This is a genomic window from Streptomyces sp. NPDC001315 (assembly GCF_042896175.1).
Classification (GTDB): domain Bacteria; phylum Actinomycetota; class Actinomycetes; order Streptomycetales; family Streptomycetaceae; genus Streptomyces.
Map to the genome: position 1 here is coordinate 1 of NZ_JBIAWZ010000019.1, position 113,272 is coordinate 113,272.

The following is a 113,272-nucleotide window of genomic DNA, read 5'->3' on the forward strand; positions in this document are numbered from 1 at the left end:
CTGGCGTTGATTTTTGGCACGCTGTTGAGTTCTCAAGGAACGGACGCTTCCTTTGTACTCACCCTCTCGGGCTTTCCTCCGGGCGCTTCCCTTCGATGTCCCCGACTCTATCAGCGTTTTTCCCTCTCCCTGACCACGATCCGCAGGCATGCAGAAGGTGACCCCGAGATAGGATCTGACAAGTTGGGTTCTGCTGGACAAGGGCGCCGAGTAGCGCCACTCACCCTCAGGCAGGAGTACGACAGTACACGGGGCCGCGGAGGGGGCGCAAATCGATTCCCGGTATGGTCTAGACCACCAATCGGGAGCTCTCATGCGGAACCGATACTTCATCTGACATACCCTGCTGCTCAGTGCGCCGTCCCGCAGGTAGTGACGGCCCATATGCATCTCCACTCCTGGGAGGCTTCCCATGACCACCGTGACGTCCCCGATCGCAGGACGCGCCATCGGACTGGCAGCTGTGCCGGATCCGGTCTTCTCCGGGGCGATGGTCGGCCCTGGGACCGCCATCGACCCCGCACGTGAGCCTTCCGAGGCGGTCTCGCCCGTGGACGGAGTCATCGTTTCCCTCCATCCGCACGCCTTCGTCGTGGTCGACGAGAGCGGTCACGGTGTCCTCACCCACCTCGGGATCGACACTGTGCAGCTCAATGGCGAGGGTTTCGAACTCCTCGTCAATAAGGGAGACACCGTGACGCGCGGACAGGCCGTGGTGCGCTGGAACCCAGCCGCGGTCGAGGCGGCCGGCAAGTCCCCGGTGTGCCCGATCGTGGCGCTCGAGGCCACGGCCGAATCCCTGTCCGACCTTCGCCACGACGGCGATGTGAAGGCCGGCGACAGTCTCTTCGTCTGGAACTGACGGCATTGCCGTCCCTTCGACGGCGAACAGGACAACCACCGCGGCGGCCGGAGCCGCCGCACTATCGGAGACGGTGAGATGGAGACAACGCTGCGAGGCGTCGGCGTGAGCCATGGGGTGGCGATCGGCGAGGTTCGGCACATGGGAACGGCGGTGCTCGAACCGCCTGCCAAGCAGATTCCGGCGGAGGAGGCAGGGCGCGAGCAAGGCCGTGCCCGCAAGGCCGTGGAGGCTGTGGCAGCCGATCTGATTGCGCGCGGCAACCTGGCCGGGGGCGAAGCTCAGGCGGTGCTCGAGGCGCAGGCCATGATGGCCCAGGACCCCGAGCTGATGGCGGATGTGGATCGGCGTATCGCTGTGGGCAGCACCGCCGAGCGGGCGGTGTACGACGCCTTCGCGGCATATCGCGAGCTGCTGGCGAATGCGGGCGAGTACCTCGCCGGTCGTGTGGCCGACCTCGACGACGTGCGGAATCGTATCGTCGCCCGGCTGCTCGGGGTGCCCATGCCGGGTGTTCCGGACAGCGACGAGCCGTACGTGCTTGTCGCCCGTGACCTCGCCCCGGCCGACACGGCTCTGCTGGACCCCACCCTGGTGCTCGGCTTCGTCACGGAGGAGGGCGGGCCGACCAGTCACAGCGCGATCCTGGCGCGGGCGCTGGGTGTTCCGGCCGTGGTGGCGCTGCCCGGCGCCGGTGAGCTTGCCGAGGGAAAGCTGATCGCTGTCGACGGCAGCACCGGCGAGATCTTCGTGAATCCGAGCGACGAGAAGAAGGCGCAGTTGCGGGCCGCGGCCGCCGAGCGCAAGGCCGCGCTGGCGGCTTCGACCGGGCCGGGCGCCACCGCCGACGGCCACAAGGTGCCGCTGCTGGCGAACGTCGGCGGTCCGTCGGACGTCCCGGCCGCTGTCGAGGCCGGGGCCGAGGGGGTCGGCCTGTTCCGGACCGAGTTCCTGTTCCTGGACGACAGCAAGAACGCTCCGTCCGAGGAGAAGCAGGTCGAGGCCTACCGCCAGGTTCTCGAAGCGTTTCCCGAGGGTCGGGTCGTCGTCCGTGTGCTGGACGCTGGTGCGGACAAGCCGCTGGACTTCCTGACCCCGGCCGACGAGCCGAACCCGGCGCTCGGGGTGCGCGGTCTGCGGGCGCTGCTCGACCACCCCGACGTGCTGCGTACCCAGCTGACCGCACTGGCGAAGGCGGCCGAGGGCCTGCCGGTCTACCTCGAGGTGATGGCCCCGATGGTGGCGGACCGTGCCGACGCCAAGGCGTTCGCGGACGCGTGCCGCCAGGCCGGACTGCAGGCGAAGTTCGGTGCGATGGTGGAGATTCCCTCCGCTGCGCTGCGGGCCCGTTCGATTCTGCAGGAGGTCGAGTTCCTGTCGCTGGGGACGAACGACCTCGCCCAGTACACCTTCGCCGCCGACCGTCAGGTGGGCGCGGTGTCCCGTCTCCAGGACCCATGGCAGCCCGCGCTGCTCGACCTGGTCGCGCTCTCCGCGGAGGCGGCGAAGGCCGAGGGCAAGAGCTGTGGTGTCTGCGGTGAGGCCGCGGCCGACCCGCTGCTCGCATGTGTACTGACCGGTCTGGGTGTCACCTCCCTTTCCATGGGTGCGGCGTCGATTCCTTATGTCCGCGCGACTCTGGCCAAGTACACGTTGGCCCAGTGCGAGCGGGCCGCGGCGGCGGCGCGGGCTGCGGACGGTGCCGATGAAGCACGCGAGGCGGCTCGGGCGGTGCTCTCCGGCGAGTAGTCTCCGCGTCGGCCGTCGGGTGGTCGGCTGTTCTTGAGGGGCGCTCCACCTCTGGGTGGGGCGCCCCTGCGCTGTTCAGTGGTGGTGGCCCGATGCCGGCGCCTGCCCTCCGAGGTCGGGCGGTTCGCAGTAGTCGACGTCGGACTCCGGGGAGATGAGGTCTCCGTTCTCGACGTCGGTGCAGTAGGCGTCGAAGACCTCACCGGCGGTGAGGGGTGCGAGGCCGTCGCCGTGCAGTCGCCACCCGTAGATCAGATCGGAGCTGCCTGGCGCGCTGGTCCTCATGACGAGTCCGCCGGGGCTCTGGGTGGCGATGCCCAGGGCCAGGACCGTGGTGAACTCGAGCGCTTCTGCCTCGTCCAGTTGTGCGGCGCCGTCGATGTCGTCGTCGGCATGAAGTACGGAGACGAGCGTTTCCGGTGTGGCCGAGACGCTGCATACGGCGTGTCGATTGCCGGGCGGGGCGGTCTCGAGGATGCGGGCCAGGAGGTGCGAGGCCTTGGCGAAGGCCGCGCGGCCGATGTCCTCGCCGCATGATGCGCAGGCGCCGAGACGGGCGAGGAGTGTCGTCGCGTACTCCCAGGTGGCCTGCCGGACGGCTTCGTCGACGAGGGCGGGCACGAGGTCGCTGAGGGGCTGGCCCTCGTACGGGACGGTGGGGCCCGTGGTCGCGAGTTCGGCGGTGAAGCGAGTGCGGCTCGACGGGATGTCGGGGTCGAGGCCACTGTCCGTGCAGTACTCGGCGTACTCCTGCGGGTCGAAGAGGGCGACCGTGGTGTGGTTGCCCTGGGCCGCGCGGGCCTTGAGGAGCGCTTCGACCTGCTTGAGGTAGGTCGTGTGGTCGTCGAAGGTGAAGCTGCGGTAGCGCCGCATGGCGCGGAAGTCGTGCTCGTCGGTCAGCAGGCCGATGGTGCCGGCGATTTCGCGACGCAGGACGCGTCGCATGGTCCGGTCTTCGGTGTGCGCCATGTTTCCCCCTGTGCACGGTCGATCAATGCTCACTCACAGTAATCGACGGCACTGACAATGCGGGTCCGGTGAGGCGATCACGGACCACTCGGTGCTGAATCATGCAGGTCAGACCGATGGCGGTGCCGAAGGAGGCCCAGCCGATAGGGCCGGCGGCGATGGCGGCGGTGACCGCGAGTGGTCCGACGCTGCGCTGGGCGGACTGGGCCAGCCCGTGGACTCCGAGGTAGGCGCCCTGCGCGGTGTCCGGAGCGAGGGCCACGGACAGCTCCCAGGAAACGGTGGCGTGGAGCATCTCGGCCAGGGTGAAGGCGCAGGCCGATGCGGTGAGGAGGAGCGCGGCCGAGACTGCCCCGCCGGTGGCGGAGAGGCCCATGGTGGCGCCGCCCAGGACGAAGGCCGCCGAGAGCGGGATCAGCAGTCTCCGTGCGGCAGTCGTGGTGGCGCCGAAGCGTGCCAGGGGGACCTGAAGGGCCACCACCATGACGTTGTTGAGGACGAGTAGCAGGGGTGCGAGGCCTTGCGGTGCGTCGCTCGCGTGCGCGATCCATAGGGGCAGGCCGACCTTGAAGACGGCGTCGTCGAGGAAGAGGACGGTCTCGGTGGCGACGTAGGCGAGGTATGTGCGGTCGCCCCAGGGGTTCGTCGGCTTGGTCGCGGGGGACGGGTCCTTCGAGGTGGCGACCATTCTTCGGGTGGACTGGGGTTCTCCGCAGCGCATGGTGAGGAGTGCGGCGGCGACGAAGGAGAGGGCGTCGCCGGCGAGGAGCCACTGGTACGCGGCCGTGGTGCCGAGAGCGAGGGCGGCAGTGGCGGCGAGGCCGCCGATCGCCCATCCGGCATTGGCGAGGGTGCGGTGCACCGCCTGGTAGCGGACGCGGTCCGGCCCTGCGACACGGGTGGCGTAGAGCTTGGTGAGGACGCTCGCCGCGCGGTCCCCCAGACCGCCGAGCGAGGTGGAGACCAGCAGCAGGGCGTAGTGGTCCGTGACGAGCAGTGCGGAGGAGGCCAGCGCTCGCAGGAGTTGGACGGCTATGAGGACCCGGGTGAGCGGGAACCGGTCGGCGAGGCGGCCGCCGATGGGAGCGCCCGCGATGCCGATGGCTCCGGCGACGGCGGCGAGCGTGCCGATCCGGGCGACGGACAGTCCGGAGACGTAGGTGAAGTACAGGACGGAGACGGAGGCCCACAGGCCGCTGCCGATGCGGTCGACGAGGGCGGTGGCGAGCATTCTGCGTCCGTCGCGTCCTCCGGGAACGCGTCCCCACCATGTGACCGCGCGGCTCATCGGCTGCACTGCTCCCCCTTGCTTCCACTTATGTATTGGTACATAGTTGGCAACGTGGCAAAACAATATGGGATCAGCGGTACGACGGCCAAGGGAATTGCCGCGTCCGTCGAACGGGGCGTGGCCGAGGGCGCGTTGGGCCCAGGGGCCGCGCTGCCTCCCGTGCGGCGGCTCGCGGATGAGCTCGGGGTGAGTCCGGGGACGATTGCCACGGCCTACAAGGAGCTGCGGCAGCGGGGAATCGTGGTCACGCGCGGGCGCGGTGGAACGGTGGTGGCACCGGCTCCAGCGGTCGCCTCAAGACGGCCGCCCAAAGTCCCCTTGGGGTTGCGCGACTTGTCCGGCGGCCATCCGGATCCCCGGCTGCTCCCCGCTCTGGTGCCTCCTTCCCAGCTGTCCCCCGATGCGCGGTCACATCGTTCGACGCCCAGGCTGGAGCGACTGGAAGAGGCCGTGCGCAACTGGCTCCGGCCGGAGGGCGTGCCCGTGGATCATGTGACGTTCGCGCATGGGGCACTGGATCTGATCGGCCGGCTGCTGTCCGTCGAGTTGCGGCCCGGCGACGCCGTCGCCATGGAGGACCCCGGATACCACCATCTGCTGGATCTGGTCACGGCTCTGGGGCTGCGCAGCGTGCCGGTGGCCGTGGACGCCGAGGGTATGCGCCCCGAGGCCCTGGGCCAGGCCCTGCGGGCGGGTGTCCGAGCCGTGGTGTGCAGTCCGCGGGCGCAGAACCCGTATGGCGGCTGCTTCTCCGAGTCGCGCCGGGACGCGCTCGTCGACGTGCTTCGGGACGAGCCCGATGTGCTGGTCGTGGAGAACGACCATGCGTCCGAGGTGTCCGGTGCACCGCTCTGGACGCTCACCACCACTGGCCTGACCAGGTGGGTACATGTGCGGACGGTGAGCAAGTTCCTGGGCACCGATCTTCGGTGGGCAGCGGCGGCCTGCGATGCGACCACGCTGGCCCGGCACGAGGGACGGATGTTGCTGACGTCGGGCTGGGTCAGCCACCTGCTCCAGGAGACGGTGTACGGGCTGCTGGGCGACGCCGATACGCGCGCGTTGGTGACGCGCGCGCAGCAGGCGTACGCGCTGCGCCGGAACACTCTCCTCCACGAGCTCGGCGCACGGGGAATCCCGGCACACGGGGCGAGCGGCATGAACGTCTGGGTGCCCGTATTGGATGAGTCGGCCGTGGTGAACGGGCTGCGGTCGTACGGCTGGTGGGTCGCGGCCGGGGCGCGCTTCCGGTTGACCTCGAAGCCGGGGGTACGGATCACCGTCGCTGAACTCGAGTCGGCCGACGCGCGACGCCTGGCCTCGGACTTCGCCCTCGTGCTCGGCGAGTCCGAGGCCACCTATGGAGGATGACCGGCTCCTCCTGGAGGACTGTCAGGCGCGCTTGCGGGCGAGGTCCTCGTAGAAGTGCAACAGCTCCAGGTTGTCGATGGAGCCGGCGTTGACCGCCTTCTCCAGAGGAGTGCCCTGGAGGAGGCGCTTGACGGGGACCTCGATGCGCTTTCCGGTCAGGGTGTGCGGGATTCCGGGGACCTCGATGACCTCGTCGGGGACATGACGTGGCGAGAGCTGTTCCCGGATGGTCTGCTTGATGCGGTCCAGAAGAGCGTCGTCAAGGACTGTTCCGGAGGCCAGGTGCACGAAAAGGGGCATCCAGTAGCCGCCGTCGGGCTGTTCGATGCCGATGACGAGTGATTCCTTGATCTCGGGGAGGCGTTCGACGGCTTCGTAGATGTCGGCGGAGCCCATCCGGACGCCCTGGCGGTTGAGGGTGGAGTCGGAGCGGCCGTGGATGACGACGGAGCCACGGGAGGTGACCGTGATCCAGTCGCCGTGGCGCCACACACCGGGATACGTGTCGAAGTAGCTGTCGTGGTAGCGGCTGCCGTCGGGGTCGTTCCAGAAGTAGATCGGCATCGACGGCATGGGGTTGGTGACCACGAGCTCGCCGACCTCGTCGACGACCGGCTCGCCACTCGGGTCCCAGGCCTGCAGGTCGGTGCCCAGTCCGGGCGCCTGGAGTTCCCCGATGTACACGGGGAGGGTGGGTACGGCTCCGGCGAAGCATGAGCACACGTCCGTGCCGCCGCTGACGGAGGCGATCCAGAGGTCGTCGCGGACCTCGTCGTGCAGCCAGCGGAACCCGTCGGGCGGCAGTGGCGAGCCGGTGGTGGCGACGCACCGCACCCGGGAGAGGTCGAAGTCACGGGACGGATGGACACCCGCCTTGCGGCATGCCATGACGTACGCGGCCGAGGTGCCGTAGAGGGTGGCTCGGGTGCGTTCGGCCACCCGCCACTGGGCGCCTGTGTCCGGGTAGCCGGGGCTTCCGTCGTAGAGGACGACCGTTGTGCCGGTCAGCAGGCCGGAGACGAGGAAGTTCCACATCATCCAGCCGGTCGAGGTGTACCAGAAGAAACGGTCCTGGGGGCCGAGGTCGCAGTGCAGGCCGAGCTGCTTGAGGTGCTCGAGCAGGATGCCGCCCTGGGACTGGACGATGGCCTTGGGCAGGCCTGTCGTACCGGAGGAGTACAGGACCCACAGGGGGTGGTCGAAGGGGACCTGCTCGAAGACGGGTTCCACGTCCTCCGCTGTCAGGGCCGACCACTCCAGCGCGCCTTCGGGCGCCTCGGTGCCGAGGAGGGGGATGTGGACGACAGCACGCAGGGTCGGCAGTTCGCGGCGCAGTTCGGCGACGGTCTCGCGGCGGTCGTGCTGCTTGCCGCCGTAGCGGTAGCCGTCGACGGTGAACAGAACGACGGGTTCGACCTGCTGAAAGCGGTCGAGGACGCTGCGGGCGCCGAAGTCGGGAGCGCAGGACGTCCAGACGCCGCCTACGGCGGCCGTGGCCAGGAGCGCGACGACGGCCTGCGGGATGTTCGGGAGGTAGCCGCTGACGCGGTCTCCAGGGCGTACGCCGAGCTTGCGCAGCTCGGCGGCCAGGGAGCCGACCTCGCGGCGGAGCTCGGTCCAGGTCACCGGACGCGGCTCGTGCGTCTCGTCGACGTACAGGAGGGCCGGTTCGTCCGCGCGGGTGGCGGTCGCGCGCAGGGCGTGCTCGGCGTAGTTCAGCGTCGCCCCGGGGAACCACTGTGCGCCGGGCATGGAGCGGTCGCCCAGCACGCGCGCGTAGGGGGTCGAGAACCGTACGTCGAACCACTCCGCGACGGCCTTCCAGAAGGTGTCCAGCTCGTCGACGGACCAACGGTGCAGCGCCGCGTAGCCACCCTCGGCGGGAGCTCCGTGCCGTTCGGCCGCCCAGGCCTGGAACCTGGTGACCTGTGCCTGGGCAATGCGCTCCGGATCGGGCTGCCAGAGTGGCTGTGGGTTCAGGGTCATGGGGCGGCTCCCGGACTGTGCGCGTCGTGTGCGTCGGTCACGCACGGGCTGGCGTGTGCGCGTGACGCGGCTGACACGGACGATGCCATGTGATCGACTTCTGCACCAGGGCGCGTCCCACATAGTCCGTGCCGTGAAGATGTGGTCCCGGCACGGGTGAACGGAAGTTGAACGACACACCCGCGTGGGGCAGTCAATGGCAGGGTGAGCAACATGGACGGTCGTGACCTGGTGCGTTCGGTGAAGTTGGTCGGCTCCGCGGGGGCGGCTCAGAGGTTGCGTACCGTCCGGGCCGCGTGGCGCAGGAGGCGTGCTGACGCCGCCGGGCTGCCGCCGCGGGGCGCCGAGCGTGCCCGGGTCCCCGGTCCTGTGCAGGACGTGGAGCCGGGGCCGGGGGGCGGCATAGTCCGGTTCAGCCGTTCCGAGCTGCGGATCCTCGTCGCTGTGAACGGAGCCGTCTTCTGGGGTTGGGACGGAGCGGGTCCCGAGCCGTCGTACGCGCTGGCGGGGCGCTGCCCGGAGCCCGATCCGCGGGCGGTGCTGGAGCCGGACAAGGACGGCGGCTGGCGGGTGGTGGCCGAGCGGGTGACGGTGGCCGTCTCCCGGCACGGCGCGGTCGAGGTGCGCACGCCGGGAGGCGTGCCCCTGCGCCGCGACCTGCCACCCCGTTGGTGGGAGCCCGTCGGTGGTGGGCCGGCGCGTTGGAAGCAGCGGTCGGAGGTGCCTGCGGACGCGCGGTTCTTCGGGCTGGGCGGGCGGGCGTCGGGGCCCCGCCTGCGGGACGCAACCTACCGCCTGTGGAACACCGACCCCGGCCGTCCGTTCGTTCCTGGCGACGACCCGCTGTACCTCACCATGCCGGTGCAGGTGGTGGTGGCCGACGCGGCCACCCATCTGGTGTTCCACGACACCTCGTGGGACGGCACGGTGACCCTGCGGGAGGGCGAGGAGGGCGCCGGTTCCGGGCACGACCGGCCCGGCACGTGCGAACTGCGGATGGACGGCGGCCCGCTGCGCTGCTGGGTGATGGTGGGCACCCCCGCGCGCGTGCTGCTCGCCTGGGCCTCGCTCACCGGTGCGCCCGCGCTGCCGCCGGCGTGGGCACTCGGACACCAACACGCGCGGTGGGGCTTCGGCAGCGAGCAGGAGGTCCGGAGGATCGTCGCGGGCTACCAGGAGCACGGTCTGCCCCTCGACGCCGTCCACCTCGACATCGACCACTTCGACGAGCACCAGGTGTTCACCGTCGACCACGACCGCTTTCCCAAGCTGCCCGTGTTCGCCGAGGAACTGCGCAGGGACGGGATCCACCTGGTGTCGGTCGTCGACCCGGCGGTCAAGGCCGCGCCGGGGAACTCCGTGTACGACGGCGGGACAGCTCTGAACGCCTTCGTACGGGACGCCTCCGGGGAGCTCGTCCAAGGAGTCGCGTGGCCCGGGGCGACGGTGTACCCGGACTTCACGCACGCACGTGTGCGTGCGTGGTGGGGCGGTCTGTACGCGGAGCGGCTGGCACAGGGCTTCTCGGGGTTCTGGCACGACATGAACGAGCCGACGTCGTTCACCGCCTTCGGGGAGTCGACACTGCCGCGTTCGGCCCGGCACTCCCTCGATGAGCGCGGCGGCGACCACCGCGAGGCGCACAACGTCTACGCGCTGTGCATGGCCAGGGCGGCGTACGAGGGCCTGCGCGAACTGGCCCCCCAGGAGCGTCCGTTCCTCTTCTCGCGCTCCGGGTGGGCGGGCATGCAGCGGTACGGGGGCACGTGGTCCGGTGACGTGGCCACCGGCTGGCCCGGGCTGCGGGCGTCGCTGTCGCTGGTCCTGGGGCTGGGGCTGTGCGGAGTGCCGTACTCGGGGCCGGACGTGGGCGGCTTCGACGGAACTCCGTCGCCCGAGCTGTACCTGCGCTGGTTCCAACTGGCCTCGTACCTGCCGCTGTTCCGCACTCACGCGAGCCTGCGCGCGGGGCGCAGGGAGCCGTGGGAGTTCGGCTCCGAAACGCTGGAGCACGCGCGCGTGGCGCTCTCCGAGCGTCGGCGTCTGCTGCCCTACTTCATGACGCTGGCGCATCTGGCCAGGCGCACGGGGGCACCCTATGTGCGGCCGCTGTGGTGGGGTGCTCCCGAGGACCGCGTGCTGCGTGACTGCGGGGACGCGTTCTTGCTGGGTGACTGCTTGCTGGTGGCGCCAGTACTCGATCCGGGTGCGGACCGGTGTGCGGTGCAGTTGCCACGAGGGCTCTGGTACGACACGGCGACAGAGCAGGCCTATGAAGGGCCCGGCCAGGTGCTCGTCGACGCCCCCTTGTCGCGGATACCGGTGCTCGCGCGCGCGGGTTCCCTCATTCCCGTGCGCGGCGAGGACGGCTGCCTGGAACTCGAGGCGTGGGCGCCGGCCCGGGGACGCACGGGGGGCGGACTGGTGGTCCAGGACGCGGGCGACGGCTGGGACGAGCCGGAGGTGGAGCGCTACACCACCCGCTGGGAGGGTCGGCGGGTGGTCGTCGAGCGGGAGGGTGAGGACGGCGTGCGCGAGCCGTCCCACCCGGTGCGTGTACGAGGACTCGACGGGCACACGCCTCAGACGTAGCGGCCCTCGAAGAACGCCCGCACGGCCAGCGTGTGCAGGGGGAAGGCGAGCTCCTTCGGCCTGCGCAGGAGGTGCCAGCCCTCCGTCTCGTTCGTGGCGGCCGACGTCGGAAGGCGGTCGGCCGGGCATTCCGGAAGGAGCCCGAACAGCAGCAGGTGGCCGTCGGGAGAGCTCATCGCGTCGGCGAGCCGCACGTCGCGGCTCGCGGCGTCGATGCCGGTCTCCTCCTTGAGCTCGCGGACGACGGCGTGCCGCCAGTCCTCGCGGTCGTCGATGTAACCGCCTGGCAACGCGGTACCCCCGCGCGCGGGGGCGACGGTGCGGGTGATGACGACCAGTGCGGTGCCCTTCGTGTCGTACACGGGCTGGAGCGCGACTGCCACGGGCAGCGGATTGCGGTAGGCCACAGTGCCGCAGGCCGAGCAGGTGCGGGGCCAGCCGGAGACACCCTCTCCGTAGGGCGCTCCGCAGCTCGAACAGTGGGAGTCGAGCGCGGAGTTGGCGGTGGAGTGTTGATTTTCGGACACGCGGCGGACTGTATCCGATCACGGCGAGGACGTCTTCCCCGGGCGGCTCAGTGGTGTTTGGTGAGCGACTTGGCGGACACGGGGGAAGTCGAAGTAGACGGCCGGGTAGGGCTCGGGCTTGAACGTGCAGTGCCACCGTTCCTCGGCGAGGTTCACGAAACCGAGGCTTTCCAGTGTGCTCTTGAGCGGCAGTCTGTTGGTGCGCTGCACACCCTGGATGCGTGGGTCGAGGGTGTTGAAGCAGTCGAATCCGGTGCCCACGTCGACGGAGTTGTCGGAGAAGCGCTCGCCCTTGGGGGCACAGCAGGGCATCAGGGGCTCTCCGGGGTGGTACGGCCGGGTCGGTTTCGCCGGGAGCCCGACGATCGTGAGGTCCATGGTCGAGCCGCGGCTGTGGCCGGATTTCTCCGCGATGTGACGCCGTGACCGCGGCCTCCGCCACCGCCTCTCCACCGCCCTGGAGTTGCAGTGGTACGAGGATCTGGGGCTGCGCGGCGAGGGCGCAAAGCTGCTGCGCGAGGGCGCGACGAGGCCGGGCGGGCGCATACCCGTGAACGCGCGGCTCCGATACGCTGCGTGATCACCTCGAAATGATGCGTGAACGTCTCATGAACTGCGCCTGGGCGCATCCCAGTAGCGCCATCATGCTTCCCGTGCACTCCTGGACGGACACTCTCCGTTTCGCATTCCAACCGGTGATCAACCTCTCGACCGGCGGGGTCGCGGGGCTGGAGATACTTGCCCGCCCGGAGACCGGCGACGTCCTGGCCGAGGCCCGCCGCGACCCCGAAGTCGACGGCAGACTGGCCCTGTCGGCCGTCCACGCGGCGGCACACAAGGAGACCCTGCTGCCACTGCACGTGAACGTGTTCGCCGGCACCCTGGCCGACCTCGGCGGGCTCACCCCGCTGCACGACGCGGTGCGTCAGGCGGGGCGGCTGCCGTGGGAGGTGACCGTCGACGTCGGACCGCCGTTCACTCATGTGCCGCAGCCCGCGCTGCTGGAGGCGGTGAGCGCGCTGCGAGGTCAGGGTTTCCGGATCAGTGCGGACGGCGTCGGGGACGGGGACGTCCCCCTGCGACTGCTCACGGACATGGCACCCGACCTGGTGAAGCTCGACGCATCGCTGCTGGCGCGGCCGACGGCGGTACGGGCGATGCGGACACTGTGCGACGGGCTGGGAGCGCTGCTGTGCGTCGAGGGCGTGGAGACAGAGCTGCAGTGCGCGGCCGCGCTGTCGGCCGGGGCGCAACTGGCACAGGGCGACCTGTTCGCGCCGCCGTCCCGGCTGCCCGGGGTGGACGTATACGTTCCGCCGCGCTCCCCCGACGCCGTGCCCAACCCGCGGTCGGGGCCGTCGATCCGGGAGTTCGTACGGCCCGCCGCGCTGCTGCCCGCGACCGCTTCCGCGGGGCAGGTGCGGGCGCTGCTGACCGGGTCACCAGAGGTGTCCGGGGTACTGCTCGTGGACCGGACCGGGGTCCCGGTCCGGTCGGTGCACCGGTCCAGGTTCCTGCTGTCGATGTCGGGACCCTACGGACATGCCCTGTACGCCGACAGGCCGGCTGCGAAGCTCGGAGATCCGCCGCGCACGGTCGGCATCGACGCCACGGCCTGGGAGGTGCTCGATGTGGTGGCGATCGGCGGGCGGGGCCGTACCTCGGACGATGTGGCGGTGGTCGACCACCATGGGCGGTGCGTGGGCGTCGTACGGCTCGCGGACCTCGTTCGGTCGCTGGCCGAGTCCCGGGTCGAGGAGGCGGCCGGACTCAATCCGCTGACGCGGCTGCCGGGCACCGACGCGATCACCGATGAGGTCGACCGGCGCATCGCGGACGGGCGGACGTTCGCCCTGAGTTGGCTGGACGTGGACCACTTCAAACAAGTCAACGACGGAGCCGGGTTCGCCGCGGGCGACGAGCTGATCCGGTCAGTGGGCCGGGCACTGCAGCGGGCGGCGTCCGGGAGCACCCGCGTGGGCCACATCGGCGGGGACGACTTCCTGGTCCTCACGGATCCGGAGGAGCTCGATCCGCTGGCTGCCTCCGTGCTGGACGCGTCCTGGTCGGCGAGTGGACGTACCGTCACGTTGTCCCTCGCCACGGTCGTCTGCACACCCGGCAGTGTGACGGATCACCGCCAGGCGGCCGGCTGGCTGGCCCCGCTGAAGAAGACCGCGAAGTCGTTGCACGGCGCGAGCTGGGTCCTGGGCCGTGCGGGAATGCCCGGGCACGAGGTCCGGCGCGGCTCGGGGGCGGCCCCGACCCGGACGGCATGGGCGGCGGCGGAACCGGGGACGGGCTGAGCGGTGGGGGAACGGTGGCGCGGCGCTCGAAACCTTGGGGCGGGGCAGAGATCCAGAGCTGTCCGCCGAATCAGGTAGGAGGTTGGTGAGCAGCGCATCAGCGCACCCACGTCCCGCGTCGCCGGCGTGATCTGCCGGACGGGCCCCGGGGCCCGGGGCGAGGTAGCCTGAGCTTTGAAGGCCGTTTCGTCATGCCGAGCTCACCGAGCGACCACGTGTGACGGCGGCGTGCCCCGTCGCGTCGCCCTCAACCGTTGCCGTCGGTGTGCTTGACGCTCCATGGGTGCCGGTGAACACTTCCCGGTGTCAGTCGACATCGCCGTACATTCTCGGCGTATTCCGGCACTGTGCCGGACGGGCCCTTGAGTCAGGTCCCGTTCCTCCAATGGGCGGTTCGGCTGCAACGGCACGCTCGTCACGGACGCCGGGCGGGGCGCGGGCACCACCTGCCCTGGCAGAAGTCGCCAAGGGAACCGCACCCTGCACGGAGCGCCGGATCGATCATCCGGGGCCCGGCCTAGGAGCAGCCATGAGCAACGGAGACATATTCGTCGGCGAGGTCATCGGTACCGCGATTCTGGCCCTGTTCGGCGCGAGCGTCTTCGCCGCTGTCACCCTGAGATATTCCGGGGCGAGAGCCTCGGGGTCGGTGGTGAACGCGTTCGGCCGCGGTTCGGCGTGCCGGTGTACACCGCCGCTGCGCTGTCCGGCGGACAGATCAACCGCGCCGTCACCGTCGGTGGCGCGGTCGTCGACGCTCGGCGGCTTCTCCACCATCCCCGCGATCCGGAATCCGGTGGCCAACCCGATCACCGAGATCGTCGCGCTCGTCCTGCCGATCCTCGTCTTCGGGCTGACAGACGGACTCGGTACGCCCGGCACGCTGGTGCTGATCGTGCCGCCGCTTGTCGTCGGCATCGGCCTCTCCCTCGGCTACGCCATCGGCCCGCGCATCATGCACAGCTTCCTGCCGATCCTGAACAAGGGCACCCCCGAACGGGGCTACGCCTGGATCCCCGTTGTCGGCCCGCTGATCGGCGGAGCACCGGCGGGCCTCACCTACAACGCAGCCTTCTGAAACGAGCCCAAGGGGTAGCCATGACGGACAACGCCGAGAAGTACGTCGCCGCGATCGACCAGGGCACCACATCCAGCCGCTGCATCGTCTTCAACCAGGACGGTGCGATCGTCGCCGTCGACCAGCGCGAGCACCGCCAGATCTTCCCCAAGCCCGGCTGGGTGGAGCACGACGCCACGGAGATCTGGGCCAAGGTGCAGGCAGTGGTCGCCGGGGCGGTCGCGAAGGCCGGTCTGCGTGCCGACCAGCTCAGCGCGCTCGGCATCACCAACCAGCGCGAGACGACGGTCCTGTGGGACCGGGCGACGGGCAAGCCCGTGCACAACGCCATCGTGTGGCAGGACACGCGCACCGCCACACTCTGTCACGAGCTGGGCGGCTCGGACGGACAGGACCGCTTCCGCGAGCAGACCGGGCTGCCGCTGGCCAGCTATTTCTCCGGCCCCAAGGCTGCCTGGTTGCTCGACAACGTGCCAGGTCTCAGGGACCGTGCCGAGCGCGGCGAGATCGCCTTCGGCACGATCGACTCCTGGCTGATCTGGAACCTGACCGGTGGCACGGACGGGGGGCACCACGTCACCGACGTGACCAACGCCGGCCGCACCATGCTGATGAACCTCGAGAGTCTTCAGTGGGATCCCTCCATCCTGTCCGCGATGAACGTGCCGGAAGCCGTCCTGCCCGAGATCAAGTCGTCCGCCGAGGTGTACGGAACCGCCGTCGGCCAGCTCGCCGGCGTCCCGGTCGCCTCGGCGCTGGGCGACCAGCAGGCGGCCGTGTTCGGGCAGGCCTGCTACGACGTGGGGACGGCGAAGAACACATACGGCACGGGCAGCTTCCTTCTGCTCAACACCGGCAACCGGCCGGTGCCGTCCAAGAGCGGGCTGCTGACGACGATGGGATACAAGATCGGCACTGAGGCGCCCGTCTACTGCCTGGAGGGCTCCATTGCGATAACGGGCGCGCTCGTGCAGTGGTTCCGCGACCAGCTCGGCATCATCCGGACCGCCGACGAGATCGAGCCGCTGGCGGCAAGCGTCGACGACAACGGCGGCGCGTACATCGTGCCCGCATTCTCCGGCCTGTTCGCGCCCTACTGGCGTTCCGACGCGCGCGGTGTCGTCACGGGGCTGACCCGGTACGTCACGAAGGCACATCTCGCGCGCGCGGTGCTGGAGGCGACGAGCTGGCAGACGCGCGAGGTCGTGGACGCCATGTTCCAGGACTCGGGGGTGCACATCACGACCCTGAAAGTGGACGGCGGCATGACGAAGAACAACCTGCTCATGCAGCACCAGGCGGACGTGCTCGGCGTGCCCGTGATCCGCCCCAAGGTCTCCGAGACGACCTGCCTGGGCGCCGCGTACGCGGCCGGCCTTGCCACCGGTGTGTGGAACGACCTCGACGAGCTCAAGGCCCACTGGCAGAAGGATGTCGAGTGGACACCGGCCATGGAGGCCTCGGTGCGCGACCGCGAGTACCACAACTGGCACAAGGCGGTGGAGAAGAGCTTCGGCTGGGTGGAGAAAGGTGACAACTAGTCACGCACGCGTGTACAGGTCGTGCAGCACGCGCGCGTGGGTGTTCGCGCAGGGCTGCGGCCCGTACCCCGGCCGGCGGGGGTACGGGCCGCGCGCGTGCGGTCAGGTGGTGACGACCTGGCGGCGGGTCGCGGCGTAGGCCATCGCGTGCTCGACGACACCGATGAGGATGTCCTTGACCGACTCGCGGGCGCGGGCGTCGCACAGCAGGAGCGGCACGTCGTCGTCGAGGTCGAGGGCTCTGCGGATGTCCTCGGCCGGGTAACGGGGTGCCCCCTCGAAGCAGTTGACGCCGACGAGGAAAGGTATGGAACGCCGCTCGAAGTAGTCGATGGCGGCGAAGCAGTCCTCCAGGCGACGCGTGTCGGCGAGGACGACGGCGCCGAGGGCGCCTTCGGAGAGTTCGTCCCACATGAACCAGAACCGCTCCTGGCCGGGCGTACCGAAGAGGTACAGCACCAGGTCCTCGCGGAGGGTGATGCGCCCGAAGTCCATGGCGACGGTGGTGGTGTGCTTGCCCTCCACGCCGCGGGTGTCGTCGACCGGGCGCCCGGCCTCGGTGAGCAGTTCCTCGGTGCGCAGCGGCCTGATCTCGCTCACCGCGCCGACGAGGGTGGTCTTGCCCACGCCGAAACCGCCGGCCACAAGGATCTTGAGCGTGACGGGCTCGACCGGGGGCTTGCCGCGCTCAGAACGCCCGAAGATCATCGATCACTTCTCCTGCTTGATGGTGGGGTCGGCCGACGGTGGACCGTAGCCTCCGCCGCCGGGGGTTTCGATGACGAGTACGTCGCCGGGGTGGACGTCCACCGTGTCGCTTCCGCGGAGTCGGACGACGGTGCCGTCCGCGCGTTCCACCCGGTTGACGCCCAGGGCGCCGGGCTCGCCGCCGGCCATGCCGTACGGCGGCACCCTGCGGTGCTGTGACAGGGTGGAAACGGTCATGGGCTCGTGGAACCGGATGCGGCGCACGGCTCCGTCCCCGCCACGCCAGCGTCCCGCGCCACCGCTGCCGCGCCGGACCGCGAACTCGTCGAGTCGGACCGGCAGGCGCCACTCCAGGACTTCTGGATCCGTCAGCCGCGAGTTGGTCATGTGGGTCTGGACGACGCTCGCGCCGGGAAAGCCGTCCCCCGCGCCCGATCCGGAGGCAACGGTCTCGTAGTACTGGTGGCGTTCGTTGCCGAAGGTGACGTTGTTCATGGTGCCGGAGCCCTCTGCCTGGACGCCGAGAGCCGCATAGAGCGCCCCGGTGATCGCCTGGGAGGTCTCCACGTTGCCCGCGACGACGGCGGCCGGGGGCTCCGGCGCGAGCATGGAGCCCGGCGGCACGACGATGTCCAGGGGGCGCAGACAGCCGTCGTTGAGAGGGATGTCGTCGTCGACGAGAGTGCGGAAAACATACAGGACGGCCGCGTTGACCACCGAGAACGGCGCGTTGAAGTTGGTGCCCAACTGCGCCGAGGTACCAGTGAAGTCGATGGTGGCCGAGCGGTTTTCGCGGTCCACGCGCACGCGCACGCGGATGACGGCGCCCGAGTCGGTCTCGTAGGCGTACTCGCCGTCGTCCAGGGCGTCGATGACCCGGCGTACGGCCTCTTCGGCATTGTCCTGGACGTGTCTCATGTAGGCCTGGACGACGTCAAGGCCCAAGTTCTCGATCATGCGGCCGACTTCGTCGACGCCCTTCTGGTTCGCGGCGATCTGGGCGCGGAGGTCGGCGAGGTTGGTCTTCGCGTTGCGGGACGGGTGGGGTGCGTCGGTGAGGAGGCGGAGGGTCTCCTCCTCGCGGAAGCGGCCTTCCTCGGCAAGTAGCCAGTCGTCGAAGAGGACGCCTTCCTCTTCGATGGTGCGGCTGTCGGCGGGCATGGAGCCCGGGGCGATGCCGCCGATCTCGGCGTGGTGGCCGCGGGAGGCGACGTAGAAGAGGATGCGGTCACCCTGCGTGTTGCCGGTTGTCTCGGTGTCGAAGACCGGGGTGATCACGGTGACGTCCGGAAGGTGGGTGCCGCCGTGGTACGGGTCGTTGACGGCGTAGGTGTCCCCGGGCCGCATCGCATCGCCTCGGCGCCCGATGACCTCCTTGACGCTCGTGCCCATCGAGCCCAGGTGGACAGGGATGTGCGGGGCGTTGGCCACCAGGTTTCCATCCGGGTCGAAGAGGGCGCAGGAGAAGTCCAGGCGTTCTTTGATGTTGACGGACTGGGCGGTGGACTCCAGGCGGGCGCCCATCTGTTCAGCGATCGACATGAAGAGGTTGTTGAAGACCTCGAGGAGAACCGGGTCGGCTTTCGTGTCGAGATCGGAACTCTGCGTAACCGCCGCGCGTTCCATGACCAGATGCCCGTCGTCGGTCGTCGCGGCCTGCCAGCCGTCGTCGACGACGGTCGTCGCGCTGGTCTCGGTAATGATCGCGGGGCCGGTCACGGTCTCGCCGGGGGGCAGGTCCTCGCGGCGGTGCAGGGGTACGTCGCGCCAGGCGCCGCCGGTGTGGAGACGGACGGTCTCGGGTGTGACGGAGCGGCCTTCGTACGGGGCGAGGGCGGACAGATCGGGGGGTTCGGTGATGCCAGTGGCTTCGACGGAGAGCGCTTCGACGACGATCGGGCGGTCCAGGACGAAGGAGTACGTGGCGCGATGACGTTCTTCGAAGGCGTGCCTCATGGCGTCGGGCTCAGTCAGCTCGACGGTGAGGGTGGTGTCGGTTCCGTCGTAGCGGAGCTGGGCGCGGCGGGTGACGCGGACGCGCTCTTCCGGGACGTCCTCGGCGAGGAGTTCGGTGCGGGCCGCGGCCTCCAGGTCGTCGGCCGTCTTGTGGACGCCGGGCATGGAGGCCGCTTCCAGCGGTGCCTCGACGGACTGTTCGCGCATGGCCGTGGTGTCGGCGAGGCCGATGCCGAGCGCGGACAGGACACCGGCCATGGGAGGCACGAGGACCGTGCGGATGCCGAGCGAGTCCGCGACCTTGCAGGCGTGCTGACCGCCCGCACCACCGAAGGTGGTGAGGGCGTAGCGGGTGACGTCGTGGCCCTTCTGCACGGAGATCCGCTTCACGGCGTTGGCGATGTTGGCCACGGCGATCTGCAGGTAGCCCTCGGCGACCTGCTCGGGGGTGCGCTCGTCGCCGGTCTGCTCGCGGATCTCGTTCGTGAGGGCGGTGAAACGGTCGCGGACGAGCGCCTCGTCGAGGGGTTGGTCCCCGTCGGGGCCGAACACCTGCGGGAAGTGGGTCGGTTGGATGCGGCCGAGCATGACGTTGGCGTCGGTGACGGCGAGCGGGCCGCCACCGCGGTAGCAGGCGGGCCCCGGGTCCGCGCCCGCCGAGTCCGGCCCCACGCGGTAGCGCGATCCGTCGAAGTGGAGGACGGAGCCGCCGCCGGCCGCGACGGTGTGGATGTCCAGCATGGGCGCGCGCAGCCGCACCCCCGCGATCTGCGTGGTGAAGACGCGCTCGTACTCACCCGCGAAGTGCGAGACATCGGTGGAGGTGCCGCCCATGTCGAAGCCGATGACGCGGTCGAAGCCGGCGAGCTGCGACATGCGGGCCATGCCGACGATGCCGCCCGCGGGGCCGGACAGGATGGCGTCCTTGCCGCGGAACTGTCCGGCTTCGGCAAGACCTCCGTTGGACTGCATGAACATCAGTCGGACGCCCTCGAGTTCACCGGCGACGTGCTGGACGTATCGGCGCAGTACGGGCGAGAGGTAAGCGTCGACGACGGCGGTGTCGCCGCGCGGTACGAGCTTCATCAGTGGGCTGACCTCGCTGGACAGCGAGATCTGCGGGAAGCCGATGCGGGCGGCGACCTCGCGGACGGCGTGCTCGTGGGCGGGATGGAGGTGGCTGTGCATGCAGACCACCGCGACGGCGCGGATCCCGTCGTCGTAGGCCTCCTGGAGGGGACCTGCGAGGGAGTCCAGGTCCGGGGTGCGCAGGACGGTGCCGTCGGCGGCGATGCGCTCGTCGATCTCGACGACGCGCTCGTAGAGCAGCTCGGGCAGTTCGATGCGGCGGGCGAAAATGTGAGGGCGGTTCTGGTAGGCGATGCGCAGGGCGTCGCGGAAGCCGCGGGTGGTGACGAGCAGAGTTCGCTCGCCCTTGCGCTCCAGGAGGGCGTTGGTGGCGACCGTGGTACCCATGCGGACGGCCTCGACGGGGTCCCGCGAGCCGTCGAGGAGCCGACGCACGCCCGCGACCGCCGCGTCGGCGTAGCGCGCGGGATTGTCCGACAGCAGCTTGTGTGTCAGCAGCTTGCCGTCCGGGCGCCGCGCGACGATGTCGGTGAAGGTACCGCCCCGGTCCACCCAGAACTGCCAGCCTGTCACGTCTTCACCCCGCTTCCACGCTGCTCAGAGCGCCCGGAGGCCGTTGATCACGTCGCGCAGAATACTCTCGTCCGGCAGTTCGGCAGGGGGTACGGGCCGATTCACATGGACGAATTCCCCGTCCACGAGATCCCCGACGAGGACTCGCACCACTCCGATGGGCAGGTCGAGCTCGGCGGCGAGTTCGGCCACCGACTGCGGGGTGCCACGGCACAGCTCGACGATGTCCACGTGTTCCGGGGACAGGCTGGGATCCCCCACCGGGTCGTCCGCGTGGGGTTCCGTGACGACCACCGCGATCAGATCGAGGCGGTGCTGAGCCGCACTGGTGGTGCGGCCGCGTGTCATGGCGTACGGACGGACAACCGGCCCGGCGTCGTCGTCGAACCACTGGCTTCTGCGCTGACCGTCAGTGCTCATGCCATCTCACTACCCGCCCGAGGGCAGATCGGTGCGCGGGGCTGCGCCCAGATGTACGCCCACCCGCTTTACCAGCAGTGTCATCTCGTAGGCGACCTGGCCGACGTCCGAGTCGGCGTCCGCGAGTACGGCGAGGCAGCTGCCGTCGCCGGCGGCCGTCACGAACAGGAAGGCGTCGTCGAGTTCGACGACCGTCTGGCGGACGTTGCCCGCTTCGAAGTGGCGGCCCACGCCCTTGGCGAGGCTGTGGAATCCCGAGGCGACGGCTGCGAGGTGCTCGCCGTCCTCCCGGCTCAGGTCGTTGGAAACCCCGGTGGCCAGGCCGTCGCCGGAGAGCACGACGGCCTTGCGGATGCTTGCGACGCGGTCCACCAGGTCGTCGAGGAGCCAGTTCAGCTCGCCCTTGCTGTCCGCGGTGTGGCCGGTCGGCTTCGGTGCGGTCATCGACCGTCCCCCTTTGTCGTTCCTTGTGGTGCTGTGCCGCTGTGGGCGCCGTCGCCCGCGGCGTTCTCCTCACGGCCGCGTTGCCAGCCGCGCTGGAGCGAGGCCATGCGGCTGCGTACCTCGTCGGCGTCGCGCTCCGCGAGCTCCGTACTTTCCTCGGCCCGCCGCACGGGCCCCTGCTTCAACTGTGGAGCAAGGCTGGCCTGCCGCACGCGGCGGGGCAGCGGACCCGTGCCGGAGCCTGCCTCGTGAGGCGGGCTGCCGAGGGGCCGAGCCGTGTCGTCCGTACCACTCGGCGGGACCGCGGGACCCCGGGTGCGCCTGGGAAGTGCCGGGGCTTCCGGCGACTCGTCCGGGCCCTGGGCCTGAGGTGGTGCGGTGGAATCGGTGGGCTCGGCGGGGTGGTCGGCCACGCCGGTGCCCCGGCGCAGCGGCGTCGTTGCACCCCTGCGGCGGGTCGGCAGGGGTGCCGGGCCATCCGTGTCGGAGCGGCGCGGACCGGGGAGCGCGGAGGGCTCCTCGTCCGTCTCCTCGCGCCGGGAGCGCTGCTCGCTGACCGGCCGGCCGTGGGAGCTGACCAGCTTGGGCGTGCTGCGGCGGGGCAGTGGGACAGGAGCGCTCAGGTGCTCGGCGGGGTCGGTACGGTCCCCTGCGCCATGTGGGCCCGGAAGCTGGTGGTGTCGCTCGTCGCCGTGTCCGCCCGCCCGGTCCTCCATGGGGGCGACCGAACGGCGCGGGCGGAACAGTCCGCCGCGTTCGCTGTCCTCGCTGTCGAGCACGCCCGGGAAGTCGTCGAGGGCGTCGAGGTCGACGGGGGCCTCCAGTTCGACCGGCCCGTCCAGGAGCGAGGCAGGCAGGCCGGGAAGCTGCACGGGCGTGTGGGAGAGCGCGGTCCGTCGGCTCTCGCCAGGCGCCCCCTCCTTCGGCGGCTGGGGCCGGTCGAGGCGGAAGCCGATGCCGTTGGTGTCCGGGACGTCGTCCGTCAGCAGGACGTCGGGGATGAACACGACGGCCGTGGTGCCGCCGTAGGGGGACGGCTGCAGGGAGACCCGGACGTTCTGCCGCTGGGCGAGCCGGCTGACGACGAACAGTCCGAGCCGGTCGGTGTCGGACAGCGCGAACTCCGGCGTCTCGGCGAGCCGGAGGTTGGCGTCCAGCAGCGCCTCGGCGGCCATGCCGAGACCACGGTCGTGGATCTCCAGCGTGAAGCCGTTGGCGACCCGTTCGCCCAGAACCTGGACGGCGGTGTGCGGCGGCGAGAAGACCGTGGCGTTCTCGAGGAGTTCGGCGACGAGGTGGGTGAGGTCGGCGACCGCTGGGCCGGTGATGGCGGTGCGGGGCAACCGGCGGACCTCGATGCGTTCGTAGTCCTCGACCTCGGCAACGGCGGCGCGCACGATGTCCATGAGCTGGATGGGCTTGCGCCACTGCCGCGAGGGGGCTGCTCCGGACAGGATCACCAGGCCCTCGGCGTGCCGCCGCATGCGGGTCGTGAGGTGGTCGAGACGGAACAGGTCGGCGAGTTCCTCGGTGTCGTCGGTCCGGCGCTCCATGGTGTCGAGCAGGGTGAGCTGCTTGTGGAGGAGCACCTGGCTGCGACGGGCGAGGTTGACGAAGACCTCGGAGACCCCGGCGCGCAGCTCGGACTGTTTGACGGCGGCCTCGACAGCGGCCCGTTGCAGGGTGTTGAGCGCCTGGCCGACCTCGCCGATCTCGTTCCTGTCGTACTCCAGGCGCGGTACCTCGGTCTCCACGTCGACCTGTTCACCTGCAGACAGCCGGCGCATCACGCTGGGCAGGCGCACACCGGACGCCTCGTGGGCCTCCAGACGCAGTTGACGCAGGTCGCGGATGAGCCTGCGGCCGACGCGTACGGACAGGAAGAGCGAGAGCAGCAGGGCGATCAGGCCGAAAACACCGACGACGGCCGCCTGGACGATGACGCCGACCGCGACCGGGCGGACCCGGTCCTGGTAGCGGTCGTTCGCCTGGTCGTCGAGGGTGCCGAGCTCGTCGAGCACGTTACCCGCCGCGGTGTCCCAGTTCTTGGCGGTGACGCCGCTGGGCATGCTGTCCGCCGTGGCGGCGATGACGGACTGCTCGGCCGTCCGCAGCGAGGCGGTGGTGGCGTTCTTCCAGAAGCGCTCGTAGCGGTCTCGCTCCGCGGTGGGCAGCTGCGCGAGGCTGATGTCGTACACGGCGTCCCGCTGTGCAGCGAGGTCGGAGACTTCGCGGATCTCGTCGCGCGTGACCCGGCCGACCACCAGGGCGGAGCCGAGCAGGGCGTCTTCCTGGGAGAGCAGTTCCCGGGCGCGCGCGACGTTGACCAGCGCCCGGTACTGCTTGTCCATGTTCACGCTGTCGACCACGTCCAGGGTGGCCAGCAGGGCATAGCAGGGGTCGATCAGACGGTTGTAGAGGTCGAGGGTCTGGGCGCGGGTGACGGTGCCTTCCTCGACGCTGCGGCGGAGGGAGTCGATGCCGTCGAAGGCGTCCAGGACGGCGGTGACGGCCTCGGTGTCGTCCTCGTCCAGGACGTCGCGGACGTCGGCGTTCCCGGCGTTGCCGCGGATCTCGGCGATGGCTCCGTCCGTCGCGGTCCGGGTTCGCTGGAGCGCGGAGAGGGCGTCGGAGGCGCGGGGGTCGGCGAGGTAGACGAGGGTCTGGCGGCGTTCCTGCTGGACGACGCGGACCAAGTCCTCGATGGGGTAGCCGATGTTCTCCACCACCGACGACACGTTGAACAGGCGGTTCGCCTCACGACCCGTGAGCACCGTGGCGAAGCCCCAGACAGCGGTCAGGGACACCAGCGGCACGAGAAGCAGCGCCACGATCTTCCGGCGGATCGACTTCCCGCGAAAGCGCATGGCCTCCCCCAGCTCGACCCCCACGTGGAAGGGGGTACAGACGTGCGTCAACAAACGGCGCGAGCCTACTACCGACCCACAGGTAACTCGAAGAGCCGTCCGGAAGCTGAACCTCCGTACTGGCGACGAGACATGGTCAGTTGTCCGGTCATTGCGGGAGATTGCCTCCACGAAACCGACGGTCGCTCAGGAATCGGATCCGACCGGCAAGGAACGCCAGTTGGCCAGAATTTTTCGTTCGTTGGGAATCTTCGGGAGGCTTCGTTCGTCTTTCTCTATGGGAATTGGGGGCGGAATCGGCCACAGGAGCCGTATCCCGCACCCGGGCGGCGTAAAACAGCGCAAGCCGGGCAGCCACTGGGGAGTCGGGGTCTTCGGACCGGGGCGAGGGGTCTTCCGGCGGTGGGGAGTGACACGGTGATGGGCACGGCGGAGCGGCACGAGACGTCTGACGACGGCGCGGTGGCGCACAGGGTGGCGCAGCGGCGCCCCGAGGCACCGGATCGCGACATTCCGGGGGACGGCCACAGGTCGGCGGGCCGACGCGGCGTTCCGGCAGGCGTGAGTGCGGGCCCGGCCGCGCACGAGGGCGCGGCACGAGCAGGCGCGCCCGACGTGCCGAACTCACCCGGCTCAGCACGAGACTCGACGCAATACTTGATACAAGACGGGGCGCAGTACCGGACGTTGTGGGTCGAGGAGCCCGCCCGGCGACGCCGGATGCCCGACCCGGTGCGCACCGCGGCCGTGCGTGCGGTGATCATCATCGCCGTGACGCTGATACAGGCGATGGTGGCGTTCCTGTGCACCATGGCCGGGTCCTGGCTGGCGTTCCCGATGGTGCTCAGCAGCGTGACCAGCACCGTGGTCGCCACGTGGGCCGTTCTCGACGTGTGGGTGACGCGTCAGGTCTGGAACCAGCGCAACGGCGTCGTGTCGGCCCCGAGCAGCACTGCCCGGTCACTGCGACGCGAGCGCCGCCGGGCTCGGCGGCAGGCACGGGCCACCGAGCGGGCGAACAAGCGAATACGCCGGGCCGGCGGCACGGGTCGGCTGTCCCACCCCTGACGAGGCAATGTCGGACACCTGATCAGGCGAGCCGGACCGACGGGACGGGGCGGGGCGCGCTGCTGAAGGAGGACGCGGAACGGCTACGCGGGCCGTTTGAACATCCGTGTCGCCGTGATCTCGCTGTGCACCGATTCACCGTCCCCGGCCGGGGCCTGCTGAGGCAGCCCCGGCCGGAGGTGTTCCTCCACGCTGATGTACTTCAGGCCCGCTCGCAGGTCGGCGTCGTTGCGTAGTCGGATGACCAGCGGGAACTCCGCCAGCGCCGTCGTGTCGAACAGGCCGGTGGTGTAGAGGAGCTGGACGCCTAGCGCGTCGGACACCGCCCGCTGGAGCTCCAGCAGATAGGTGGCGTTGGCGCGCCCGATGGGATTGTCGAGGAACAGCGTGCCCGCGTGCCGGTGCTTGTCGCGGCCCCGATCGTTGGAGCGCAGGGCGGCCATCGTGCAGTACAGGGCGATGGCCGCGGTGAGCAGCTGGCCGCCGGAGAACACGTCGCCCATCTGACCGACAGGCACGCGCTCGGCGCGCAGTACGGCGTCGGGCTTGAGGATCTCGACGGCGACGCCCTTGGGCTGGAGGGCCGCGCCGACCCCTCGCAGCAGCAGGGACATGCCGTCACGGCGCAGGTCGGAGTTCTTCTTCACGGCGGCCCGGGTCGCCTCGTCGATGACCTCGCCGAGCCGTTCGGCGAGCGTGGCCTGGTCGGGCTCCTCGAAGCGGATGCGCAGGAACTCCTGCCCGGACCACTCGCCGAGCCCCTCGGGCAGGCGGGACAGCCGCTGGGCGGACCGCAGGGTGGCGAGGGCGGACTCCACAAGTCCCCTCAACCGGTCCACGATCGAGTCCCTGTTCCGCTCCAGCTGCGCCAACTCGTCGGTGAGGACGCGCAGTCGGGGCGCGAACGCGTCCGCCCACTTGTGGGCGTGCTCGGGCAGCGCGGACGCGGGCAGCTCGCGGATCTGCTGCCGAGCGGGGGTGCGTACCTGCTCGTAGCGTGTGGAGTTGGCGTGCCGGACGAGGATGTCGCTCGCCTCGCGTACGGAGGCCTCCGCGGCGGACAGGTCGGCGGCGCAGCCGCGCAGCGAACGGCGGGACTCGGCGGCCGACTGCCGCGCCTCCTCCAGACTCCCGGGGTACGGCTCGTTCTCCTCCTGCTCCTCCTCGGCTGCGTGCTCCCGCAGCAGGTCGCGGAGCATCGCGGCGGTCTCCTCGAAACCACCGACGGCGTCCTCGGCGGCCCGGTGCCCGTCCAGGAGTTCGGCGTGCGCCTCGCGGGCCTGGGCCAAAGCGTCCGTACGGGAGGCGAGTTCCGTGGTGGCGGTACGCCGCAGGGCCTGCGCGTGCTCGGCGTCGCGCGGCTGGAGCTCCTCGGGCAACTCGGTGTGCGCCTCGCCGTCCTCTGGGGCGTGCCGCTCGGCCTCGCCGCGCAGCCGCCCGAGCTGCTCGCTCGCCTGCGACATCCGGGTCTCCAGGAGCTGCACCAGCTCCTCGGCGCGCGCGGCGGCGGCCTGCCGGGACGGCCCGTCGGAGCCGTCCGGCGACTGGAGCAGCTGCTCCGCGCGCGTGCGGACCTTGTTGCTCAGCCGGTCCAGCTCGGCCCGGGCCGCGCTCTCGTCGCTCTCCGCACGGGCCTGCTCCGCCCGCAGGTCGGCGCCGACGCCGACCTTCTCGTAGAGCTGGGAGGCGGCCCGGTAGGCCTCGCGGAGGGCGGGCAGGGACGCCTTGGAAGCGTCCGCGTCGTCCTTCGGTACGTCGTCGGGGGCGCCGGCGATCTCGGCGCGCTCGGCGCGCAGCGCCCGGCCCGTGCGGCGGGCGTCGTCGGCCGCGCGCTGGGCGGCGCGGCGGTCCTCGTCGGCGGCGCGGGCGCGCTCCAGGCAGGTTTGGGCGCGGGCCTCCGACTCGGTGGCCTCGTCGGCGAGTTCGCGCAGCTTGACCTGCCAGCCGGCGCGCTCGCGCAGCCGGAAGGCGAGCCCGGCGAGGGCGTCGGCGGCCCGCCGCGCCTTCTGCGCGGCCTCCTGCCGCTCGTCCCGCACCTGCGCCGCCTCGGCGGCGGCCTCCTCTGCCTCGGACCGCACGGTCCGCGCCTCGGCCAGCTCGGCCCCGGACTCCTCGGCGAACGCGCGGGCGTCCTGGGCGGCCTGCTCGAGTTCCGCGAGCCGTCCCGCGGGGCAGCCGGTGCGCCATGAGGCCAGCCGGGCGGCCAGCTCCCGGTCCTTGCCGAGCCGTGCGGCGAGTGTGCGGATCTCCTCGTCGCGCTCCGTCGCCCGCGCGCGCAGCGCCTGCCGCTCCTCGTCGGCGGCGTGCTCGTCGTGCATGGCCGGGTTCGGCGGTACGAGGAACACGTCGCCGTCTGCCGAGTCCGCGGCCGGGGTGGGGGCGAGCAGGGCGGCCGCGGTACCCACTGCCACGGCAGAACGCGGCAGCAGGGCGGCGTTGCCGAGCGCTTCCCGGGCCCGGGTGTGCGAGTCCGGGTCGGTGATGATCACGCCGTCGACCAGTTCGGGGCGGGCGGCCAGCACGCGAGCGTGGTCGGCGGGGTCGACGGCCTGGGCGAGGTAGCGCCAGCCGGGCAGCGCGGGGATGCCGTGCTCCCCGAGGAACTCCACGGTGGCCAGCACGTCCGGGCCGGGCGGCAGCAGTCCCCCGTCGCCGAGCGCACCGAGGATGCGGGCGTCGTCGGCGGCAGCGGTCCGCAGTTCGAAGAGCTGCCGTTCGGCCGAGGAGACGGCGTCGTCGAGGAGTTCGCGCAGTTCGTCGGCGAAACGGTCGAGTTCCGCGAGGGTGAAGGCCCCCTCGGGCGCGTCCGTGTCGGTGCCGGGCCGGGGCTGCGGGATCCCCGGACGCGCGGCGTCGGCGGTCAGACTCAACAGGTCCGCCAGCCGTTCCTCGCCCGCCAGCGCCTCGGCGATACGGCGTTCGGCGTCGTACGACCGCTCGGACGCCGTCGCCGCGTCCGCCGCGCGGGCCGCGGTCAGTTCCGCGCGGGACTCGGCGGAGGCCGCCTCGCGCGCGTGCTCGGTGGCCCGCCGCGAAGCCTCACGCGCGGTGTCCCAGGCCGCGACGGCGGTCTTCTCGGCATCGCTGGCGGCGAGCGCCGCACGCGCGGGGTCGGCGTCGGGCGCGCTGTCGTCCAGCCAGCCCGCTCGCACCGCCTCCGCGGTCTCCTGCTCGACCTCGGTGAGACGCTGACGCAGGTGTCCGACCTCGCTGCGGGCGCGCTGCGCCTCGGTTGCGGCGGACGTGGAGTCCCGGTAGGCGGAGTCGCTCACCTCCTGGAGCGCGGCGGACCGCTCCTCCTCCTCGTTGGCGAGGGTCTCGGCGCCCTCCGCGGCCGCATGCAGGGCCCGTACCAGGTCGACGGCGGCCTTGGCGCGGGCGGCGAGCGCGGGTGCGGCGTCCCGCTCGGCCTCCTGGATCGCGGCGGACACCCGGGCGACTCGGTCGGCGGCCGCGCGGTGGCGCAGTACGGCCTCGGCGGCCTGCCAGGCGGAGTGCAGGGTGCGCGCCTCGGCGAGCTCGCGCTTCTGCGCGGCGGCGGACTTCTCGGCCGCGGCGAGCGCCAACGACGCGTGCCGGTAGGCGAGTTCTGCGGCGACGAGGGCGCTGCGCTCGCGCGCGCCCTCGGAGTGGGTGACCGCGTAGGCGGCGGCCGTGACCCGCTGGGCGAGATCGGTGGCACGCGCGCGTTCCCGCACGGCTCGCGCGGCCAGCCTGCGCGCCAGCGTGCGGGTACGGCGCTCGGCCGCCGTGTGGATGTCACGCGCGCGAGCACGCGTCTCGGCGGCATCGACGATCCGGCCGAGCAGGTCGACCGACCCGGCGGTGAAGTCCCGTTCGGCGATCAGCTCGGCGCGCCGCCCCAGCTTGTTGCCGAAGCCGCTGACGAGGTCGGCGAGCCCGTCGGTGTCGCGCGTGTCCGTGACGGCGCGCAGCAGCAGGTCGGTGAAGTCGGAGTCCTTCTTGACCGCGAACAGCCCGGCGGCTTCGCCCTCGTCGGCGTTCATCTCCCGCTGGTAGCGGAAGAGTTCGGGGTCGAGACCGAGGTCGCCGAGGTGCTCGATCCAGCGGTCGTGGATCTCCTCCCAGTGCACCTCCAGATGCGGATACGCCTTGCCGGCCTCGGTGATGGCGTCCCGGAAGCCCTTCATGGTGCGTCGGCGGCCCTGCGCGCCGGACTGCCCCTCGACGGATGGTCGTACGGAGGTGGCCTCGGCGACCGGCAGGTTGTCCAGGCTCAGGCCGGGGCCGGGCCGGAAGGAGTACCAGGCCTCGGCGAACTTCCGTGGGTCATTGGAGACCTGACGCCCGCGCCACTCGCTCACCTTTCCGACGACGACGCACTCGCCGGTCAGCACGTGCTGCCACTCCAGCGCCACGTGGCCGCAGTCGTCGGCCAGCAGGAACTTGCGCAGCACACCGGAGCTGGCGCCGCCGAGCGTGTTGCGGTGGCCCGGCAGCATCACGGAGAAGATCAGCTTGAGCAGGACCGACTTGCCGCCGCCGTTCTCCAGGAAGAGCACGCCCGCGGGGGCGGGCCGGCGTGGCGGGCCGACGGGCTCCTCCTCGAAGAACTCCGCCTGGGTGGGCGCGGGGTCGGGCACGGGTTCGCCCACGCCCCGCAGGTCAAGCACAGTGTCGGCGTACCGCGCACCGGCGGGTCCGATGGAGTAGAGACGGACCCGGGACAGCTCGTACATGGCGGACTCTCGTAAGTCTTCGGCAGATCGGGGGGCGGAAGCTTCAGGCGCTTCGGTGACTTCAGACGCTTCAGGAGTGGAACGGGAGCCCGGCGTCGGCCACCAGGTCCAGGTCGTCGGTGTCCTCGGCGGGCAGCAGCGTCGGCGTACCGTCGGTGACCGGAACGACGCCCAGTTCGAGGAGCTCAGCCATGGCGGCGCCGCCGGCCATGTCACGCACCTGGAGCTGGTAGCGAGCCGTCGTGCGGTACGTGCCGCCGTTGTCGTCGCCGGTGCGCTGGAGGAAACCGGAGTCGGTGAGGAAGGCGACGGCCTTGCCGACGATGCCGGTCGTCGACCCCGCCAGCCGACGAGCGTCCTTGGTGGCGCCGGTCGCGCTGCGTCTGGCCCAGATCCGCCAGGCGGCCTCGAGCCCGGGCGCGTCGGTGGCGGGGTCGGTGTTCTCGCCCTGGTCGTCGGCGCGCTCCTCCAGCCGGCGACAGGCCTGGCGGACGAAGGCGTCGACTCCGTTCACACTGACCCGGCCGATGTACCCGTCGTCGGCGAGGTCCTCCGGCCGCGGGAACGCCATCGCGGCGACGGCGAGATGGGCCAGCCCGTGCAGGAAGCGGTCCCCGGAGTCGGCGGAGGTCCGACGCGCGTAGTCGCCCATGCGAACGGCGAACACCGAGTCCTCGGCCGCGGTCACGGCCATCCCCGCGCGGGGGGACACCTCCAGCACCACGAGCCCGAGGCCGGCGGCCACGGCGTCGGCGAGGCGCGCGAACGGCGGATCCTCCCGGTACCTCCGCAGCAGCTCCGCGTACTCCTGGTCACGCGCGGGCTGCAGCTTGGGCTGCAACCCGAAGGCGACGAGCCGCGCCGCGTCGGCGGCGTCGGCGGGGGTGACGGCGGCGGTCGCCGGAGCGGGTCCGGTGTCCGGCTCACTCCACTCGACGTGCTCGCTCACGACTGGAACTCCTTGGACTTGAAAACGAGGGTGGGGGCGACGCCGCCAGGGGCGCGGGACTGTGCCATGGGCGGCTCCGCCACGTGGGCGCGACCGGCCGCGGACGGCGCGCAGCCGAGGTACGACATCACGCGGCCTCCTTCCGGTCCGCCGCCATCCCCGCCGAATCCAGCAGAGCCGTGCCCACGATCAGATCGGCTCCGCCGAACTCCGGGTCGTCCAGCTCCGTCCCGTCGTCCACGGCGAACAGCAGCTTCTCCTCGCCCTGGCGGTAGGCCGTGCCCACCGGCGGGCTGGCCGCGTGAACGGCCAACAGCGCCACCAGATAGGGCAGTTCGGTGTCACGCCGCCGCGCTTCCGCGAGCAGACCCGACAGCCGCCGCGGCGCGTCCGCCGGCAGATCGAGCAGCTCCATCGCCGCCGCCAACTGCTCCTCGCTGAACCGGCTGTCGTCCGGCGTGGCGATGAGGTCGGGCTCGGGCATCTCCGCCCCGAGATGCTCCCGCTCCATCGGCGGCGTCAGCAGTATGTCGACGAGGTCCCCGACCCGGACCGAGACCGGTGTACGCAGCCCGGTGCCGCGAGAGAAGAACGCGTCGGTGACCCTGACCGCCTGCTCCCACGGCAAGGGCAGAACCGGCGCGACCAGGTGCCCGTACAGGTCGATGCCCGAGGTGGTCATGGGCGTGGCGAAGGCCTGCCGGTCCTGCTCCGCGCGGAACAGCGGCCCCGCCTCCAACAGTCGCGACTGCAACTGCGTGTGGCGCCGGATGCAGTCCTTCACGATGTCGACGAGCTCGGCGGCACGCCGCTTCTGCTCGGGGTCCTCGGACTCGTCGCGGGCTTTGCGGATGTTCGTGAGGATCGCGTTCTCGTGGCGGTAGCGGTCGGCCACGTGGTCGAGGGCTTCGGCGATCATGTCGGGCACAGCGTTGAGCCAGTCCACTGCCCGTACGTTGCGCCGGGTCGCGTCCAGCGCCCTGCGCAGGGTCTCCGAGTACTGCACGGTCCGGTAGCGGGCCTGCTCGGCAGCGAGCTGGGCGTCGGCGAGGCGGCCGCGGCTGATGAGCACCTCCAGCTTGACCTCGGCGGCGATCTGCGCGCTCGTGACGTCTGTGTCGAGGGCGCCGACCAGGACGTTCACGGCTTCGTCCGTCGTCCGCAGGTAGACGCTGCCGCCGGGGCCGGGCACCTCCTCGATCAGCTTGAAGTCGTAGTCGCGGCGCACATAGCTGCCGTCCGTGGTGAACGTGCCGTACATGGCCCGGAAGCCGCGGTCGACGCTGCCGACGTTGATCAGGTTCTCCAGGACCCAGCGGGCCACACGCTCGTGCTCGGCGACGGGGCGCTGCGGGGCCTGCGCGGCGATGCGCGGGAGGAGCCTGGCCACTATCTGGTCGTGGTCGGCGCCCGTGTCGAAGTCCATGTTCAGGGTGACCAGGTCGATCGCGGCGAGGGCGATCTCCGCCATGCCGTACACCGAGTACTCACCCGCGAGGTTGGCCTTGCGCGCGTCGAGGTCGTGGATCGGCGCGGTGCAGGCGAGCGCGCGCAGCCGCCGCGCCAGCCCCTCGTCGGCAGCCGGGCCCGGTGCGGGGCGCGGCGCCGCGCTGAGCTGGGGCGGAACACTGTCCGTCGATGCAGGCGAAGTCACGGTGCACAGACTAGGTCCTCGGTCTGACAACGACCCAAACGGCGCAGATGGACCCCGGCGTCACGATTGTCACACCGATACGACGGCGGCGTGCCGCCCGGACTACTCTCCCTCCCCGACCCGGCGCCGGTAGACCTCGACAACCCGCTCCAGTGAGTCCGCGAGGTAGACCTCGAGCAGCTTTTCGGCCTCGTCCTTGTCCCGGGCCTGCAGGGCCTGGAGGATCTGGCGGTTGCGGGCGAGGTAGGGCTCGTGCAGCCGCCGTGGGTCGTCCACGACGTGGAAGGCCAGCCGTAGCTCCGCGAAGACGCTGCGCATCAGCTCGTCGGTGCGCTCGCTGCCGGCCAGGGCGACGAGTTCCCGGTGGAAGTGGATGTTGGCCGTACCCGCCCCTTTCCAGTCATTCTCGACGGCCGCCGTCTGTCCTGCCGTGACCGCGGCGGCCAGTCCCTCCAGCGCGTACGGCGGCTCGCCCAGGCCTCGAACGACGGCACACTCGACGAGGGCACGGGTGCGGTAGATGTCCTCGACGTCGTCGACGGTCAGGACCCGTACGAAGACTCCGCGGTTGAGCTCGTGGACGAGAAGGCGTTCGTGGGTGAGCAGCCTGAACGCCTCGCGCAGCGTGTTGCGGGAGACCCCGAGCGCCCCGCCGATGCTGTCCTCCGACAGACGGGTCCCCGGCGGGAAATAGCCCTCGGCGATACGGCTTCTGAGGATGTCGGAGACCCGTTCGGCGGTGCTGGTGCGCCCAAGGAGCGCGCGGTCGTCGGCCAGTCCCGTCAGCTGCTCTGCCATGCCCGGAATTCAATCGCAGATACGAGGACGAAACAACACGAGTATTGAAGGATCGTTGAACGATCCTCTACGGTGCTACGCACGGCACCGCCCCCGTCCCCACAGCGGCGCCCCTGCTCCCGCACGGCACGGCTCAGTCTCAGCACCCTTCGTCATCCCTCTGCGAGGTGCCCATGAGCACGACCCCTCCACCCCAGGCCCTGACCACTGACGCACGTCCCGCCACAGGTGAACGTTCCACGGACGAAGGCGCGTTGGCCTGGCTGCACGCTCTCGGCCCGCGCGGCCGCCGCGCCTTCGCCGGCGCGTTCGGCGGCTATGCCCTGGACTCCTACGACTACTTCACCCTCCCGCTGAGCATGGTCGCGCTGGCTGCCCACTTCGGCCTGGACAGCGGTCAGACCGGCCTGTTCACCACCGTCACCCTCGTCGTCTCGGCGGTGGGCGGCGCTCTCGCGGGCGTCTTCGCGGACCGGGTCGGCAGGGTCAAGGCGCTGCTGATCACGGTGATCACGTATGCCGTGTTCACGGTCGCCTGCGGCTTCGCGCCCAACTACGAGACGCTGCTGGTCTTCCGGGCCCTGCAGGGCCTCGGTTTCGGCGGCGAGTGGGCCGTCGGCGCCATCCTGGTCGCCGAGTACGCGAGCGCGAAGCACCGCGGCCGCACGCTGGGCGCGATCCAGAGTGCGTGGGCCGTCGGCTGGGCCCTGGCCGCGGTCGTGTACACGCTGGTCTTCTCCTTCGTCGACGACGGCCTCGCCTGGCGCGTGATGTTCTGGACCGGCGCCCTGCCCGCACTGCTCGTGGTGTGGGTTCGTCGCCGGGTGCAGGACGCCCCCGAGGCGGCCGCGGCACGCGAGAAGAACCCGCAGACAGGGTCGTTCGCCGCGATCTTCAAGCGGGGGACGGCCGGGGCACCGCGCCTGCTGCGGACGACGGTCTTCGCGGGCCTGCTCTCCACCGGCGTGCAGGGCGGCTACTACACCCTCGCCACCTGGGTGCCGACGTACCTGAAGTCGGAGCGCGGCCTGTCGGTCGTCGGCACCGGCGGCTACCTGACCTTCCTGATCTCGGGCGCCTTCACCGGCTATCTCACCGGCGGCTACCTCACCGACCGGCTGGGTCGCCGGCGAAACATCTGGCTCTTCGCCCTTCTGTCGGCGGTCTGCGTCCTGGCGTACGCGAACATCCCGGACGGCGCCAACACCCTGCTCCTGGTCCTTGGATTCCCGCTCGGCTTCTGCATGTCGGCGATCTTCAGCGGCTTCGGGTCGTACCTGAGCGAGCTGTATCCGACGGCCGTGCGGGGCACCGGACAGGGCTTCACATACAACACCGGCCGCGCCGTGGGCGCCGTCTTCCCGACCACGGTCGGCTTCCTGGCCGACAGCTGGGGTGTGGGCGGCGCGCTGGTCTTCGGCGCGATCGGCTACGGCCTCGCGGCACTCGCGCTGCTGGGGCTGCCGGAGACGCGCGGGAAGGAACTGGAGTGAACCGTACGGAGGATCGCCCCCTGGCCCTCTCGAAGGATCGTCCCCTGATTCCCGCGGAGGATCGTCCCCTGATCCTCGTCGACGAGCACGCGCACGCGTGGAGCCCCAAAACCGCCCGGGCCCGCTTCCGCAAGGGCCTGTCCGGTGCGACGGCCGGGGTCGCGGCCGGCCACACCCAGGTCAACCTGATCTCGGTGCCCGCCGACTGGGCCTACGACATGCTGCTGTTCTGCCAGCGCAATGCGAAGCCCTGCCCCGTCCTGGACGTCACGGACGCCGGCTCGTGGACCACCGTCCTCGCGGACGGCGCCGACCTGCGCACCGACCTGCCGCGCTACCGGGTGTGGCGGGACGGCGAGTTGGTGGACGAACCGACGGACGTACGCGCGCACTGGCGCCACGACCTGGTGTCGTTCCTCATCGGCTGCAGTTTCACCTTCGAGTGGGCACTGGCCGGGGCGGGTGTCCCGGTCCGCCACATCGAGCAGGGTCGCAACGTCCCGATGTATGTGACGAGCCGCCAGTGCCGCCCGGCGGGGCGGCTGCACGGCCCCCTGGTGGTGTCCATGCGTCCGGTGCCGCCCGAGCACCTGGCGGCCGCGATCCGGGAGAGCAGTCTGCTCCCAGCCGTGCACGGCAGCCCCGTCCACTGCGGTGATCCCTCGGGGCTCGGCATCGACGACCTCGGCCGCCCAGACTTCGGGGACCCGGTGGAAGCGGAGCCGGACGACATCCCGGTGTTCTGGGCCTGCGGGGTGACTCCGCAGGCGGCCGTGATGGCCTCGCGGCCGCCGTTCGCCATCACCCACGCCCCGGGACAGATGTTCCTCACCGACGCCCGCGACGAGCAGTACCGCGTTGCCTGACCAGGAGACACGAAGGATCCATGACCTCCATCGATTTGAACGCCGACCTCGGCGAGGGCTTCGGCCGCTGGCGGCTGACCGATGACGAACAACTGCTGTCCGTCGTCACCAGCGCCAATGTGGCGTGCGGCTTCCACGCCGGGGACGCGGTCACCATGCGCCGGGTGTGCGAGCTGGCGGCCGAGCGCGGCGTGACGATCGGCGCCCAGGTCTCCTACCGGGACCTGGCCGGGTTCGGGCGGCGCGCGATGGACGTGCCGCCCGCCGAGCTGGCGGCCGAAGTGGCGTACCAGATCGGCGCCCTGGAGGTCTTCGCGCGTGCGGCAGGCGCACGCGTGGCGTACGTCAAGCCGCACGGCGCGCTCTACAACCGCGTCGTGCATGACGAGAAGCAGGCCGGCGCGGTCGTCGACGGCGTGCTCCTCGCCGATGCCACGCTGCCGGTTCTCGGCCTGCCCGGCTCACGTCTGCTGGACCTGGCCGGGAAGGCGGGACTGCCGGCCGTCACGGAGGCGTTCGCGGACCGCGCGTACACCGAGGAGGGCACGCTCGTGCCGCGCGGCCAGGACGACGCCGTGGTCACCGACCCGGAAGCCGTCGTGGAGCGCTCGCTCGGTCTCGCCCGCTTCGGGGCAGTCACCGCTCGCTCCGGGGCGCGTATCGAGGTACGCGCGCGTTCCCTGTGCCTGCACGGCGACACGCCCGGCGCGGTGCAGCTGGCCCGGCGGGTCCGCCGGCGCCTGCAGGAGTCGGGCGTCCGGGTGGAGGCCTTCGTATGAGGGTGCTGCCCGTCGGTGACGACGCCCTGCTCGTGGAGGTCTCCTCGGGAGAGGAGGCCCAGGCCCTGCATGCGGAGCTGCTGCGCCGCCGCGCGGAGGGCCTGCTCATCGTCCGCGAGATCGTTCCGGCGGCCCGTACGGTCCTCCTCGACGGCGTCGACTCCCCGGACCGTCTGTCATCCGAACTGACCTCCGCCAAGGTGCCGTCCGCCGCCCCGAGCGCTCAGGACGTCGTCGACATTCCGGTGCGCTACGACGGCCCCGACCTCGCCGACGTCGCCTCCCACTGGGGCGTCCGTGCACCGGAGGTGGCCCGTATCCACGCGGCCACCGAGTTCCGCGTCGCCTTCTGCGGCTTCGCCCCCGGCTTCGGGTATCTCACCGGCCTGCCCCGCCGCTACGACGTCGCGCGCCGGGCCACCCCGCGCACGGTGGTCCCGGCCGGTGCGGTGGCGCTGGCGGGCCCGTACACGGGCGTGTACCCGCGCTCGTCGCCCGGCGGCTGGCAGCTGATCGGCAGCACGGACACGGTGCTGTGGGACCACACGCGCGTGCCGGCCGCGTTGCTGTCGCCCGGCACGCGTGTCCGCTTCGTAGCGGTGGGGGGCACATGACGGACCGTGCGCTCGCCGTCGTACGGGCCGGGGCGCTGACGACCGTGCAGGACCGGGGGCGTCCCGGGCACGCCCACCTCGGCGTGCCCCACTCCGGGGCACTCGACCGGCCCGCGGCGGCGCTCGTCAACCGGCTGGTCGGCAATCCGCCGGAGGCGGCCGTCCTGGAGACCACCCTCAACGGCTGCGGACTGCGTCCTCGTTCAACGATCACCGTGGCGATCGGGGGCGCGCCCTGCCCGGTCACGGTGGACGGACGGCCGGTCGCCTGGGGGGCGCCCGTACGCATACCCGCCGGGGCGCTCCTCGACGTGGGAACGGCCATGGCCGGCGTACGCAGCTACGTTGCCGTGTCCGGCGGCATCGCCGTCGAGCCGGTCCTCGGCAGCCGTTCCACGGACCTGCTGTCGGGTCTCGGCCCACCGCCGCTCACGGACGGCTCGGTACTGCCCCTCGGACCGGTCGTCGGCCCGCACACGCGCGTGGACACCGCCCCGCAGCCGAGGCCGCCGACGGAACTGGTGCTGCGTGTGACGCTCGGCCCGCGCCACGACTGGTTCACACCGGAGGCCGTACGAGCCTTCACGTCGCGCGCCTACCGGGTCTCCCCCGCGAGCAACCGCATCGGCCTGCGCACGGAGGGCCCCGCGCTGGAGCGGGCCCGCCCCGGCGAACTCCCCAGCGAGGGCATGGTCCTGGGCGCGGTCCAGGTCCCCCCGGACGGCCGCCCGGTGGTCTTCCTGGCCGACCACCCGACCACCGGGGGCTACCCGGTGATCGGCGTCGTCCGTGCCGCCGACGTCCCGTCAGCCGCGCAAGCCCTGCCGGGAACCCCGGTTCGCTTCGTGACCGTACGCCGTCGCTGAGCCGAGCCGCCGGCGGGCCGGCCCGGTCACAGGGCGCCGAGCCGTCCCGTCCGGACCGGGCCTCGCCGAGCGGTGCCGTTCGCACGCCACCGGCACCCTGCCACCGGAGCATCGGCAGTCGGGCACTGCCGATGGCATGCCGCTGAAGCAGTGACACACCGCCCGAACCCGGCCCCCGGGCCCAGGCGAGGGGCACCGGCGAAGCCCGCCACAACCCGCTCGGCGCGGGCCACCCCAGCAGTCCTACGGAACGTCCAGTCCTACGGGACATCCACCTGCTCCGGCGCCGACAGCGCGGCAAGTGCCGTGGAGACCGCTGCGGAGGCCCGCAGGTCGAGCCGGGCGCTCGTGCCCCGGGCCCGGTGGCGCATCTCGTCGGCTGCGAGGGTGAGCAGCTGAGGCAGGAGGTCGGTGCACCGCCGGGCCACCCAGCCGGTACCCGCGGTGGCCATCCACCACAGGCTCGCCGACTTGGTCGGCGCGGGGAACTCGGGCTCCGGCGAGGGCGCCGCCCCCGTCGCGATGCCCGCCTCCGCCAGCAGCGCGTGGAAGCGCACGGCCAACTGCCGGTGCCCCCGCTCGCCGGGATGCAGCCGGTCCGCGCTCCACATGGCGCGGTCGGTGAGCCACGCGCCCTCGGACGCGTGCAGGTGCACCGCCCCGTACCGCTCCGACAGCGCGTGCACCACGGAGTTGACCGCCCGTTGCCGCCGGGCGAGCGGCCGTGCCAGGGCTCCGGGGAGTCCGAGCATCGCCCCGGGGTCGGGCAGGCACGCCGTGAGCAGGACCGCGCCCTGTTCGGTGAAGGCCGCATACACCTTGTCGAGCCGCGCGGCGACGGCGTGGATGTCGAAGGTGCAGCGCAGGGTGTCGTTGACGCCGATGACGACGGAGACCACGTCCGGGCTCAGCGCGAGCCCGTCCTGTGTCTGCCGTGCCAGCACGTCACGCGTCTGCGCCCCGCTGACCGCGAGGTTGGTGAACGCCACGGGCCCGGCGGCGAGGCCCTCGGCGAGCAGTGCGGCCCAGCCACGCCACTCCTCCCCCACGGGGTCGCCCACCCCCTGGGTGAGCGAGTCCCCGAGTGCCACGAACCGGACGGATCTCATGACGGGCCCTCCGGCACGACGGGACGCACCCGTACCGTCGGTACCGGCGCGTCGTGCGCGGCCAGGAACGCCTCGACCGCGGCACTCCATCCGAAACACTCCGCACGCGCGCGTGCCGTTCCCCGCCGCTGCGCCTCGGATCGTGCGAGGAGCATCTCCACCGCGTCCGCGAAGGCGTCGCCATGATCGGCCGCGGTGGCGCCGGCCGGCCCGATCACCTCGGGCAGCGCGGACGAGGCGCTCGCCACGACCGGCGTGCCGCACGCCATCGCCTCGAGCGCGGCGAGCCCGAACGTCTCGGCAGGTCCGGGCGCCAGACACACGTCGGCGGACGCCTGGAGCGCGCCCAGGGCAGAGCGGTCGGCGACGTGCCCGAGGAAGGTGACCGGCAGTCCTCGCTCCCGCGCCCGCTGTTCGAGGCGGGACCGAAGGGGCCCGTCGCCCGCCACCACCAGCACCGCCCGCCGGCCTCGCCGCAGCAGCGCGTCCAGGGCGTCCAGCGCCGTGCCGGGCCGTTTCTCCACGGACAGCCGGGAGCACATCACCAGCAACGTCTCGTCCACGCGTGCGTGCCGGTCCCGCAACCCCGGGTCGCGCAGCGCGGGGTGCCGCTCCACCAGATCGACGCCCAGCGGGGCCCGTACGACGTTGCGGGCCCCGATCCGTACGAACTCCCGCTCGGCGAACTCGGTGGTGCACACCACGCGCGCGTAGGTGTGCGCCGTACGGACGTTGAGGGCGTCGGCAGCGCGACGAGCCGCCCCTTCCGGCAGTCCCCAGGTCCGCAGCACGCCGTCGGCGGTCTCGTGGGAGACCATCACGGCGGGGACCCGGGCGCGCCGGGCCCACCTGCCGGTCCACCGCAGGGTCGTACGGTCGGAGACCTCCAGCCGGTCGGGCCCGAGCTCCTCGAGGAGCCGGGCCACGCGCCCCTTGTCCGTGAGCACGCGGTAGCCGCCGGTGCCGGGCAGCAGCGGCCCGGGCAGGGTGATCACACGGCCCTGCTCGGTCTCGTGGTCGGTGTGCCGCTCGCCGGGGACGATCAGAACGGGCTCGTGTCCCGCGGCCTTGAAGCCCCTGCCCAGCTCGCGCAGCGCGGTGCGCAGTCCTCCGGAGGCGGGGGCGACGAAGTTGGCGAGCCTCACGATGCGCAACGCACTCATGCCGCCACCACCGGCTTCCGCTTCCGCGCCGCGAGGACGTCCGCGTAGTGCCCGATGAGGCGGTCGCCGACGGCCGCCCAGGTGCGCCCCTCGACCATGGCACGTCCGGCTGCCCCGTAGGCGTCGCGCAGGGCGGGAGCGGCGGCCAGGGACCACACCGCGTCCCGTACGGCGATGGTGTCGCGCGGCGGCACCAGGAACCCGGTGCGGCCGTGGGCCACGAGGTCCAGCGGACCGCCGGCGGCGGGCGCGACGACCGGCACGCCGCTCGCCATGGCCTCCTGGACGGTCTGGCAGAAGGTCTCGAAGGGGCCGGTGTGCACGAAGACGTCCAGTGAGGCGAAGATCCGGGCGAGGTCGTGGCCGGTGCGCGGGCCCAGGAAGACCGCGCCGGGCAGCGCGTCGGTGAGACTCGGCCGGCTGGGCCCGTCACCGACCACCACGACCCGCACGCCTTCCAGGCCACAGGCACCGGCCAGGAGTTCGACCTGCTTCTCGGGCGCGAGCCGCCCGACGTAGCCGACGATCAGCTCGCCGTTCGGGGCGAGTTCGCGGCGCAGTGCCTCGTCGCGGTGCTCGGGGCGGAAGCGGACGGTGTCCACACCGCGCGGCCACAGCTGCACCCTGGGCACGCCGTGGGCCTCCAGGTCGTGCAGGGCCGCGCTGGACGGGGCGAGGGTGAGGTCGGCGGCGGCGTGGACGGAGCGTATGCGCCGCCAGGCCGCGGCCTCGCCCGCGCCCATGTACGTACGGGCGTATCCGGCGAGATCGGTCTGGTAGACGGCCACGGCCGGGAGGCCGAGCCGGGCGGCTGCCGCCATGCCGCGGACGCCGAGGACGAAGGGGCTGGCCAGGTGGACGATGTCGGCGCGGTGTTCGGTGATGGCCGCGGCGACGCGTCGGCTGGGGAGGGCGACGCGGACCTGGTGGTAGCCGGGGAGCGGAAGGGAGGGGACTCGGACGACGGGGCACGGCGCGAGGGCGTCGGGCCCGTTGCCGGCCGCGGTGGCCGGGGCGACGACGAGGGGAGCGTGACCGCGATCGACGAGGTGCCGGGCGGTCTGGAGCGCGCAGTGGGCCACGCCGTTCACATCGGGGGGAAAGGATTCGGTCACGATGACGACACGCATACGGGTGTTGTCGCCGTACTGGACGTGGTCGCGTCAACGTGGATCTTTCCGGACGAGGAACGTCCCATGAGCGTTGCGGTGCACACCCGAGCAGGTCAGGCCGCGTCCATGCCCGCCTGACCCGTGGGTCATCCCGTGTTCACACTGTGGGGGCGTCCGGTCCGATCCGGCTGCGTACGGCCGTCTGGACCTCGTCCTCCTCGGCCGGGTCGGCGGCGAGCCGGCGCAGTCGCTCCACCACGCGGGCGTCACCTGTCTCGGCGTGCCGGGCGGCGACCTCGCGGGTGGACTCCTCGCAGTCCCAGAGGCACTCGACAGCGAATCCGGCGGCGAAGGAGGGGTCGGTGGCGGCCAGGGCCCGGGCACAGCGTCCCCGTAGGTGGGACGAGGCCGTCTCGCGGTAGATGTGGCGCAGGACGGGGGCGGCGCAGGCGATGCCGAGCCGTCCGGTGCCGTCGACGAGGGTCCACAGCGTCGGCGCGTCGGGGCCTTCGCCGCGTACGGCTTCGCGCAGGGCTCCGAGGACCAGGTCGCTGTCCTGGGCTCCGCCCCGGCAGGCAAGCACGCGTCCGGCGGCGGCGCCGAGCGGATCGGGCCGACGGGCCCAGCCGCGTGCCCGGTCGACGGCCGCGATACTGCGCATGCGTTCGAAGGCGTCGACCGCGGCCTCCACGACGGTCGCCGAGCCGGCGGCCACGGCCCCCTCGATGAGGTCGAGGGCGTCGGGATCGTTGCTGTCGGCGAGGTAGCGCAGGGCGGTGCAGCGGGCTCCGTCGTCGCCGTCCCTGGCGGCCTGGACGATCTCGGGGCGGTCCTCGGGACCTGCCACGGCGACGAGGCAGCGGGCGGCCGGCACATGCAGCGCGGCACCTCGCTCGATGCCCTGCTGGGCCCACTCGAAGACAGCCCGCACGCTCCACCCGGGACGGGGTCCGCTCGGGCGCATCTGCCGTTGCCAGCGGTCGAAGCAGCCGGCCTCCTGGGCGGCACGCACGCGCGTGGAGACGTACTCGCGCGGATCCTCCGCCCACAGCCGCCAGGGCCGGGGCTCGAAGGCGTCGCGGACCACGACGGCCAGTTCGGCCTCGCCCTCGGCGTCGGTCGCGAACCGCGCCAGTACGGGGGCGGCCAGCGCGCGCAGACCCGCGTCGTCGTCGCGCAACGCCAGCTCGTCCAGGGCCCAGGCCCAGTTGGAGCCGGAGGCGGCGTACCTGCGCAGCAGTTCGAGGGCGTCCTGCCTGCCGTAGGAGGCGAGGTGTCCGAGTACGGCGAGGGCCAGCCCGGTACGTGACTCCTCGGTGTCGAAGACGTCCTCGACGTCGAAGAGATGCGCTTCGATCTCGTCCAGGTCGCCACCGAGATCGAGGTACAGGCGGGCGTAGTACAGGGAGCGGTTCTCCACCTGCCAGTCGTGGCGGGGATCGCGCAGCACACACTGGTTCAGGGCCGCGAGCGCTTCGGCGCGCGGGGCGGTGAGCGCGTGCAGTGTGCCATCGCCGCGGCCCCGCTGGAGCAGGCCGAGCAGCGTACCGCTGGGCGCTATGACCGGATCGAACATGGGAAACAGCCTCACATCAAGCGTCGACGCAACCGGGGACGTGCTTTACCTGGCCGCGTGACAACACGTCGGGGCGCCCGCCGCTTCCTGCTTGCTGTAGACCATTTTCCTCTGCCTCTCGTCGGTGGCCCATGCGGACCGCATCACGGCCCGCGCGGTGCGGCAACACCTGCCCAGCCATCGCGTCCGTGAAGCACGACGTCATGATGACTCGGCAGCTCAGTCTGCCGCGACCGAAATTTCCGGCGGCCCCGTTCCGCCTCCCCCGTGTTGTCTGTCGTACCTGATCAGGAAGTCTGTGCTGCCTGCTCAGAGCGCTCGGCTCAACTCGCACCGAACAGCTCGAGCAGTTCGGCCTTGCCGAACATGCGTGCCGTGTCGACGGCCGAGGGGGTTCCGGCGGCCGGATCGGCGCCGCCCTCCAGGAGGGCCTTGATGACCTCTGCCTCGCCCTTGAAGACGGCTCCGGCGAGCGGGGTCTGGCCTCGGTCGTTGACCCGGTCGGCCTCGGCCCCGCGGGCCAGCAGCGCGCGCACCGCCTCCGCGTGGCCGTGATACGCGGCGAGCATCACCAAGGAGTCACCACGGTCGTTGGTGAGGTTGGCCGGAACGCCCGCGTCGACGTACGCCACGAGCGCCTCCGTCTGCCCCTGCCGAGCCAGATCGAAGATCTTGGTCGCCAGCTCCACGACCTCGGGGTCGGGGGCATCAGTCATCGGCCGGACCGCCTCTCGCTACGAACACTTCGAACGTTGGGAACTGTGGGGACTGTGGGAAGCAAGCGTACGGCCGCGAGAAGTGCAGCCGTATGGGTGAATCGCCAGCGTACTGGCTCGGCGCGCACATGACGGGACCCGGCCGAGGCAAGGATCACCACGAGACCCGTTCGACGCAACACTCCTGCTCAGGCAGGCCACCAGACCTTCCGCCACACGAGGGAAATCAGACGGAATTCACCCAGTTGCACCTTTTATCGTATGGATACATCCTGTGATCCTGGAAGTACTCATGGTGACTGTCCCCGCGAACCAGGAGACCCAAAATGATCCTGTCCATGTCAGGCGTGGTCCTGCTCGGCATCGTCGTCTTTCTCTTCTTCCGCAAGGACGGCCTCAAGGCGTCGCACTGCCTCGTGTCGACCTTGTTCGGCTTCTACCTGGCGAGCACCGCGATCGCCCCGAGCATCACAGCGGGCGGCGAAAGCCTGGCGAGCCTCCTCGGCGGCATCAAGTTCTGACCCCGCCCCCGTCGTCCGCACGTACCTTCAGGAGACCGCAGTGGCCCGGCGCCCCCTCCCTCGCATTCTGAGCAACGGCAGCGCACAGATCGCCCGGAGCCGGGAGCTGGCCCGGACGGCGGCCGACAGCGCCACCGACGTCCTCCACCCGCTGATCACGATCACCCGCGGTCTGCGCCGGCTGGCCTCGGCCGGGCGGCGCAAGGTGGCCGAGACCCCCAAGGACAAGCGGGGGCCGCTGCTGTTCCTGGTGGCCTCGGCGGTCCTGGTCGTGGCACTCGTGCCGTACGGCCCGCTGCTCGCCGTCATCACCCTGATGGCGGCGGCAGCCTGGCAGGGCCGGGACCGCGGTCCGTCGGAGCCCGACGGCCCCGACGAGGCCCAGACGCAGCGCCTCCAGTCGTTGCACGAGGCCCTGGTCCCGTACTTCTCGACCGCCGAGGACCCCTCCCCGCTGTACGCCCACGGCGGCGACTGGGAGAAGACCTTCCCGTCGTTCGAATTCGACGACACGGGCCGCATCACCCACCTCGTGATCCGCTACCCGGCGTACTTCACGGACGGCGAGGCCGAGTCCCGCGCACGGATCGAGCACCTGCTCACCACGAAGTCGGGTCGCGGCCGCGAGTACCACTTCGCGTGGGATGAGGAGGGCAACCAGGTCACGGTCACGGTCCTCGCCCCGCTCCCCACCGACATCGCCGCCCAGCGCTTCGTCACCGCACCGGGCGAGACGGTCCTCGGCTTCACCGACCCCACCCAGGTCCAGCGCACGCTCCCGCTCGGCTACGGCGAGGAACAGCGTGACGTGCCTCCGGTCGTCTGGCGTACCGGCATCCGTTCCACCGAACCGCACCTGCTCGTGGTGGGCCAGCCCGGCAGCGGCACCTCCACCCTGCTGCGCTCCGTCGCACTGCAGGCCCTCCAGTACGGCGACGTGCTCATCGTCGAGGGCGGCAGCACCGGCGAGTACGCCTGCCTCACCGGCCGGGACGGCGTCCTGGCGGTCGAGTGCGGGCTGGCCGGGGCCCTGTCCGGCCTGGAGTGGGCCGCCCACGAGACGGAACGCCGCCTGATCTCCACCAACCGCGCCCGCCAGGAGGGCCACCCGCCGCCGGAGGACACCAAGCGGCCGCTGTGGATCATCCTCGATCGCCCGAGCGCGTTCACGCACCTCGCCGCCGCCGACGGCCGCGAGGACCCCCAGTCGCTGCTCCAGGTACCGCTGCGGCACGGCCGCGCGGCCAACGTCACGGTGGTCGTGGCCGAGCAGTTCGACAGCCTGGACACCCTCACCGACGCGGTACGCCAGCACACACGCGCGCGTGCCGTCCTCGGTCCGGCGACGGCCCAGCAACTGGAGGCCGTTCTCGGCGCTCCCCCGCACACGACCCCCGTCGCCCACGTCCCGCCCGGCCGCGGGTACGCCCGCCTGGGCGCGGGCCCGGTGCACCGCCTCCAGGTCCCGGCGACACCGGATCCCTACGACGAAGCGACCTCCGACGCCCACCGCCAAGCCGTCGTGGACCTCTTGCCGCCACGCTCCGCGTCGGCGGACGCGGAGCCCAGGACGGTGCCGGTTCCGACGGAACCGGTTCCGACGAAGACGGTGGTGGAGCAGGCGTGACCGCGGGCGGTCGGTATTGCCCGCCCACGGTCACGCCCGCCGTCACCCCACCACGCCCCACGCCACTACGCCACTACGCCACGAACGTACGCGGCGCCTCCGTCCCCGCCGTCGCGCCGCTCTCCACCAGCCGCGCCGCGGCCGCCAACCGCACGGCGGCCTCCTCCGCCACCGCTCCCCCCACGGTGAACGGCAGCCGCACGTACCCTTCGAAGGCTCCGTCCACGCCGAAGCGCGGCCCCGACGGCACCCGCACCCCGACCCGCTCGCCCGCCTCGGCGAGCCGTGAACCGGACAGTCCGCCGGCCCGCACCCACAGCGTGAGCCCGCCCTTGGGGACCTCGAACTCCCACCTCGGCAGCTCCCGCCGTACCGCCGCCACCAGCGCATCCCGATTGTCCCGGGCCTGAGCCCGCCGCAGCTCCACGGCCTGCGCCCACCCGCTGGTGCTGAACAGCCAGTTCACGGCGAGCTGCTCCAGCACGGGGGTGCCCAGGTCGGCGTACGCGCGTGCGGCGACCAGGCTGCGGATCACGTCCGGAGCCGCCCGGACCCATCCGATGCGCATCCCCGCCCAGAACGCCTTGCTGGCCGACCCGACGGTGATCACCGTGGACCCGGCGGTGTCGAAGCCGCACACGGGCCGGGGCATCTCGACGTCCTCGTCCAGCCACAGCTCGCTCATCGTCTCGTCGGCGACGAGCACGGTACCCGCCGAGCGGGCCGCCTCCACCAGTCGCCGCCGCTGGTCCTCGTCGGCGAGGGCGCCGGTCGGGTTGTGGAAGTCGGCGACGACGTACGCGATGCGCGGCGCGGCCTCCCGCAGCACCTGCCGCCAGCGGTCCATGTCCCACCCGGCAAGCCCCTCCGCCATCGCGACGGGCACCAGCCGGGCGCCCGCCTCCCGCATCAGCTGGAGGATGTTGGCGTACGACGGCGACTCGACCGCGATGCGTTCGCCGCGGCCCCCGAAGAGGTGACAGATCGCGTCGATGGCCCCCATGGCACCGGTCGTCACCATGATCTGCTCGGGCATCGTCGGGATCCCGCGCGCGGTGTAGCGCTCGGCGATCATCGCGCGCAGCGCGGGCAGACCGGCCGGATAGTCGCCGTGCGTGTGGGCGTACGGCGGCAGCTCCTCCAGGGCCCCCTGCACGGCCCGCGTGAGCCACGGCTCGGGAGCGGGAAGCGCCGCGCAGCCGAGATCGATCACCGACCCCAACGCCTCGGGCGGCAGGGGCTCGAGGCCACGTGCGGGAAGCGGGTTTCCGGCCGGTACGGCGGTCCAGCTGCCCGCGCCGCGCCGGGACTCCAGGAAGCCCTCGGTGCGCAGCGCCTCGTAGGCGGTGGCGACCGTGGTGCGGCTGACGGCCAGGGAGAGGGCCAGTTCCCGTTCGGCGGGCAGGCGGGCGGCGACCGGCACCCGGCCTTCCAGCACCAGCAGCCGGATACCGTCGGCCAATGCGCGATAGGCGGGCGGACGACGCGTGCCGGGTCCCGCCGGGCGCTCCTGCTGCGACTTGAGCAGCCGGGCGAGCTGAGCCGCACCCACCGCAGAGGTCCACTGCGCCATGATTACCAGTCCACCTTCCTCGAATTGGCCCTGGATGGCTTTTCTTCCCAAGCCACAGAGTGGCATGCGTCAGTCCACTACCACCACTGGGGGGACCTCTTGTCCACATCACGGCGTCTCGGGCGACGTCTGATGCAGCTGTACGCTGGCCTGGCCCTGTACGGCGCGAGCTCCGCGCTCCTCGTGCGGGCGGGCCTCGGTCTGGAGCCCTGGAACGTGCTCCACCAGGGTCTGGCGGAGCTCACGGGCCTGACGATCGGCGTCGTGTCGATCGTCGTGGGCGCGGCGGTGCTGCTCCTGTGGATCCCGCTGCGCCAGCGCCCCGGCCTCGGCACGGTCTCCAACGTGTTCGTGGTCGGCCTCGCCATGGACGGCACCCTCGCACTCGTCCCCGAGGCGGACGGCCTGGCCGTACGCATCGCGCTGCTGCTGACCGGCATCCTGCTCAACGGCGCGGCCACCGGGCTCTACATCGCCGCACGGTTCGGACCGGGGCCCCGCGACGGGCTGATGACGGGTCTGCACCGCCGTACGGGCCGATCGATCCGCGTGATGCGGACGGCCGTCGAAGTGGCGGTCGTCGTCAGCGGCTTCGCCCTGGGCGGGACCATCGGTGTCGGCACCGTCCTGTACGCGGTGTCGATCGGCCCTCTCGCCCAGCTCTTCCTGCGCGTGTTCGCCGTTCCGCCGGCATCCGACGGCAGCACGGTGGTTGCCGCCGGGACACCCCATGGAGCGATACTGCGTCCGTGACCACGCTCGTACGCCACCCGTACCTGGACCACCCCGGCCCGCTCGCCTTCGCACACCGCGGCGGGGCCGCGGACGGTCTGGAGAACACCGTGGCGCAGTTCCGACGCGCGGTCGCGACGGGTTACCGGTACATCGAGACCGACGTACACGCCACGCGGGACGGCAAGCTCGTCGCCTTCCACGACGCGATGCTGGACCGGGTGACCGACGGCGCGGGCCGGATAGCGGACCTGCGCTGGGAGGACGTACGGCACGCGCGCGTGGGCGGCAAGGAACCGGTGCCGCTGTTCGAGGAGCTCCTGGAGACATTCCCCGAGGTGCGCTGGAACGTCGACATCAAGGCGGAGCCGGCGCTGCACCCTCTGCTGAACCTGATCGCCCGGACCGACTCCTGGGACCGGGTCTGCGTGGGCTCGTTCTCCGAGGCGCGCGTCACGCGCGCCCAGCGGCTGGCCGGGCCCCGGCTCGCGACGTCGTACGGCACCCGGGGGGTGCTCAACCTGCGGCTGCGCTCGTGGGGCGTACCGGCCGCGCTCCGCCGCTCCGCCGTCGCCGCCCAGGTACCGGAGTCACAGTCGGGCATCCAGGTGGTGGACCGCCGCTTCCTGCGCGCCGCCCACGCGCGCGGGCTGCAGGTGCACGTGTGGACGATCAACGAGGCGGATCGGATGCACCGCCTCCTCGACCTGGGAGTCGATGGCATCATGACCGATCACATCGACACGTTGCGCAAGGTCATGGAGGACCGGGGCGTCTGGGTCTGAGCCCGGAGCACCGGGGCCACCCCCCTTCGCACGCCACGTTCAGCGGGGAAGCGAGGGCACGGGTGGGCACCGACACCGTGCGGACGGCGACTGCCGACGAGGCCGCCGACCGGCGGCGCGAGCAGCGTGGCTGGTACTTCTACGACTGGGCGTGCTCCGTCTACTCGACGAGCGTGCTCACCGTGTTCCTGGGCCCCTATCTGACATCGGTCGCGAAGGCGGCGGCGGATACCGGCGGGTACGTCCATCCCCTGGGCGTCCCGGTGCGCGCCGGGTCGTTCTTCGCCTACTCGGTGTCCCTGTCGGTGATCGTGGCCGTCCTGGTGATGCCGCTGGTCGGTGCCGCCGCAGACCGCACGGGCCGCAAGAAGCCCCTGCTGGGCGCGGCCGCGTACGTGGGGGCCGCGGCGACGACGGGCATGTTCTTCCTCGACGGAGACCGGTATCTGCTCGGCGGGGTCCTGCTGATCGTCGCCAATGCCGCGCAGTCCGTGGCGATGATGCTCTACAACTCCTACCTGCCGCAGATCGCCACGCCCGAGGAGCGCGACGCGGTCTCCTCGCGCGGGTGGGCCTTCGGGTACGCGGCGGGCTCCCTGGTCCTGATCGCGAACCTGGTCCTGTACCTGGCCCACGACTCCTTCGGCGTCTCGGAGACCACTGCCGTACGCATCTGTCTGGCATCGGCCGGCCTGTGGTGGGGCGCCTTCACGCTCGTACCGCTGCGACGGCTGCGCGACCGCCGTTCGGCACCACGGGAGGCCACCGCTCCCGGGCTGCGGCAGCTCGCGGCGACCGTCCGCGACATGCGCCGCCACCCACTGACCCTGTCCTTCCTGCTCGCCTACCTCATCTACAACGACGGCATCCAGACGGTGATCTCGCAGGCGTCGGTCTACGGCTCCGAGGAGCTGGGACTCGGGCAGTCGACGCTGATCGGGGCCGTGCTGCTGGTCCAGGTGCTGGCGGTGGCGGGCGCCCTGGCGATGGGACGGCTGGCCCGGACGTACGGAGCGAAGCGGACGATCCTCGGCTCGCTGGTGGCCTGGACGGTCACCTTGGGAGCCGGGTACTTCCTGCCGGCGGGCGCGCCGGTGGGTTTCTTCGCGCTGGCGGCCGCGATCGGACTGGTGCTGGGCGGCAGCCAGGCGCTGTCCCGCTCGCTGTTCTCCCATCTCGTCCCGCCCGGCAAGGAGGCCGAGTACTTCTCGGCGTACGAGATGAGCGACCGGGGCATGAGCTGGCTGGGTCCGCTCCTGTTCGGGATCACCTACCAGCTGACCGGAAGTTATCGGGACGCGATCATCTCTCTGGTGATCTTCTTCGTCATCGGGTTCATGCTGCTTGCACGGGTTCCGGTACGGCGGGCGATCGGCGACGCGGGCAATCCGGTACCCGAGAAGATTTAGCGCTCAACACGAAAGGGCGGTAGTGTACGCGTTTGGCCTGCCAGGCGTACCGTTACTGCGCGTCAAAGATGCCGAAACGCTGGGTGACATCTGCTAGCAGATGTGACAAACCGGGCGCTGGTGGGTACAACAAGGGGCGGCTACGACGGCGACGCATGACCCGGAACGGGACCCGGAACGGGAATCTTTACCGCCGACCGGACGTTGACCGGATGACGACGACAGCGACACCTGTCCTGTGGGCGACAAGCCCGGGAGGCACGATTCATGAGTGAGCGAGCTCTTCGCGGCACGCGCCTCGTGGTGACCAGCTACGAGACGGACCGCGGTATCGACCTGGCCCCGCGCCAGGCCGTGGAGTACGCATGCGAGAAGGGGCATCGTTTCGAGATGCCCTTCTCGGTCGAGGCGGAGATCCCGCCGGAGTGGGAGTGCAAGGTCTGCGGGGCCACTGCACTCCTGGTGGACGGCGACGGCCCTGAGGAAAAGAAGGCCAAGCCCGCGCGTACGCACTGGGACATGCTGATGGAGCGGCGCACCCGCGAGGAACTCGAAGAGGTCCTCGAGGAGCGGCTGGCCGTTCTGCGGTCCGGGGCGATGAACCTGGCGGTTCATCCCCGCGACAGCCGCAAGTCCGCGTAGTCCCTGCGGGGTCTGGGCGGGTTTACAGCGCACGTGAATGACCGCGGGCGCCGTACGGGAAGTTTCCGTACGGCGCCCGCGGTCATTCACGTGCCGATGCACAGCGGGACGCCCCTGCCGGTGCACGGCGGGACCCCCGCCGGTGCACAGCGGGACGCCCCTGCCGGTACTCAGCGAGCGTCGGTGCGGGTGCTCAGCCCGTCGCCCCGCCCGAACTCAGTCGCCCGCTCCCGCGCTCAGCCTGTCAGCTGTGCGCGTGCCGCGCTGTGCGGGCCGCCCGCGCCCTTGCTCAGCCCGTCAGCGGCGGCCGCGGCTCCTGTGACGCGGTGTCCGGCTCGTCCCGGATGACCTCGCCCTGGACGACCTTGCCGTCCGGGCGGTGGATGCGGACCTGCTGGAAGGTGTCGCCGAGGGTGCCGGGAGTGGCCCGGCTCAGGGTGCGGTCGAAGGTGCGTTCCGCGTAGCGGCTGAGGGCCTTCTGGACCGGCGGGATCAGCAGGAGCAGACCCACCGCGTCCGAGATCAGACCGGGGATCATGAGAAGCAGTCCGCCGAGCATCATCAGCCCGTTGCCGCTGCCCTTCGACGGTGAGCCGCCGCGCTGCAGTGCTTCGTTCAGGTTCTGGAAGGCGCGTCGGCCCGCCCGCTTGATGACCACCGCGCCGAGCACAAACCCGGCGACCAGCAGCAGGAACACCGTGAAGCCGCTCGCCGCGCCCGCGACCACGGTCAGCAGCCAGATCTCCAGCACCAGCCACGCCGCGATGCCGAGCGGCAGGAAGGTCCGCAGGCGGGAACGCGGAGGCCGGGCGGAGGTGGAGGGGGTCGGAGCGCCTGTCGTCATGCTTCCAGTGTGCCCGGGCCGGTCTCAGTGCGGCATAAGGGGTTGATCAACAGCGCCTGCGAGGTCCTACGGCCACTGCTGTGGCCGCGTCCACAGCTACCGCCGTGACCCGGCGGCCGCCCCCCTGCCAACTGGCACGGCCACCCCTGTGACCAAGTGGCGCGGCTACCGCTGTGGCCGCTGCGCCGATCCGCCCCGGCTCGTGATCTTGCCGACCCGCTCCCCGACGCCCCACGCGGTGACCCGCCACAGCGCCTCGACCAGGATGTCGCGGCTCATCTTGGAGTCGCCGAGTTCACGCTCGACGAAGGTGATGGGGACCTCGACGACGTGGTAGCCGGCCTTGACCGCGCGGCGGGCCAGGTCGACCTGGAAGCAGTAGCCCTGGGAGGAGACCTGGTCCAGGCCGAGACCCTCCAGGGTCTCACGGCGGAAGGCCCGATAGCCGCCGGTGATGTCGCGCAGCGGCAGGTCGAGGGCGAGGCGCGAGTAGAGGCTGCCGCCGCGGGAGATGAACTCGCGGGACTTGGGCCAGTTCACGACCCGGCCGCCCGGCACCCAGCGGGAGCCGAGGACGAGGTCGGCACCCTTGAGCGCGGTCAGCAGACGGGGCAGCTCCTCGGGCTGGTGGGAGCCGTCGGCGTCCATCTCGACCAGGACGCCGTAGTCGTTGTCCAGGCCCCAGCGGAAGCCCGCGAGGTAGGCGGCGCCGAGGCCCTCCTTGCCCTTGCGGTGCAGCACGTGGACGTGATCGTCCGCGGCCGCCAGTTCGTCCGCGAACTTGCCCGTGCCGTCGGGGCTGTTGTCGTCGGCCACGAGCACGTGCGCCTCGGGGACCGCCTTTCGCACCCGGCCGACGATCGTCTTGATGTTCTCCGCCTCGTTGTAGGTCGGGATGATCACCAAGGCCGTGCCGAGCGGACCGAACTGCCTGCCTCGGGCCTGTCCCGCGAGGGTCCCGTCGCCGTCGTTCACTGCTGCCCCTTCATGTCCATACGCAGAGGTCCACCATAGTGGCCGCGGCCTGCGGTGACGTGACAGCACGTGCGTATGGTGGTGTTGATTCCACAAGAGCGGGGTAAGAACGCGCTTTTGGGCTCGTATGTACACGCGCGTCCGGCGGATGGGGGCCCGGCGCCCTTCGGGCCGACCTGGGACCCGCTGGCTGCGGGTCGACCGAAAGCCGTTGTCTACTGAGCACCGGGCCCCACCCGGGTCACACCTTGCCGACCGGCCGGAACGTTCCCCCGTCGGCGCGGACGCTGAGCCTGGCTCCCAGTGGCGGTGCCCCGGTGCGGCACACCGTCCCTGACCCAGCGGCGCTGCGGCGAGTACGCGGACGTTCCCCGGTCGGGCGTCCGGTGGTGGACTCGGCCGAACCTACCGGCCCCCCGCCGTCGGCTGTCAACAGCCGTTCGACCTGCGAGTTCTCCCAGAACATGCTGGTCAGCGCGGAGGATGCGCAGGTCGCGCAACGGTCGGCGGCAGGCGACCGGCGCCGGGCGGCCCCGGTAGATCACTCGCCCGGCCGTACGAAAACCGTCCGCCCGCCCACCACGGTGCGCAGGCACACGGGGAGGTCGGCGCCCGGCGTGAGGTCGGGCAGGCCCGGGGTGCCGGAGCGGGGGTCGGTGGACCACCGCGCGACCCGGTCGTCGGGAGCCTGGACGACGAGCTCGTCGGTGCGCCACACGGCGTAGTCCGCGGGTGCGCCCGGCACCAGAACGCCCGCGTCGTCCCGTCCGATCGCCCGCCAGCCGCCGCGCGTATGCGCCGTGAACGCGGCGCGCACGGAGACGCGGTGCTCGGGGGTGTGGTGGAAGGCGGCGGCCCGCACCGTGCCCCACGGGTCCAGGGGTGTGACCGGGCTGTCGGAGCCGAAAGCGAGCGGAACACCGGCACGCAGCAGGGTCGCGAACGGATTCAGCGTCCGGGCCCGCTCGGCGCCGAGGCGGTGGGCGTACATGCCGTCCTCGCCGCCCCACAGCGCGTCGAAGGCGGGCTGCACCGAGGCGGTCAGGCCCAGCTCGGCGAAGGCCGCGACGGTCTCCGGGGTGAGCATCTCGGCGTGCTCGACGCGGTGGCGGGCGGCGCGGACGCGGGCCAGGCCGACCTTCTCGGCGGCTGCCCGGACGCCCTCGACGACGGCGGTCACCGCGGCGTCGCCGATCGCGTGGAAGCCCGCCTGAAGGCCCGCCTCGGTGCAGGTGGTGACGTGCGCGGCGACCGCGGCGGCGTCGAGGTAGGCGGTGCCGGTGTGGTCGGCGTCGGTGTAGGGCTGGTGCAGGCAGGCGGTGTGCGAGCCGAGGGCGCCGTCGACGAACAGGTCCCCGGCGGCGCCGATCGCGCCCAGCTCCCGCGCCTTCTCGACATCCTGTTCGGCCCAGTAGCCGACGACGCGCGGTCCCGGCACCTCGGCGGCGAGCCGCAGCAGGCCCGTGAAGTCGTCCTCGGAGGAGATCTCCGGCCCGCCGCACTCGTGGACGGAGCCGATGCCCAGGGAGGCGGCGTGAGCGAGGGCAGCGCGCTGGGCTTCGATGCGCTGTTGCGCCGTCACGGCTGCGAAGGCGGCGGCGCGGACGACATGGTGGGCGTCGCGGGTGAGGGGTTCCCTGTCCGCGAAGCCGGCCTTGGCCCGTGCGTCCGGCGCCAACTTCAGCAGGGCGGTGCTGACGACGGCCGAGTGGACGTCGATCCGGCTGAGGTAGAGCGGTCGGCCGCCGGTGGCCTCGTCCAGCTCCTCCCGCCGGGGAGCCCGCCGCTCCGGCCAGCGGGCGGCGTCCCAGCCGTGACCGAGCAGGACCCGGTCGTTCGGCCGGGCGGCGGAGAAGTCCCGTACCAGGTCGAGTGCCGCCGCCAGGGAGGGAGCCGAGGACAGGTCGAGGCCCGTCAGCGCGAGCCCGGTGGACGTGCTGTGCACGTGCGCGTCGGTGAACGCCGGAGTGACCAGGGCACCGTCCAGGTCGATCACCTCGTCGACACCGTCCGCGAAGGCGTCGGCCGCGCCCTCGGAGCCGACCCAGGCGACCTGGCCGCGCTCGACGACCATCGCGGTCGCGAACGGATCGGCGGGGCTGTGGACTTCTCCGCGGCGGAGCAGGACGGTCTTCGGTTCGGCGGTGCGCTCACTCATGGGGACAGTCTCGCGCGTCACCGCGGCGTCCCCGCACGCAGGTGGGTCAGATACGCGGCGGCCGTGCCTCGTACGGCGTCGAGAGCACCACCGTCGTCCGCGTCGACACCCCCGCCAGCGACCGCAGCCGCGCCAGCAGCTCCTCCAGTTCGTGCGGGGTCGCCACCCGCACCTTGAGGATGTAGTTCTCGTCGCCCGCGACACTGTGGCAGGCCTCGATCTCGGGGACGCCGGCGAGGCGGTCGGCGATGTCGTCCGGAGCGCTGGGGTCGAACGGTTTCACCGAGATGAAGGCGGTCATGGGCAGCCCGACGGCCTCGGGGTCGACGACGGCGGCGTAGCCGCGGATGACGCCGCGCTGCTCCAGCCGGCGTACCCGCTGGTGCACGGCCGACGTGGACAGGCCTGTGGCCTTGCCGAGGTCTGTGTAGCTCATCCGCCCGTCCTTGACGAGCAGCTGCACGATCTGACGGTCGAGCTCCTCCATGGCGCAAGAACCTACAGGGCCCTTGATCTCCTCCGATACCTGAGCGGCCCAGGTCATACCCGGTTCGTGATGTGGCCGAGAGCTGCCTGTGAGCCACCTGGGGGACAAATCCACCGCACGGGGCACCTGCGGGCGGCATGTGACGAACGCCACAGCATGTGGGCCGTGTCCGTGATGTTCTCGTGATTACCGCCGAGACCGGGCGGGAAGTGCTTGCTGTGGTCGAGGCCGCAGCGCCTTCACGGCCCAGCCCGAGGGGGAGAATCCCATGCAGAGTCTTAAGCGCCCTGGTCGTACCGTTCCCAAGCGGCAGCAGCCGGTTGTCGAGTCCACGCCGGAGGGCGTCGAACCCGACGACTTCGACGCCGACGAGCTCGACGCGTACGACACCTTCGAGATGTACCGGGTGATCTGCCCGGACTGCGCCCAGCCCATCGCCCTGCTGGCGGACGAGGAGGTCCTGCCGGAGCACGCGCTGTGTGCCTCGCCGTGGAACCCGTTCGGGCTCACGGTGTGCGCCGGTACGGGCCGCGAGGCCTCCGCGGCGCAGCCCGCGGACGAGTCCGTCGAGCTCCAGGAGCAGGACACCGCCCTGCTGTTGACGCTCCCTCAGGGACTCGACTGGCGGACGCAGCCCTTCTCGCACGTCGGCGGCCCGGGCTCGCGCCCGATGCGCGTGCCGGCGATGCGCCGGGCCGCCTGAGCCGCCTCGCTCAGTCCCAGTAGCTGCCCTGCACCATGGCACGCAGGCTGCCGTGGTGCAGGATCAGTGTGTCCGGATTCGCCGGGACGGCGACCTCGCCGAAGTACGCCTGGCGGTAGGCGACGCGCAGCATGACGATCGCGTGCCTGAGCGCCGCGTACAGGGTGTGGAAGTCCATGTCGCGTGGTGTGTGGCCGGTGAGTTCGGCGTAGCGCTCCTCCACCCCGCCGCGAGTCAGGAAGTCCGGCAGCCCGCGCTGTCCGAACGCGACCGTGAGGTCCTGGAAGAAGCGGTGCAGGTAGATCGTCCAGCCGAGGTCCACCTCGCGCGGGGCGAGCGCCGCCATCTCCCAGTCGAGCACGGCCGCGGGTTCGAAGCCGTCGTAGACGACGTTTCCGATGCGGGCGTCGCCCCAGTTCATCACGGGTGTGCCCGGTTCGCGGGGCCAGAGCTCCTCGAGCCGGTCGAAGGCGTCCTCGATGAGCGGTGAGCGGGCGAGGCCGTCGACAACCCATTCGTAGTAGGCGCGTTGTGCCGCCACATGGCGGCGCAGCGCGTCGCCCTGCCCCGGCGACGCGAGGAACTCGGCGTGTTCCAAGGGGATTTGGTCGTGCAGCCGGGCCAGCAGCCCGACCGTCGCGGCCTCCAGGCGCGTTCGCTCCGTGTCGCTCGCCGCGTGCAGCCAGTTCCCCTCGTACGTGTACGGCATGACGTCGGGCGGCACGCGGCCCTCGACGCGCTCCATGACGAAGAAGGGCGCGCCGAGCGGGCCCGGGTCCTCTTCCAGCCACAGCACTCGGGGCACCGGGAGGTCCGTGCGGTCCGCGACCAGGCGCATCGTGCGGTACTGACGGGCCATGTCGTACACCGGGAACACCGTGTACGCCGCCGGATCCGCCGCGAGTCTCAACGCGCAGGAACGGAGGGGCGGTTCGGGGTGCTCGATGTCGAAGAGCAGGGTCTCGCTGGACATGCCGTTGGACGCGGGGGCGGTGACTCCGGTGGCCTTGGCGCCGGGCAGGCGGGTGCCGAGCCAGGTGGTGAGGCGGCGGGCGAGATCCTCCGGGTCGCGGGTGGTCGTGCGGGGGCGGGGTCTGGTCGCCATGTGGTCGCCCCCCTACGGTGCTACCGAGTCGAAGCCGGTGAAGCCGCTCGGGTCGTGGCGGCCGAAGGAGCCGTGCTCGAAGATGCCGTACCCGACCTGGCCGTCCAGCCGGAAGCGGGCCGCGTGGTCGGTGACCCCGTAGGCGGCGAGGGGGTACGCGGAGGGGTCCGAGAGGTCGTAGGTACGGCTGTCGGTCCAGCCGGGTCCCCGCCAGGTGCCGTGCTGCCAGTCGTCGGCCGGAGGGTAGCCCGCGCCGACCGCCAGCGGGGAAGAGGTCAGGATCTCCGCCTCCAGCTCCAGTGGCTTGCGCGGGTCGCCGAGATGGATGGCGGCACGCTCGGGGTGGCGGGTGCCGGAGCGGTAGGTGATCTCGGCCTGGGGCCAGCCGAGTTGGCGGTCGCGATGGCCGGGGTGGACGACGGTGGCGTCGTTGAGGGAGCGGTAGCCGTCGGCGTCCTCCTGGATGATGACCATCAGGAAGCGGTCCTCGAAGCGGACCGGGCTCCAGATCCAGTGGAAGCCTTCGGTCGCGTGGTCCTGCGCGAGCCGCCCCCCGTCCTCACCGGGGACGGGCCGCACACCCCAGCTGCGGTCGCGGGTGCCGGTCCACTGCGCGGCGGTCACCCGGAACTCCTCGCCACCGGCGCGGATCACGCCCTCGGCGCTGCCCGCCTGCACGAAGCGGCGGCCTTCGAGCGTGAGCCGGTCGCCGCGCCGCTGGACATGGTGGGGTTCCCACAGGGCGGGGAAGTCGGCGGTCCAGGCGAGGTCGTACGACAGTGAGTCGTCGCACGTGAGGCGCAGCCGGCGCAGCGGCTCCTCGACCTCGATGCGCAGCGGTCCGACCGCGAGCCGCATCCGGTCGTCGCCGAGGGCGTCGGAGGCCCGTACCGCGTGCAGCACGTCACCGGTCCGCAGCGTCGCGTAGGCGTCGATCACCCCGAGGTTCGGGTACACCCCGAGTCCCAGGATCAGCAGGGCGCGTCCCTGATGGTCGAAGACGTGGAAGATACAGCGGTCGTAGGCGTTCCGGTCCCCGGTCGCGACGTGCTTCATCGACAGGGGCACCTGGTGGACGGGGTACTCGTCGAGCGGCACCGGACGGTCGTCGGCCATGGCGCACCTCTCTGGAAGCAACAAAGTTGACGGTACGTCAGGTTTGCTTCGGCGGCCAGCCCGTGCGACGGCCCGGAACCCGGGGCACAGCGCGAACTCACGGTCGATTACGCGGGCAGGTGACCTGTCAACCCGTCGCCGCGTTGCCCGGGTATGACCCCCACTCAGTCAGCGCCCGGGCGTCTGCGGCGCGTGTTCGTCCCGGCGCCGGCGGAATCGGTTCCGCTCGCGCCCCCACAGCCCCAGGACCCGCCCATCTACCGTGCTCTGATGCGTACCTGGGCGGACCGGGGCCGCGCCTTGCCTGGCCGCCACGACCCGGAGTGGGTCAGGCTGGCGGCCCCGCAGGTACGGCCGGGTCAGTTCAGCGGGTCTCCGGACCCGCGAGGTGACGGGCGATGACCATCCGCTGGATCTGGTTGGTGCCCTCGACGATCTGGAGGACCTTGGCCTCGCGCATGTAGCGCTCGACCGGGAAGTCCGCGGTGTAGCCGTACCCGCCGAGGACCTGGACGGCGTCGGTGGTGACCTTCATCGCGGTGTCGGTGCACTGCAGCTTGGCCATGGCCGCCTGCTTGGCGAACGGCCGTCCGGCGTCCCGCAGCCGCGCCGCCGCCAGGTACAGGGCCCGGCCCGCCTCGATCTGCGTCGCCATGTCGGCCAGCATGAAGCGCAGCCCCTGGAAGTCGGCGACCGGCCGCCCGAACTGCTGCCGCTCGGTGGCGTACGCGACCGCCTCGTCGAGTGCCGCCTGGGCCAAGCCGATCGCGCAGGCCGCGATGCCGAGCCGTCCGGAGTCGAGCGCGGACAGGGCGATGGCGAAGCCCTGGCCCGCCTCGCCGATGCGCCGGGAGTCGGAGACGCGTACGCCGTCGAAGTGGACCTGCGCGGTGGGCGAGCCCTTCATGCCCATCTTCTTCTCCGGCGCCGCGGCACTCAGACCCTCGGCGTCGGCGGGCACCAGGAACGCGGTGATCCCGCGCGGCCCCTCCTCGCCGGTGCGTGCCATGACCGTGTAGAAGTCGGCGACCCCGCCATGGGTGATCCACGCCTTGGTACCGGTGATCAGCCAGCCTCCACCACGCTCGGTTCCGCTCGAGCGGGAGGGGCCCCCATCGTCCCGCACCGCCCTGGTGCGCAGGGAGGCGGCATCCGAGCCGGACGACGGCTCGGAGAGGCAGTAGGCGCCGAGCAGGCCGCCGCCGAGCATCGCGGGCAGGTGCTCGACCTGCTGCTCCTTGGTGCCGTAGGCCGCGAGGGCGTAGGAGGACAGGGTGTGCACGCTGACGCCGAGGCCGACGGTCAGACGGGCCGCGGCGAGCTCCTCGAGGACCTGGAGGTAGACCTCGTAGGGCTGGTCTCCGCCGCCGTACTCGGAGTCGTAGGGCAGGCCGAGCAGGCCGGACTCGGAGAGCAGGGTGAAGATCTCGCGCGGGAAGCGTCCGGCGCCCTCCTCCTCGGCCGCCTTCGGTGCGATCTCGCGCTGCGCGATGTCGCGGACGAGCGAGATCAGATCGCGGGCCTCGTCCGTGGGCAGTTGCCGTTCCACCGGCTGCGGGGCGCGGTCGGGCATGGCGACGCTCTCCTCCCTGTCGGGCACATCGGCGGACGTGCGCCTTGGGTGTGGGCGGCTCCGCCAGGTCTTCCTAGAGTCCGGCCGATGCTCGCACTCCCGGGTCACGGAAGCTGCTGACCAGCGGCTGTGCGCTGTGAGTATGCCCGATCGGAGGCACCCAGTCACCAGTTAACGACCGCTTACTTCAAGAAATTGCAACCTTGATCGAATTCCCCGATATCGGTCCGATCCATCGGGCGGCACGTTCCTCCGCGAGCCGCATGGGGGCACCGCGAACGGTGAGCTGATCAAGGCGATCATCTGGCGGAGCCCATGGGAACTCGAGGCGGAGAACCACGACCCTCCGCCCCTCGTTCCTTCAGCCGTCCGGTCGTCAGCCGTCCCGGCGGGCGGGTGCCGGCGCCGGGTAGGAGGGGTCGAGCTCCTCGATGGCGCGCAGAGTCCCGCCGAGGGTCTTGACCAGCAGTTCACCCATGGTCTCGCGGGACAGCTCGGGGCGGTCGATCCAGTCGAGGGTGGCGCCCTCGACGCTGCACACCCAGGCGACCAGGCCCATACGGGCCGGCGGCTCGATGTCATTGCGGCCGTACGCCCCGTCGGCGATGGTCGCCACGATCGCCTCGCGCACCCCGTCCCGGATGGCGTGCACCTCGGTGTCGAAGCCGACACCGCCGCTGACGATCGCGCGGTAGGCGGCCTGGTTGTTCTCGGCGTAGCGCAGATAACCGTCGATGGTGCGGTGGACCCGGTCGACCTGGGCCAGTTCGAGGCCGCTCCCCGCATAGGAGACCAGGTCGGCGACGGAGTCCTGGATGATCGCCAGGTAGTAGCCGCGCTTGGACTGGAAGTAGTAGTAGATCAGTCCCTTGGCGACATGCGCCTCCCGGGCGATGTCGTCCATCGAGAGGGCGTCGTACGACGTGTCGGCGAACAGTCTTCGCCCGATGGCGATGAGTTCGGCGCGGCGCGCCAGCGAGCGCTCGGTGCCGCGCGCCCGGGGACGGGCGGCGGCAGCGCGCTGTTGACTGATATTCAATTTCGACCCTGGTCTCCTGCGGGCGGCGGGACATCCGCAGTATGGCAGGTCGGGTATGTCTCAGGTCACAGCAATCCGAGCTGGGTGACGAGCATCGCGATCACCACGACGAGGGTCCAGCCCATGATGTGCTCAAGGACCTTCGGGCCGTCTTCCCGGGGGCCGCCGGTGCGGGCGCGGGCGGCGGTGGCTGAGTGTGCGGTCATGGCTTCTCACTGCTGTCGGACGTATGGGGACTCCCCCACCGGTCCGTATCGCTCCCCGACCGGTCTGTCCACCTTGCCACCGGCAGTGGCGTTTGCGGGCGGAGACGTTGGTCACAGCGTCGACGGCCCCCGGTGTCGCCGGGGGCCGTCGGAGCCGGGTCCCAGCCCGGGTTCAGCCAGGGTTCAGCAGACGCCGACCGCTTCGAGCGCCTTGCGCTGGCGCGGGGTCGGATGTGCCGGGAAGTAGAGGTAGCAGACGCCGCCGGTGCCGGAGACGATCTTGCCGCTGGCGTTGTACCGCTTGGTCCTGAGCCAGATGTTCTCCCACTCGGACCGCTTGTAGACGCGGCGCACCGCCTCGTCGCCCGGCGAGGCCGGGTCGTTGGCGATCACGTCGCCGTCGGCGGTGAAGCCGATCACCGTCATCAGGTGCCCGGAGGTGCCGTAACCGGCCCCGGTCAGCTCGGTCTTGAGGAACGACTGAGACGTTATGGCCGGGATGCCGGCCGCGATCAGCGTCTCCAGGTCGGTGAGGGAGCCGAGCCGGGTGACCACACCCTGCAGGCCCTTGAAGGTGGCCGCGTAGGCGGCGTTGAACGGCCAGTTGCCGCAGCCGGCGTACTGGTAGTCGTACGTGGACCGGGCCGCGTGGCACACCTGGGGGTCCGTGTACGACGGATCGACCCACGCCAGCTGCTCGGAGGTGAGCCGGCCTCCCCAGTACTCGATGATCATCTGCGAGGAGGTGGGGCTGCACCACGCCTCGCCGCCGTTGTCGTACTGGGGGTACTGACCCGCGTGGATCTCCTGCGAGTAGCGCGGGACGATCAGCTCCTTGGCCAGGCCGGGAGTGGAGGCGGGGACCGTGAAGCGGTCGGGAATGTCGGAGCCCATCGCGCCGAGCCGCCACACCTTGGGCGTGAGCTCGGTGCCGGGCTTGCGGTAGAGGGTCAGCCGCAGCCGGTACGACACCAGGCGCAGACCCGACGCCGAGTCGTCGATCGCGAAGGTGTCCGTCCAGATGGTGCTCTTGCCGTCGGTCTGGTCGTCGACGGAGGTCCGCCTGATGTCCTGGTCGCCGGAGGCCCAGCGGCCCATCACGTACCAGGGGGTGTCCGTCCCGTCGGAGTACGTGCCCTGGAGCTCGACCTGGAGCCAGGTGCCGGCCGGGGTGCGGGCGTTCCAGGAGGCGATGACCTCGGTGGCGGGGACGGTGAGCTGGTGGACCGGGGAGGTCCAGGTCCCGTACTCCCAGGCGGCGGTGGTGCCGGTGTGCGGGTCCGTGTAGTCGCTGGTGCCGGCGGCGGTGCCGATCACGAGGCCCGGACGGACGCCCGCGACGGCCCGGGTGCCCTCGGCGGCGCCGCCGCGCCATTCGCGGTACGTGGTCCAGGCGCGGTTGTCGACCAAACGGGCCGGGGCTCCTTCGGCGGCGTCGGTGGGTACGGTGGCGGCGACCGCCGGGCCCGCGCTACCGGCAACGGCGGCGGCGACCGCTGCGGCCAGGACGGTTCTCCGGGACGGCTGTTCGGCTCTGCTCATGGGCGGATGACTCCAGGGTGTCCGAGTCGGGGCGGATCAATGCACGACTGTGCGCCCACTATGACCGCAGGCGGCATGTTCCTGCCAGCACTTCGGGCCATGCCACGCCCATGAATATTGGTCTCAACCACTGGCATGACCTGCGGCGGGAATCGACGGCGCGAGTGACCGGCAGGGCAGGGGACGCCATTAGACTTCTTCGGCGAAACCCGCTCCCCCACACCCCAGGAACGGCCATCCAGCACCTCGCCTCCCGGCTCCGCCGCCTCGCCCCGTCCTGCGGCCCGGTCCGTCTGATCGCGATCGACGGGCACGCCGGTTCCGGTAAGTCCACGTTCGCCGGGCAGTTGGCCGACTCCTGCGATGGGGCGCCGGTGCTGCACCTCGACGACATCGCCAGCCACGACGAGCTGTTCGCCTGGACCGGGCGGCTGCTGAGCCAGGTGATCGAGCCGCTCGGCCGCGGCGAGAGCGCGCACTACGCCCCGTACGACTGGCGCAGCCGGCGCTTTGGACCACCGCGCGCCCTGCCACCGGCCCCTGTGATCCTCATCGAGGGGGTCGGCGCCGGCCGCCGCGCACTGCGCCCGCATCTGGCGCACCTGCTGTGGATGGAGTTGCCGGGAGCGGAGTCCTGGGCGCGTGGACGGTCGCGGGACGGGGAGGAACAGCGGGACTTCTGGGACGGATGGGTCGAGGCGGAGCGCCGGCACTTCGCCGATGACCCCTCTCGCCCCTTCGCGGATCTTCTGGTGCTTCAGGGGAAGGAGGGGTACGAGGTGCTGCCGGGGCCCGCCGAAACGGTTGGACCGGACCAGAGGATCACGCACGGTGAGGGACCGCCCGCAGTGTGCTGAACTCGTGAAGACCCTTGCGCGTGAACTTCCGAGAGTGTTTCAACTCGGCTTGACCGGGGGCCCGTACAGGACTTACGTTCTCAATGTGCGGCATTCGAAGCCGCCCCACACACGCGAAGCCCCCGGTTGTTCCCCCGTGATCGGGGGCTTCGTTCTGCCCTCTCGCCGTTTTCCGGGCTTCTCCCAGCGGCCGCGAGGCGTGATTCGCTCACCCTCGGTCACCAACCCTGGCCCGCCCCATCTGCTCCCACCTCGCCAAACGTCCGGTACCGCACCCTTCGGCGGGCGACACCCCCGCAGGTACGATGCCCTCGGTGCGACCTACGGACGGCTGCTTCGCGCACCTGGCAACTCCGGTCCGCGGCACAGCGGTTCGACCAGGGCAACCGCCGGGCGACGGCTCGGCGGCATACCGACGGGGGCACGGTTTGTGGGGGACGTGACGTGATGGACTTCGGCACGCAGGGCCCGGAGGCCCCGGCCGACCTCGCCTGGCTGCGAGGCGTGGACGCCTACACGATGGGGGCCTATCCGCAGGCGGAGGAGGAGTTCCGGGCCGCGGTGCGGATCGACCCCGGAATGGCCGACGGGTGGCTCGGCCTGCACGCGCTGCGCGTCGACACGACGACCGCGCTGCTCAGGATGTTCCGCCACCGGGAGCGCTTCGGCGAACAGCGTGCCCGGCACCGGCGCACGCTCAACTCCTGGTACTGGCTGGGCTGGTGGGTGCAGCCGGTGCTGGAGAGCCCGCGCGACCTGCTGCTCGCGCATGCCTCCCACTGGCTCGACGGCCGCCATGTCCCGGAGCTGGACCGAGCGCTCGCCGGACTCCCGCCCGTCGATACCGACCCCCAGGTCCGCTTCCTGCACGCCTGCCGCGCCTACCTGGTCAAGGACTGGGAGCAGCTGGTCCGGCACACCGAGCCGCTGATCGACGACCCCATGCTCGGCATCGAGGCCGGCCTCTTCGGCGGCATGGCCCGGGTTCGCCTGGAGATGTACGGGCAGGCAGAACCACTGCTGTCGTCGGCCCTGATGCGCTGCCGCAGCGAGCAGCCGCAGCGCAAGGAGCTGCGGTACTGGCTGGCACGGGCTCACGAGGGCACCGGCCGGTCGGCCGCCGCGCTCCCCCTCTACCGGGCCGTGCACCGCGTCGACCCGGCCTTCATGGACACGTCGGCCCGGCTCGCGGCGATCGCCGAGGGCGACGGCTACGACGACCACACCGACCTCGCGGCGATCACGCTCACCGGGTCCGGGCAGGACACCGTGGACGGCCCGGACGTCCTCGACCCGCTCTTCGGCACCGAGGGCCGGGACCTGAAGTTCCCCGGGCCCGACCTGCCGCCGGCCGGTCCCCTGCCGTCGGCCACCGACCCGGCGGTGCGCGAGAAGACCGTCGTCCCTTCGTCCCCGATGCCCGCCGGGCCCACCGACCCCGGGTTACTCGAGGAGGCACTCACCGAGCTCGAGCGCATGGTGGGCCTGGAGCCGGTCAAACGCCAGGTCAAGGCGCTGTCGGCGCAGTTGAACATGGCCCGGCTGCGGGCCGGGCAGGGCCTGCCGGTGCAACCACCCAAACGTCACTTCGTCTTCTCGGGCCCTTCCGGCACCGGCAAGACCACGGTGGCCCGCATCCTCGGCCGCGTCTTCTACGCCCTTGGTCTGCTCGGTGGCGACCACCTCGTGGAGGCCCAGCGGGCCGACCTCGTCGGCGAGTACCTCGGCCAGACGGCCGTGAAGGCCAACGAACTGATCGACTCGGCCCTCGGCGGCGTCCTCTTCGTCGACGAGGCCTACTCCCTCTCCAACTCCGGCTACGGCAAGGGCGACGCGTACGGCGACGAGGCGTTGCAGGTCCTCCTCAAGCGTGCCGAGGACAACCGGGACCACCTGGTGGTGATCCTGGCCGGCTATCCCGAGGGCATGGACCGCCTCCTGGCCGCCAATCCCGGGCTGTCGTCCCGCTTCACCACCCGCGTCGACTTTCCTTCGTACCGCCCTCTCGAACTCACCTCGATCGGCGAGGTCCTGGCCACCGAGAACGGTGATGTGTGGGACGAGGAGACACTCGACGAGCTGCGCTCCATCGCCGGGCACGTGGTCGAGCAGGGGTGGATCGACGAGCTGGGCAACGGGCGGTTCCTGCGGACGCTGTACGAGAAGAGCTGTGCGTATCGGGATCTGCGGCTGTCGATGTATCCGGGGATGCTGACGAGGGACGACCTGTCGACGTTGCGGTTGCCGGATCTGATGCAGGCGTACGGGGAGGTGCTGTCGGGGAGGGGGCCGCAGGATCCGTCGGCCATGTGACGAATCCCGCGGCCCCGCCTCCGGATCAGCTCGCCAGCGCCCCCTCCGGCTCGTCGCTCACCCGCGGTTCCGTCACCTTGACCTCCGGGACCTCGCGGTGCGCCGGATCCCGTACCTCGCCGACCAACAGCTCCAGTACGTCCTCCAGCGCGACCAGGCCGAGCACCTTCCCGGAAGCGTCGGCGACCTGCGCCAGGTGTGTCGCCGCCCGCCGCATGACCGTCAGCGCGTCGTCGAGCGGGAGTTCGGACCGCAGGGTCGTCATGGGCCGCCAGATGTGCTGCGGCACGGCCCGCTGGGATTCCTCCAGGTCGAGTACGTCCTTGACGTGCAGGTACCCCATGAAGGCACCGTTCTCGGCCGCGATCGGGAAACGGGAGTACCCGGTGCGGCCGGTGAGCTCGACGATCTTCCCCGGGGTGACCGACGGGCTGACCGTCACCAGGGAATCGCGGGGCAGAAGCACGTCCATGACCGGGCGGGAGCCCAGTTCGAGGGCGTCCTCCAGTCGCTCCTGCTCCTCGGGGTCGAGGAGGCCGGCCTGGCCGGAGTCCTCCACCAGCCGGTTGAGCTGCTCACTGGTGAAGGCGGCCTCGACCTCGTCCTTGGGCTCGACACGGAAGAGCTTGAGGATGCCCTGGGCGCAGGCACCCAGAGACACCGTGATCGGCCGACAGACGCGAGCGAAGGCGACCAGGCCGGGGCTGAGCCACAGCGCGGCCTTTTCGGGGGCCGCCATCGCGAGGTTCTTCGGGACCATCTCACCGATGACGAGGTGGAAGAAGACCACGCCCGCCAGCGCGAAGACATAACCCAGCGGGTGGATCATGCCGTGCGGCAGGTGGATCGCCTCGAAGACCGGCTCCAGCAGGTGGGCGACCGTAGGCTCGGCGACCGCGCCCAGGGTCAGCGAGCAGACGGTGATGCCGAACTGGGCGGCGGCCATCATCTGCGGCAGCCGCTCCAGGCCGTAGAGCACCTGGCGGGCCCGGGCGGTGCCGAGCGGTTCGATCTGGCTGCGGCGGACGGACACGAGCGCGAACTCGGCGCCGACGAAGAAGCCGTTGGCGAGCACGAGCAGCGTGGCGAAGACGAGTTGGAGCACGCTCACCGGGCCGCCTCCATCACAGCGGCGGTCCTGACCAGGCGGACCCGTTCGGCACGGTAGTGACCGACCTGGCGCACGGACAGCCGCCAGCCCGGCAGTTCCGCCCGGTCGCCCGGGGCCGGGATACGGCCCAGGAGGTCGGCGACGAGGCCGGCGACGGTCTCGTAGGGGCCCTCCGGCACGTCGAGGCCTATGCGCTGCAGGATGTCGACGCGGCAGCTGCCGTCGACGTCCCAGGCGGGCTTGCCGTCCTCCGGCGGAGCGGCGGCGAGTTCGGGCACGTCCTGGCCGTCGTGCTCGTCGCGGACCTCGCCGACGAGCTCCTCGACGATGTCCTCCAGGGTGACCACGCCGGCCGTGCCGCCGTACTCGTCGACGACGACCGCGATGGGCTGCTCGCTGCGCAGGCGCGCGAGGAGCGGCTGTACGGGCAATGTCTCGGGGACGAGCAGCGCCGGGCGGGCGATGCGGCCGACCGGAGTACGCAGTCGGTCGTGCGCGGGGATCGCCAGGGCGTCCTTGAGATGGGCCATGCCGACGATCTCGTCGATCTTCTCCCGGTAGACGGGGAAGCGTGACAGGCCGGTGGCACGGGTCAGGTTGACCACGTCCTCGGCGGTCGCCGACGACTGCAGCGCGCTCACCCTCACGCGCGGGGTCATGACGTGCTGTGCGGTCAGCTCGCCCAGCGACAACGTCCGTACGAAGAGGTCGGCCGTGTCCTGTTCCAGGGCGCCGGCCTGGGCGGAGTGGCGGGCCAGGGAGACGAGTTCGCCGGGGGTGCGGGCAGAGGCCAGCTCCTCGGCGGGCTCGATGCCCAGGGCGCGGACGAGCCGGTTGGCGACGGCATTGAGCGCGGCGATCACCGGCCTGAACAGACGTGCGAACACGTGCTGCGGGCCCGCGACGAAGCGCGCGACCTGCATCGGCTTGGAGACCGCCCAGTTCTTGGGCACGAGTTCGCCGATCACCATCTGTACGGCCGCCGCCAGCAGCATGCCGACGACCACGGCGACGCCGGACGCCGCCCCTTCGGGAATGCCGATCGCGGCGAACGGTCCGTGCAGCAGCTCCGCGAGCGCCGGTTCGGCGAGCATGCCGACCACGAGGGAGGTGATGGTGATGCCGAGCTGGGTGCCGGAGAGCTGGAAGGACAGCTCCTTGAGCGACTCGACGACCGTGACGGCCCGTCGGTCGCCCTCGGCAGCGGCCTTCTCGGCCTCCGGGCGCTCGACCGTCACCAGGCCGAACTCGGCCGCCACGAAGAAGCCGTTGGCGAGGATGAGCAGGAACGCGGCTCCGAGGAGCAGCAGGGGGGTGGTCATGATGCCGCCGCCTCCGCATTCACGCGGACCTGTGCGTGGTCCGCGCTATGTCGGGAGGGGGCGGCGCAGGTACTGCAGGACGATCCGTCCATCGCCGGAGAGGGTCACTCCTCGGGTAGCAGGAACCCCTGTGCGCCGGGGCGGCACCACAGGGGCGGAGGCGCAGCGAAAAACGCCTCCGCCAACAGATTAATCAAGACACCGGCCTCTGCGGCAGGGTGGGCGGCCCCGAGTCACCCCTGATGTTGCTCGGGGTCGCGTATGGCACGGGCCTCGACGAGCGTCCGCAGGGTGCGCGCGTCGGCGATGGCACGCTCCTTGGCGATGCCGGGCTGGATGCCGAGCGCGGGCAGGCTGGTGCCGTCGCTGAGGTTGAGGAACACCCAGGGGTCGCCGGGACGCAGGTTCACCTGGAGGATCTCCGCCCAGTCCAGGCGCCGTCTGCTCGCGATGTTGACGACGGTGACGCCGGACTCGTCGGCGACGACCTTCACCCGGGCGAGCAGGGCCAGCACCCAGAAGACGAGGGCCCCGGTGACGATGAAGCTGAGTCGCTCCCCCGGGCCGAGCTGCTCCAGCAGCAGCGCGACAGCGGATATCACCACGAAGATCGCGACACCGGCGGTGAGCAGGACCGCGCGGGTGCGTCCTGGCCGGAAGGTGACGGGAAGGCTGGGCTGGTCGGACATCACTGTGCGGCTTCCTCGGACTCAGAGGCGGCAGGCGTGGATGGCCGTGGTCAGGATGGCACGGGCGCCGATGTCGTAGAGGTCGTCCATGATCCGCTGGGCTTCCTTGGCGGGGACCATCGCGCGGACGGCGACCCAGCCCTCGTTGTGCAGCGGGGAGACGGTCGGGGACTCCAGGCCCGGAGTCAGCGCGACGGCCTTCTCCAGCTGCTCGACACGGCAGTCGTAGTCCATCATCACGTAGGTCCGGGCCACCAGGACGCCCTGGAGGCGGCGCAGGAACTGCTGGACCTTGGGGTCCTCCGTGTCCGCGCCGGTGCGACGGATCACGACGGCCTCGGACTTCATGATCGGCTCGCCGAAGACCTCCAGGCCGGCGTTGCGCAGCGAGGTGCCGGTCTCGACGACGTCCGCGATGACCTCGGCGACACCGAGCTCGATGGCGGTCTCGACGGCGCCGTCGAGGTGGACGACGGAGGCCTCGATGCCGCTGTCGGCGAGGTGTCCGGCGACGATGCCCTCGTAGGAGGTGGCGACCGTCTTGCCCTTGAGGTCCTCGATGCCGTTCGCGGTGCCGGGCTTGGCGGCGAAACGGAACGTGGAGCGGGCGAAGCCGAGCGGGAGGATCTCCTCGGCCTCGGCGCCGGAGTCGATCAGCAGGTCGCGGCCGGTGATGCCGATGTCGAGGCGGCCGGAGGAGACGTAGATCGCGATGTCGCGGGGGCGGAGGTAGAAGAACTCGACCTCGTTGGCCGGGTCGACGATCCGCAGTTCCTTGGACTCGCGGCGCTGCTGGTAGCCGGCCTCATGCAGCATCTCCGCCGCAGGGCCGGACAGGGAACCCTTGTTGGGGACGGCGATGCGCAGCATGAGGTCGGCTTCCTTTGCTTGTTCGTGCGAAAAAATATGGGTGCGGGTACGGCTCAGAGGTGGGCGTAGACGTCGTCCAGGGAGATCCCGCGGGCGACCATCATCACCTGGACGTGGTACAGCAGCTGCGAGATCTCCTCGGCTGCCGCCTCCTTGCCCTCGTACTCGGCGGCCATCCAGACCTCGGCGGCCTCCTCGACGACCTTCTTGCCGATGGCATGGACGCCCTTGCCGACCAGCTCTGCGGTGCGGGAGGTGGCGGGGTCGCCGTTGACGGCCTTGTGCTGGAGCTCGGTGAAGAGCTCCTCGAAAGTCTTCTTGGACATGGTGGTCTCACCCTACGCGGTCCGGGCGGTACCTCAGCGCCAGGGTTCAGATACTGAGCGGAGGATGGCCGCGGTCGCCACCGCCGCGGTCACCGCCTCGTGCCCCTTGTCCTCGTTGGAGCCCTCGATGCCCGCCCGGTCCAGGGCCTGCTCCTCGGTGTCGCAGGTCAGCAAGCCGAAGCCGACGGGGACGCCGGTCTCGGCGGAAACCTGGGTGAGGCCCTGGGTGACGCCCTGGCACACGTACTCGAAGTGCGGGGTGCCGCCGCGGATGACGACGCCGAGCGCGACGATCGCGTCGTAGCCGCGGCCCGCGAGGACCTTGGCGACGACCGGGAGCTCCCAGCTGCCGGGGACCCTGAGCAGGGTCGGCTCGTCGATACCCAGGTCGTGCAGGGCGCGCAGCGCGCCGTCCACCAGACCGTCCATCACCTTCTCGTGCCACTGCGCCGCGATGACGGCGACCCGCAGGTCACCCACATTGCGTACGGACAGTTCCGGTGCGCCCTTGCCGCTCACGTCTCTCCTCAGTGCTCTCTCTTACTGGTTGCCGCAGGTGGACGCGGTGGGCGCGTCCAGCCAGGGCAGGTCGTGGCCCATCCGGTCCCGCTTGGTGCGCAGGTAGCGGAGGTTGTGCTCACCCGCCTGTACGGGCATCGGCTCGCGGCCGGTGACCTTGAGCCCGTGCCGCAGCAGCGCGTCGGTCTTGTCGGGGTTGTTGGTCATCAGACGCACGCTGCGGACGCCGAGGTCCTCGAGGATCTGCGCGCCTGCGCCGTAGTCGCGGGCGTCGGCGGGCAGGCCGAGTTCGAGGTTGGCGTCGAGGGTGTCGTGGCCGCGCTCCTGGAGTTCGTACGCGCGCAGCTTGGACAGCAGGCCGATGCCACGGCCCTCGTGTCCGCGCAGGTAGACCACCACGCCCCGGCCCTCGCTCTGGATGCGCTCCAGGGAGGCGTCCAGCTGGGGGCCGCAGTCGCAGCGCTGGGAGCCGAAGACGTCGCCGGTGAGGCACTCGGAGTGGACGCGGACCAGGACGTCGTCGCCGTCGCCGATCTCACCGTGGACCAGGGCGACGTGTTCGACGCCGTCGACGGTGGAGCGGTAGCCGTACGCCGTGAACGAGCCGTGTGCGGTGGGCAGGTGGACCTCGGCCTCGCGGCGGACGGTGGGCTCCGAGGTGCGGCGATAGGTGATCAGGTCCTCGATGGAGACGATCGTCAGGCCGTGCTTGCGGGCGAACGGGATCAGCTCGGGCAGGCGCAGCATGCGACCGTCCTCGCCGGCGATCTCGACGATCGCGCCGGCCGGGCGCAGGCCCGCGAGGCGAGCCAGGTCGACGGCGGCCTCGGTGTGGCCGTTGCGGACCAGGACTCCGCCGCTCCTGGCGCGCAGCGGGAAGATGTGGCCGGGGCGGACGAGGTCGGTCGGCTCCGCCGTACCGGTCGCGAGGAGTTGGAGCGTGGTGGCGCGGTCGGAGGCCGAGATGCCGGTGCTCACTCCGTGAGCGGCCGAGGCGTCCACGGAGACGGTGAACGCGGTCTTCATGGACTCGGTGTTGTCCTCGACCATCTGCGGGAGCTGGAGCCGATCGAGTTCGTCGCCCTCCATGGGGGCGCAGATCAGGCCGCGGCACTCGCTCATCATGAAGGCGACGATCTCGGGGGTGGCCTTCTCGGCAGCGATGACGAGGTCGCCCTCGTTCTCGCGGTCCTCGTCGTCGACGACCACGACCGGGCGGCCGGCCGCGATGTCGGCGATGGCCTGCTCGATCGGGTCGAGCGCGAAGTCCTCGAAGCCGTCGGTGCTGTACAGGATCGGTGCCGCACTCATGCCGGCGCTCCTTCCAGAGCGGGCTGCGGACCCTTGCGGGAGCGCAGCCACCAGTCGCGCATGCCCCACAGGACGAGCGCGCCGTAGATGATGTAGACGAAGCCGGAGAAGGCGAAGCCGTTGGCGAAGTTCAGGGGTACGCCGACGACGTCGACGAGCAGCCAGGCGAACCAGAACTCGACCATGCCGCGGGCCTGGGCGTACATGGCGACGATGGTGCCGACGAAGATGTAGGCGTCCGGCCAGGGGTCCCAGGACAGGGACGGGTACGCCTTGAACAGGAGGGCGACCACGACGGTGCCGACGGCGGCGGCCGCGACCAGCACCGCGCGCTCGCGCCAGCTGGCGAAGCGTACGGTGATGTGGCCGTCCTCGCCCTGGCCCTTGCCTCGGTTCCACTGCCACCAGCCGTACACGGCGACGACCATCACGACGATCTGCTTGCCCGCGCTGCCGGAGAGGTGGGCGGTGGCGAAGGCCGCGAAGAGGATGAGACCGGAGACGAACTGGGCGGGCCAGCTCCAGATGGAGCGCCGCCAGCCGAAGGCCAGGGCGATCAGACCAATAATGTTGCCGATCATGTCCGACCATTTGATGTGCTGGTCGAACAGGACGAAGGCCTCGGAGTTCAGCCAGTTCACTTGGTCGCCCCCTGACCGGCCGCGAGCAGGCGCTCGACGTACTTGGCGACGACGTCCACCTCGAGGTTGACCGGGTCGCCGGGCTGCTTGAGGCCGAGCGTGGTCAGGGCGAGGGTGGTGGGGATGAGGCTGACGGTGAAGTAGTCGGGGCCGGCGTCGACGACGGTGAGGCTGATGCCGTCGACCGTGATGGAGCCCTTCTCGACGACGTAGCGCGCGAGGTCCGCGGGGAGGGCAACCTTCACGATCTCCCAGTTCTCGGACGGCTTGCGCTCCAGGACCCGGCCGGTGCCGTCGACGTGGCCCTGCACGATGTGCCCGCCGAGGCGTGCGCCGACGGCGGTGGGGCGTTCGAGGTTGACGCGGGAGCCGACGCTCAGGGCGCCGAGGCTGGAGCGGTCGAGTGTCTCGGCCATGACGTCGGCGGTGAACTCGTCGCCCTCGTGCTCGACGACGGTGAGACAGACTCCGTTCACGGCGATGGAGTCGCCGTGCTTCGCGCCCTCGGTCACGACGGGGCCGCGCAGCCGGAAGCGGGAGGCGTCGCCGAGATTCTCGACGGCGGTGACCTCACCCAGCTCTTCGACGATTCCGGTGAACACTTCCCGGGTCCTCCTGCCACGTTGGGGCACGGACTCCGGGGCCTGTCGATGACGACAGTAATCACGGGCTACGACACCGGGGGCGACGCCGGACAGACTCATCCATATGGATGAGCACATACGGCGGCGCGCACGAATGCCCGCCCGCCGCGCACTGCCTCCCATCCGGACTTTAACCGTCGGTCCAGGAATTTCACCTGGTCAACCGGTCACTGGAAGCGACCGGGTCGCGGACTATAACCGCCGGTTCGGACTTTCACCGACCCCGGAGTGCGCTGCTTTAGGTACAGGGCCAGTGTGCCACGCCTGATAGGCATCCATACGGGCGAACGGTGTGGGGTGGCTCACAGGCCGCGTCGCTGGACTTCTCGGACGGACCGCCCCGCCGGACCCAACTCCCGTACGCCCGCACACACTTGAGATTGATCCATACCTATTGACGCATTGGTCTAGTCCTATCTAGGGTCGCACGCAGACGTGGATTCGCGCCCGGCCCCCGGGAAGGACAGGCCGGCCCGGCGGCGGTGACGACGGCCCTTGCCCGCCGCCGGGCCCCCATTCCCCTCCGCCCCCGTTCTGGCAGGGTGAAGGCATGACGACCGCGATCGCCGAGGAGTTCGAGAGTCACCGACCCCGACTGTTCGGCCTGGCATACCGCATGCTGGGCTCCGCCGACGAGGCCGAGGACACGGTCCAGGACGCCTATCTGCGCTTCAGCGGCGCCGACCGCACGCAGATCGAGCACTCCGGGGCCTGGCTCGCCAAGGTCGTCAGCAACCTCTGTCTCAACCGGCTGACCTCCGCCAGAACCCGGCGCGAACAGTACGTCGGGACCTGGCTGCCGGAGCCCGTGGCCACCTCCGACGGCACGCTCGGCCCACTGGAGTCGGCCGAGCAGCGGGACGCCGTGTCCATGGCCCTGCTGGTGCTGCTGGAGCGGCTCACACCGACCGAGCGGGCCGTGTACGTGCTGCGGGAGGCGTTCGGGTACGGGCACCGGGAGATCGCCGAGGTACTGGAACTGAGCGACGCCAACTGCCGCCAGCTGTACCGGCGGGCGGTGCAGCGCGTGACGGCGCCGGAGGGCCGTTTCGCGCCCGCCCCCGAGCGGCAGGCGGAGCTGGTCACGTCGTTCATCACGGCGGCCCGGGAAGGCGATCTGGCCGGCCTGGAGAAGCTGCTCGCCGCCGACGTGACCTGGTGGGGCGACGGCGGTGGAAAGGTCACGGCGGCCCGACGGCCGGTGCGGGGGCGCGAGAAGGTCGTCCGGTTCCTGGTGGGCGGGGCCCAGAGGTTCACCGCGGGCCTCGACTTCACGGTCGCCGAGGTCAACGGCGCGAGCGCGCTGGCGGCGTGGGCGGGCGACAGCCTCGTCGGCGTGGTCACGTTCGAGCTGCGCCACGGGTTGATCACCCAGCTGCGGGCCGTGGTGAACCCCGACAAGCTGGACTTCCTACGGCGTCAGCTCAGCCGGCCGTAGCGCCTGTCACTTTTCGCGGGGCTGCTCGGTCTGAGCTGACGAAGGGCGCTCCGGCCGGGAGCGCCCGGTGTCCGAAGGGGCTGAACAGTATGGCCACGATCCTGGTGACCGGCGGTACCGGAACCCTCGGACGGCTCGTCACCGGGCGGCTACGGGGGGACGGGCACGAGGTGCGGGTACTCCGCCGGCACACCCGATTCCCCGGGCCCGAACAGCTCCCCCTGAGCCGACTCCCGAGCCGTCAGCAGTGCCCCCCTCAGGACCGCCCCACCGCCCAGCGTGCTGCACCGCACCTCCGTGGGCAGCGGTGACATCCGGCGGATCCGTGCCTCGACCCGGGCGGCGAGCACCTCGCCGCCGGCCTGCCCCACCTCGCCGCCGAGGACCACGCAGCCGGGGTCCAGCACGGCGGCGACGGAGGCGACGCCGACGGCGACGCGGTCGGCGAGGGCGTCGAGGAAGCGGGCGGCGGCGGTGCCGGCTGAAGTCACCGCTTCACGGACGATGACGGCGGCCTGCGGTTCGTGACCCGCCGGCGGTACCGGGATGCCGTACTCCCTGGCGAGGTCGGTGATCGCAGCCGACCCCGCCAGGGAGTGGAAGCCGCCCTCGCACCCCGTGGCCGAGGGGAGCCCGTCCGTGCCCGGGACGGGAAGGAAGCCGATCTCACCGGTGCCGCCGGAGGCGCCGCGGCGCAGGGCGCCGTCGAGGATCACGGCCGCGCCGGTGCCGTGGCCGAGCCAGAGCAGGACGAAGGTGTCACGGCCGTGGGCCGCGCCGTCGCGCTGCTCGGCCAGTGCCGCGAGGTTGGTCTCGTTCTCGACGATGACCCGGGCGTCGGGGAACCGCTCCTGGAGGGCGGCCACCAGTCGGCGGTGCCATTCGGGCAGGCCCGTGGAGTCCCGCAGTTCGCCGGTGGCCGGGGCGATGAGGCCGGGTGCGCCGATGCCGACGGTGTGCAACCGGTCGGCGCCCGCCTCCTTCGCCGCCCGTTCGACCAGCGCGACGGCCTGCTCCAGTGCCGGTTCTGTGCCCGTGTCGCCGCCGATCGGCACCGACGCCTCGGCGAGCACCTCGCCGAGCAGGTCGGAGACGACCACGGCGACACCCTCCGTGCGGACGTCGAGGGCCGCGAGATGGGCGAGGTCGGCGACGATGCCGTACAACCGCGCGTTGGGGCCGCGCCGTTGCTCGCCCGACTCCCCCACCACCGCGATCAGGCCGGACGCCGTGAGGCGTTCGACGAGGTCGGCGACGGTCGGCCGGGACAGGCCGGTGAGCTGTTTCAACTGCCCTGCCGTCAACGGGCCTTCCTGCAACAGCCGCAGGGCGAGCCGGTCGTTGATGGCCCGGGCGGTGCTCGGGGATGCGGGCATGCCGGGAATCCTCCCAGATCGGCGGGACCGCACGGCGGGCGACCTGCGCCGCCTTCGTGCCGCGTGGCCTCTGATCCCCTATCTATCAGGCAGGGTCCCTGATAGTTTACGGCAGCGTTTGCGTTGCGGGGAACACGGTCCGGGAGGGACGGGACGATGAGGGAAGTGGTCTACGAGGCGTCGGAGGTGCGGCGCGCCCGGTACGCCGTGGCGGCCGTGTTCGCCGTGCACGGCGCCGTCACGGGGTCGTTCGCGACCCGGGTGCCGTGGATCCAGGACCATGCCTCGCTCAGCACCGGCCAACTCGGGTTCGCCCTGGCCTTCACGGCGTTCGGCGCCTCCTGCTCCATGCCGCTGGCCGGCTGGATCAGTCACCGCTTCGGCAGTCGCACGGCCCTGCGCGGCCTGATCGCGCTCTGGACGCTGTCCCTGATCCTGCCGTCACTGGCACCGAACCTGTACACGCTGTGTCTTGCGATGTTCGTCTACGGCTCCAGCGCGGGTATGGCGGATGTCGCGATGAACGCGCTGGGGGTCGAGGTCGAGCGCCTGCTCGACAAGTCGATCATGTCCGGTCTGCACGGAATGTGGAGCACGGGGGCACTGATCGGCTCGGCGGCCGGCACGCTCGCCGCGCACCTGGGATCGGACGCGCGTCTGCATTTCGCCCTGGCGGCCGCGGCTCTCACTCTGCTCGGCGTGCTCGCCTGCCGTTGGGTACTCGACCTGCAACCGGCGGAGGACGAGGAACCGCCGCCACGGTTCGCTCTGCCGCCGCGGTCGGCGTTGCTGATCGGCGCGGTCGGCTTCTGCGCGGTGTTCGCGGAGGGGGCCAGCCTGGACTGGTCGGCGGTGTATCTGCGTGACCGCCTTGAGGCGTCGGCGGGTCTCGCGGCGGCCTCGACGACGGGCTTCATGCTGACCATGGCGGTGGCCCGGCTCGCCGGGGACGCGGCGGTGAACCGCTTCGGCGCGGTGCGCACGGTCCGCGCGGGCGGTGTCCTCGCGGCGCTCGGCGGGCTGCTCATCGTGCTCGCGGGTCACCCGGCGGCGGCGATGGGCGGCTTCGCGCTGATGGGCCTCGGCATCGCCGTCGTCGTACCGCTGTGCTTCGCGGCGGCCGGCCGCAGCGGTGCCAACCCCAGCCAGGCCATCGCGGGCGTCGCCACGATCACGTACACCTCGGGCCTGATCGCGCCGAGCCTGATCGGCGGGGTGGCGCAGGCGACCAGCCTGATGGTGTCGTTCTGCCTGGTGACCGTGCTGGCGTGCGGACTCGCGGTGTTCGGGGGCGTGCTGCGCGCCGGAGAGCGCGACCGGCCGAAGGTCAGTCCGCAGGCCGCAGCAGTTCCCGACCCGCGGCCCTGAACTTCTCGCTCCACGGCGCGGGTCGCAGGGTGGCCGCGTCGAGCCGGACCAGCACCCGGGTGCCCTGCGCGTACGTCACCGCCCCGTCGGCCGAACAGAACCGGAAGCCGTACGTCAGGCCGGTGTTGCCGAGCCGTGCCAGCCAGAGGTGGACGGCGTACGTGCCGGTCCGGGTGACCGGAGCCTCGTACGTGATGTGCAGCTCCTTGACCGCGTTGCAGGCGTCGCCGGCCGCTGCCCAGTCGCCGTCGAAGCGGATGCCGTGTTCCTGCCACAGCTCGGTCCAGGCCCGCTCGACCATCAGGGGGTAGCGGGCGTTGTGCAGCAGGCCCAGGGCATCGAGGTCGTCGAAGTGGACGGTGACGGGGATGAGCCGGCCGTAGGACAGGGCGGGGGTCATCGGGGCTTCGGCGGTCACGGGTGGTGCTCCTGACACTGATGAGACGCTTACGTCCATCCTAAGCGGACGCTCAGGAGCCTCGGCCGGGACGGTCCTGGTCAACCCCGACCCGGAAGGCCCTGGTCAGCCCGGACCCGGGAGGGCCCTGCTCAGTCGCGTCCCCGACAATGGTGCGTACATCCGCACGTACGACGAAAGTGAAACCGCACCATGGATCTTGGCGTCCGCTGGAAACTGCACGGCGACGGACGCAACCCGGCGCCTGGAGCGGTGGTCCGGCCCGACGAGCGGCTCTCGTGGCCCCGCACGGTCGGGCTCGGCGCCCAGCACGTGGTGGCCATGTTCGGGGCATCCTTCGTGGCCCCCGTCCTGATGGGCCTGGACCCGAACCTCGCGATCATGATGTCCGGGGTCGCCACCGTGATCTTCCTGCTCGCGACCCGCGGCCGGGTACCCAGCTATCTCGGCTGCTCGCTCTCCTTCGTGGGTGTCGCCGCGGTCATCCGCGCGCAGGGCGGCACGAGCGCCACCGTGACCGGCGCGGTCTTCGTCGTCGGCGTCGTGCTGTTCCTGGTGGGTCTCGCCGTGCAGCGCTTCGGGGCACGGATCATCCACGCGGTGATGCCGCCGATCGTCACCGGCGCGGTCGTCATGCTGATCGGCTTCAACCTCGCCCCGGTGACCGCGTCGACCTACTGGCCGCAGGACCAGTGGACCGCCCTGCTGGTCATGCTCTTCACCGGTCTGGCCGTCGTCTGTCTGCGTGGTTTCTGGTCACGCATCGCGATCTTCCTGGGCCTGGTCTTCGGGTACGCCATCTCCTGGGCCTTCGACCGGATCTTCGGCAAGATCCACTCGGTGGACGCGAGCGGCAAGGTCACCGACCACTGGCGGCTCGACCTCTCCGGCGTCGGCAAGGCCGACTGGATCGGGCTGCCGTCCTTCCACGGCCCGTCCTTCCAGTGGTCGGCGATCCTGGTCGCGCTGCCCGTCGTCATCGCGCTGGTCGCGGAGAACGCCGGACACGTCAAGGCGGTCGGCGAGATGACCGGGGACTCGCTGGACGACAAGCTCGGCACGGCGATCTCGGCGGACGGTGTCGCCTCCATGCTGTCGACAGCGGTCGGTGGCCCGCCCAACACCACGTACTCCGAGAACATCGGCGTGATGGCGGCAACCCGCATCTACTCGACGGCCGCCTACTGGGCCGCCGCCGGCTTCGCGCTCCTGTTCGGCATCTGCCCCAAGTTCGGCGCGGTCGTGGCCGCGATCCCGGGCGGCGTGCTCGGCGGCATCACCGTCATCCTGTACGGCATGATCGGCCTGCTCGGCGCCCAGATCTGGCTGCACGCCAAGGTGGACCTGCGCAACCCGTTGAACCTGGTGCCGGCCGCGGCGGGCATCATCATCGGCGTCGGCGGCGTCTCCATGAAGTTCACCGACAACTTCTCCCTGAGCGGCATCGCGCTCGGCACGCTCGTCGTCATCACCGGCTACCACGCGCTGCGCGCCTTCGCGCCCGCACACCTCAAGGAGCAGGGGCCCCTGCTCGACGAGGGCGTGTCGGCCTACGACGAGGAGTTCCCGCCCGCCAAGTCGTAGGCGTACGACGGCGTGAACGTGCCGGCCGCCCCCTTGCACCCGTCCGACTCCCCCGGCAGCTTCACCCACAGGTAGGCGTCGATGCGTGCCTCTCCGGTGGTCAGCGTGGGCGCCCGGCCGATCTTCCGTCCGTCCGGATCGCACCACTCCCCGTCGGCCGGGGCGCCGTTGCCGTTGCGGCTGGTGTCTATCACCGCGCCGAGACCCGCCCGGCCACCGAGGGCGTCGAGGACCTCCCGGTCGTAGGTGATCTCGTCGGCCGTGCGGTGGAAGTTGGAGACGTTGCTGAAGATGCCGTCGGAGGACGCGGCCGAGGCGGCGCCCGCCTGTTTCAGCAGGGCCGCCTGCTGCGCGGGCGGGTTCCAGGCGGAGTGCCCGGCGTCGTAGTACACACGCGCCTTCGGGTTCGCGGCCTTCAGGACGCGGCCCGCACGGGCCAGCGAGGCGAACCGGGCGGCGCGGTCCGCGGCGGACAGGCAGTCGGCCTGCGCGATCGAGTCGGGCTCCAGGATCACCATGACCTCGCCGGAGCCCAGCCCGGCCGCGAAGCCGTCGATCCAGCGATCGTAGGCGTCGAGGTCGGACGCCCCGCCCTCGGACGCCCCGCCGCAGTCGCGGTCCGGGATCGCGTACACCACGACGGCCGGCACCCGGCCCTGCGCGGCGGCCGAGGAAGTGACCGCGCGGACCCGGGGCGCGATGGTCGCGGAGTCGGCGTCGGTGAACCACACCGCCGCCGGCTGGTCGGCGATACGGGACTCGATGACGGCCGCACGGGGATCTTCCGGGTGGTCGCGGACCCAGTCGACCACCTGGGAGTCGGAATGGTGGTAGAGGCGCCGGGACACGGTGGCTGCCGGCCGGCCTCTCCCGGTCCTGGCCGGGGAGGCGGTGGGGCTCGCCTTCTCCTTCGGGGAGGGTGAAGGGGACACCTTCGTCGCCGAGGGCGCGACCGAGGGCACGGCCGGCAACGAATCCAGGCGCGGCGAACTGGTCACGTCGGGCCGGGCCTCGTCGGAACCCCGGCCGTCGTCGAGCGCGGACATCATCCCGGTCGCGGTGCCGACGGCCACCACCACGGACGCGGCCGCGACCATGGCGCCGCGCCCGACGGCGCGCCTGTGCCTGGCCCGGCGTGCGGCCAGGCGCTGGGCGCGTAAGCCTGCCACAGTGCCGTTCCCCCTCCCGTGCGACGGGATCGTTCCCCCGTTCCGGGGAAGCGTCGGGCCCGTCGGCACTCCGGAAAGCCTAGGACTGGGACCCTGCCCCCATGGCGCAATTGGAACAGTTCACCACTCCCGTGGACGCGGTGGTCTCCCGCATGCGTGCCCTGGCCGCGGAACTGCCCGCGCGGGACGGGATCGCGGTCTTCAACCGCGTCTACCTCGCGGTGACCGAGGAGGTCGACCGGCACATCGACGCCGGGGAGTTCACGGACGCGCGGGCGGCGATCACGCTGGACGTGCGGTTCGCGGAGCGCTATCTCGCGGCGGTCGACGCGGTGGCGGACGAGGGGCGCCCACCGGCCTGCTGGCGGCCGCTGTTCCAGTTCCGCCGTCATCCCGGCGTACGGCCGTTGCAGTTCGCGCTCGCGGGCATCAACGCGCACATCGGGCACGACCTCGCGCTCGCCGTCGTGGACGCCTGTCGTACGCTCGGCTGCGAACCCCTTGAGCTGGAGGACGAGTTCGACCGGGTGGGCGATCTACTCGTCTCGCTGGAGGAGCGCATCCGCGAAGACCTGATGCCGGGCCCCGACCTCTTCCAGATCGCCGACCCGCTGACGCACCTGCTCGGCTCCTGGAGCCTGGAACGCGCCCGGGACGCCGCCTGGTCGGCGGCCCGGGCACTGTGGGCGCTGCGCCGACTGCCGGACCTGGCAGAGGAGTTCACCGAACGTCTCGACACGGCGGTCGGTTTCGCGGGCCGCATGCTGCTCACGCCGCTCCCGGACTGATCCGCCACGCCGGTGGCCGGTTCCCACCGCCGCTCCTCTGGACTTCTCTGTGAACGTTGTACGTTCGACAGGACCGCACCATCTGTCAAAGGAGCAGTGGGCATGGCGACAAGGCTCGGACTCGGCCTTCCCCAGAACAAGCGGTACGACCTCGGCCGGGACGTGCCCGACGTGGCGCGCACCGCCGAGGAGATCGGCTACGAGAGCCTCTGGGTGTACGAGCGACTCCTCGTCCCCGAGCCCGCCACCCAGGGCCTGTACGGCATCGAGGGCCTCCCCTGGCCGGACTCGTACCGCGGGGTCGCCGAGCCGCTGGTCACCCTCACACTCGCCGCCGCGGCCACCGAGCGGGCCCGGCTGGGCTCCAGCGTGCTCATCGCGCCGCTGCACGTGCCGTTGCGGCTCGCCAAGACCCTCGCCACGTTGGACGCGGCAAGCGGCGGCCGGGTGATCGCGGGCCTCGGCACGGGCTGGTCGACCGACGAGTACGCGGCCGCGTCGGTGCGCCCGTTCGAGGAGCGCGGCGCGGCCCTGGACGAGTTGATCGGCGTGTGCCGCGCGGTCTGGGGCCCGGACCCGGTGTCGTACGACGGGCGGTTCACGAAGCTCGCCCCGGCCTTTGTCGGCCCCAAGCCCGCCCGGCCGATCCCCATCCTGCTGGCGGCGGGCTCCGGGAAGGCACAGCGCCGGCTGGTCGACCACGCCGACGGCTGGCTGCCGGTGGGCATGGGCGCCCAGGCGCTCGCCGCGCAGTGGCGCGGGCTCCAGGAACTGGCCGCCGAGCGCGGGCGCACGGAACCGATCCAGACGGTGCTGCGCACCAACGCCCAGTACCAGGCCAAGGGCTACGCCGGTGCCGACCGCGCACCCTTCCAGGGCAGCGTCGACCAGATCGTCGACGACCTGGTCGCGCACGCCGAGGTCGGTCTCGACGAGATCCTCGTCGACCTCCAGGCCGGCACGCGTGACGCGCAGGAGCTCAAGGAGGTCGCCGCCGAGGTGTACGAGAAGGCGCGCGCGGCAGGGGTCTGAGTCGCCCTAGTCCTCGGGGAGTTCGACGGGGGCGATCTCGTCGTAGACGTCGCCCGGCCCCGGGTTGGTCGCGTCGGTCGTTCCGCCGAAGTGGTGCATGACGCCCCAGACCGCGTTCAGCGCGGTCTGGATCGCGCCCTCGGCCCAGCCGGCCGTCCAGGAGATGTCGTCGCCGGCGAGGAAGATGCCGCGCTTGTCCGCGGGCAGCCGGTCCTGCATGAAGTGCGTGAACAGGCGCCGCTGGTAGCGGTAGTGGCCGGGCAGGTTGGCCTTGAACGCGCCCATGAAGTAGGGCTCGTTCTCCCAGGAGACCGTCACCGGGTTGCCGATGATGTGCTTCCTGATGTCGACCTTCGGGTAGATCTCGCCGAGCGACTTCAGCATGACCTCCATCCGCTCGTTCGCGGACAGCGGCAGCCACTTCAGGCTGTCGTCGCACCAGGTGTAGGAGAGGCAGATGACGGCGGGCTTGTCCGGGCCGTCATCGAGGAGGTAGGTGCCGCGCGTCATGCGGTCGGTGAGCGTCATCGACATGACGTCACGGCCGGTCTCCTCGTCCTTGTCGAGCCAGAACGGCCGGTCGACGGGGACGAAGAGCTTCGAGGACTCCATGTAGTGAGTCCGCTCGATCGCCGTCCAGTGGTCGATCGGGAAGAGCGAGTCGTCGCAGGCGATCTTCGAGAGCAGCATCCAGGACTGGGCGGTGAAGATCGCCGCCTGGTAGGTGCGGATGTCGCCGTTCGCGTCCGTCACGGTGATCTGGTTGCCGGCGGTGCGGTGCAGCCGGGTCACGGCCGGGCGCGGCTCGCCGTTCACGTGCAGGGACTTCAGCGAGGTCCCGTACGGCCAGTGGACGATCTTCTCCGGCTCGCGCTCCCACAGGCGCAGTGGCAGTTGCTGGGAGCCGCCGACGATGCCGCGGTGGTGGTCGTCGGCCTCGGTGTAGACGACCCGCAGGATCTCCAGGATGGAGTTGGGGAAGTCGGTGTCCCAGCCGCCCGTCCCGAAGCCGACCTGGCCGAAGATCTCGCGGTGCCGGAAGGACTTGAAGGACTCGGAGTCGCAGAGGAAGCCGTAGAAGGTCTGGTTGTCGAGCTTCTCGACGAGCCTGGTCCAGATCTCGCGGATGCGCGGCACGTCGCGCTCGCGCATCGCCTGGTTCATGTCGGAGAAGTCGGCGCCCTCTTCGAGGCAGGCGTTCCAGGCGTTCATCACGTCGCGGTAGACCTGCGGCAGGTCGTCGACGCTGGTCGCGTAGTGCGACTCGCCCTTGAGGTCGACGACCGTCGAAGGCGTCGCCTCGGCGAGGGGGTTGGGGAAGGGCTGGGTCTGCAGTCCCACCAGGTCGATGTAGTGCTGGAGCGCCGTGGACGACGGCGGGAAGCGCATCGCGCCCATCTCGGCGGTGAGGGAGGGATCGCAGCCGTCGAAGCCGACGGTGCGCAGCCGGCCGCCGATCCGGTCGGCCTCGTACACGACCGGCTTGAGGCCCATCTTCATCAGCTCGTACGCGGCCACGATGCCGGACAGACCGCCGCCGATGACCGCGACCTCGGTGCCGTGCTCGGTCGCGGGTATCTGGCCGAGGCCCGCCGGGTGGGCGAGGAAGTCGTCGTACGCGTACGGGAAGTCCGGGCCGAACATGGTGATCGGCGGCTGCTGCTCGTCTGCGTGCTCGACGGCGTTGGGCACGGTGGACGTCATGGGGTACGGACTCCTTGCGCGAAAAGAGCTGAGGTGCTGGGAGGGGGAGGGCCGAGAAGGGTTCAGATGAGAGACCCGTAGAGGCCGGGGCGGCGGTCCTTCAGATACGGGTTCGTCTCGCGGGACGCGGCGAGGAAGGCGGGGTCGACGTCGGCGAGGACGAGCTCGTCGGCGCGGCCGGCGCGGGTGCGGGCGACTCCGTCGGGGCCGGCGAGGGTGGAGAGCCCGACGAACTCGAACTCCCCTTCCTGGCCGACGCGGTTGACGTAGGCGACGTACATCTGGTTCTCGAAGGCGCGCACCGGCACGACGGACTCGGCGACGAACTGGAACGGATGCATCTGCGCCGTCGGCACCACCAGGAGGTCCGTGCCGGCGAGGGCGTGGGCGCGGACGTTCTCCGGGAACTCGACGTCGTAGCAGATCATGAGCCCGACGCGGAGGCCGTTCAGGTCGGCCTGGACGACCGGCGACCCGCCCGGCGTGAAGTGGTCGCGCTCGAAGCAGCCGAAGAGGTGGGTCTTGCGGTAGTTGGCGAGGCGGGTGCCGTCGGCGGAGATCAGCTGGGCGGAGTTGAAGACGGCCTCGCCGGCCCGCTCGGGGTAGCCGTAGGCGATCGCGAGGGCGTGTCGCGTGGCGATCTCGGCGACCGCGTCCGCGGAGTCGCCGTCGGCGGGCTCGGCGAGGCGGGCGATGTCGTCGCCGATCGCGTACCCGGTCAGGAACATCTCCGGCGCGGCCAGCAGCGCGGCACCCGCGGCGGCGGCCCGGCCCGCGGCCTCGTCGAGGACCTTGAGGTTCTCGGCGACTGAGCCTGGGCGGCCGGAGCTCTGGAGCAGGGCGGTGCGCATGCGTGTTCCTCACCGGTACGGAGGGGGTTGGGGGCCACGTAGACCGTACGGGCGGCCGAGCGGGCCGGACAAGGAGGAGCCGTTGCGCGCCGGTGAGCGGATCGTTGCGTCGGATGCGGGGCGGGCGGCGATTCGTTGCGCGCGGCCGGTCACGTCCCCGATCGTGCCTCGTTCGTGCCTCCGGTCGCGCCTCGCTCGTGCCGCCCGGTCGCACCTCGCTCGTGCCGCTGGGTCGCACCTCGTTCATGCCGCCCGTCGTCCTGCCGGTCATATCTCCGCTACAGCTCGCGAAGGCGCTCCACGATCTCTCGCAGCAGCTCAGGGTCGGTGGCCGGGTCCGACAGGCCCGGTCGCGCCTCGTCCACGCGCACCAGACCGGCTTCGGTCAGGTCGCCGAGCAGCACGCGTAGGACGGTCAGGGGCAGGTCGGCATCCGCGGCGAGCTCGACGACCGGGCGTGGTCCGCGGCGCACCAGGTCGAGCAGGGAGGCCCGGGCGTGGTCGAGGGCGGGCCCGCAGTCGTCCGGCCACAGGGCCGTGACCTGCGACATCAGCTCGATGGCAGGTCCGCCGGAGGGCCGGGTACGACCGCGCGTCACGGCATACGGGCGGACCATCGGCCCCGTCTCGTCCTCGTACCAGTGGTCGTCGGCCACCGGCGGATCAGGCGCCGGTCGGACCGGCGGGGGCGGCGGCCTCGCGCACGGCGGCGTCCAGATGCCGGCCGACACGGCGGACGAGCAGTTCCATCTCGTGGGCGAGCTGGCCGACGTCGGTCTCCGCCTCGCTGAGCACGGCGAGGCGGCTGCCGTTGCCCGCCGGGGTGATGAAGAGGTACGCGTCGTCGAGCATGACCATGGTCTGCCGCACCTTCCCCGCGTCGAACCGCTCCCCCGCCGAACGGGCCAGGCTGTGGAACCCGGAACAGACGGCGGCCAGGTGCTCGATGTCCCGTCTGCGGATCCCCTCCGAGCAGCACAGCGGGAGCCCGTCCGCGGTGAGCAGTACGGCCTGACGGACGTGGTCGGTCCTGGCGACGAGGTCGTCGAGCAGCCACCCGAGGTCTGTGCCGGGCTGTTCGGAGATCTTGTCAGGGCGCATCGTCGGCGTCCCTCCCTTCCTCGGTGCCGGTTCGCTCACTGTCGTTTCGCTCACTGCGGGCGCGGGGGTGCTCGCTGTCGGTTCGCTCACTGCGGGTGTGGGGGTGCGCCGGCCCGAGCTCGACGCCCCTGCGTCCCCGGTCCAGGCCGCGCTGGAAGGCGCCGAAGATCGCCCGCATGTCCTCGGCGCTCACTTCACGCTCCGGGGGCCCGTCGGGGGTCGCCCGGCCTTCGCGGCGCAACTCGGCGGCGAGGGCCGCCTGACGCACCCGCGTGGGCAGGGCGAAGGCGGGGGGTGCGGCTTGCGTGGGGGTGGGCTCGGGAGGGGTGACTTCGGCGGGAGCGGACTCACCTCGGGCCGGCTCGCGGCGGCCGGACTCGGGGCAGGCCTGCTCCGCGGGGGCCGGCTCCGGAGAAGGCAGCTCCGTGGAAGGCAGCTCACTCCCTGCCGACCGAACAAGCCGAGCGCGCTCAACACGAGCGGGCTCCACGGGAGGGGGCCCTGCCGGCTCCGCACGCGCAGCCTCCGCGGGAGCAGCCTCTGTCGAAGCGGCCCCACCCACGGTGGGCTCACCGAACCCGGGCGCCATGGGAGCAAGCTCATCACGGACGGGCTTCCCCATGGCGGCTCCCGCCGAAGTGGGCTCACCCGGAGTGGGCACACCCTCCGCCAACACCGTCCCCGGCAGCAACACCACCGCCGTGGTCCCTCCGTACGGCGACCGGCACAGCGTGACCTCGATGCCCTGGCGGGCGGCCAGGCGGCTCACCACGTACAGGCCGAGGCGGTCGTGACGGGTCGGGTCGAAGGCGTCGGGGCGGGTGAGGGTGCGGTGGGCCTCCTCGAGCTGGTCCGGGGCGAGGCCGAGGCCGCGGTCATCGATCTCCAGGACGAAGCCGCCGCGGGCCCGCCCGGTGCGCAGGGTCACCTGGGTGTGGGGCGGCGAGAAGGCCGCCGCGTTCTCGAGGAGTTCGGCGATCAGGTGGACCACGTCCGCCACGGCGTCCGCGGCGACGCCGATGCGTTCCATCGGCGGGACCACCACGCGCGCGTAGTCCTCGATCTCACTCACCGCGGACGAGACCACGTCGGCGACCGGCACCGGACGCCGCCATCTACGGCCGGGCGCCGCTCCGGAGAGGATGATCAGGCTCTCCGCGTGGCGCCGCATCCGGGTGGTGAGGTGGTCGATGCGGAACAGCTCCTGGAGGACGTCCGGATCCTCCGTCCGCCGCTCCAGCGTGTCGACGAGTTTCAACTGGCGGTGCACCAACGCCTGATTGCGGCGGGCGATGTTGAGCAGCACCGCGAACAGCCCACGCCGCAGGGTGGCCTGCTGCACGGCCGCCTCGACGGCCGCGAGCCGCGCCGTGTTGAAGGACCTGCCGACATCGCCGATCTCGTCGGCGCCCGCCTCCCCGTCCGCCAGCGGCGGTGCTTCGGTGACCGCGTCCACCTCCTCGCCGGCACTCAACCGCTCCATGACGGACGGAAGTTGGTGGGTGGTCAGCAGATCGGCCGCGTCCCGCAGCGTCTCCAGTCGGCGCGAGACACGGCGGGCGCCACGCACCGCGAACCACAGCGACAGGGCCACGGCGGCGAGCCCCAGTACGGCCACGACGGCGGCCTTGGCCAGCTCCCGATAGGCGAACTCCCGCCCGCGCGCCGCCGAGTTCTCCGCCGACCGGGTGCACAACTGCATGTACCGCTTGACGGCCCGGTCGGTGGTGGTGCGCCAGGAGTCGGCCGCGACGGCCCCTCCCGCCCCGCCGGCCCCCGCCCGCAGCAGGGCGTCCTCGCTGCGTGTCAGCTGCCGGTGCAGGTCCCCCCGCTGGAACTCCTGGAACAGCGTCCGCGAGTCGGACGGCAGGTCGGGCACGTACGTCCGCTCGAAGACCCGGCGGTCCTCGATCGTCGCCGTCAGCATGTCGTACTGGGTGTCGGTCAGCGTGCCCGCGGCCCGCGCCCCGGCGACGAGGGCGTCCTCGCGCGAGACGAACTCCCGTACCCGTACGAGCTCGATGACGACCTGGGCCTCGCGCGCCAGCTGCCCCGCCTGGAGCGCGGTGAGCGTGGACTCGACGTCGAAGCCGGGTTCCACGAGGGCGTTGTACTCGGTGACCGCCCGATCCCAGGAGAGGTCGCGGGACAGGACGCGCTCCCGCAGCCCGTCCAGCCCGCCGACGGAGGCGGCCATGGCGTCCAGGACCTGCCGCTGCCGGTCGGAGAGCCGGTCGCGGTCCCCGTTCCTGATCGCCTCACGCATCGCGTCGACGGCGCGGTCGGTGCGCCGCTGCTGCGTCATCAGGTCCAGGGCGGCCGCCGTACGGTGGTCCGTGCCCAGGTAGGCGGCCGAGAGCCGGCGCTCGATCTGGATCTGCCCCACCGCCGTGTCGACCGGCGTGCCGAAGTCGTCGTACACCCCCTGCAGCCGGATCAGGGCGCGCAGTTCGCCGGTGACCGACACCATGGCGAAGGCCCAGAGGCCCATCAGGGCAACTACCGGAGCGAGCGCGAGGGCCACGATGCGCGCGCGTACGGTGGTGGGACGGCCGAAGGGCCAGCGCATGGACTCCCCAGAGCGGCAGGACGGTCGGGTGGCCGGGCGACGGTGGTTACCCCTCAGTGTTACCCGCGGGTAGCGGGCGGGCGCTCAACTTACGGGATGTCCCACCCGGACCGCAATGGTTGCCCAAGGTAACTCTGGGTCATGTCAGGTGCGGCAACGGTGAGGTCGGACCCGTCGAGGCCGTACGGCGTGGGTCGAGGCGGGCGGTCCACAGGTCGGCCTGACTGTCCGTCCGTCACCCAACGCCTCTACGATGACACCGCCTGTGTTCGCCCACGGCGAGTACGTCCTGGCTGAGGGGAGCCGCATGATGATCGACAGGCTGCCGTACCTGGACGAGCACGCGACCGTCGTGGCGGCGGAGCCCGGCGCCGCCTGGTGCGCGCTCGGCGAGTCCCTGGACGGGGCGTTCGCGGGCCGCGGCGCGGTGGGCTACGCCCGCCTGGTCGGTTGCGCCGACCAGGCGGCGGCCGGGCCCCGGCCGGTGGCCGCGGGGTCGGTCTACCCCGGTTTCCGGGTGGCGTCGGCCGACCCCGGACGGGAGCTGGTCCTCGTCGGGCGCCACCGTTTCTCGACGTACGCCCTGATCTTCCGCCTCGAGGCGGTCGGGCCCGGGCGCACCCGGCTGCGCGCCGAGAGCCGGGCGTCCTTCCCGGGCCCGCTGGGCGGGCTGTACCGGTGGCTCGTCATCGGCACGGGCGGGCATGTGGTCGGCATGCGGCGCCTGCTGTCGGCGGTCCGCCGCCGCTCCGCGCGCAACCCGTCAGGTCGGCGACCCCGACGAGAACCGCCGCAGTAGCGGCGACAGCACGAGCACGGACTTCGTCCGCTCCACGAACGGCTCCCCCGCGATCCGCTCCAGCACGCGCTCGAAGTGGCGCATGTCGGAGGCGAAGACCTGGACGACGGCGTCCGCGTCCCCGGTCACGGTGGACGCGGCCACGACCTCCTGGTAGCGCTCCAGGCCCCGCTGGATGGTCTCCGGCGAGGTGTTGCGCCGGCAGTAGATCTCGACGAACCCCTCGGTCTCCCAGCCGAGCGCCGCCGGGTCCACCCGTACGGTGAAGCCGGTGATGGCGCCGGTGGCGCGCAGCCGGTCCACGCGCCGCTTCACCGCGGGCGCGGACAGGCCGACCAGCTGCCCGATGTCCGCGTAGGAGCGGCGGGCGTCCTCGGCGAGGGCGTGCACGATGCGTTCGTCGAGATCGTTCAGCACTGCGGGTGGATCACTTCTCTGGGGTGGCGAGTCGGGAGCGGCGATGGCCGCACACGAAGTAGAACACGAGCCCGACCGCCATCCGGACTCCGAAGACCACCCAGGTGACGGCCGAGCGGCTGCCCACCATCCGGACGCGGAAGCCGAAGCCCAGGGCCGGCATGAGGGGCGACGGCGGCACACGGCAGGTGCGGGGCGTCTCCGGGCGGGTCCGGCGGAGTATCACGACGGCGATGTTGACCAGCGGGGCCTGTCGACCATTGCCGAGGGCCTGGTCAGCGCCTCGAACGGCGGCGGGTACGCCGACGGCCCCCGATCTCCCGGCGACGGGAGAACGGGGGCCGCTGCGAGAGGGGTGTTGCCTCAGCTCCAGCTGGCGTGCAGCGGCTTGCCCTCCGCGTAGCCCGCGGCGCTCTGGATGCCGACGACGGACTTCTCCGCGAACTCCTCCAGGGAGCCCGCACCGGCGTAGGTGCAGGAGGAGCGGACGCCGGCGATGATCGAGTCGATCAGGTCCTCGACGCCCGGGCGGGCCGGGTCGAGGAACATGTGGGAGGTGGAGATGCCCTCCTCGAACAGGGCCTTGCGGGCGCGGTCGTACGCCGATTCGTCCGACGTGCGGTTACGCACGGCACGCGCGGACGCCATGCCGAACGACTCCTTGTAGAAGCGGCCGTTCGCGTCCTGCTGGAGGTCGCCCGGGGACTCGTACGTGCCCGCGAACCACGAGCCGACCATCACGTTGGACGCACCGGCCGCGAGCGCCATCGCCACGTCGCGCGGGTGGCGGACACCGCCGTCGGCCCACACGTGCTTGCCGTACTTCTTCGCCTCGGCTGCGCACTCCAGGACGGCGGAGAACTGCGGCCGGCCGACTCCGGTCATCATCCGGGTGGTGCACATGGCGCCGGGGCCGACACCGACCTTGACGATGTCCGCGCCGGCCTCGATGAGGTCACGCACGCCCTCGGCGGCGACGACGTTGCCGGCGGCGATGGGAACCTGCGGGTCGAGCGCGCGGACCGTCCTGATCGCGCTGATCATCGACTCCTGGTGGCCGTGCGCGGTATCGATGACGAGCGTGTCGACACCCGCGTCCAGCAGCTGCTTGGCCTTGCCCGCGAAGTCGCCGTTGATGCCGACGGCGGCGGCTATGCGCAGCCGGCCCCGTGCGTCGGTGGCGGGCGTGTAGAGGGTGGCGCGCAGGGCGCCCTTGCGGGTCAGGATGCCGGCGAGCTTTCCGTCCTCGTCGACGGCGGGGGCGTAGCGCCGGTTGGCCGCGTCGAGGCGGTTGAAGGCCTCACGCGGGTCGATGTCCGCGTCGAGCAGCAGCAGGTCCTTGGACATGACCTCGCAGAGCTGCGTGAAGCGGTCCACACCGCTGAGGTCCGCGTCGGTGACGACGCCGACCGGGCAGCCCTCCTCGTCCACGACGACGCCCGCGTTGTGCGCGCGCTTGGGCAGCAGGGCGAGGGCGTCGGCGACGGTCTGGTGCGGGGCCAGCACGATCGGGGTGTCCAGGACCAGGTGGCGGCTCTTCACCCAGGAGACGACCTCGGTGACGACGTCGATCGGGATGTCCTGCGGGATGACCACGAGTCCGCCGCGCCGGGCCACCGTCTCGGCCATGCGACGGCCGGCGATGGCGGTCATGTTGGCGACGACCAGCGGGATCGTGGTGCCCGAGCCGTCCGGGGAGCTGAGGTCCACATCCTGTCGCGAGCCGACGGCGCTGCGGCTCGGCACCATGAAGACGTCGTCGTACGTCAGGTCGTACGAGGGCTGGATGTCGTTGAGGAAACGCACGTGCTGCACATCCCAGTCGATCAGAGGTGGCCCCCGGACAGGTCAGCCAGGGGGAAAGAGCACGTACCTCATTGTCCCATGGGGACCGGGACGTCATACCCCATCAGATCATCCAGGCTCGCCGGAGGGCCCTTGAGAGGAACCTCCAAGGCCCAGCGCCACGGCGAGCGCCGGAGTGCGGTCCGCCGCCTCCGCGAACACCTCCCGCGCGGTCTTCCACTCCTCGGGCCGCGCCTCGGCGTACGCCTCCCAGCCCCGCACGACGAGCAGCAGCCCCTTCTCGACGGCGTCCTCGGGCCAGACGGAGTGGTCGCAGAGGCTGTCGGCGAGCGCGTCCCAGTTACGGCCGAACCACGCGGGCAGTCGCAGGGCGCGGGCGACGCGGTCCATCAGGGCCGCCTTGTCCGTGACCCCGTCGAGGTCCAGCGTGACGACGAGCCGACTCGTCAGGTCATCGGTCATCTCAGTACCGCCCGGAACGAGTTGTAGTGATCATCGGTGTAGTAGAACTCGCCGCCCTGCCCGGTGACAATGCGCCGGGCCCCGCGGTCGTGCGAGCCCGGCGTCCTGACCGTGTATTCGTGGTAATAGCCCCGCTTGTGCTGGGGCAGCAGGTGCTCGAAGTTCCCGAAGACCACGCCGTCCCTGGCGTACGGGAAGGGGCCGCCCTGGTCGATGAGGGCGAGCGTCTGCCTGGCCTCGGCCGGGAGCCGCGACTCCTGGACGGTGGCCATGGAGCCGACCCACGAAGGGGTGGCGGCGCTCGCCCGGGTCTCCGTCGGCGAGCAACCGGTCAGCAGGACGGCAAGACAGACCAGTACCCCCGCAAGCACGCGGGGGACGAACCGCAGCAGCATACCGACGATGCTGTCACGGCCGTCCCCTCATGACCTGTTGTCAGGGCCTGTCAGGGGCCATCGGGGTCCGCCCGGTTGAGGGCGGGCCTCGGCGTGGGACCCGCCGCCATGAGGTAGTCCGCCGCGGAGGTGTCCGTCACCAGGCTGGTGACGAGGCCGGACCGCAGCACCGCGTCGATCGCGGCCGCCTTCCGCTGTCCGCCCGCGATCGCGACGACCTCGGGGATACGGCGGAGCTGGTCCGCCTTGACGGTGATGCACCGCTCGCCCAGGTCGCGGCCGACCCGGCGGCCCTCGGTGTCGAAGAGATGCGCGGACATCTCGGCGGCGACACCGAGCGAGGCGTAGTGCGCCCGCTCCTCGTCGCTGAGCATGTCGTGCACCGTCGAGATGCCCGGCTCCCAGGAGCCGATGGAGACGCAGGCGACCGTGACCTTGTCGAAGTACTCGAAGGCCCGGGCGATCCCGGTCTGGTTGCGCAGCGCGGCCGCGGTGGCGGCGTCCGGCAGCAGCATCGGCGCGTAGATCGGGTGGGCGTCGCCGCCCGACACCTGGGCGGCGCGCCGCACCGCCTCCACCGAACCGCGCTCGGCGGTCCCGGCGTCGTACACACCCGTCAGCTGCACCACCGTGCAGGGTGGCAGCCGGTCGAGGGCCGCCGCCATGTGGATCGTGGACCGGCCCCAGGCCAGCCCCAGCACATCCCCTTCGTTGACGAGCTCGCCGAGCAGGTCGGCAGCCACTTCTCCCAGGTTCTCGGGGTCGGGCGTCTCCTCGGCCTCCGCCGGGGACTCGACCACGACGGCGTGCCTGAGGCCGTACCGGGCACGGAGCGCGTCGGAGCGCTCGGCGTCCAGTTCGGCCGGCACACGGATCTCGATGCGTACGAGATCCCGTTCGAGGGCCGTTTCCAGGACCCTGGCCACCTTGAAGCGGCTGACGCCGAACTCCTCCGCGATCTGGATCTTGGACTTGCCCTCGAGGTAGAAGCGGCGGGCCATGGCCGCCGCCTGCACCAGCTCAGCGGGTCCCATCCGCACTGCTGACCGGCCCGCCGACATACCCGACACGGCGATCTCCTCACTGCTGTTCACACTCTGGATTCGCCGTTCATCCTTGCAGATGCGGCGCACTTGATCAGCCCTGCCGGCCGCCGTTCACGTTCCCGTCGTTCAGTGGCTGCACGCCCACGAAGCCTTGGCGGTGGCCGTCTCCGCCTGGGTGCGTAGTGCACGTACCGCCTCGGCCGGGTCGGATGCCCCGTACACCGCCGAGCCGGCGACGAAGACGTCCGCGCCGGCCTCGGCGCACCGCTCGATCGTCGAGGCCGACACGCCGCCGTCGACCTGGAGCCAGAGCTCAAGACCGTGCTTGCTGATCAACTCCCGCGTGCGCCGGATCTTCGGCAGCATGATGTCCAGGAACGCCTGGCCGCCGAAGCCCGGCTCCACCGTCATGATCAGCAGCATGTCGAGCTCGGGCAGCAGATCCTCGTACGGCTCGATGGGCGTCGCGGGCTTGAGCGCCATGGAGGCACGGGCGCCCTTGGCGCGGATCTCGCGGGCGAGCCGCACCGGCGCGGCGGCCGCCTCGACATGGAAGGTGACCGAGGAGGCCCCCGCCTCCACGTACTGGGGCGCCCACCGGTCGGGGGCCTCGATCATCAGATGGCAGTCCAGCGGAGTGTCCGTCGCCCGGGCCAGCGACTCCACGACCGGCACACCGAGCGTGAGGTTCGGGACGAAATGGTTGTCCATGACGTCGACGTGGAGCCAGTCGGCTCCTTCGACCGCCTTCGCCTCGTCCGCGAGGCGGGCGAAGTCGGCGGAGAGGATGCTGGGGTTGATCTGTGCGGCCATGACCCAAGCCTGCCATGCCCGGGCCCGGTTGTTCGCGCCGGTACAGACCTGGGACGTTCATCGGATGATCCGTCCGGGCCCGGTGGGCCGTGCGGGGCGGCTGCGAGAGCGTGTCCCGTCCTTGGCACGCCGCCCCGCGGACCAGGTGTGCGACGAGCGTCAGCCGGTCCGCCGGATGAGCGCCAGGTACATCGCGTCGGTCCCGTGCAGATGCGGCCACAGCTGTACGTCGGGACCGTCGCCCAGCGCCGGTACGCCGGGCAGCAGGGGCCGGGCGTCGATCAGCTCGGTCTCCGGGAACTGCTTGAGCAGGTCGGCGACCACGGCGCGGGTCTCGGCGAGGTGCGGCGAGCAGGTGGCGTAGCCGACGACACCGCCGACCCGCACCGACTCGAGGGCCGTACGCAGCAGACCCCGCTGGAGCGGCGCGAAGCCGTCCAGGTCCTCCGGCCGGCGCCGCCACCGCGCTTCGGGTCGCCGCCGCAGGGCGCCCAGCCCCGTGCACGGCACGTCCATCAGCACCCGGTCGAAGGAGCCGGGCCGCCACGGCGGCCGGGTGCCGTCGCCGGCGATGACCTGGTAGGGCCCGGGATTGCCGGCCAGGGCCTTCGCCACGAGGCCGGCCCGGTGCGGCTGCTTCTCGGAGGCGAGCAGCATCGCACCGCGCTCGGCGGCGAGGGCGGCGAGCAGCGCGGCCTTGCCGCCGGGCCCGGCACACCCGTCGAGCCACTTCTCGTCCGTCCCCTCGACCGGCGCGTTGGCGAGCGCGAGCGCGACCAGCTGGCTGCCCTCGTCCTGCACCCCCGCCCGGCCGTCCTTCACGGCCTCGATGGCGCCGGGCTCGCCGCCCTCGGTGAGGCGCACCGCGTACGGCGACCAGCGCCCCGGCACGGCGGCCTCCTCCCGCAGCAACTCGTCCGTGGTGCCACGCCCGGGCCGGGCGACCAGGGTCACCTCGGGCCGCTCGTTGTCGGCCTCCAGCAGGTTCTCGATCCCGGCCCGCCCGCCGCCCAGCGAGTCCCACAGCGCGGAGACGACCCAGCGCGGGTGCGAGTGCACGACGGCGAGATGGTCCTCGGGGTCCTCGTCGTAAGGCGGCGCGATCTGCTCCAGCCACGCGTCGAGATCGTGCTGCGCGACCTTCCGGAGCACGGCGTTGACGAACTTGGCCCGCCCGTCACCGAGCACGACCCGGGCGAGTTCCACGGAGGCGGAGACAGCAGCGTGGGTCGGAATCCGTGTCCCGAGAAGCTGATGCGCGCCGAGGCTCAGCACGTCCAGCACCGGCGGATCGACTTCCCTCAACGGCCGGTCGACGCAGGCGGCGATGACGGCGTCGTACGTCCCCTGCCGCCGCAGCGTCCCGTACACCAGCTCGGTGGCGAGGGCGGCGTCCCGCCCGTCGAAGTCACCCTTCTCCCGCGCCTTGCGCAGCAGCGGCGGCAGAACGAGGTTGGCATACGCGTCCCGCTCGTCCACGGCTCTCAGCGCCTCGAAGGCGAGGAAGCGGACGGGGTCCTTCTGGGGCCGTCGGTAGGGCTTGCCGGGCTTGCGGGGCCGACGGGAGGTGTCGCTCACGAAAAAGGTGCTCCGGATGTCAGATGGGATACGCCCCAAGCGTACGTCCCACCGGTCCCGGCGCTCCTCTCCGGTGTTCCTGCCGGCCTCCGCCCCACGCTCCTGCCCCGCTACTCCCCGAGGCTCTCCCCGTCCCCGATCCGCACGCCCCGCGCCCAGTCCGCCGCCCGCATCGGCTTCTTGCCCTGAGCCTGCACCCACAGCAGCTCGACGGCGTACGAGCCGGTGCCGACGTAGACGTTGTTCTTGCCGACGTCCAGGGCGCCCGGGGCCAGGTCGGTCCGCTCCGGCAGGGGCGTGACATGGATGAGTTTCAGCCGCTCGCCGCGGAAGACGGTCCAGGCACCGGGCGCGGGCGTGCAGCCGCGGACGACCCGGTCGACCCGCAGCGCCGGGGCGGCCCAGTCGACCTGGGCGTCCTCGACGGCGATCTTCGGCGCGACGGTGATGCCCTCGCTCGGCTGCGGCAGCGCCTTCAGGCTTCCGTCCTCGATCCCGTCCATGGTCGCGGCCAGCAGCCCGGCGCCCGCGAAGGCGAGCCGGGTCAGCAGGTCACCACTGGTGTCGGTGGGCCGGACGACCTCGGTGACGGTGCCGTAGACGGGCCCGGAGTCGAGCCCCTCCTCGATGAGGAAGGTGGAGGCCCCCGTGATCTCGTCCCCCGCCATGATGGAGTGCTGCACGGGCGCGGCCCCGCGCCAGGCGGGCAGCAGCGAGAAGTGCAGGTTGACCCAGCCGTGGGCGGGGATGTCCAGGGCCACCTTGGGCAGCAGGGCGCCGTAGGCGACGACGGGGCAGCAGTCGGGCGCGATCTCCCGCAGCCGCTCCAGGAACTCCGGGTCGCGCGGCTTCCCGGGCTTCAGCACCTCGATCCCGGCCTCCTCCGCCCGCTGGGCCACGGGCGACGCGACCAGCCTGCGCCCGCGCCCGGCCGGCGCGTCCGGCCGCGTGACGACGGCGGCCACCTCGTGCCGCCCGGAGGCGATCAGGGCGTCCAGAGCGGGAACGGCGACCTCGGGGGTACCGGCGAAGACGAGCTTCATGGGTGGGATCGGGCCTCTCGGGCGGGATGGGCAACGGCAGCGCACAAGTCTATGACCCCGCAGGAACGGCCGCCGACGGCTGCACCCCCCACGGGAGAGCCCGGCCTCTTCGTCCGACTGGAAACAGGTGGTGCGCGGGTGGGAGAGAAGAGCGCCCGGCCGAAGGCCCGGGCGCACAACACACCCGCACGCCGGGGGCGTACGCATATGCCCCTACGCCCCCACACCGTGACCAGCGGAGCGCATGCGCGTTGGTCAAGAAAGAGTTGACCACAACGGGCCGCCTGAGCGGCCCAATTCCTTTCAACGCCGGTTCGAGAGGCTTGTTCATGGCCGACCACGCAACCCACGACGCCCAGGCCCGGGCCAGCCTGCACTTGCTGGTGCGGGACATCGAGCGGGTCCGCCGCCAGGTGGACGCGCTCCGTACGCTCACCGCGCAGCTGGGCAACGTCTACCGTCCACGCCGCTCCGGCCCCTCCACGGGCTTCGTCGTGTACGGACGCGCCCCCGCCCCGACGGTCCGTCTCGCCCAGGAACTGCGGGACAGTGTCGAGACCCTGGTCACGGCCGCGGTCGACTTCGACCGCTCGCTCGGCTTCTCGTGGGACGCTGTGGGCTCCGCACTCGGTGTCACCAAGCAGGCGGTCCACCGCCGTTACGGCGCCCGTCGCGCCGCGGCCCAGGCGGCCGCCGAGGCCGAACGGACCGCGGACCCCTCGGCCGCCCGCACGGTCAACGTGGGCACCGCCACCGCCACCGGCATCGCCGCGGTGCCGACGGTCCCCGCGGCCCGCTCGATGCCGACCCAGCCGACGGCGGGCAGCCCCGCACTGCGCGACGAGGTCAGACCGACGGTCTTCCCCGCCCCCCGCAACGGCTGACGCACCTTCACCCTGCCCTCCCGGCAAGCCCCGGGAGGGCAGCCGCATGCTGCCCGGTCTCATGGAACCCTCTCCCGGAGCGCCCCGGTCCGACCGTGAGTCCCGCCGGCTGAACCCGGGCCTCACCGCAGGAGCAGGACCCTCCACCGGGAAACGCGGCCCTCACCCGATGTCGGGCGGATCGATCCGCACCCGCACCGGTTCGCCTCCGGCGCTGTCTCCGCCGCCTCCCCCGCCCGTGCCCCGAGCCATCCGCGCGGCCTGCGCCGCCTTCAGCGCTGCCGCCAGCGCGGCGCCGCTCCCCGGCGGTACCCGGATCAACGCACGCTCCCAGTGCTCCCCCGGCGGCGGCGCCCCCGGCCGCCGCGAGCGTCCCGCCACCGTGCCGGGCACCGGTACAGGCCCCAGCACCTCGGCTTCCCGAGGCAGTTCGGCCGAACCCAGGAACCCGGAGACCGCCTCCGCGGGGCCGGACACGGCCGCCATCCGGGACACCGGTGGAAAGCCCAACTCGGCCCGCTCGGCGAGCTCCCGCACCGCATGGCCGACGGGGTCCCACCGCACCAGCGCCTGCACGGGCCGTAGGGTCGGCTCGGCGACGACGGCCACGGCCCCGCCGGCGCCCTGCGGCCGCACGAGCGCGGCCGCGGCGATCCACCGGCGCAGGGCGTCCTCGCCGGCCCGCAGATCGGGTCGCCCGAGCATGGCCCAGCCGTCGAGCAGCAGGGCCGCCGCGTAGCCGCCCTCGGCGACGGGCTCGGCCCCCGGTGTGCTCACGATCAGCGCGGGTGTCCCCGGCACGGTGTCCAGCACATGCTCACGCCCGGAGGTCCGCACCGGCACCGCCGGAAACGCCCGCCCCAGTTCCTCGGCGGTGCGTCGCGCCCCCACGACCTGGGCCCGCAACCGGAACGACCCGCACTCCGGACAGTGCCAGGCACCTTCCTCGCGCCCGCACCACCCGCACCACAGCGTCCCGCCGTCCCGCGCCTCCAACGGCCCGGCACAGTGCCGGCACCGCGCAGGCGCCCGGCACTGCGCACAGGCCATCCGCGGCACGTACCCGCGCCGGGGCACCTGCACGAGCACCGGGCCGTGCCGCAGTCCTTCCCGGGCCACCTGCCAGGCCAGGGTCGGCAGCCGGGCGGCCCGCGCGGCCTCGTCCCGGGCCAGATCCAGGTCCCCGACGGTCCGTACGAGCGGAGCGACGCGCCGCACCTGCTCGCGCCCGGCGACAAGCGGCCGTGCCCATCCGCTCTCGACGAGCTGCGCCGCCTCCACGGTGCAGCCCCAGCTCCCCAGCAGGAAGGCGCACTTGTCCTGGGCCGCCCGCAGCAACAGCACCTCACGCGCATGCGGCTGGGGGGCGTGCTGCTCGCTGTGGCTGTCGTCGCCGTCGTCCCAGAGGGCCACCAGCCCGAGATCCCGCACGGGGGCGAACATGGCGGCCCGCGTCCCGACCACGGCCCGTACGGATCCCCGTCGCACCGCGAGCCACTCCCGGTACCGCTTCTCGGGCCCGGCGTCGGCGGTGAGCAGCGCGTGCCGCCCCTCCCCCAGCAGCGCGGTCAACGCGGCATCGACACGCGATGCGGCCCGCCCGTCCGGCACGACGACGAGCGCCCCCCGCCCGGAGGCGAGCGTCGCGGCGACGGCCCGCGCCAGTTCCTCGCTCCACTGGGGCCCTGGCAGGGCGTTCCACACGGCGCGCGGCGACTCTCCCGAGGCCAGGGCGTCCAGAAACGCGGCCCCCCGCTCATACCGGCACCAGGAGCCCGCCTCGGGCGCACCGGGCGGCGGCAACGGAGCCGGTGAGGGCCGCTGCTCGGCCCTCGCGCTGCGGGGCGGCACGGCGAGCTGGAGCACATCGGCGAGACTCCCGGCGTACCGGTCGGCCACGGCCCGCGCCAGCCTCAGCAACTCCTCGCTCAGAACGGGCTCGGGCGAAACGACCTGGGCAAGAGCGGCCAACGGCCCGGAGTAGTCGGACTCGGCTCGCCGCTCCACGAGAAACCCGCCGATGAGTCCCCCGCCCTCGCGCCGCCCTTCCCGCACCCGATGCCGCCCGGCCCCGAACCGCACCCGCACCCGCACGCCGGGCTGCGCATCCGCGTCCAGCTCCTCGGGAACGGCGTAGTCGAAGTACCGGTCGAGATGCAGGACGCCTTTGTCGACGAGCACCCGCGCAACGGGCAGTTCCTTCGCCAACGCGGCCCCCCGCCATGTCCGCGGCTTGGCCCGCGGCACCTTGGCGTTGCGCACGCTCTCCCGAATGAACGCGAGCTGCTCGGGCGGCGCCCCCTCGGCCCCGCCCGTCCCCGTCTCGTTCTCGCTGCTCACCCTTGCATTCTTACCAAACGGGACTGACAACACGGGACTGACGAACGACGGCGCCCGAGCCCCCAGGGCCTCCCGAGATCCACCTGGCAGCGGCAACACCATTCCAGATTCACCGCGCGCCCATGGGCGCACTCCACCGAAGGAACCGCGGCCTTCGCACCGGGAGGTCACCAGCGTACGAATCCGCTCCCCTGCGCCGCCAGTCGTTTCCGCTCCCTTGCGCTGCGCGGTCTCCGGCGCCCGAACATGACACGGGCCCGGCTCTCCCGAGAGAGGAGAGCCGGGCCCGGACACACAGCCACAGCCTGGGGTCTACAGCCCCGCAGCCTGCCGCAGCGCCTCCACTCGGTCCGTGCGCTCCCACGTGAAGTCGGGGAGCTCACGGCCGAAGTGGCCGTACGCCGCGGTCTGGGCGTAGATCGGGCGGAGCAGGTCGAGGTCGCGGATGATGGCGGCCGGCCGGAGGTCGAAGACCTCGTCGATCGCCTTCTCGATCTTCTCGGCGTCGATCTTGGCGGTGCCGAAGGTCTCGACGAAGAGGCCGACGGGCTCGGCCTTGCCGATCGCGTAGGCGACCTGGACCTCGCAGCGGGAGGCAAGGCCCGCGGCGACGACGTTCTTGGCGACCCAGCGCATCGCGTACGCCGCCGAGCGGTCGACCTTGGACGGGTCCTTGCCGGAGAAGGCGCCGCCGCCGTGGCGGGCGAAGCCTCCGTACGTGTCGATGATGATCTTGCGGCCGGTGAGGCCGGCGTCGCCCATGGGGCCGCCGATCTCGAAGCGGCCGGTGGGGTTGACCAGCAGGCGGTAGCCCTCGGTGTCCAGCTTGATGCCGTCGTCGAGGAGCGCCTTCAGCTCCGGCTCCACGACGAACTCGCGGATGTCGGGGGCCAGCAGCGACTCCAGGTCGATGTCGCTGGCGTGCTGGGAGGAGACGACGACCGTGTCCAGGCGGACCGCCTTGTCGCCGTCGTACTCGATGGTGACCTGCGTCTTGCCGTCGGGGCGCAGGTAGGGGATGGTGCCGTTCTTGCGGACGTCCGACAGACGCTTCGACAGACGGTGCGCCAGGAAGATCGGCAGCGGCATCAGGGTCGGCGTCTCGTCGCTCGCGTAGCCGAACATCAGGCCCTGGTCGCCCGCGCCCTGCTTGTCCAGTTCGTCTTCGTCGCCCTCGACCCGGGACTCGTACGCCGTGTCGACGCCCTGCGCGATGTCCGGGGACTGCGAACCGATCGACACCGAGACGCCACAGGAGGCGCCGTCGAAGCCCTTCTTCGAGGAGTCGTAGCCGATCTCGAGGATCTTCTCGCGCACGAGCTGCGGGATCGGTGCGTAGGCCTTGGTGGTGACCTCTCCGGCCACGTGCACCAGACCGGTGGTGATCAGGGTCTCGACAGCGACCCGAGAGGTCGGGTCCTCGCGCAGAAGCGCGTCGAGAATGGTGTCGCTGATCTGGTCAGCGATCTTGTCGGGGTGACCCTCGGTCACAGACTCCGAAGTGAACAGGCGACGGGACACAACGCTCCCTGGGGTTGCAGCGGCTGCTGGCTGATCATTGGCGGACGGGACAGGGCTGCGCCTGGCGTCGTCCGAGAGACAGTTTATCGGTCGCGCTCGGCCACGGCCCCACCTGTCTCGCCTCTCGGGAGCGCTGTGACCTGCGGCACGGGCATTCTGCCCAATGCCGAGCGGGCTTGACCAGGGCCGCCACGCCCGAATGTGCGGGGCGGAAGCGATCCTTGTGCTGAATGAAACATTCAGCCCAGGCGTTGCGCCACCAGGTCCCACACGGTCTCGGCCAGGGCCTCCTTCGGGCCGTACGGCACGGGTGTCTCGGTGCCGTCGGCGCCCAGCACCACGGCCTCGTTCTCCTCGGAACCGAAGGTCTTGCGCTCCCCCACCTCGTTCACCACGAGCAGGTCGCAGCCCTTGCGCCGCAGTTTGGTGCGGCCGTTGGCGAGGACGTCGTCGGTCTCGGCGGCGAAGCCGACGACCACCTGGCCGGGGCGCGCCCGATCGGCGGAGATCTCCGCGAGGATGTCCGGATTCCGTACGAGGACGATGGAGTCCGGGTCCTGCCCGTCCTTCTTCTTGATCTTTCCGGCCGCGTACGCCGCCGGGCGGAAGTCGGCCACCGCGGCCGCCATCACGACCGCGTCGGCGTCCGCGGCAGCCTTGAGCACGGCCTCGCGCAGCTGCACGGCCGTGCCGACCTGGACGACATCCACGCCCGCCGGGTCGGGCAGGCCGGTGTTCGCGGCGATCAGCGTCACCCGGGCGCCCCGCGCCGCGGCCGTCCGGGCGAGGGCGTAGCCCTGCTTGCCCGAGGAGCGGTTGCCGAGGAAGCGCACCGGGTCGAGGGGCTCGCGCGTGCCGCCGGCACTGACGACGACATGGCGGCCGGCGAGGTCCGGCTCCGTCACGCCCCGGGCGAGCACCCGGCGGCAGACCTCGAAGATCTCGCCCGGGTCGGGCAGCCGGCCCTTGCCCGTGTCGACGCCGGTGAGGCGGCCCACAGCCGGCTCGATAACGACCGCGCCCCGGCGGCGCAGCGTGGCCACGTTCTCCTGGGTGGCCGGGTGCTCCCACATCTCCGTGTGCATCGCGGGGGCGAAGACGACGGGACAGCGGGCGGTGAGGAGCGTGTTCGTGAGCAGGTCGTCCGCCAGGCCGTGGGCGGCCTTGGCGAGCATGTCGGCCGTGGCCGGGGCGACGACCACCAGGTCGGCGTGCTGGCCGATGCGGACGTGCGGGACCTCGTGGACGTCGTCCCAGACCTCGGTCGAGACGGGGTGGCCGGAGAGGGCGGACCAGGTGGCGGCTCCGACGAAGTGCAGCGCTGACGCGGTGGGGACGACTCGCACGTCGTGGCCCGATTCCGTCAGTCTGCGCAGCAGCTCACAGGCCTTGTACGCGGCAATGCCACCACTGACCCCCAGAACGACCTTCGGCTTGTCCACCGTCTCTCCCCGGACTCGGCTCACGTGCGCTGACGCACGACTCCATCACACACCACAGGCCCGGCAGTCGCGCTGCCGGGCCTGTGGAAAAGCCAACCGCAAGCTGAAAATACTACTGCGCCGGGCCCTCGACGGCCTCGGACGTCAGCAGCCCCGCGTTGATCTCGCGCAGGGCGATCGAGAGCGGCTTCTCGTGGACGTGGGTGTCGACGAGAGGACCGACGTACTCGAGGAGGCCCTCGCCGAGCTGCGAGTAGTACGCGTTGATCTGGCGGGCCCGCTTGGCCGCGTAGATCACGAGGCTGTACTTCGAGTCGGTGGCCTCGAGGAGCTCGTCGATCGGCGGGTTGATGATGCCCTCGGGCGCGGAGATGGAAGAGGACACGCTCTACCTTCCGATGGATGGGAAAAGATCGGTCGTGATCACACGCTCGTGATCACACAACATCCATCAAGGCTAGCAGCTCGCGCGCCACGTCCTCGACGGAGGTGTTGACCAGGGTCACATCGAACTCCGGCTCGGCCGCCAGTTCGATCTTCGCCGCCTCCAGGCGGCGCTCGATCACCTCGGGCGGCTCGGTGCCCCGGCCGGTGAGCCTGCGCACGAGCTCCTCCCAGGAGGGAGGAGCCAGGAACACCAGCTGGGCCTCGGACATGGACTCGCGGACCTGCCGGGCGCCCTGGAGGTCGATCTCCAGGAGGACCGGCACCCCGGCCTCCAGGTGCTCCAGCACGGCCTGGCGGGGCGTGCCGTAGCGGTTGCCGGCGAATTCGGCCCACTCCAGCAGCTCGCCGTTGGCGATCAGCTTGTCCATCTCGTCGTCGGTGACGAAGAAGTAGTGGACTCCGTGCTTCTCGCCGGGGCGGGGCTTGCGGGTCGTCGCCGACACCGAGAGCCACACCTCGGGGTATTCCTTGCGCATATGGGCGACGACCGTGCTCTTGCCGACCCCTGAGGGGCCGGAGAGCACGGTCAGCCGCGGACGTACGTCCGGGGGTACGGGGGTCGTCCCCCGGGGTGTTGCAGCCATGCAGCGATTATTCCAGCAATCCTGGGGTGCCCGGGACGCCAGTCCCGGACGACCCGGTGCTCAGGAGCCGGTGCTGCCGAACTCGCGCTCCAGGGAGGCGATCTGGTTGGAACCGAGACCACGCACGCGGCGGCTCTCGGAGATACCGAGTCGCTCCATGATCTGCTTGGCGCGGACCTTGCCCACGCCGGGCAGGGACTCCAGCAGGGCGGAAACCTTCATCTTGCCGATGACGTCGTTTTCCTGGCCCTGCTTGATGACCTCGTGAAGGGAGGCGCCGGAGTGCTTGAGTCGATTCTTGACCTCGGCCCGCTCCCGGCGAGCCGCGGCGGCCTTTTCGAGCGCGGCTGCGCGCTGTTCGGGGGTAAGGGGCGGAAGAGCCACGCCTACGTCACCTCGGATGTCGAACTGTCGGATACGGACCGGTGAGGAACCTAGTCGCCCCACACCTGAGGAGCTACGAGCAACACGCTTGCCCGTTCTCCCCCACTGCTTCAAACGCGTGGGAGGTGCCCCCACTCGTCGGAGACTAGCGGCCAAGTCCGCCAGAGTCAGCGAGAACAGAGGAAAAGTCCTGGTCAGCCTCTGTCAGGACTGGATATTTCAGACATACTGCCCCGGATTTGAGGATGTATCCAGCCTCAAGCCGACCAGGAGGCACTCGCCGGAGGTCCCCGAAGGGCCTCAGGCGGCTGCCACAGCCGCCCGGATCTCCTCCGCGAAGCGGTCCGCGGCGACACGCAGCGCGCCGACGTCGGGACCGTGGCGCAGCACACCCCGGCTGACGTTCGGCACGACGTTGCGGACCGCGGCACCGAAGACCCCGGGAAGGTCGGCCGGGGTTGCCCCCTGGGCGCCGATGCCGGGCGCGAGGAGCGGACCGTTGATGCCGAGGTCGTACGACGACAGATCGCCCAGCGTGGCGCCGACCACAGCCCCGAAGGAGCCCAGGGGCTGCTCCCCCGCGTTCTCGGCCGCCAGGTGGGCCAGCATCGTCGCACCCACGTTCCGCCCGTCCGCGCGCACCGCGTGCTGGACCTCGCCGCCCTCCGGGTTGGAGGTCAGGGCGAGCACGAACAGACCCGCACCGCTCTCGCGCGCCAGGGCGACGGCCGGACTCAGCGATCCGTAGCCGAGGTACGGCGAGACGGTCAGCGCGTCCGAGAACAGCGGGGCGTCCTTGTGGAGGAAGGACTCGGCGTACGCGGCCATCGTCGAGCCGATGTCGCCACGCTTGGCGTCCATCACGACCAGCGCACCGGCCGCCCTGGCCTCCGCGACCGCCTTTTCCAGGACGGCGAGACCGCGCGAGCCGAAGCGCTCGAAGAAGGCGCTCTGCGGCTTCAGGACGGCGACGCGGTCCGCCATCGCCTCGACGACCGTGCGGCTGAACCGCTCCAGGCCGGCCACGTCGTCGTTCAGGCCCCACTCGGAGAGCAGGGAGGCATGCGGGTCGATGCCCACGCACAGCGGGCCGCGCTCGTCCATCGCGCGGCGCAGCCGGGCGCCGAAGGGTTCCAGAGAGCTCATGCGGCCTTCCTTACGTCGGCGCCGACCGCGTCGGCGAGGGTGGCGTACGGGCTCGTGCGCAGGCGTGCGGCGAGCCCCTTGTGGATCGCGCGTGCCCAGAAGGGCCCCTCGTAGATGAAGGCGCTGTAGCCCTGGACCAGCGTGGCGCCCGCCAGGATGCGCTGCCAGGCGTCCTCGGCGTTCTCGATGCCGCCGACGCCCACGAGGGTGATCCGGTCGCCCACGCGCGCGTAGAGGCGGCGCAGGACCTGCAGGGAGCGTGCCTTCAGGGGGGCGCCGGACAGACCGCCGACCTCCTTGACCAGCGAGGGTTCGGATTTCAAACCGATCCCCTCGCGCGCGATGGTGGTGTTCGTGGCGATGATCCCGTCCAGGCCGAGCTCGACGGCCAGGTCGGCGACGGCGTCGACGTCCTCGTCGGCAAGGTCCGGAGCGATCTTCACCAGCAGCGGGACACGGCGGTCGGTCACCGTACGGTCGGCGGCCTCGCGCACGGCGCTCAGCAAGGGGCGCAGCGCCTCGGTGGCCTGGAGGTTGCGCAGGCCCGGGGTGTTCGGGGAGGAGACGTTCACCACCAGGTAGTCGGCGTACGGCGCCAGCCGCTCGGTCGACTTCACGTAGTCGCCGGCGGCCTCCGCCTCCGGGACGACCTTCGTCTTGCCGATGTTCACGCCCACGACGGTCCTGAAGACCGCCTCACGGGCGGCCAGGCGGGCCGCCACGGCCGCCGAGCCCTCGTTGTTGAAGCCCATGCGGTTGATCAGCGCCCGGTCCGCCACAAGGCGGTACAGCCGCTTCTTGGGGTTGCCCGGCTGCGCCTCGCCCGTGACCGTGCCGATCTCCACGTGGTCGAAGCCGAGCATCGACATCCCGTCGACGGCGACGGCGTTCTTGTCGAAGCCGGCCGCGAGCCCGAACGGGCCGTGCATCCGCAGCCCGAAGGCCTCGGTGCGCAGTTCCTTGTAGCGGGGTGCGAGGGCGGCCGCGACGAAGGTACGCAGCACGGGGATGCGGACGGCGAGCCGGATCCAGCGGAAGGCCAGGTGGTGGGCCTGCTCCGGGTCCATCCGTTTGAAGACGAGCTGGAAGAAGAGCTTGTACATGATTCAGTGTCCTCACGAAGAGGGGGACACCGTTTCCGGTGTCCCCCTCAGGGCTGCTAGTCGCGGGCCGCGGTCAGGTGTTCCGCGTGTTCCTGGAGCGAACGGACACCCACGTCACCGTGGTTGAGGGCGTCGATGCCCTGGACGGCGGCGGCGAGCGCCTGGACCGTCGTCAGGCACGGGACCGACCGCGCCACGGCCGCCGTACGGATCTCGTAGCCGTCGAGGCGGCCGCCGGTGCCGTACGGGGTGTTGACGATGAGGTCGACCTCGCCGTCGTGGATCAGCTGGACGATCGTCTTCTCGCCGTTCGGACCGGTGCCCTCGGACTGCTTGCGCACGATGGTGGCGTTGATGCCGTTGCGCTTGAGGACCTCGGCCGTGCCGGAGGTGGCGAGCAGCTCGAAGCCGTGGGCGACCAGCTCGCGCGCCGGGAAGATCATCGAGCGCTTGTCGCGGTTGGCGACCGAGATGAAGGCGCGGCCCTTGGTCGGCAGCGGGCCGTACGCGCCGGCCTGCGACTTGGCGTACGCCGTGCCGAAGACGGAGTCGATGCCCATGACCTCGCCGGTGGAGCGCATCTCCGGGCCGAGGACGGTGTCCACGCCACGGCCGGAGGTGTCCCGGAAGCGGGTCCAGGGCAGCACGGCCTCCTTGACGGAGATCGGCGCGTCGAACGGAAGCTCGCCGCCGTCACCGGTCGCCGGGAGCAGCCCCTCGGCCCGCAGTTCGGCGACGGTCGCGCCCAGCGAGATCCGGGCTGCGGCCTTCGCCAGCGGCACCGCGGTCGCCTTCGAGGTGAAGGGGACGGTGCGCGAGGCGCGCGGGTTGGCCTCGAGGACGTAGAGGATGTCGCCCGCCATCGCGAACTGGATGTTGATCAGACCGCGCACGCCGACGCCCTTGGCGATCGCCTCGGTCGAGGCCCGCAGGCGCTTGATGTCGAAGCCGCCCAGCGTGATCGGCGGCAGGGCGCACGCCGAGTCGCCGGAGTGGATGCCGGCCTCCTCGATGTGCTCCATGACGCCGCCGAGGTACAGCTCCTCGCCGTCGTAGAGGGCGTCGACGTCGATCTCGATCGCGTCGTCGAGGAAGCGGTCGACCAGGACCGGCCGGGTGGGGCTGATCTCGGTCGACTCGGCGATGTAGGACGACAGCCGGGTCTCGTCGTAGACGATCTCCATGCCACGCCCGCCCAGGACGTACGAGGGCCGGACGAGGACCGGGTAGCCGATCTCGTCCGCGATGGCCTTGGCCTCGTCGAAGGTGGTGGCGGTGCCGTGCTTCGGGGCCGGGAGGCCGGCCTCCGCGAGCACGCGCCCGAAGGCGCCCCGGTCCTCGGCCGCGTGGATGGCCTCGGGGGGAGTGCCCACGACCGGCACGCCGTTGTCCTTCAGCGCCTGCGCCAGGCCCAGCGGGGTCTGGCCGCCGAGCTGGACCACGACACCGGCGATCGGACCGGCCAGCGACTCGGCGTGGACGATCTCCAGCACGTCTTCCAGCGTCAGCGGCTCGAAGTACAGGCGGTCGGAGGTGTCGTAGTCGGTGGAGACGGTCTCCGGGTTGCAGTTGACCATCACGGTCTCGTAGCCGGCGTCGCTCAGCGCGAAGGAGGCGTGGACGCAGGAGTAGTCGAACTCGATGCCCTGGCCGATGCGGTTCGGGCCGGACCCCAGGATGATCACGGCGGGCTTCTCGCGGCGCGCGACCTCGGTCTCCTCGTCGTAGGAGGAGTAGAAGTACGGCGTCTTCGCGGCGAACTCGGCGGCGCAGGTGTCGACCGTCTTGTAGACCGGGCGGATGCCCAGGGCGTGCCGCACCTCGCGCACGACGTCCTCGCGCAGCCCGCGGATCTCGGCGATCTGCTGGTCGGAGAAGCCGTGCCGCTTGGCCTCGGCCAGCAGGTCGACGTCCAGGCGCTCGGCCGCGGCCAGTTCGTCCGCGGTCTCCTTGATGAGGAAGAGCTGGTCGACGAACCACGGGTCGATCTTCGTGGCCTCGAAGACCTCCTCGGGCGTGGCGCCCGCGCGGATGGCCTGCATGACCGTGTTGATCCGGCCGTCGGTCGGCCGGACGGCCTCTTCCAGAAGGCGGGCCTTGTCGCCGGGCTCGCCGACGAACGTGAACTGGCTGCCCTTCTTCTCCAGCGAGCGCAGCGCCTTCTGGAGCGCCTCGGTGAAGTTGCGGCCGATGGCCATGGCCTCGCCGACCGACTTCATGGTGGTCGTGAGTGTCGAGTCCGCCGACGGGAACTTCTCGAAGGCGAAGCGCGGGGCCTTCACGACCACGTAGTCGAGCGTCGGCTCGAAGGAGGCCGGGGTCTCCTGCGTGATGTCGTTCGGGATCTCGTCGAGGGTGTAGCCGACGGCGAGCTTGGCCGCGATCTTGGCGATCGGGAAGCCGGTCGCCTTGGAGGCGAGCGCCGAGGACCGCGACACGCGCGGGTTCATCTCGATGACGATGACGCGGCCGTCCACCGGGTTCACCGCGAACTGGATGTTGCAGCCGCCGGTGTCGACGCCGACCTCGCGGATCACGGCGATGCCGATGTCGCGCAGGATCTGGTACTCGCGGTCGGTGAGCGTCATCGAGGGCGCCACGGTGATCGAGTCACCGGTGTGCACGCCCATGGGGTCGAAGTTCTCGATGGAGCAGACGACCACGACGTTGTCGTGCTTGTCGCGCATCAGCTCCAGCTCGTACTCCTTCCAGCCGAGGATGGACTCCTCCAGGAGCACCTCGGTGGTGGGCGACAGAGTCAGGCCCTGGCCGGCGATGCGGCGCAGTTCCTCCTCGTCGTGCGCGAAGCCGGAGCCGGCGCCGCCCATGGTGAAGGACGGGCGGACGACGACCGGGTAGCCGCCGAGCTCGTCGACGCCGGCGACCACCTCGTCCATGGTGTGGCAGATCACGGAGCGGGCGGACTCGCCGTGCCCGATCTTGCGGCGGACCTCCTCCACGACGTCCTTGAACAGGTCGCGGTCCTCGCCCTTGTTGATGGCCTCCACGTTGGCGCCGATCAGCTCGACGCCGTACTTCTCGAGGACGCCGTTCGTGTGCAGCGAGATCGCGGTGTTGAGGGCCGTCTGACCGCCCAGGGTGGGCAGCAGCGCGTCCGGGCGCTCCTTGGCGATGATCTTCTCGACGAACTCCGGGGTGATCGGCTCGACGTAGGTCGCGTCGGCGATCTCCGGGTCGGTCATGATCGTCGCCGGGTTGGAGTTCACGAGGATGACCCGCAGGCCCTCGGCGCGCAGGATGCGGCACGCCTGGGTGCCGGAGTAGTCGAACTCGGCGGCCTGGCCGATGACGATCGGGCCGGAGCCGATGACCAGGACGGACTGGATATCGGTGCGCTTAGGCACGCTGGCCCTCCATCAGGGATACGAAGCGGTCGAACAGGTAGGCGGCGTCGTGCGGTCCCGCTGCCGCTTCGGGGTGGTACTGGACGGAGAAGGCCGGCTGGTCGAGCAGCTGCAGCCCCTCCACGACGTCGTCGTTCAGGCAGACGTGGGACACCTCGGCGCGGCCGAAGGGCGTCTCGCTGACCTTGTCGAGCGGCGCGTCCACGGCGAAGCCGTGGTTGTGCGCGGTGACCTCGACCTTGCCGGTCGTACGGTCCTGGACCGGCTGGTTGATGCCGCGGTGGCCGTACTTCAGCTTGTAGGTGCCGAAGCCGAGGGCGCGCCCGAGGATCTGGTTGCCGAAGCAGATGCCGAACAGCGGCGTCTTCCGCTTCAGGACCGCGGTCATCAGCGCCACGGGGCCGTCTGCGGTCGCCGGGTCACCGGGTCCGTTGGAGAAGAACACCCCGTCGGGGGCGACCGCGTAGACGTCCTCCTCGGTCGCCGTCGCGGGCAGCACGTGCACCTCGATGCCGCGCTCGGCCATGCGGTGCGGCGTCATGCCCTTGATGCCGAGGTCGATGGCGGCGACGGTGAACTTCTTCTCGCCGACCGCCGGGACGACGTAGGCCTCCTCGGTGGCGACCTCCTCGTACAGGCTCGCGCCCTTCATGTGCGGCTGGGCCTGCACGCGCGCGAGGAGCTCGGATTCCGGTGCGATGGCCTCACCGGAGAAGATGCCGGCCCGCATGGAGCCGCCCTCGCGCAGGTGGCGGGTGAGGGCGCGGGTGTCGATCCCGGAGATGCCGACCACGCCCTGCTTGACGAGCTCGTCGTCGAGGGAGCGCTTGGCGCGCCAGTTGGAGGGCACGCGTGCGGGGTCGCGGACGACGTAACCGGACACCCAGATGCGGCTGGACTCGTCGTCCTCGTCGTTCCAGCCGGTGTTGCCGATCTGGGGGGCGGTCGCGACGACGATCTGCCGGTCGTACGACGGGTCGGTGAGGGTCTCCTGGTAGCCGGTCATGCCGGTGGAGAACACCGCTTCGCCGAAGGTCTCCCCCACGGCCCCGTAGGCACGGCCGCGGAAGACCCGGCCGTCCTCCAGGACGAGTACCGCGGGAACCTTGCCGGTTCCCCTTGTGGAGGTCGTCATCGTGCGCCTTCCGTTTCCGTCTTGTTGATCATTGAGTTAATGACGTCGACCCACTCGTTGTGCTCCGCCGCGCGGTCGGAGCGGAACCCGGAGTCGATCAGCTTGTCGCCGTGCGCCCAGGTCACGACCAGCAGGCCGCCCTCGGTGAGGACCTTGCCGGCGATTCCCTTGTCGAGCCGTGCCTCGCGCAGGGCCCCGAGCGGAACGAAGAAGTCGCTCGCCCCGGGGCGTACGACGTCCAGGCCCGCGTCGGTCAGCGTGAGCTCGACCCGGCTGCGGGTGCCCAGGCCGCGCGCCACGATGCGGTCCAGCCACTGCCCGGCGGTGGTGGAGCCGTGGTAGCGGCCGCTCATGCCCAGTCTCACCGGGCCGGGCTCCTCCGGCGCGCTGGGCAGCTCGGGCAGGTCGCTCTGGAGCGTGCCACGCCATTTCCAGCCCTCGCGCATCAGCCAGTAGACGAGCGCGACGAAGAGCGCGAGTCCGACGAGCCAGCCGGCGCGGGCGGCCCAGTCGGTGACCTCGGCCGATTTCTTCTCGGCGGCCAGCAGGATTACAGGTGTCACGTGAGCTTCCCGTCGACGAGGGTGGCCTTGCCCCGGAGCCACGTGTGGGTGACACGGCCCGGCAGCTCGCGGCCCTCGTAGGGAGTGTTGCGGCTGCGCGAGGCGAAGCCCGCGGGGTCCACCTGCCCACGGTATTCCGTGTCCACGAGGACGAGGTTCGCGGGCTCACCTGCCGAGACGGGTCGTCCATGGCCCTTGGCCTGCCCGATCTGCGCCGGCTTGACGGACATGCGGTCGGCGACGCCCGCCCAGTCGAGCAGTCCGGTGTCGACCATCGTCTCCTGGACCACCGACAGTGCGGTCTCCAGGCCGACCATGCCCATGGCGGCCGCGGCCCACTCGCAGTCCTTGTCCTCGTGCGGGTGCGGAGCGTGGTCGGTGGCGACGATGTCGATCGTGCCGTCGGCGAGCGCCTCGCGCAGGGCGAGCACGTCCCGCTCGGTGCGCAGTGGCGGGTTGACCTTGTAGACCGGGTTGTACGAGCGCACCAGCTCATCGGTGAGGAGCAGGTGGTGCGGGGTGACCTCGGCGGTGACGTCGATGCCGCGGGACTTGGCCCAGCGGACGATCTCGACGGACCCGGCGGTCGACAGGTGGCAGATGTGGACGCGCGAGCCGACGTGCTCGGCGAGCAGGACATCCCGGGCGATGATCGATTCTTCGGCCACCGCGGGCCAGCCGCCGAGACCCAGCTCGGCGGAGACGACGCCCTCGTTCATCTGGGCGCCCTCGGTCAGCCGCGGCTCCTGCGCGTGCTGGGCGACGACACCGCCGAAGGCCTTCACGTACTCCAGCGCCCGGCGCATGATCACGGCGTCGTCGACGCACTTGCCGTCGTCGGAGAAGACGGTGACGCCGGCGGCCGACTCGTGCATGGCGCCCAGCTCCGCCAGCTTCCTGCCCTCCAGGCCGACCGTGACGGCACCGATGGGCTGCACGTCGCAGTAGCCGTGCTCCTGCCCGAGCCGGTAGACCTGCTCGACGACACCGGCGGTGTCGGCGACCGGGAAGGTGTTGGCCATGGCGAACACGGCGGTGTAGCCGCCGGAGGCCGCGGCCCGGGTGCCGGTCAGGACGGTCTCGGAGTCCTCGCGGCCCGGCTCGCGCAGATGGGTGTGCAGGTCGACCAGGCCCGGCAGCAGCACCTTGCCGTCGGCTTCGACGACCTC

At 71.4% G+C, this 113,272-nt stretch carries 96 protein-coding genes, 4 pseudogenes and 1 riboswitch (1 of these 101 cut by a window edge); of the genes and pseudogenes, 31 read left to right on the forward strand and 69 right to left on the reverse strand.

The genetic code is table 11. The features are described from left to right. Positions 1-412 precede the first annotated feature (412 nt). Both ACFY16_RS33990 and ptsP read left to right on the forward strand, forming a co-directional pair. Positions 413-862, forward strand: a complete 450-nt coding sequence (locus ACFY16_RS33990; RefSeq protein WP_390651080.1) for a PTS glucose transporter subunit IIA — start codon at positions 413-415, stop codon at positions 860-862. Between the two features lie 78 nt (positions 863-940). Further along, the gene (gene ptsP / locus ACFY16_RS33995) at positions 941-2,611 is read left to right on the forward strand and encodes a phosphoenolpyruvate--protein phosphotransferase (protein ID WP_390651081.1); all 1,671 of its coding nucleotides are present in this window, start codon (positions 941-943) and stop codon (positions 2,609-2,611) included. A 75-nt stretch (positions 2,612-2,686) separates the two neighbouring features. On the opposite strand, the gene ACFY16_RS34000 is transcribed toward ptsP, so the two are convergent. Together ACFY16_RS34000 and ACFY16_RS34005 are read right to left on the reverse strand one after the other, a co-directional pair. Further along, on the reverse strand, positions 2,687-3,580 hold the full coding sequence (locus ACFY16_RS34000; protein WP_390651082.1) for a hypothetical protein: 894 nt from the start codon (positions 3,578-3,580) through the stop codon (positions 2,687-2,689). A gap of 22 nt (positions 3,581-3,602) precedes the next feature. Further along, positions 3,603-4,811, reverse strand: a complete 1,209-nt coding sequence (locus ACFY16_RS34005; protein WP_390651083.1) for an MFS transporter — start codon at positions 4,809-4,811, stop codon at positions 3,603-3,605. Positions 4,812-4,898: 87 nt separating this feature from the next. On the opposite strand from ACFY16_RS34005, the gene ACFY16_RS34010 reads away from it, so the two are divergent. Beyond that, on the forward strand, positions 4,899-6,242 hold the full coding sequence (locus ACFY16_RS34010; RefSeq protein WP_390651084.1) for an aminotransferase class I/II-fold pyridoxal phosphate-dependent enzyme: 1,344 nt from the start codon (positions 4,899-4,901) through the stop codon (positions 6,240-6,242). A 21-nt stretch (positions 6,243-6,263) separates the two neighbouring features. Here ACFY16_RS34010 and ACFY16_RS34015 read toward each other — a convergent pair whose 3' ends face one another. Next, a complete protein-coding gene (locus ACFY16_RS34015; protein ID WP_390651085.1) occupies positions 6,264-8,228 on the reverse strand; it encodes an acetoacetate--CoA ligase in 1,965 nt (654 codons plus the stop codon). Between the two features lie 213 nt (positions 8,229-8,441). Here ACFY16_RS34015 and ACFY16_RS34020 point away from each other — a divergent pair, with 213 nt between their 5' ends. Next, positions 8,442-10,820, forward strand: coding sequence for a TIM-barrel domain-containing protein (locus ACFY16_RS34020; RefSeq protein WP_390651086.1), 2,379 nt, complete (start codon positions 8,442-8,444; stop codon positions 10,818-10,820). On the opposite strand, the gene ACFY16_RS34025 is transcribed toward ACFY16_RS34020, so the two are convergent. Then, positions 10,811-11,347 carry an NUDIX domain-containing protein gene (locus ACFY16_RS34025; protein ID WP_390651087.1) on the reverse strand — a complete coding sequence of 179 codons (537 nt, stop codon included), beginning with the start codon at positions 11,345-11,347 and terminating at the stop codon, positions 10,811-10,813. The two genes, ACFY16_RS34020 and ACFY16_RS34025, sit on opposite strands and share 10 nt — an antisense overlap. A 47-nt stretch (positions 11,348-11,394) precedes the next feature. Further along, a pseudogene (locus ACFY16_RS34030) lies at positions 11,395-11,764 on the reverse strand (D-alanyl-D-alanine dipeptidase); the annotation flags it as partial. 236 nt (positions 11,765-12,000) lie between these two features. On the opposite strand from ACFY16_RS34030, the gene ACFY16_RS34035 reads away from it, so the two are divergent. The 3 genes and pseudogenes from ACFY16_RS34035 (at position 12,001) to glpK (ending at position 16,272) form a co-directional block, all read left to right on the forward strand. After that, complete coding sequence (locus ACFY16_RS34035; protein WP_390651088.1) at positions 12,001-13,653, forward strand: GGDEF domain-containing protein; 1,653 nt, start codon at positions 12,001-12,003, stop codon at positions 13,651-13,653. A 529-nt stretch (positions 13,654-14,182) separates the two neighbouring features. Continuing rightward, positions 14,183-14,731: pseudogene (locus tag ACFY16_RS34040) on the forward strand (aquaporin family protein). Positions 14,732-14,751: 20 nt separating this feature from the next. After that, positions 14,752-16,272: a glycerol kinase GlpK gene (gene glpK, locus ACFY16_RS34045; RefSeq protein WP_390651089.1), complete on the forward strand. Its 1,521-nt coding sequence runs from the start codon at positions 14,752-14,754 to the stop codon at positions 16,270-16,272. Positions 16,273-16,374: 102 nt separating this feature from the next. On the opposite strand, the gene ACFY16_RS34050 is transcribed toward glpK, so the two are convergent. From ACFY16_RS34050 to ACFY16_RS34070, 5 genes and pseudogenes are all read right to left on the reverse strand, one after another. Continuing rightward, the gene (locus tag ACFY16_RS34050; protein ID WP_390651090.1) at positions 16,375-16,980 is read right to left on the reverse strand and encodes an ATP/GTP-binding protein; all 606 of its coding nucleotides are present in this window, start codon (positions 16,978-16,980) and stop codon (positions 16,375-16,377) included. Next, positions 16,961-20,598, reverse strand: a pseudogene (locus ACFY16_RS34055) (hydantoinase B/oxoprolinase family protein). Before ACFY16_RS34055 ends, ACFY16_RS34050 begins: the two are co-directional and overlap by 20 nt. 24 nt (positions 20,599-20,622) lie before the next feature. Continuing rightward, on the reverse strand, positions 20,623-21,018 hold the full coding sequence (locus ACFY16_RS34060) for a DUF742 domain-containing protein (protein WP_390651091.1): 396 nt from the start codon (positions 21,016-21,018) through the stop codon (positions 20,623-20,625). A gap of 9 nt (positions 21,019-21,027) precedes the next feature. Beyond that, entirely contained in the window at positions 21,028-21,462 is a 435-nt protein-coding gene (locus ACFY16_RS34065) for a roadblock/LC7 domain-containing protein (RefSeq protein ID WP_390651092.1), read from the reverse strand. Then, on the reverse strand, positions 21,459-24,329 hold the full coding sequence (locus ACFY16_RS34070; RefSeq protein ID WP_390651184.1) for a nitrate- and nitrite sensing domain-containing protein: 2,871 nt from the start codon (positions 24,327-24,329) through the stop codon (positions 21,459-21,461). The genes ACFY16_RS34065 and ACFY16_RS34070 overlap by 4 nt, the downstream gene beginning before the upstream one ends. A 420-nt stretch (positions 24,330-24,749) precedes the next feature. On the opposite strand from ACFY16_RS34070, the gene ACFY16_RS34075 reads away from it, so the two are divergent. Continuing rightward, entirely contained in the window at positions 24,750-25,397 is a 648-nt protein-coding gene (locus tag ACFY16_RS34075) for a hypothetical protein (RefSeq protein WP_390651185.1), read from the forward strand. A gap of 83 nt (positions 25,398-25,480) precedes the next feature. Here ACFY16_RS34075 and ACFY16_RS34080 read toward each other — a convergent pair whose 3' ends face one another. The 5 genes from ACFY16_RS34080 to ACFY16_RS34100 form a co-directional block, all read right to left on the reverse strand. Then, complete coding sequence (locus tag ACFY16_RS34080; protein ID WP_390651093.1) at positions 25,481-30,097, reverse strand: hypothetical protein; 4,617 nt, start codon at positions 30,095-30,097, stop codon at positions 25,481-25,483. Between the two features lie 70 nt (positions 30,098-30,167). Continuing rightward, a complete protein-coding gene (locus ACFY16_RS34085; protein WP_390651094.1) occupies positions 30,168-31,046 on the reverse strand; it encodes a hypothetical protein in 879 nt (292 codons plus the stop codon). Further along, a complete protein-coding gene (locus ACFY16_RS34090) occupies positions 31,043-31,174 on the reverse strand; it encodes a hypothetical protein (RefSeq protein ID WP_390651095.1) in 132 nt (43 codons plus the stop codon). The genes ACFY16_RS34085 and ACFY16_RS34090 overlap by 4 nt, the downstream gene beginning before the upstream one ends. Continuing rightward, on the reverse strand, positions 31,174-32,700 hold the full coding sequence (locus ACFY16_RS34095) for a hypothetical protein (protein WP_390651096.1): 1,527 nt from the start codon (positions 32,698-32,700) through the stop codon (positions 31,174-31,176). Before ACFY16_RS34095 ends, ACFY16_RS34090 begins: the two co-directional genes overlap by 1 nt. A gap of 102 nt (positions 32,701-32,802) precedes the next feature. Beyond that, positions 32,803-33,498 (reverse strand): GntR family transcriptional regulator, encoded by a 696-nt coding sequence (locus ACFY16_RS34100; protein ID WP_390651097.1) that lies wholly within the window; start codon positions 33,496-33,498, stop codon positions 32,803-32,805. Positions 33,499-33,671: 173 nt separating this feature from the next. Here ACFY16_RS34100 and ACFY16_RS34105 point away from each other — a divergent pair, with 173 nt between their 5' ends. From ACFY16_RS34105 to ACFY16_RS34125, 5 genes are read left to right on the forward strand one after another with little or no spacing between them, the layout of a single operon-like run. After that, positions 33,672-34,991: an MFS transporter gene (locus tag ACFY16_RS34105; RefSeq protein WP_390651098.1), complete on the forward strand. Its 1,320-nt coding sequence runs from the start codon at positions 33,672-33,674 to the stop codon at positions 34,989-34,991. Between the two features lie 44 nt (positions 34,992-35,035). Next, positions 35,036-35,857 carry a putative hydro-lyase gene (locus ACFY16_RS34110; protein ID WP_390651186.1) on the forward strand — a complete coding sequence of 274 codons (822 nt, stop codon included), beginning with the start codon at positions 35,036-35,038 and terminating at the stop codon, positions 35,855-35,857. Between the two features lie 20 nt (positions 35,858-35,877). Further along, a complete protein-coding gene (locus ACFY16_RS34115; protein WP_390651099.1) occupies positions 35,878-36,636 on the forward strand; it encodes a LamB/YcsF family protein in 759 nt (252 codons plus the stop codon). Next, positions 36,633-37,250 carry an allophanate hydrolase subunit 1 gene (locus tag ACFY16_RS34120; protein ID WP_390651100.1) on the forward strand — a complete coding sequence of 206 codons (618 nt, stop codon included), beginning with the start codon at positions 36,633-36,635 and terminating at the stop codon, positions 37,248-37,250. The genes ACFY16_RS34115 and ACFY16_RS34120 overlap by 4 nt, the downstream gene beginning before the upstream one ends. Next, a complete protein-coding gene (locus tag ACFY16_RS34125) occupies positions 37,247-38,116 on the forward strand; it encodes a biotin-dependent carboxyltransferase family protein (RefSeq protein WP_390651101.1) in 870 nt (289 codons plus the stop codon). Before ACFY16_RS34120 ends, ACFY16_RS34125 begins: the two co-directional genes overlap by 4 nt. 260 nt (positions 38,117-38,376) lie before the next feature. On the opposite strand, the gene ACFY16_RS34130 is transcribed toward ACFY16_RS34125, so the two are convergent. The 5 genes from ACFY16_RS34130 to ACFY16_RS34150 form a co-directional block, all read right to left on the reverse strand. Further along, on the reverse strand, positions 38,377-39,225 hold the full coding sequence (locus ACFY16_RS34130; RefSeq protein WP_390651102.1) for an SGNH/GDSL hydrolase family protein: 849 nt from the start codon (positions 39,223-39,225) through the stop codon (positions 38,377-38,379). Continuing rightward, complete coding sequence (locus ACFY16_RS34135; protein WP_390651103.1) at positions 39,222-40,388, reverse strand: glycosyltransferase; 1,167 nt, start codon at positions 40,386-40,388, stop codon at positions 39,222-39,224. Before ACFY16_RS34135 ends, ACFY16_RS34130 begins: the two co-directional genes overlap by 4 nt. Beyond that, positions 40,385-41,518 (reverse strand): glycosyltransferase family 4 protein, encoded by a 1,134-nt coding sequence (locus ACFY16_RS34140; protein ID WP_390651104.1) that lies wholly within the window; start codon positions 41,516-41,518, stop codon positions 40,385-40,387. The genes ACFY16_RS34135 and ACFY16_RS34140 overlap by 4 nt, the downstream gene beginning before the upstream one ends. Positions 41,519-41,657: 139 nt before the next feature. Further along, the gene (locus tag ACFY16_RS34145; protein ID WP_390651105.1) at positions 41,658-43,076 is read right to left on the reverse strand and encodes a HEAT repeat domain-containing protein; all 1,419 of its coding nucleotides are present in this window, start codon (positions 43,074-43,076) and stop codon (positions 41,658-41,660) included. 323 nt (positions 43,077-43,399) lie between these two features. After that, positions 43,400-43,792 carry an ankyrin repeat domain-containing protein gene (locus ACFY16_RS34150; RefSeq protein WP_390651106.1) on the reverse strand — a complete coding sequence of 131 codons (393 nt, stop codon included), beginning with the start codon at positions 43,790-43,792 and terminating at the stop codon, positions 43,400-43,402. A 326-nt stretch (positions 43,793-44,118) separates the two neighbouring features. Between ACFY16_RS34150 and ACFY16_RS34155 the strand changes: the two genes are divergently transcribed. Then, positions 44,119-44,313, forward strand: coding sequence for a hypothetical protein (locus ACFY16_RS34155; RefSeq protein ID WP_390651107.1), 195 nt, complete (start codon positions 44,119-44,121; stop codon positions 44,311-44,313). 40 nt (positions 44,314-44,353) lie between these two features. After that, the gene (locus ACFY16_RS34160) at positions 44,354-45,940 is read left to right on the forward strand and encodes a hypothetical protein (RefSeq protein ID WP_390651108.1); all 1,587 of its coding nucleotides are present in this window, start codon (positions 44,354-44,356) and stop codon (positions 45,938-45,940) included. A 73-nt stretch (positions 45,941-46,013) separates the two neighbouring features. On the opposite strand, the gene ACFY16_RS34165 is transcribed toward ACFY16_RS34160, so the two are convergent. Further along, positions 46,014-47,513: a PLP-dependent aminotransferase family protein gene (locus ACFY16_RS34165; protein WP_390651109.1), complete on the reverse strand. Its 1,500-nt coding sequence runs from the start codon at positions 47,511-47,513 to the stop codon at positions 46,014-46,016. Between the two features lie 99 nt (positions 47,514-47,612). Between ACFY16_RS34165 and ACFY16_RS34170 the strand changes: the two genes are divergently transcribed. From ACFY16_RS34170 to ACFY16_RS34185, 4 genes are all read left to right on the forward strand, one after another. Further along, complete coding sequence (locus ACFY16_RS34170; protein WP_390651110.1) at positions 47,613-48,266, forward strand: YitT family protein; 654 nt, start codon at positions 47,613-47,615, stop codon at positions 48,264-48,266. After that, a complete protein-coding gene (locus tag ACFY16_RS34175) occupies positions 48,263-49,030 on the forward strand; it encodes a glycerophosphodiester phosphodiesterase (RefSeq protein ID WP_390651111.1) in 768 nt (255 codons plus the stop codon). The genes ACFY16_RS34170 and ACFY16_RS34175 overlap by 4 nt, the downstream gene beginning before the upstream one ends. A 62-nt stretch (positions 49,031-49,092) precedes the next feature. Then, positions 49,093-50,439 (forward strand): MFS transporter, encoded by a 1,347-nt coding sequence (locus ACFY16_RS34180; protein WP_390651112.1) that lies wholly within the window; start codon positions 49,093-49,095, stop codon positions 50,437-50,439. 267 nt (positions 50,440-50,706) lie between these two features. After that, positions 50,707-51,081 carry an RNA polymerase-binding protein RbpA gene (locus ACFY16_RS34185; RefSeq protein WP_055637205.1) on the forward strand — a complete coding sequence of 125 codons (375 nt, stop codon included), beginning with the start codon at positions 50,707-50,709 and terminating at the stop codon, positions 51,079-51,081. A gap of 289 nt (positions 51,082-51,370) precedes the next feature. On the opposite strand, the gene fxsA is transcribed toward ACFY16_RS34185, so the two are convergent. The 4 genes from fxsA to ACFY16_RS34205 form a co-directional block, all read right to left on the reverse strand. Next, positions 51,371-51,925 carry an FxsA family membrane protein gene (gene fxsA / locus ACFY16_RS34190; protein WP_390651113.1) on the reverse strand — a complete coding sequence of 185 codons (555 nt, stop codon included), beginning with the start codon at positions 51,923-51,925 and terminating at the stop codon, positions 51,371-51,373. Between the two features lie 165 nt (positions 51,926-52,090). Beyond that, the gene (locus ACFY16_RS34195; RefSeq protein ID WP_390651114.1) at positions 52,091-52,900 is read right to left on the reverse strand and encodes a polyprenol monophosphomannose synthase; all 810 of its coding nucleotides are present in this window, start codon (positions 52,898-52,900) and stop codon (positions 52,091-52,093) included. A gap of 541 nt (positions 52,901-53,441) precedes the next feature. Beyond that, entirely contained in the window at positions 53,442-55,058 is a 1,617-nt protein-coding gene (locus ACFY16_RS34200) for an amidohydrolase (RefSeq protein ID WP_390651115.1), read from the reverse strand. Positions 55,059-55,104: 46 nt separating this feature from the next. Next, positions 55,105-55,545: an Lrp/AsnC family transcriptional regulator gene (locus ACFY16_RS34205; protein WP_004002750.1), complete on the reverse strand. Its 441-nt coding sequence runs from the start codon at positions 55,543-55,545 to the stop codon at positions 55,105-55,107. A 268-nt stretch (positions 55,546-55,813) separates the two neighbouring features. Between ACFY16_RS34205 and ACFY16_RS34210 the strand changes: the two genes are divergently transcribed. Further along, positions 55,814-56,248, forward strand: coding sequence for a hypothetical protein (locus ACFY16_RS34210; RefSeq protein WP_390651116.1), 435 nt, complete (start codon positions 55,814-55,816; stop codon positions 56,246-56,248). Between the two features lie 10 nt (positions 56,249-56,258). Here ACFY16_RS34210 and ACFY16_RS34215 read toward each other — a convergent pair whose 3' ends face one another. Further along, entirely contained in the window at positions 56,259-57,353 is a 1,095-nt protein-coding gene (locus ACFY16_RS34215; RefSeq protein ID WP_390651117.1) for a phosphotransferase family protein, read from the reverse strand. A 12-nt stretch (positions 57,354-57,365) separates the two neighbouring features. Then, a complete protein-coding gene (locus tag ACFY16_RS34220; protein ID WP_390651118.1) occupies positions 57,366-58,469 on the reverse strand; it encodes a hypothetical protein in 1,104 nt (367 codons plus the stop codon). 153 nt (positions 58,470-58,622) lie between these two features. Between ACFY16_RS34220 and ACFY16_RS34225 the strand changes: the two genes are divergently transcribed. Then, on the forward strand, positions 58,623-58,871 hold the full coding sequence (locus ACFY16_RS34225) for a hypothetical protein (protein WP_390651119.1): 249 nt from the start codon (positions 58,623-58,625) through the stop codon (positions 58,869-58,871). On the opposite strand, the gene ACFY16_RS34230 is transcribed toward ACFY16_RS34225, so the two are convergent. The 4 genes from ACFY16_RS34230 to ACFY16_RS34245 all read right to left on the reverse strand — a co-directional run bounded on the left by ACFY16_RS34230 (position 58,834) and on the right by ACFY16_RS34245 (position 62,829). After that, positions 58,834-60,042, reverse strand: a complete 1,209-nt coding sequence (locus ACFY16_RS34230) for an acyl-CoA dehydrogenase family protein (RefSeq protein WP_390651120.1) — start codon at positions 60,040-60,042, stop codon at positions 58,834-58,836. The two genes, ACFY16_RS34225 and ACFY16_RS34230, sit on opposite strands and share 38 nt — an antisense overlap. Positions 60,043-60,418: 376 nt before the next feature. Continuing rightward, complete coding sequence (locus tag ACFY16_RS34235) at positions 60,419-61,081, reverse strand: TetR/AcrR family transcriptional regulator (RefSeq protein WP_390651121.1); 663 nt, start codon at positions 61,079-61,081, stop codon at positions 60,419-60,421. A gap of 65 nt (positions 61,082-61,146) precedes the next feature. Beyond that, positions 61,147-61,287, reverse strand: coding sequence for an SCO1431 family membrane protein (locus tag ACFY16_RS34240; protein ID WP_390651122.1), 141 nt, complete (start codon positions 61,285-61,287; stop codon positions 61,147-61,149). 183 nt (positions 61,288-61,470) lie between these two features. After that, complete coding sequence (locus ACFY16_RS34245) at positions 61,471-62,829, reverse strand: peptidase C39 family protein (protein ID WP_390651123.1); 1,359 nt, start codon at positions 62,827-62,829, stop codon at positions 61,471-61,473. A gap of 236 nt (positions 62,830-63,065) precedes the next feature. Between ACFY16_RS34245 and ACFY16_RS34250 the strand changes: the two genes are divergently transcribed. Both ACFY16_RS34250 and ACFY16_RS34255 read left to right on the forward strand, forming a co-directional pair. Beyond that, positions 63,066-63,686, forward strand: coding sequence for a uridine kinase (locus tag ACFY16_RS34250; protein ID WP_390651187.1), 621 nt, complete (start codon positions 63,066-63,068; stop codon positions 63,684-63,686). Positions 63,687-64,133: 447 nt separating this feature from the next. Next, positions 64,134-65,999 (forward strand): AAA family ATPase, encoded by a 1,866-nt coding sequence (locus ACFY16_RS34255; protein ID WP_390651124.1) that lies wholly within the window; start codon positions 64,134-64,136, stop codon positions 65,997-65,999. A gap of 25 nt (positions 66,000-66,024) precedes the next feature. On the opposite strand, the gene ACFY16_RS34260 is transcribed toward ACFY16_RS34255, so the two are convergent. From ACFY16_RS34260 to ACFY16_RS34300, 9 genes are all read right to left on the reverse strand, one after another. Further along, complete coding sequence (locus ACFY16_RS34260) at positions 66,025-67,110, reverse strand: hemolysin family protein (protein ID WP_390651125.1); 1,086 nt, start codon at positions 67,108-67,110, stop codon at positions 66,025-66,027. Then, a complete protein-coding gene (locus tag ACFY16_RS34265) occupies positions 67,107-68,432 on the reverse strand; it encodes a hemolysin family protein (RefSeq protein WP_390651126.1) in 1,326 nt (441 codons plus the stop codon). The genes ACFY16_RS34260 and ACFY16_RS34265 overlap by 4 nt, the downstream gene beginning before the upstream one ends. 233 nt (positions 68,433-68,665) lie before the next feature. Next, positions 68,666-69,121, reverse strand: coding sequence for a PH domain-containing protein (locus ACFY16_RS34270; RefSeq protein WP_390651127.1), 456 nt, complete (start codon positions 69,119-69,121; stop codon positions 68,666-68,668). Between the two features lie 21 nt (positions 69,122-69,142). Further along, positions 69,143-69,991 carry an ATP phosphoribosyltransferase gene (gene hisG, locus ACFY16_RS34275; RefSeq protein WP_390651128.1) on the reverse strand — a complete coding sequence of 283 codons (849 nt, stop codon included), beginning with the start codon at positions 69,989-69,991 and terminating at the stop codon, positions 69,143-69,145. A gap of 53 nt (positions 69,992-70,044) precedes the next feature. Next, positions 70,045-70,317, reverse strand: a complete 273-nt coding sequence (locus ACFY16_RS34280) for a phosphoribosyl-ATP diphosphatase (protein ID WP_030048796.1) — start codon at positions 70,315-70,317, stop codon at positions 70,045-70,047. Positions 70,318-70,350: 33 nt separating this feature from the next. After that, positions 70,351-70,836 carry a 6,7-dimethyl-8-ribityllumazine synthase gene (gene ribH, locus ACFY16_RS34285; protein ID WP_390651129.1) on the reverse strand — a complete coding sequence of 162 codons (486 nt, stop codon included), beginning with the start codon at positions 70,834-70,836 and terminating at the stop codon, positions 70,351-70,353. Positions 70,837-70,857: 21 nt separating this feature from the next. Beyond that, positions 70,858-72,147, reverse strand: coding sequence for a bifunctional 3,4-dihydroxy-2-butanone-4-phosphate synthase/GTP cyclohydrolase II (locus tag ACFY16_RS34290; protein ID WP_390651130.1), 1,290 nt, complete (start codon positions 72,145-72,147; stop codon positions 70,858-70,860). Further along, positions 72,144-72,788, reverse strand: a complete 645-nt coding sequence (gene pnuC / locus ACFY16_RS34295) for a nicotinamide riboside transporter PnuC (protein ID WP_390651131.1) — start codon at positions 72,786-72,788, stop codon at positions 72,144-72,146. The genes ACFY16_RS34290 and pnuC overlap by 4 nt, the downstream gene beginning before the upstream one ends. After that, positions 72,785-73,390, reverse strand: coding sequence for a riboflavin synthase (locus tag ACFY16_RS34300; protein ID WP_390651132.1), 606 nt, complete (start codon positions 73,388-73,390; stop codon positions 72,785-72,787). Before ACFY16_RS34300 ends, pnuC begins: the two co-directional genes overlap by 4 nt. A 147-nt stretch (positions 73,391-73,537) precedes the next feature. Further along, a riboswitch (FMN riboswitch) is annotated at positions 73,538-73,668 on the reverse strand. Positions 73,669-73,982: 314 nt separating this feature from the next. Here ACFY16_RS34300 and ACFY16_RS34305 point away from each other — a divergent pair. Together ACFY16_RS34305 and ACFY16_RS34310 are read left to right on the forward strand one after the other, a co-directional pair. Continuing rightward, positions 73,983-74,870, forward strand: coding sequence for an RNA polymerase sigma-70 factor (locus ACFY16_RS34305; protein WP_390651133.1), 888 nt, complete (start codon positions 73,983-73,985; stop codon positions 74,868-74,870). A gap of 89 nt (positions 74,871-74,959) precedes the next feature. Beyond that, positions 74,960-75,067, forward strand: a pseudogene (locus tag ACFY16_RS34310) (NAD-dependent epimerase/dehydratase family protein); the annotation flags it as partial. Here ACFY16_RS34310 and ACFY16_RS34315 read toward each other — a convergent pair. Continuing rightward, positions 75,020-76,246, reverse strand: coding sequence for an ROK family transcriptional regulator (locus ACFY16_RS34315; protein WP_390651134.1), 1,227 nt, complete (start codon positions 76,244-76,246; stop codon positions 75,020-75,022). The pseudogene ACFY16_RS34310 and the gene ACFY16_RS34315 overlap by 48 nt on opposite strands. Positions 76,247-76,402: 156 nt before the next feature. Here ACFY16_RS34315 and ACFY16_RS34320 point away from each other — a divergent pair, with 156 nt between their 5' ends. Further along, positions 76,403-77,614: an MFS transporter gene (locus tag ACFY16_RS34320; protein ID WP_390651135.1), complete on the forward strand. Its 1,212-nt coding sequence runs from the start codon at positions 76,403-76,405 to the stop codon at positions 77,612-77,614. Here ACFY16_RS34320 and ACFY16_RS34325 read toward each other — a convergent pair. Continuing rightward, a complete protein-coding gene (locus ACFY16_RS34325; RefSeq protein ID WP_390651136.1) occupies positions 77,574-78,032 on the reverse strand; it encodes an acyl-CoA thioesterase in 459 nt (152 codons plus the stop codon). The genes ACFY16_RS34320 and ACFY16_RS34325 overlap by 41 nt on opposite strands. A gap of 192 nt (positions 78,033-78,224) precedes the next feature. On the opposite strand from ACFY16_RS34325, the gene ACFY16_RS34330 reads away from it, so the two are divergent. Then, a complete protein-coding gene (locus tag ACFY16_RS34330; protein ID WP_390651137.1) occupies positions 78,225-79,616 on the forward strand; it encodes a uracil-xanthine permease family protein in 1,392 nt (463 codons plus the stop codon). Here ACFY16_RS34330 and ACFY16_RS34335 read toward each other — a convergent pair. Continuing rightward, on the reverse strand, positions 79,583-80,713 hold the full coding sequence (locus tag ACFY16_RS34335; protein ID WP_390651188.1) for a glycoside hydrolase family 6 protein: 1,131 nt from the start codon (positions 80,711-80,713) through the stop codon (positions 79,583-79,585). The two genes, ACFY16_RS34330 and ACFY16_RS34335, sit on opposite strands and share 34 nt — an antisense overlap. 173 nt (positions 80,714-80,886) lie before the next feature. Here ACFY16_RS34335 and ACFY16_RS34340 point away from each other — a divergent pair, with 173 nt between their 5' ends. Both ACFY16_RS34340 and ACFY16_RS34345 read left to right on the forward strand, forming a co-directional pair. Continuing rightward, on the forward strand, positions 80,887-81,573 hold the full coding sequence (locus tag ACFY16_RS34340; protein WP_390651138.1) for a DUF5995 family protein: 687 nt from the start codon (positions 80,887-80,889) through the stop codon (positions 81,571-81,573). 102 nt (positions 81,574-81,675) lie between these two features. Further along, the gene (locus ACFY16_RS34345; protein WP_390651139.1) at positions 81,676-82,605 is read left to right on the forward strand and encodes an LLM class F420-dependent oxidoreductase; all 930 of its coding nucleotides are present in this window, start codon (positions 81,676-81,678) and stop codon (positions 82,603-82,605) included. A 6-nt stretch (positions 82,606-82,611) separates the two neighbouring features. Here the strand turns inward: ACFY16_RS34345 and ACFY16_RS34350 are convergent, their stop codons facing one another. The 5 genes from ACFY16_RS34350 to ACFY16_RS34370 form a co-directional block, all read right to left on the reverse strand. Further along, on the reverse strand, positions 82,612-84,309 hold the full coding sequence (locus ACFY16_RS34350; RefSeq protein WP_390651140.1) for a flavin monoamine oxidase family protein: 1,698 nt from the start codon (positions 84,307-84,309) through the stop codon (positions 82,612-82,614). A gap of 62 nt (positions 84,310-84,371) precedes the next feature. Further along, the gene (locus tag ACFY16_RS34355; protein ID WP_390651141.1) at positions 84,372-85,160 is read right to left on the reverse strand and encodes a carbon-nitrogen hydrolase family protein; all 789 of its coding nucleotides are present in this window, start codon (positions 85,158-85,160) and stop codon (positions 84,372-84,374) included. Between the two features lie 278 nt (positions 85,161-85,438). Further along, positions 85,439-85,816 carry a DUF742 domain-containing protein gene (locus tag ACFY16_RS34360; protein WP_390651142.1) on the reverse strand — a complete coding sequence of 126 codons (378 nt, stop codon included), beginning with the start codon at positions 85,814-85,816 and terminating at the stop codon, positions 85,439-85,441. Positions 85,817-85,823: 7 nt separating this feature from the next. After that, positions 85,824-86,261 carry a roadblock/LC7 domain-containing protein gene (locus ACFY16_RS34365; RefSeq protein WP_351149000.1) on the reverse strand — a complete coding sequence of 146 codons (438 nt, stop codon included), beginning with the start codon at positions 86,259-86,261 and terminating at the stop codon, positions 85,824-85,826. Beyond that, on the reverse strand, positions 86,251-88,830 hold the full coding sequence (locus ACFY16_RS34370) for a nitrate- and nitrite sensing domain-containing protein (protein WP_390651143.1): 2,580 nt from the start codon (positions 88,828-88,830) through the stop codon (positions 86,251-86,253). The genes ACFY16_RS34365 and ACFY16_RS34370 overlap by 11 nt, the downstream gene beginning before the upstream one ends. A 307-nt stretch (positions 88,831-89,137) precedes the next feature. Between ACFY16_RS34370 and ACFY16_RS34375 the strand changes: the two genes are divergently transcribed. Further along, on the forward strand, positions 89,138-89,629 hold the full coding sequence (locus tag ACFY16_RS34375) for a hypothetical protein (RefSeq protein ID WP_390651189.1): 492 nt from the start codon (positions 89,138-89,140) through the stop codon (positions 89,627-89,629). Here the strand turns inward: ACFY16_RS34375 and ACFY16_RS34380 are convergent. From ACFY16_RS34380 to fmt, 9 genes are all read right to left on the reverse strand, one after another. Next, complete coding sequence (locus tag ACFY16_RS34380) at positions 89,594-90,046, reverse strand: Lrp/AsnC family transcriptional regulator (protein ID WP_351148992.1); 453 nt, start codon at positions 90,044-90,046, stop codon at positions 89,594-89,596. The genes ACFY16_RS34375 and ACFY16_RS34380 overlap by 36 nt on opposite strands. 10 nt (positions 90,047-90,056) lie before the next feature. Continuing rightward, positions 90,057-90,272 (reverse strand): amino acid permease C-terminal domain-containing protein, encoded by a 216-nt coding sequence (locus ACFY16_RS34385; protein ID WP_390651144.1) that lies wholly within the window; start codon positions 90,270-90,272, stop codon positions 90,057-90,059. Positions 90,273-90,409: 137 nt separating this feature from the next. Continuing rightward, positions 90,410-91,852, reverse strand: a complete 1,443-nt coding sequence (locus ACFY16_RS34390; RefSeq protein WP_390651190.1) for a GuaB1 family IMP dehydrogenase-related protein — start codon at positions 91,850-91,852, stop codon at positions 90,410-90,412. Between the two features lie 108 nt (positions 91,853-91,960). After that, positions 91,961-92,314 carry a barstar family protein gene (locus tag ACFY16_RS34395; protein ID WP_390651145.1) on the reverse strand — a complete coding sequence of 118 codons (354 nt, stop codon included), beginning with the start codon at positions 92,312-92,314 and terminating at the stop codon, positions 91,961-91,963. Then, positions 92,311-92,709, reverse strand: a complete 399-nt coding sequence (locus ACFY16_RS34400) for a ribonuclease domain-containing protein (RefSeq protein ID WP_390651147.1) — start codon at positions 92,707-92,709, stop codon at positions 92,311-92,313. The genes ACFY16_RS34395 and ACFY16_RS34400 overlap by 4 nt, the downstream gene beginning before the upstream one ends. A 50-nt stretch (positions 92,710-92,759) precedes the next feature. After that, positions 92,760-93,803 (reverse strand): sugar-binding transcriptional regulator, encoded by a 1,044-nt coding sequence (locus ACFY16_RS34405; RefSeq protein ID WP_390651148.1) that lies wholly within the window; start codon positions 93,801-93,803, stop codon positions 92,760-92,762. Between the two features lie 78 nt (positions 93,804-93,881). Then, on the reverse strand, positions 93,882-94,568 hold the full coding sequence (gene rpe / locus ACFY16_RS34410) for a ribulose-phosphate 3-epimerase (protein ID WP_390651149.1): 687 nt from the start codon (positions 94,566-94,568) through the stop codon (positions 93,882-93,884). Between the two features lie 159 nt (positions 94,569-94,727). Beyond that, positions 94,728-96,146 carry an RsmB/NOP family class I SAM-dependent RNA methyltransferase gene (locus ACFY16_RS34415; protein ID WP_390651150.1) on the reverse strand — a complete coding sequence of 473 codons (1,419 nt, stop codon included), beginning with the start codon at positions 96,144-96,146 and terminating at the stop codon, positions 94,728-94,730. 110 nt (positions 96,147-96,256) lie between these two features. Then, positions 96,257-97,189 carry a methionyl-tRNA formyltransferase gene (fmt, locus tag ACFY16_RS34420; protein ID WP_390651151.1) on the reverse strand — a complete coding sequence of 311 codons (933 nt, stop codon included), beginning with the start codon at positions 97,187-97,189 and terminating at the stop codon, positions 96,257-96,259. Positions 97,190-97,518: 329 nt separating this feature from the next. On the opposite strand from fmt, the gene ACFY16_RS34425 reads away from it, so the two are divergent. Beyond that, positions 97,519-98,073 carry a hypothetical protein gene (locus ACFY16_RS34425; RefSeq protein WP_390651152.1) on the forward strand — a complete coding sequence of 185 codons (555 nt, stop codon included), beginning with the start codon at positions 97,519-97,521 and terminating at the stop codon, positions 98,071-98,073. Positions 98,074-98,235: 162 nt separating this feature from the next. On the opposite strand, the gene ACFY16_RS34430 is transcribed toward ACFY16_RS34425, so the two are convergent. The 12 genes from ACFY16_RS34430 to ACFY16_RS34485 all read right to left on the reverse strand — a co-directional run. Continuing rightward, positions 98,236-100,413: a primosomal protein N' gene (locus ACFY16_RS34430; RefSeq protein WP_390651153.1), complete on the reverse strand. Its 2,178-nt coding sequence runs from the start codon at positions 100,411-100,413 to the stop codon at positions 98,236-98,238. 312 nt (positions 100,414-100,725) lie between these two features. After that, a complete protein-coding gene (gene metK / locus ACFY16_RS34435; RefSeq protein WP_390651154.1) occupies positions 100,726-101,934 on the reverse strand; it encodes a methionine adenosyltransferase in 1,209 nt (402 codons plus the stop codon). Positions 101,935-102,173: 239 nt separating this feature from the next. Further along, on the reverse strand, positions 102,174-103,376 hold the full coding sequence (coaBC, locus tag ACFY16_RS34440) for a bifunctional phosphopantothenoylcysteine decarboxylase/phosphopantothenate--cysteine ligase CoaBC (protein WP_390651155.1): 1,203 nt from the start codon (positions 103,374-103,376) through the stop codon (positions 102,174-102,176). Between the two features lie 112 nt (positions 103,377-103,488). Next, a complete protein-coding gene (gene rpoZ, locus ACFY16_RS34445) occupies positions 103,489-103,761 on the reverse strand; it encodes a DNA-directed RNA polymerase subunit omega (protein WP_003988945.1) in 273 nt (90 codons plus the stop codon). Between the two features lie 52 nt (positions 103,762-103,813). Then, positions 103,814-104,407 (reverse strand): guanylate kinase, encoded by a 594-nt coding sequence (gmk, locus tag ACFY16_RS34450; RefSeq protein WP_390651156.1) that lies wholly within the window; start codon positions 104,405-104,407, stop codon positions 103,814-103,816. Positions 104,408-104,467: 60 nt separating this feature from the next. Beyond that, positions 104,468-104,791 (reverse strand): integration host factor, encoded by a 324-nt coding sequence (locus ACFY16_RS34455; RefSeq protein WP_003977346.1) that lies wholly within the window; start codon positions 104,789-104,791, stop codon positions 104,468-104,470. A gap of 300 nt (positions 104,792-105,091) precedes the next feature. Next, complete coding sequence (gene pyrF, locus ACFY16_RS34460) at positions 105,092-105,937, reverse strand: orotidine-5'-phosphate decarboxylase (RefSeq protein ID WP_390651158.1); 846 nt, start codon at positions 105,935-105,937, stop codon at positions 105,092-105,094. Further along, positions 105,934-107,040 carry a quinone-dependent dihydroorotate dehydrogenase gene (locus tag ACFY16_RS34465; protein WP_390651159.1) on the reverse strand — a complete coding sequence of 369 codons (1,107 nt, stop codon included), beginning with the start codon at positions 107,038-107,040 and terminating at the stop codon, positions 105,934-105,936. Before ACFY16_RS34465 ends, pyrF begins: the two co-directional genes overlap by 4 nt. A 56-nt stretch (positions 107,041-107,096) precedes the next feature. Next, on the reverse strand, positions 107,097-110,405 hold the full coding sequence (gene carB, locus ACFY16_RS34470; protein WP_390651160.1) for a carbamoyl-phosphate synthase large subunit: 3,309 nt from the start codon (positions 110,403-110,405) through the stop codon (positions 107,097-107,099). Further along, positions 110,398-111,540: a glutamine-hydrolyzing carbamoyl-phosphate synthase small subunit gene (carA, locus tag ACFY16_RS34475; RefSeq protein WP_390651161.1), complete on the reverse strand. Its 1,143-nt coding sequence runs from the start codon at positions 111,538-111,540 to the stop codon at positions 110,398-110,400. The genes carB and carA overlap by 8 nt, the downstream gene beginning before the upstream one ends. After that, a complete protein-coding gene (locus tag ACFY16_RS34480) occupies positions 111,537-112,103 on the reverse strand; it encodes a hypothetical protein (protein WP_390651162.1) in 567 nt (188 codons plus the stop codon). Before ACFY16_RS34480 ends, carA begins: the two co-directional genes overlap by 4 nt. Beyond that, positions 112,100-113,272: the 3' portion of a dihydroorotase gene (locus ACFY16_RS34485; RefSeq protein WP_390651163.1), read on the reverse strand. It continues 114 nt past the right edge of the window; 1,173 of the gene's 1,287 nt are visible here — the last part of the coding sequence; its start codon lies beyond the right edge, outside the window; it ends in the stop codon at positions 112,100-112,102. The genes ACFY16_RS34480 and ACFY16_RS34485 overlap by 4 nt, the downstream gene beginning before the upstream one ends.

What these genes read in the sequence shown, in the direction of transcription:
- ACFY16_RS33990 (WP_390651080.1), top strand. Translation starts at nt 413, where the DNA reads ATGACCACCGTGACGTCCCCGATCGCAGGACGCGCCATCGGACTGGCA.
- ptsP (WP_390651081.1), top strand. Translation starts at nt 941, where the DNA reads ATGGAGACAACGCTGCGAGGCGTCGGCGTGAGCCATGGGGTGGCGATC.
- ACFY16_RS34000 (WP_390651082.1), bottom strand. Translation starts at nt 3,580, where the DNA reads ATGGCGCACACCGAAGACCGGACCATGCGACGCGTCCTGCGTCGCGAA.
- ACFY16_RS34005 (WP_390651083.1), bottom strand. Translation starts at nt 4,811, where the DNA reads ATGCTCGCCACCGCCCTCGTCGACCGCATCGGCAGCGGCCTGTGGGCC.
- ACFY16_RS34010 (WP_390651084.1), top strand. Translation starts at nt 4,899, where the DNA reads ATGTATTGGTACATAGTTGGCAACGTGGCAAAACAATATGGGATCAGC.
- ACFY16_RS34015 (WP_390651085.1), bottom strand. Translation starts at nt 8,228, where the DNA reads ATGACCCTGAACCCACAGCCACTCTGGCAGCCCGATCCGGAGCGCATT.
- ACFY16_RS34020 (WP_390651086.1), top strand. Translation starts at nt 8,442, where the DNA reads ATGGACGGTCGTGACCTGGTGCGTTCGGTGAAGTTGGTCGGCTCCGCG.
- glpK (WP_390651089.1), top strand. Translation starts at nt 14,752, where the DNA reads ATGACGGACAACGCCGAGAAGTACGTCGCCGCGATCGACCAGGGCACC.
- ACFY16_RS34050 (WP_390651090.1), bottom strand. Translation starts at nt 16,980, where the DNA reads ATGATCTTCGGGCGTTCTGAGCGCGGCAAGCCCCCGGTCGAGCCCGTC.
- ACFY16_RS34060 (WP_390651091.1), bottom strand. Translation starts at nt 21,018, where the DNA reads ATGAGCACTGACGGTCAGCGCAGAAGCCAGTGGTTCGACGACGACGCC.
- ACFY16_RS34065 (WP_390651092.1), bottom strand. Translation starts at nt 21,462, where the DNA reads ATGACCGCACCGAAGCCGACCGGCCACACCGCGGACAGCAAGGGCGAG.
- ACFY16_RS34070 (WP_390651184.1), bottom strand. Translation starts at nt 24,329, where the DNA reads ATGCGCTTTCGCGGGAAGTCGATCCGCCGGAAGATCGTGGCGCTGCTT.
- ACFY16_RS34075 (WP_390651185.1), top strand. Translation starts at nt 24,750, where the DNA reads ATGGGCACGGCGGAGCGGCACGAGACGTCTGACGACGGCGCGGTGGCG.
- ACFY16_RS34080 (WP_390651093.1), bottom strand. Translation starts at nt 30,097, where the DNA reads ATGTACGAGCTGTCCCGGGTCCGTCTCTACTCCATCGGACCCGCCGGT.
- ACFY16_RS34090 (WP_390651095.1), bottom strand. Translation starts at nt 31,174, where the DNA reads ATGTCGTACCTCGGCTGCGCGCCGTCCGCGGCCGGTCGCGCCCACGTG.
- ACFY16_RS34100 (WP_390651097.1), bottom strand. Translation starts at nt 33,498, where the DNA reads ATGGCAGAGCAGCTGACGGGACTGGCCGACGACCGCGCGCTCCTTGGG.
- ACFY16_RS34105 (WP_390651098.1), top strand. Translation starts at nt 33,672, where the DNA reads ATGAGCACGACCCCTCCACCCCAGGCCCTGACCACTGACGCACGTCCC.
- ACFY16_RS34115 (WP_390651099.1), top strand. Translation starts at nt 35,878, where the DNA reads ATGACCTCCATCGATTTGAACGCCGACCTCGGCGAGGGCTTCGGCCGC.
- ACFY16_RS34120 (WP_390651100.1), top strand. Translation starts at nt 36,633, where the DNA reads ATGAGGGTGCTGCCCGTCGGTGACGACGCCCTGCTCGTGGAGGTCTCC.
- ACFY16_RS34125 (WP_390651101.1), top strand. Translation starts at nt 37,247, where the DNA reads ATGACGGACCGTGCGCTCGCCGTCGTACGGGCCGGGGCGCTGACGACC.
- ACFY16_RS34130 (WP_390651102.1), bottom strand. Translation starts at nt 39,225, where the DNA reads ATGAGATCCGTCCGGTTCGTGGCACTCGGGGACTCGCTCACCCAGGGG.
- ACFY16_RS34135 (WP_390651103.1), bottom strand. Translation starts at nt 40,388, where the DNA reads ATGAGTGCGTTGCGCATCGTGAGGCTCGCCAACTTCGTCGCCCCCGCC.
- ACFY16_RS34140 (WP_390651104.1), bottom strand. Translation starts at nt 41,518, where the DNA reads ATGCGTGTCGTCATCGTGACCGAATCCTTTCCCCCCGATGTGAACGGC.
- ACFY16_RS34145 (WP_390651105.1), bottom strand. Translation starts at nt 43,076, where the DNA reads ATGTTCGATCCGGTCATAGCGCCCAGCGGTACGCTGCTCGGCCTGCTC.
- ACFY16_RS34150 (WP_390651106.1), bottom strand. Translation starts at nt 43,792, where the DNA reads ATGACTGATGCCCCCGACCCCGAGGTCGTGGAGCTGGCGACCAAGATC.
- ACFY16_RS34155 (WP_390651107.1), top strand. Translation starts at nt 44,119, where the DNA reads ATGATCCTGTCCATGTCAGGCGTGGTCCTGCTCGGCATCGTCGTCTTT.
- ACFY16_RS34165 (WP_390651109.1), bottom strand. Translation starts at nt 47,513, where the DNA reads ATGGCGCAGTGGACCTCTGCGGTGGGTGCGGCTCAGCTCGCCCGGCTG.
- ACFY16_RS34185 (WP_055637205.1), top strand. Translation starts at nt 50,707, where the DNA reads ATGAGTGAGCGAGCTCTTCGCGGCACGCGCCTCGTGGTGACCAGCTAC.
- fxsA (WP_390651113.1), bottom strand. Translation starts at nt 51,925, where the DNA reads ATGACGACAGGCGCTCCGACCCCCTCCACCTCCGCCCGGCCTCCGCGT.
- ACFY16_RS34200 (WP_390651115.1), bottom strand. Translation starts at nt 55,058, where the DNA reads ATGAGTGAGCGCACCGCCGAACCGAAGACCGTCCTGCTCCGCCGCGGA.
- ACFY16_RS34205 (WP_004002750.1), bottom strand. Translation starts at nt 55,545, where the DNA reads ATGGAGGAGCTCGACCGTCAGATCGTGCAGCTGCTCGTCAAGGACGGG.
- ACFY16_RS34210 (WP_390651116.1), top strand. Translation starts at nt 55,814, where the DNA reads ATGCAGAGTCTTAAGCGCCCTGGTCGTACCGTTCCCAAGCGGCAGCAG.
- ACFY16_RS34215 (WP_390651117.1), bottom strand. Translation starts at nt 57,353, where the DNA reads ATGGCGACCAGACCCCGCCCCCGCACGACCACCCGCGACCCGGAGGAT.
- ACFY16_RS34220 (WP_390651118.1), bottom strand. Translation starts at nt 58,469, where the DNA reads ATGGCCGACGACCGTCCGGTGCCGCTCGACGAGTACCCCGTCCACCAG.
- ACFY16_RS34225 (WP_390651119.1), top strand. Translation starts at nt 58,623, where the DNA reads ATGACCCCCACTCAGTCAGCGCCCGGGCGTCTGCGGCGCGTGTTCGTC.
- ACFY16_RS34230 (WP_390651120.1), bottom strand. Translation starts at nt 60,042, where the DNA reads ATGCCCGACCGCGCCCCGCAGCCGGTGGAACGGCAACTGCCCACGGAC.
- ACFY16_RS34240 (WP_390651122.1), bottom strand. Translation starts at nt 61,287, where the DNA reads ATGACCGCACACTCAGCCACCGCCGCCCGCGCCCGCACCGGCGGCCCC.
- ACFY16_RS34245 (WP_390651123.1), bottom strand. Translation starts at nt 62,829, where the DNA reads ATGAGCAGAGCCGAACAGCCGTCCCGGAGAACCGTCCTGGCCGCAGCG.
- ACFY16_RS34255 (WP_390651124.1), top strand. Translation starts at nt 64,134, where the DNA reads ATGGACTTCGGCACGCAGGGCCCGGAGGCCCCGGCCGACCTCGCCTGG.
- ACFY16_RS34265 (WP_390651126.1), bottom strand. Translation starts at nt 68,432, where the DNA reads ATGACCACCCCCCTGCTGCTCCTCGGAGCCGCGTTCCTGCTCATCCTC.
- ACFY16_RS34270 (WP_390651127.1), bottom strand. Translation starts at nt 69,121, where the DNA reads ATGTCCGACCAGCCCAGCCTTCCCGTCACCTTCCGGCCAGGACGCACC.
- hisG (WP_390651128.1), bottom strand. Translation starts at nt 69,991, where the DNA reads ATGCTGCGCATCGCCGTCCCCAACAAGGGTTCCCTGTCCGGCCCTGCG.
- ACFY16_RS34280 (WP_030048796.1), bottom strand. Translation starts at nt 70,317, where the DNA reads ATGTCCAAGAAGACTTTCGAGGAGCTCTTCACCGAGCTCCAGCACAAG.
- ACFY16_RS34290 (WP_390651130.1), bottom strand. Translation starts at nt 72,147, where the DNA reads ATGAGTGCGGCACCGATCCTGTACAGCACCGACGGCTTCGAGGACTTC.
- ACFY16_RS34305 (WP_390651133.1), top strand. Translation starts at nt 73,983, where the DNA reads ATGACGACCGCGATCGCCGAGGAGTTCGAGAGTCACCGACCCCGACTG.
- ACFY16_RS34315 (WP_390651134.1), bottom strand. Translation starts at nt 76,246, where the DNA reads ATGCCCGCATCCCCGAGCACCGCCCGGGCCATCAACGACCGGCTCGCC.
- ACFY16_RS34320 (WP_390651135.1), top strand. Translation starts at nt 76,403, where the DNA reads ATGAGGGAAGTGGTCTACGAGGCGTCGGAGGTGCGGCGCGCCCGGTAC.
- ACFY16_RS34330 (WP_390651137.1), top strand. Translation starts at nt 78,225, where the DNA reads ATGGATCTTGGCGTCCGCTGGAAACTGCACGGCGACGGACGCAACCCG.
- ACFY16_RS34335 (WP_390651188.1), bottom strand. Translation starts at nt 80,713, where the DNA reads ATGGTCGCGGCCGCGTCCGTGGTGGTGGCCGTCGGCACCGCGACCGGG.
- ACFY16_RS34340 (WP_390651138.1), top strand. Translation starts at nt 80,887, where the DNA reads ATGGCGCAATTGGAACAGTTCACCACTCCCGTGGACGCGGTGGTCTCC.
- ACFY16_RS34345 (WP_390651139.1), top strand. Translation starts at nt 81,676, where the DNA reads ATGGCGACAAGGCTCGGACTCGGCCTTCCCCAGAACAAGCGGTACGAC.
- ACFY16_RS34350 (WP_390651140.1), bottom strand. Translation starts at nt 84,309, where the DNA reads ATGACGTCCACCGTGCCCAACGCCGTCGAGCACGCAGACGAGCAGCAG.
- ACFY16_RS34355 (WP_390651141.1), bottom strand. Translation starts at nt 85,160, where the DNA reads ATGCGCACCGCCCTGCTCCAGAGCTCCGGCCGCCCAGGCTCAGTCGCC.
- ACFY16_RS34365 (WP_351149000.1), bottom strand. Translation starts at nt 86,261, where the DNA reads ATGCGCCCTGACAAGATCTCCGAACAGCCCGGCACAGACCTCGGGTGG.
- ACFY16_RS34370 (WP_390651143.1), bottom strand. Translation starts at nt 88,830, where the DNA reads ATGCGCTGGCCCTTCGGCCGTCCCACCACCGTACGCGCGCGCATCGTG.
- ACFY16_RS34375 (WP_390651189.1), top strand. Translation starts at nt 89,138, where the DNA reads ATGATGATCGACAGGCTGCCGTACCTGGACGAGCACGCGACCGTCGTG.
- ACFY16_RS34395 (WP_390651145.1), bottom strand. Translation starts at nt 92,314, where the DNA reads ATGACCGATGACCTGACGAGTCGGCTCGTCGTCACGCTGGACCTCGAC.
- ACFY16_RS34400 (WP_390651147.1), bottom strand. Translation starts at nt 92,709, where the DNA reads ATGCTGCTGCGGTTCGTCCCCCGCGTGCTTGCGGGGGTACTGGTCTGT.
- rpe (WP_390651149.1), bottom strand. Translation starts at nt 94,568, where the DNA reads ATGGCCGCACAGATCAACCCCAGCATCCTCTCCGCCGACTTCGCCCGC.
- fmt (WP_390651151.1), bottom strand. Translation starts at nt 97,189, where the DNA reads ATGAAGCTCGTCTTCGCCGGTACCCCCGAGGTCGCCGTTCCCGCTCTG.
- ACFY16_RS34425 (WP_390651152.1), top strand. Translation starts at nt 97,519, where the DNA reads ATGGCCGACCACGCAACCCACGACGCCCAGGCCCGGGCCAGCCTGCAC.
- gmk (WP_390651156.1), bottom strand. Translation starts at nt 104,407, where the DNA reads ATGGCTGCAACACCCCGGGGGACGACCCCCGTACCCCCGGACGTACGT.
- pyrF (WP_390651158.1), bottom strand. Translation starts at nt 105,937, where the DNA reads ATGAGCTCTCTGGAACCCTTCGGCGCCCGGCTGCGCCGCGCGATGGAC.
- ACFY16_RS34465 (WP_390651159.1), bottom strand. Translation starts at nt 107,040, where the DNA reads ATGTACAAGCTCTTCTTCCAGCTCGTCTTCAAACGGATGGACCCGGAG.
- carA (WP_390651161.1), bottom strand. Translation starts at nt 111,540, where the DNA reads ATGACGACCTCCACAAGGGGAACCGGCAAGGTTCCCGCGGTACTCGTC.